109 protein-coding genes, 3 pseudogenes, 2 riboswitches and 3 other annotated features (2 of these 117 running past the window's edge) are annotated in these 115,343 nt (G+C 34.3%); of the genes and pseudogenes, 34 read left to right on the top strand and 78 right to left on the bottom strand.

Annotated features, from left to right (window positions below; all coding sequences use genetic code 11):
• Positions 1–685, bottom strand: partial view of an APC family permease gene (locus tag ACYFX0_RS14590; protein ID WP_000254886.1) — the beginning only. It extends 1,142 nt beyond the left edge of the window; the window shows 685 of its 1,827 coding nt (coding positions 1–685); the start codon lies at positions 683–685; its stop codon lies beyond the left edge, outside the window.
• A gap of 144 nt (positions 686–829) precedes the next feature.
• Positions 830–976, bottom strand: a riboswitch (cyclic di-AMP (ydaO/yuaA leader).
• 140 nt (positions 977–1,116) lie between these two features.
• Between ACYFX0_RS14590 and ACYFX0_RS14595 the strand changes: the two genes are divergently transcribed.
• Complete coding sequence (locus tag ACYFX0_RS14595; RefSeq protein WP_000031873.1) at positions 1,117–1,245, top strand: hypothetical protein; 129 nt, start codon at positions 1,117–1,119, stop codon at positions 1,243–1,245.
• 64 nt (positions 1,246–1,309) lie between these two features.
• Here the strand turns inward: ACYFX0_RS14595 and panE are convergent, their stop codons facing one another.
• Positions 1,310–2,254: a 2-dehydropantoate 2-reductase gene (gene panE, locus ACYFX0_RS14600; RefSeq protein WP_460270834.1), complete on the bottom strand. Its 945-nt coding sequence runs from the start codon at positions 2,252–2,254 to the stop codon at positions 1,310–1,312.
• Between the two features lie 175 nt (positions 2,255–2,429).
• Between panE and ACYFX0_RS14605 the strand changes: the two genes are divergently transcribed.
• Complete coding sequence (locus tag ACYFX0_RS14605; protein WP_000387459.1) at positions 2,430–3,905, top strand: hypothetical protein; 1,476 nt, start codon at positions 2,430–2,432, stop codon at positions 3,903–3,905.
• A gap of 157 nt (positions 3,906–4,062) precedes the next feature.
• Here ACYFX0_RS14605 and trhO read toward each other — a convergent pair whose 3' ends face one another.
• A complete protein-coding gene (gene trhO, locus ACYFX0_RS14610; protein ID WP_000246235.1) occupies positions 4,063–5,022 on the bottom strand; it encodes an oxygen-dependent tRNA uridine(34) hydroxylase TrhO in 960 nt (319 codons plus the stop codon).
• 479 nt (positions 5,023–5,501) lie between these two features.
• On the opposite strand from trhO, the gene ACYFX0_RS14615 reads away from it, so the two are divergent.
• Positions 5,502–6,797 (top strand): Nramp family divalent metal transporter, encoded by a 1,296-nt coding sequence (locus tag ACYFX0_RS14615; RefSeq protein WP_106081339.1) that lies wholly within the window; start codon positions 5,502–5,504, stop codon positions 6,795–6,797.
• A 59-nt stretch (positions 6,798–6,856) separates the two neighbouring features.
• Here the strand turns inward: ACYFX0_RS14615 and ACYFX0_RS14620 are convergent, their stop codons facing one another.
• The 3 genes from ACYFX0_RS14620 to ACYFX0_RS14630 all read right to left on the bottom strand — a co-directional run bounded on the left by ACYFX0_RS14620 (position 6,857) and on the right by ACYFX0_RS14630 (position 9,553).
• On the bottom strand, positions 6,857–7,717 hold the full coding sequence (locus ACYFX0_RS14620; RefSeq protein WP_106081340.1) for a M23 family metallopeptidase: 861 nt from the start codon (positions 7,715–7,717) through the stop codon (positions 6,857–6,859).
• A gap of 71 nt (positions 7,718–7,788) precedes the next feature.
• Positions 7,789–8,889, bottom strand: a complete 1,101-nt coding sequence (locus ACYFX0_RS14625) for a HAMP domain-containing sensor histidine kinase (RefSeq protein ID WP_189654328.1) — start codon at positions 8,887–8,889, stop codon at positions 7,789–7,791.
• Entirely contained in the window at positions 8,855–9,553 is a 699-nt protein-coding gene (locus tag ACYFX0_RS14630) for a response regulator transcription factor (RefSeq protein ID WP_106081341.1), read from the bottom strand. Before ACYFX0_RS14630 ends, ACYFX0_RS14625 begins: the two co-directional genes overlap by 35 nt.
• A 142-nt stretch (positions 9,554–9,695) precedes the next feature.
• On the opposite strand from ACYFX0_RS14630, the gene ACYFX0_RS14635 reads away from it, so the two are divergent.
• On the top strand, positions 9,696–10,226 hold the full coding sequence (locus tag ACYFX0_RS14635; protein ID WP_000483974.1) for a GNAT family N-acetyltransferase: 531 nt from the start codon (positions 9,696–9,698) through the stop codon (positions 10,224–10,226).
• A 51-nt stretch (positions 10,227–10,277) separates the two neighbouring features.
• Here ACYFX0_RS14635 and ACYFX0_RS14640 read toward each other — a convergent pair whose 3' ends face one another.
• The gene (locus ACYFX0_RS14640; protein WP_000823503.1) at positions 10,278–11,906 is read right to left on the bottom strand and encodes a peptide ABC transporter substrate-binding protein; all 1,629 of its coding nucleotides are present in this window, start codon (positions 11,904–11,906) and stop codon (positions 10,278–10,280) included.
• A gap of 200 nt (positions 11,907–12,106) precedes the next feature.
• On the opposite strand from ACYFX0_RS14640, the pseudogene ACYFX0_RS14645 reads away from it, so the two are divergent.
• Positions 12,107–12,405, top strand: a pseudogene (locus tag ACYFX0_RS14645) (DUF4878 domain-containing protein).
• A gap of 38 nt (positions 12,406–12,443) precedes the next feature.
• Here the strand turns inward: ACYFX0_RS14645 and ACYFX0_RS14650 are convergent.
• The 9 genes and pseudogenes from ACYFX0_RS14650 to ACYFX0_RS14690 form a co-directional block, all read right to left on the bottom strand.
• On the bottom strand, positions 12,444–12,896 hold the full coding sequence (locus tag ACYFX0_RS14650; protein WP_106081342.1) for an SMI1/KNR4 family protein: 453 nt from the start codon (positions 12,894–12,896) through the stop codon (positions 12,444–12,446).
• 12 nt (positions 12,897–12,908) lie between these two features.
• Positions 12,909–14,129, bottom strand: coding sequence for a WXG100 family type VII secretion target (locus tag ACYFX0_RS14655; RefSeq protein WP_247727961.1), 1,221 nt, complete (start codon positions 14,127–14,129; stop codon positions 12,909–12,911).
• A gap of 179 nt (positions 14,130–14,308) precedes the next feature.
• The gene (locus ACYFX0_RS14660; protein ID WP_142398745.1) at positions 14,309–15,634 is read right to left on the bottom strand and encodes a bifunctional S-methyl-5'-thioadenosine deaminase/S-adenosylhomocysteine deaminase; all 1,326 of its coding nucleotides are present in this window, start codon (positions 15,632–15,634) and stop codon (positions 14,309–14,311) included.
• Positions 15,635–15,687: 53 nt separating this feature from the next.
• The gene (locus tag ACYFX0_RS14665) at positions 15,688–16,047 is read right to left on the bottom strand and encodes a YunG family protein (RefSeq protein ID WP_098437475.1); all 360 of its coding nucleotides are present in this window, start codon (positions 16,045–16,047) and stop codon (positions 15,688–15,690) included.
• 27 nt (positions 16,048–16,074) lie between these two features.
• Positions 16,075–16,518, bottom strand: a pseudogene (locus ACYFX0_RS14670) (GNAT family N-acetyltransferase).
• A gap of 211 nt (positions 16,519–16,729) precedes the next feature.
• Complete coding sequence (locus tag ACYFX0_RS14675) at positions 16,730–18,244, bottom strand: acetyl-CoA hydrolase/transferase family protein (protein ID WP_106081344.1); 1,515 nt, start codon at positions 18,242–18,244, stop codon at positions 16,730–16,732.
• Positions 18,245–18,371: 127 nt separating this feature from the next.
• On the bottom strand, positions 18,372–19,016 hold the full coding sequence (locus ACYFX0_RS14680; RefSeq protein ID WP_000389701.1) for a LytTR family DNA-binding domain-containing protein: 645 nt from the start codon (positions 19,014–19,016) through the stop codon (positions 18,372–18,374).
• A gap of 81 nt (positions 19,017–19,097) precedes the next feature.
• The gene (locus ACYFX0_RS14685; RefSeq protein ID WP_001288921.1) at positions 19,098–19,703 is read right to left on the bottom strand and encodes a pentapeptide repeat-containing protein; all 606 of its coding nucleotides are present in this window, start codon (positions 19,701–19,703) and stop codon (positions 19,098–19,100) included.
• 55 nt (positions 19,704–19,758) lie between these two features.
• Positions 19,759–20,682, bottom strand: a complete 924-nt coding sequence (locus ACYFX0_RS14690) for an alpha/beta hydrolase (RefSeq protein WP_001102579.1) — start codon at positions 20,680–20,682, stop codon at positions 19,759–19,761.
• A gap of 204 nt (positions 20,683–20,886) precedes the next feature.
• Between ACYFX0_RS14690 and ACYFX0_RS14695 the strand changes: the two genes are divergently transcribed.
• Positions 20,887–21,648, top strand: a complete 762-nt coding sequence (locus tag ACYFX0_RS14695; protein WP_000982903.1) for a DODA-type extradiol aromatic ring-opening family dioxygenase — start codon at positions 20,887–20,889, stop codon at positions 21,646–21,648.
• 54 nt (positions 21,649–21,702) lie between these two features.
• On the opposite strand, the gene ACYFX0_RS14700 is transcribed toward ACYFX0_RS14695, so the two are convergent.
• From ACYFX0_RS14700 to ACYFX0_RS14710, 3 genes are all read right to left on the bottom strand, one after another.
• Entirely contained in the window at positions 21,703–22,917 is a 1,215-nt protein-coding gene (locus tag ACYFX0_RS14700; RefSeq protein ID WP_000179291.1) for a multidrug efflux MFS transporter, read from the bottom strand.
• Between the two features lie 167 nt (positions 22,918–23,084).
• A complete protein-coding gene (locus ACYFX0_RS14705; protein WP_000393443.1) occupies positions 23,085–23,936 on the bottom strand; it encodes a GNAT family N-acetyltransferase in 852 nt (283 codons plus the stop codon).
• A gap of 18 nt (positions 23,937–23,954) precedes the next feature.
• Entirely contained in the window at positions 23,955–24,671 is a 717-nt protein-coding gene (locus ACYFX0_RS14710) for a DUF554 domain-containing protein (protein WP_000236050.1), read from the bottom strand.
• Positions 24,672–24,889: 218 nt separating this feature from the next.
• Between ACYFX0_RS14710 and ACYFX0_RS14715 the strand changes: the two genes are divergently transcribed.
• Together ACYFX0_RS14715 and ACYFX0_RS14720 are read left to right on the top strand one after the other, a co-directional pair.
• Positions 24,890–25,993, top strand: a complete 1,104-nt coding sequence (locus ACYFX0_RS14715) for a CapA family protein (RefSeq protein ID WP_106081345.1) — start codon at positions 24,890–24,892, stop codon at positions 25,991–25,993.
• Between the two features lie 52 nt (positions 25,994–26,045).
• Positions 26,046–26,273, top strand: coding sequence for a hypothetical protein (locus ACYFX0_RS14720; protein ID WP_000910225.1), 228 nt, complete (start codon positions 26,046–26,048; stop codon positions 26,271–26,273).
• A 90-nt stretch (positions 26,274–26,363) separates the two neighbouring features.
• On the opposite strand, the gene ilvA is transcribed toward ACYFX0_RS14720, so the two are convergent.
• From ilvA to ilvE, 6 genes are read right to left on the bottom strand one after another with little or no spacing between them, the layout of a single operon-like run.
• Complete coding sequence (ilvA, locus tag ACYFX0_RS14725; RefSeq protein ID WP_016077871.1) at positions 26,364–27,626, bottom strand: threonine ammonia-lyase IlvA; 1,263 nt, start codon at positions 27,624–27,626, stop codon at positions 26,364–26,366.
• A 31-nt stretch (positions 27,627–27,657) separates the two neighbouring features.
• Positions 27,658–29,331: a dihydroxy-acid dehydratase gene (gene ilvD, locus ACYFX0_RS14730; RefSeq protein ID WP_001255822.1), complete on the bottom strand. Its 1,674-nt coding sequence runs from the start codon at positions 29,329–29,331 to the stop codon at positions 27,658–27,660.
• Between the two features lie 46 nt (positions 29,332–29,377).
• Positions 29,378–30,385: a ketol-acid reductoisomerase gene (gene ilvC, locus ACYFX0_RS14735; protein WP_106081346.1), complete on the bottom strand. Its 1,008-nt coding sequence runs from the start codon at positions 30,383–30,385 to the stop codon at positions 29,378–29,380.
• Positions 30,386–30,399: 14 nt separating this feature from the next.
• The gene (locus ACYFX0_RS14740; protein WP_000019916.1) at positions 30,400–30,630 is read right to left on the bottom strand and encodes an ACT domain-containing protein; all 231 of its coding nucleotides are present in this window, start codon (positions 30,628–30,630) and stop codon (positions 30,400–30,402) included.
• A complete protein-coding gene (gene ilvB / locus ACYFX0_RS14745; protein WP_000813469.1) occupies positions 30,627–32,342 on the bottom strand; it encodes an acetolactate synthase large subunit in 1,716 nt (571 codons plus the stop codon). The genes ACYFX0_RS14740 and ilvB overlap by 4 nt, the downstream gene beginning before the upstream one ends.
• Positions 32,343–32,364: 22 nt before the next feature.
• Positions 32,365–33,264, bottom strand: a complete 900-nt coding sequence (ilvE, locus tag ACYFX0_RS14750; RefSeq protein WP_000528163.1) for a branched-chain-amino-acid transaminase — start codon at positions 33,262–33,264, stop codon at positions 32,365–32,367.
• 151 nt (positions 33,265–33,415) lie between these two features.
• Positions 33,416–33,655, bottom strand: a binding site (T-box leader).
• Positions 33,656–34,192: 537 nt separating this feature from the next.
• On the opposite strand from ilvE, the gene ACYFX0_RS14755 reads away from it, so the two are divergent.
• Together ACYFX0_RS14755 and msrA are read left to right on the top strand one after the other, a co-directional pair.
• Positions 34,193–34,951 carry an SDR family oxidoreductase gene (locus ACYFX0_RS14755; RefSeq protein ID WP_106081347.1) on the top strand — a complete coding sequence of 253 codons (759 nt, stop codon included), beginning with the start codon at positions 34,193–34,195 and terminating at the stop codon, positions 34,949–34,951.
• 90 nt (positions 34,952–35,041) lie between these two features.
• A complete protein-coding gene (gene msrA, locus ACYFX0_RS14760) occupies positions 35,042–35,578 on the top strand; it encodes a peptide-methionine (S)-S-oxide reductase MsrA (RefSeq protein ID WP_001291894.1) in 537 nt (178 codons plus the stop codon).
• Between the two features lie 163 nt (positions 35,579–35,741).
• Here msrA and ACYFX0_RS14765 read toward each other — a convergent pair whose 3' ends face one another.
• The 5 genes from ACYFX0_RS14765 to ACYFX0_RS14785 form a co-directional block, all read right to left on the bottom strand.
• A complete protein-coding gene (locus tag ACYFX0_RS14765) occupies positions 35,742–35,942 on the bottom strand; it encodes a hypothetical protein (protein ID WP_000919318.1) in 201 nt (66 codons plus the stop codon).
• Positions 35,943–36,164: 222 nt separating this feature from the next.
• Positions 36,165–37,052: an RCC1 domain-containing protein gene (locus ACYFX0_RS14770; RefSeq protein WP_000384548.1), complete on the bottom strand. Its 888-nt coding sequence runs from the start codon at positions 37,050–37,052 to the stop codon at positions 36,165–36,167.
• A gap of 142 nt (positions 37,053–37,194) precedes the next feature.
• Positions 37,195–37,836 (bottom strand): FusB/FusC family EF-G-binding protein, encoded by a 642-nt coding sequence (locus tag ACYFX0_RS14775; protein WP_000387066.1) that lies wholly within the window; start codon positions 37,834–37,836, stop codon positions 37,195–37,197.
• Between the two features lie 110 nt (positions 37,837–37,946).
• Positions 37,947–38,633 carry a DUF421 domain-containing protein gene (locus tag ACYFX0_RS14780; RefSeq protein WP_001015968.1) on the bottom strand — a complete coding sequence of 229 codons (687 nt, stop codon included), beginning with the start codon at positions 38,631–38,633 and terminating at the stop codon, positions 37,947–37,949.
• A gap of 178 nt (positions 38,634–38,811) precedes the next feature.
• Positions 38,812–39,075, bottom strand: coding sequence for a CD3324 family protein (locus ACYFX0_RS14785; protein WP_000878325.1), 264 nt, complete (start codon positions 39,073–39,075; stop codon positions 38,812–38,814).
• Positions 39,076–39,399: 324 nt separating this feature from the next.
• Here ACYFX0_RS14785 and ACYFX0_RS14790 point away from each other — a divergent pair, with 324 nt between their 5' ends.
• Positions 39,400–40,104, top strand: a complete 705-nt coding sequence (locus ACYFX0_RS14790; protein WP_001227581.1) for a polysaccharide deacetylase family protein — start codon at positions 39,400–39,402, stop codon at positions 40,102–40,104.
• Positions 40,105–40,147: 43 nt separating this feature from the next.
• Here the strand turns inward: ACYFX0_RS14790 and ACYFX0_RS14795 are convergent, their stop codons facing one another.
• The 7 genes from ACYFX0_RS14795 to hflX all read right to left on the bottom strand — a co-directional run bounded on the left by ACYFX0_RS14795 (position 40,148) and on the right by hflX (position 47,971).
• Positions 40,148–41,485 carry a sodium-dependent transporter gene (locus ACYFX0_RS14795; protein ID WP_001088185.1) on the bottom strand — a complete coding sequence of 446 codons (1,338 nt, stop codon included), beginning with the start codon at positions 41,483–41,485 and terminating at the stop codon, positions 40,148–40,150.
• A 298-nt stretch (positions 41,486–41,783) separates the two neighbouring features.
• Positions 41,784–42,006: a binding site (T-box leader), on the bottom strand.
• A gap of 244 nt (positions 42,007–42,250) precedes the next feature.
• Complete coding sequence (locus ACYFX0_RS14800; protein ID WP_000505549.1) at positions 42,251–42,826, bottom strand: hypothetical protein; 576 nt, start codon at positions 42,824–42,826, stop codon at positions 42,251–42,253.
• Between the two features lie 23 nt (positions 42,827–42,849).
• Positions 42,850–43,677: a DUF4037 domain-containing protein gene (locus ACYFX0_RS14805; RefSeq protein WP_098424572.1), complete on the bottom strand. Its 828-nt coding sequence runs from the start codon at positions 43,675–43,677 to the stop codon at positions 42,850–42,852.
• Between the two features lie 92 nt (positions 43,678–43,769).
• Positions 43,770–44,282: a GNAT family N-acetyltransferase gene (locus tag ACYFX0_RS14810; protein ID WP_106081348.1), complete on the bottom strand. Its 513-nt coding sequence runs from the start codon at positions 44,280–44,282 to the stop codon at positions 43,770–43,772.
• Between the two features lie 78 nt (positions 44,283–44,360).
• Positions 44,361–45,278: a cysteine synthase A gene (gene cysK / locus ACYFX0_RS14815; protein WP_000762276.1), complete on the bottom strand. Its 918-nt coding sequence runs from the start codon at positions 45,276–45,278 to the stop codon at positions 44,361–44,363.
• A gap of 10 nt (positions 45,279–45,288) precedes the next feature.
• Positions 45,289–46,500, bottom strand: coding sequence for an MFS transporter (locus ACYFX0_RS14820; protein WP_001149399.1), 1,212 nt, complete (start codon positions 46,498–46,500; stop codon positions 45,289–45,291).
• Positions 46,501–46,711: 211 nt separating this feature from the next.
• Positions 46,712–47,971 (bottom strand): GTPase HflX, encoded by a 1,260-nt coding sequence (gene hflX / locus ACYFX0_RS14825; RefSeq protein ID WP_106081349.1) that lies wholly within the window; start codon positions 47,969–47,971, stop codon positions 46,712–46,714.
• A gap of 685 nt (positions 47,972–48,656) precedes the next feature.
• Here hflX and ACYFX0_RS14830 point away from each other — a divergent pair.
• Positions 48,657–49,634: a beta-ketoacyl-ACP synthase 3 gene (locus ACYFX0_RS14830; RefSeq protein ID WP_460270845.1), complete on the top strand. Its 978-nt coding sequence runs from the start codon at positions 48,657–48,659 to the stop codon at positions 49,632–49,634.
• Between the two features lie 46 nt (positions 49,635–49,680).
• On the opposite strand, the gene ACYFX0_RS14835 is transcribed toward ACYFX0_RS14830, so the two are convergent.
• The 4 genes from ACYFX0_RS14835 to ACYFX0_RS14850 all read right to left on the bottom strand — a co-directional run bounded on the left by ACYFX0_RS14835 (position 49,681) and on the right by ACYFX0_RS14850 (position 54,444).
• Positions 49,681–50,955, bottom strand: a complete 1,275-nt coding sequence (locus ACYFX0_RS14835) for an MFS transporter (protein WP_106081351.1) — start codon at positions 50,953–50,955, stop codon at positions 49,681–49,683.
• Positions 50,956–51,163: 208 nt separating this feature from the next.
• Positions 51,164–52,912, bottom strand: a complete 1,749-nt coding sequence (locus ACYFX0_RS14840) for an MDR family MFS transporter (RefSeq protein WP_106081352.1) — start codon at positions 52,910–52,912, stop codon at positions 51,164–51,166.
• Between the two features lie 36 nt (positions 52,913–52,948).
• Positions 52,949–53,488, bottom strand: coding sequence for a PadR family transcriptional regulator (locus tag ACYFX0_RS14845; protein WP_000678333.1), 540 nt, complete (start codon positions 53,486–53,488; stop codon positions 52,949–52,951).
• Positions 53,489–53,640: 152 nt separating this feature from the next.
• Positions 53,641–54,444: a polyphosphate kinase 2 family protein gene (locus ACYFX0_RS14850; RefSeq protein ID WP_016077878.1), complete on the bottom strand. Its 804-nt coding sequence runs from the start codon at positions 54,442–54,444 to the stop codon at positions 53,641–53,643.
• Between the two features lie 405 nt (positions 54,445–54,849).
• Here ACYFX0_RS14850 and ACYFX0_RS14855 point away from each other — a divergent pair, with 405 nt between their 5' ends.
• A complete protein-coding gene (locus ACYFX0_RS14855; RefSeq protein ID WP_098829347.1) occupies positions 54,850–55,314 on the top strand; it encodes a hypothetical protein in 465 nt (154 codons plus the stop codon).
• A 214-nt stretch (positions 55,315–55,528) separates the two neighbouring features.
• Here ACYFX0_RS14855 and ACYFX0_RS14860 read toward each other — a convergent pair whose 3' ends face one another.
• Positions 55,529–56,791 carry an MFS transporter gene (locus ACYFX0_RS14860; protein WP_001161167.1) on the bottom strand — a complete coding sequence of 421 codons (1,263 nt, stop codon included), beginning with the start codon at positions 56,789–56,791 and terminating at the stop codon, positions 55,529–55,531.
• Between the two features lie 136 nt (positions 56,792–56,927).
• Between ACYFX0_RS14860 and ACYFX0_RS14865 the strand changes: the two genes are divergently transcribed.
• Positions 56,928–57,413, top strand: coding sequence for an 8-oxo-dGTP diphosphatase (locus ACYFX0_RS14865; protein ID WP_106081353.1), 486 nt, complete (start codon positions 56,928–56,930; stop codon positions 57,411–57,413).
• Between the two features lie 36 nt (positions 57,414–57,449).
• On the opposite strand, the gene ACYFX0_RS14870 is transcribed toward ACYFX0_RS14865, so the two are convergent.
• The 3 genes from ACYFX0_RS14870 to ACYFX0_RS14880 are packed head-to-tail and all read right to left on the bottom strand — an operon-like array spanning position 57,450 to position 60,599.
• Positions 57,450–59,069, bottom strand: coding sequence for a YndJ family protein (locus tag ACYFX0_RS14870; RefSeq protein ID WP_106081354.1), 1,620 nt, complete (start codon positions 59,067–59,069; stop codon positions 57,450–57,452).
• A gap of 5 nt (positions 59,070–59,074) precedes the next feature.
• Positions 59,075–59,686: a DUF4166 domain-containing protein gene (locus ACYFX0_RS14875; RefSeq protein WP_000002648.1), complete on the bottom strand. Its 612-nt coding sequence runs from the start codon at positions 59,684–59,686 to the stop codon at positions 59,075–59,077.
• Positions 59,687–59,690: 4 nt separating this feature from the next.
• A complete protein-coding gene (locus ACYFX0_RS14880; RefSeq protein ID WP_106081355.1) occupies positions 59,691–60,599 on the bottom strand; it encodes a DoxX-like family protein in 909 nt (302 codons plus the stop codon).
• 191 nt (positions 60,600–60,790) lie between these two features.
• Positions 60,791–60,977: riboswitch (Lysine riboswitch) on the top strand.
• Positions 60,978–61,179: 202 nt separating this feature from the next.
• Between ACYFX0_RS14880 and ACYFX0_RS14885 the strand changes: the two genes are divergently transcribed.
• Positions 61,180–62,409 carry an aspartate kinase gene (locus tag ACYFX0_RS14885; RefSeq protein WP_046945421.1) on the top strand — a complete coding sequence of 410 codons (1,230 nt, stop codon included), beginning with the start codon at positions 61,180–61,182 and terminating at the stop codon, positions 62,407–62,409.
• 229 nt (positions 62,410–62,638) lie between these two features.
• Positions 62,639–63,091, top strand: a complete 453-nt coding sequence (locus ACYFX0_RS14890; protein WP_001107266.1) for a VOC family protein — start codon at positions 62,639–62,641, stop codon at positions 63,089–63,091.
• 62 nt (positions 63,092–63,153) lie between these two features.
• On the opposite strand, the gene asnA is transcribed toward ACYFX0_RS14890, so the two are convergent.
• On the bottom strand, positions 63,154–64,137 hold the full coding sequence (gene asnA, locus ACYFX0_RS14895) for an aspartate--ammonia ligase (RefSeq protein ID WP_000284912.1): 984 nt from the start codon (positions 64,135–64,137) through the stop codon (positions 63,154–63,156).
• A gap of 71 nt (positions 64,138–64,208) precedes the next feature.
• Positions 64,209–64,467 (bottom strand) — a binding site (T-box leader).
• Between the two features lie 406 nt (positions 64,468–64,873).
• On the opposite strand from asnA, the gene ACYFX0_RS14900 reads away from it, so the two are divergent.
• A complete protein-coding gene (locus ACYFX0_RS14900; RefSeq protein ID WP_000047588.1) occupies positions 64,874–65,008 on the top strand; it encodes a DUF3934 domain-containing protein in 135 nt (44 codons plus the stop codon).
• Positions 65,009–65,109: 101 nt separating this feature from the next.
• Here ACYFX0_RS14900 and ACYFX0_RS14905 read toward each other — a convergent pair whose 3' ends face one another.
• From ACYFX0_RS14905 to ACYFX0_RS14930, 6 genes are all read right to left on the bottom strand, one after another.
• Entirely contained in the window at positions 65,110–68,304 is a 3,195-nt protein-coding gene (locus tag ACYFX0_RS14905) for an SNF2 helicase associated domain-containing protein (RefSeq protein ID WP_460270851.1), read from the bottom strand.
• A gap of 117 nt (positions 68,305–68,421) precedes the next feature.
• Positions 68,422–69,354, bottom strand: a complete 933-nt coding sequence (locus ACYFX0_RS14910) for a response regulator (RefSeq protein WP_000500296.1) — start codon at positions 69,352–69,354, stop codon at positions 68,422–68,424.
• 2 nt (positions 69,355–69,356) lie between these two features.
• On the bottom strand, positions 69,357–70,655 hold the full coding sequence (locus tag ACYFX0_RS14915) for a sensor histidine kinase (RefSeq protein WP_079997134.1): 1,299 nt from the start codon (positions 70,653–70,655) through the stop codon (positions 69,357–69,359).
• 63 nt (positions 70,656–70,718) lie between these two features.
• Complete coding sequence (gene malS / locus ACYFX0_RS14920) at positions 70,719–72,431, bottom strand: oxaloacetate-decarboxylating malate dehydrogenase (RefSeq protein WP_142398746.1); 1,713 nt, start codon at positions 72,429–72,431, stop codon at positions 70,719–70,721.
• Positions 72,432–72,506: 75 nt separating this feature from the next.
• Positions 72,507–73,946 carry an aspartate ammonia-lyase gene (gene aspA / locus ACYFX0_RS14925; RefSeq protein WP_000224183.1) on the bottom strand — a complete coding sequence of 480 codons (1,440 nt, stop codon included), beginning with the start codon at positions 73,944–73,946 and terminating at the stop codon, positions 72,507–72,509.
• Between the two features lie 24 nt (positions 73,947–73,970).
• Positions 73,971–75,242, bottom strand: coding sequence for a cation:dicarboxylate symporter family transporter (locus tag ACYFX0_RS14930; RefSeq protein WP_000713293.1), 1,272 nt, complete (start codon positions 75,240–75,242; stop codon positions 73,971–73,973).
• A 375-nt stretch (positions 75,243–75,617) separates the two neighbouring features.
• Here ACYFX0_RS14930 and pyrH point away from each other — a divergent pair, with 375 nt between their 5' ends.
• Positions 75,618–76,361: a UMP kinase gene (pyrH, locus tag ACYFX0_RS14935; protein ID WP_001248060.1), complete on the top strand. Its 744-nt coding sequence runs from the start codon at positions 75,618–75,620 to the stop codon at positions 76,359–76,361.
• A gap of 54 nt (positions 76,362–76,415) precedes the next feature.
• On the opposite strand, the gene ACYFX0_RS14940 is transcribed toward pyrH, so the two are convergent.
• The 6 genes from ACYFX0_RS14940 to ACYFX0_RS14965 all read right to left on the bottom strand — a co-directional run bounded on the left by ACYFX0_RS14940 (position 76,416) and on the right by ACYFX0_RS14965 (position 82,850).
• Positions 76,416–77,627 carry a phospholipase D-like domain-containing protein gene (locus ACYFX0_RS14940; RefSeq protein ID WP_000591943.1) on the bottom strand — a complete coding sequence of 404 codons (1,212 nt, stop codon included), beginning with the start codon at positions 77,625–77,627 and terminating at the stop codon, positions 76,416–76,418.
• Between the two features lie 110 nt (positions 77,628–77,737).
• Positions 77,738–78,883, bottom strand: coding sequence for an ABC transporter permease (locus ACYFX0_RS14945; RefSeq protein WP_000651860.1), 1,146 nt, complete (start codon positions 78,881–78,883; stop codon positions 77,738–77,740).
• Position 78,884: 1 nt separating this feature from the next.
• Positions 78,885–79,994 carry an ABC transporter permease gene (locus tag ACYFX0_RS14950; protein ID WP_001020189.1) on the bottom strand — a complete coding sequence of 370 codons (1,110 nt, stop codon included), beginning with the start codon at positions 79,992–79,994 and terminating at the stop codon, positions 78,885–78,887.
• 37 nt (positions 79,995–80,031) lie between these two features.
• Entirely contained in the window at positions 80,032–80,970 is a 939-nt protein-coding gene (locus tag ACYFX0_RS14955; protein WP_460270852.1) for an ABC transporter ATP-binding protein, read from the bottom strand.
• Between the two features lie 136 nt (positions 80,971–81,106).
• Positions 81,107–82,207, bottom strand: coding sequence for a sensor histidine kinase (locus ACYFX0_RS14960; RefSeq protein WP_000397660.1), 1,101 nt, complete (start codon positions 82,205–82,207; stop codon positions 81,107–81,109).
• 4 nt (positions 82,208–82,211) lie between these two features.
• Positions 82,212–82,850, bottom strand: coding sequence for a response regulator transcription factor (locus ACYFX0_RS14965; protein WP_000694093.1), 639 nt, complete (start codon positions 82,848–82,850; stop codon positions 82,212–82,214).
• Positions 82,851–83,133: 283 nt separating this feature from the next.
• On the opposite strand from ACYFX0_RS14965, the gene ACYFX0_RS14970 reads away from it, so the two are divergent.
• The 4 genes from ACYFX0_RS14970 to exsE are packed head-to-tail and all read left to right on the top strand — an operon-like array spanning position 83,134 to position 86,072.
• Positions 83,134–83,616 (top strand): RNA polymerase sigma factor, encoded by a 483-nt coding sequence (locus ACYFX0_RS14970; protein ID WP_247727815.1) that lies wholly within the window; start codon positions 83,134–83,136, stop codon positions 83,614–83,616.
• Complete coding sequence (locus ACYFX0_RS14975; RefSeq protein WP_000972351.1) at positions 83,613–84,056, top strand: hypothetical protein; 444 nt, start codon at positions 83,613–83,615, stop codon at positions 84,054–84,056. The genes ACYFX0_RS14970 and ACYFX0_RS14975 overlap by 4 nt, the downstream gene beginning before the upstream one ends.
• Positions 84,049–85,119 (top strand): hypothetical protein, encoded by a 1,071-nt coding sequence (locus ACYFX0_RS14980; RefSeq protein WP_001039098.1) that lies wholly within the window; start codon positions 84,049–84,051, stop codon positions 85,117–85,119. The genes ACYFX0_RS14975 and ACYFX0_RS14980 overlap by 8 nt, the downstream gene beginning before the upstream one ends.
• Positions 85,116–86,072, top strand: a complete 957-nt coding sequence (gene exsE, locus ACYFX0_RS14985; RefSeq protein ID WP_460270853.1) for an exosporium protein ExsE — start codon at positions 85,116–85,118, stop codon at positions 86,070–86,072. Before ACYFX0_RS14980 ends, exsE begins: the two co-directional genes overlap by 4 nt.
• A gap of 32 nt (positions 86,073–86,104) precedes the next feature.
• Here the strand turns inward: exsE and ACYFX0_RS14990 are convergent, their stop codons facing one another.
• A complete protein-coding gene (locus ACYFX0_RS14990; RefSeq protein ID WP_000058309.1) occupies positions 86,105–87,352 on the bottom strand; it encodes a DUF445 domain-containing protein in 1,248 nt (415 codons plus the stop codon).
• 154 nt (positions 87,353–87,506) lie between these two features.
• Positions 87,507–88,838: a D-serine ammonia-lyase gene (locus tag ACYFX0_RS14995; protein ID WP_000658547.1), complete on the bottom strand. Its 1,332-nt coding sequence runs from the start codon at positions 88,836–88,838 to the stop codon at positions 87,507–87,509.
• Positions 88,839–88,988: 150 nt separating this feature from the next.
• On the opposite strand from ACYFX0_RS14995, the gene ACYFX0_RS15000 reads away from it, so the two are divergent.
• Positions 88,989–89,534 carry a helix-turn-helix domain-containing protein gene (locus tag ACYFX0_RS15000; RefSeq protein ID WP_000427637.1) on the top strand — a complete coding sequence of 182 codons (546 nt, stop codon included), beginning with the start codon at positions 88,989–88,991 and terminating at the stop codon, positions 89,532–89,534.
• An 84-nt stretch (positions 89,535–89,618) separates the two neighbouring features.
• Positions 89,619–90,830: pseudogene (locus tag ACYFX0_RS15005) on the top strand (IS3 family transposase).
• A gap of 63 nt (positions 90,831–90,893) precedes the next feature.
• Here the strand turns inward: ACYFX0_RS15005 and ACYFX0_RS15010 are convergent.
• Together ACYFX0_RS15010 and ACYFX0_RS15015 are read right to left on the bottom strand one after the other, a co-directional pair.
• Positions 90,894–91,910 (bottom strand): hypothetical protein, encoded by a 1,017-nt coding sequence (locus ACYFX0_RS15010; RefSeq protein WP_001279432.1) that lies wholly within the window; start codon positions 91,908–91,910, stop codon positions 90,894–90,896.
• A gap of 4 nt (positions 91,911–91,914) precedes the next feature.
• On the bottom strand, positions 91,915–92,130 hold the full coding sequence (locus ACYFX0_RS15015) for a hypothetical protein (RefSeq protein WP_000841662.1): 216 nt from the start codon (positions 92,128–92,130) through the stop codon (positions 91,915–91,917).
• A gap of 261 nt (positions 92,131–92,391) precedes the next feature.
• On the opposite strand from ACYFX0_RS15015, the gene ACYFX0_RS15020 reads away from it, so the two are divergent.
• The 9 genes from ACYFX0_RS15020 (at position 92,392) to ACYFX0_RS15060 (ending at position 101,777) form a co-directional block, all read left to right on the top strand.
• The gene (locus ACYFX0_RS15020; RefSeq protein WP_000278516.1) at positions 92,392–92,982 is read left to right on the top strand and encodes a helix-turn-helix domain-containing protein; all 591 of its coding nucleotides are present in this window, start codon (positions 92,392–92,394) and stop codon (positions 92,980–92,982) included.
• Positions 92,983–93,041: 59 nt separating this feature from the next.
• Positions 93,042–93,812, top strand: coding sequence for an ATP-binding protein (locus tag ACYFX0_RS15025; RefSeq protein ID WP_001005180.1), 771 nt, complete (start codon positions 93,042–93,044; stop codon positions 93,810–93,812).
• 479 nt (positions 93,813–94,291) lie between these two features.
• The gene (locus ACYFX0_RS15030; RefSeq protein WP_001139152.1) at positions 94,292–95,584 is read left to right on the top strand and encodes a DnaB-like helicase C-terminal domain-containing protein; all 1,293 of its coding nucleotides are present in this window, start codon (positions 94,292–94,294) and stop codon (positions 95,582–95,584) included.
• Between the two features lie 24 nt (positions 95,585–95,608).
• Positions 95,609–96,685: a toprim domain-containing protein gene (locus ACYFX0_RS15035; protein WP_001167934.1), complete on the top strand. Its 1,077-nt coding sequence runs from the start codon at positions 95,609–95,611 to the stop codon at positions 96,683–96,685.
• Positions 96,686–96,712: 27 nt separating this feature from the next.
• A complete protein-coding gene (locus tag ACYFX0_RS15040) occupies positions 96,713–97,270 on the top strand; it encodes a sigma-70 family RNA polymerase sigma factor (RefSeq protein ID WP_001090550.1) in 558 nt (185 codons plus the stop codon).
• Positions 97,271–97,732: 462 nt separating this feature from the next.
• Positions 97,733–98,392, top strand: coding sequence for a hypothetical protein (locus ACYFX0_RS15045; RefSeq protein ID WP_000207533.1), 660 nt, complete (start codon positions 97,733–97,735; stop codon positions 98,390–98,392).
• An 86-nt stretch (positions 98,393–98,478) separates the two neighbouring features.
• Positions 98,479–99,873, top strand: a complete 1,395-nt coding sequence (locus tag ACYFX0_RS15050; protein ID WP_002083222.1) for a DNA polymerase — start codon at positions 98,479–98,481, stop codon at positions 99,871–99,873.
• A 623-nt stretch (positions 99,874–100,496) separates the two neighbouring features.
• Positions 100,497–100,901, top strand: coding sequence for a hypothetical protein (locus ACYFX0_RS15055; protein ID WP_000781409.1), 405 nt, complete (start codon positions 100,497–100,499; stop codon positions 100,899–100,901).
• A gap of 168 nt (positions 100,902–101,069) precedes the next feature.
• Positions 101,070–101,777 (top strand): DNA polymerase, encoded by a 708-nt coding sequence (locus ACYFX0_RS15060; protein ID WP_000177370.1) that lies wholly within the window; start codon positions 101,070–101,072, stop codon positions 101,775–101,777.
• A gap of 111 nt (positions 101,778–101,888) precedes the next feature.
• On the opposite strand, the gene ACYFX0_RS15065 is transcribed toward ACYFX0_RS15060, so the two are convergent.
• From ACYFX0_RS15065 to ACYFX0_RS15110, 10 genes are all read right to left on the bottom strand, one after another.
• Positions 101,889–102,641: a hypothetical protein gene (locus ACYFX0_RS15065; protein WP_000155449.1), complete on the bottom strand. Its 753-nt coding sequence runs from the start codon at positions 102,639–102,641 to the stop codon at positions 101,889–101,891.
• 13 nt (positions 102,642–102,654) lie between these two features.
• Positions 102,655–103,680, bottom strand: a complete 1,026-nt coding sequence (locus tag ACYFX0_RS15070; protein WP_001125260.1) for a vWA domain-containing protein — start codon at positions 103,678–103,680, stop codon at positions 102,655–102,657.
• 97 nt (positions 103,681–103,777) lie between these two features.
• Positions 103,778–104,140 (bottom strand): thioredoxin family protein, encoded by a 363-nt coding sequence (locus ACYFX0_RS15075; protein WP_000461692.1) that lies wholly within the window; start codon positions 104,138–104,140, stop codon positions 103,778–103,780.
• Positions 104,141–104,246: 106 nt separating this feature from the next.
• Entirely contained in the window at positions 104,247–104,420 is a 174-nt protein-coding gene (locus ACYFX0_RS15080; protein ID WP_000900867.1) for a hypothetical protein, read from the bottom strand.
• A gap of 13 nt (positions 104,421–104,433) precedes the next feature.
• Complete coding sequence (locus ACYFX0_RS15085; protein ID WP_000369000.1) at positions 104,434–104,658, bottom strand: DUF1653 domain-containing protein; 225 nt, start codon at positions 104,656–104,658, stop codon at positions 104,434–104,436.
• Positions 104,659–104,692: 34 nt separating this feature from the next.
• Entirely contained in the window at positions 104,693–104,989 is a 297-nt protein-coding gene (locus ACYFX0_RS15090; RefSeq protein ID WP_000926111.1) for a hypothetical protein, read from the bottom strand.
• Between the two features lie 51 nt (positions 104,990–105,040).
• On the bottom strand, positions 105,041–105,757 hold the full coding sequence (locus ACYFX0_RS15095; protein WP_000423569.1) for a hypothetical protein: 717 nt from the start codon (positions 105,755–105,757) through the stop codon (positions 105,041–105,043).
• Positions 105,758–105,922: 165 nt separating this feature from the next.
• Positions 105,923–106,948 carry a hypothetical protein gene (locus ACYFX0_RS15100; RefSeq protein WP_001201727.1) on the bottom strand — a complete coding sequence of 342 codons (1,026 nt, stop codon included), beginning with the start codon at positions 106,946–106,948 and terminating at the stop codon, positions 105,923–105,925.
• A gap of 171 nt (positions 106,949–107,119) precedes the next feature.
• Positions 107,120–107,491, bottom strand: a complete 372-nt coding sequence (locus ACYFX0_RS15105) for a hypothetical protein (protein ID WP_000700195.1) — start codon at positions 107,489–107,491, stop codon at positions 107,120–107,122.
• A gap of 142 nt (positions 107,492–107,633) precedes the next feature.
• Complete coding sequence (locus tag ACYFX0_RS15110) at positions 107,634–108,305, bottom strand: hypothetical protein (RefSeq protein WP_001229378.1); 672 nt, start codon at positions 108,303–108,305, stop codon at positions 107,634–107,636.
• A 502-nt stretch (positions 108,306–108,807) separates the two neighbouring features.
• Between ACYFX0_RS15110 and ACYFX0_RS15115 the strand changes: the two genes are divergently transcribed.
• Positions 108,808–109,773 carry a sigma-70 family RNA polymerase sigma factor gene (locus tag ACYFX0_RS15115; RefSeq protein WP_001140068.1) on the top strand — a complete coding sequence of 322 codons (966 nt, stop codon included), beginning with the start codon at positions 108,808–108,810 and terminating at the stop codon, positions 109,771–109,773.
• Positions 109,774–109,896: 123 nt separating this feature from the next.
• On the opposite strand, the gene ACYFX0_RS15120 is transcribed toward ACYFX0_RS15115, so the two are convergent.
• The 6 genes from ACYFX0_RS15120 to ACYFX0_RS15145 all read right to left on the bottom strand — a co-directional run.
• The gene (locus ACYFX0_RS15120; RefSeq protein WP_106081359.1) at positions 109,897–110,721 is read right to left on the bottom strand and encodes a GH25 family lysozyme; all 825 of its coding nucleotides are present in this window, start codon (positions 110,719–110,721) and stop codon (positions 109,897–109,899) included.
• A 19-nt stretch (positions 110,722–110,740) separates the two neighbouring features.
• A complete protein-coding gene (locus ACYFX0_RS15125; RefSeq protein ID WP_000998963.1) occupies positions 110,741–111,040 on the bottom strand; it encodes a hypothetical protein in 300 nt (99 codons plus the stop codon).
• 16 nt (positions 111,041–111,056) lie between these two features.
• The gene (locus ACYFX0_RS15130; protein ID WP_000505915.1) at positions 111,057–112,064 is read right to left on the bottom strand and encodes an N-acetylmuramoyl-L-alanine amidase; all 1,008 of its coding nucleotides are present in this window, start codon (positions 112,062–112,064) and stop codon (positions 111,057–111,059) included.
• Between the two features lie 199 nt (positions 112,065–112,263).
• Entirely contained in the window at positions 112,264–112,641 is a 378-nt protein-coding gene (locus ACYFX0_RS15135; protein ID WP_000655296.1) for a hypothetical protein, read from the bottom strand.
• Positions 112,641–113,009, bottom strand: coding sequence for a hypothetical protein (locus ACYFX0_RS15140; RefSeq protein WP_001125914.1), 369 nt, complete (start codon positions 113,007–113,009; stop codon positions 112,641–112,643). The genes ACYFX0_RS15135 and ACYFX0_RS15140 overlap by 1 nt, the downstream gene beginning before the upstream one ends.
• A gap of 569 nt (positions 113,010–113,578) precedes the next feature.
• Positions 113,579–115,343 carry the 3' end of a DNRLRE domain-containing protein gene (locus ACYFX0_RS15145; protein WP_000331177.1) on the bottom strand. The gene runs 2,591 nt beyond the window's last position, so only the last 1,765 of its 4,356 coding nucleotides appear in the window; its start codon lies beyond the right edge, outside the window; it ends in the stop codon at positions 113,579–113,581.

Below are 115,343 nucleotides of genomic sequence, written 5' to 3' on the forward strand. Positions count from 1 at the left end.
TTAAAGCAGAACTACCTGATGCAAATGCTCTTAGTAATAAAAATAAACTAATTCCTGCAACTGGTGTTCCAATCGGCGCATGTAAAGTAGGTGAAACATGACCAGTTAAAATATTATATATGCCCACACCAATTAATATAAATAGTGCTAAAACGAATAAATAAACAGGATATGCTAGCACGGAAGCTGATTCCGTTACTCCTCTTAAATTTAATATCGTAATTAATATAACAAATATAACCGCAATAATTACGTTATGTGCATGTAAGCTAGGAAACGCAGAAGTAATTGCATCTGTACCCGCGGACACACTTACCGCAACAGTTAAAATATAGTCAACTAATAAAGATCCTCCAGCAATTAAGCCTGGATTCATCCCTAAATTTTCTTTTGATACAACATACGCTCCCCCGCCATGCGGATAAGCAAAAATAATTTGACGATAAGATAAAATAAGGGCTGTCAATAATACTAATACCCCAACAGCGATCGGAATGGAATACCAATAGGCGATCGCTCCAACACCTGCTAAAGCAATTAAAATTTGCTCTGGACCGTAAGCAACTGATGACAATGCGTCAGAAGATAAAATAGCTAAAGCTTTCGTTTTATTAAGCTTTTGTTCTCCAAGCTCCGTTGATTTTAACGGTCTTCCAATTAAAAATCTTTTAATAGATGAAACCAATGCTGTCCACTCTCCAATAATTTTGTACGAACTTTTCTGCTTGTTACAGCCAGTAAACTATTTCTTCAGAAAACAAAAAATGTCTACAAGCCATAGCGAAATAGACTTGTAGACATTATTTTTTTTGTCGCACAAGCTCCACCTTCCTTCTCAATATAACGCTTACGAGGTTAGCTGTCGGATTCGGGCCTATGAGTAGCCCTACCTTTTTCAAGGATTCACCCCATCGGATTATGTACTAATCCGTAAAAACGGGTCCCCCGTACCATGCGGTTTCAGCGATTTAGAAAATTGAAACTGTGGATTATAATACTCCTTTATTTTCAAAAAGTAAACAAAAATTTTTAATAAGAAAAAAATTAAAATGATTGCGCATAATCCGCTGAGAAATATACATAATGAATACTAAAAAATCCACAAAGGAGACCCATATGTCTAAAGAAAAGAAGCCTATTTTTTCCGATTCATATTTAGATGCAGTAGCAAATGAAATTAATCAGTTATATGGTAAACGTGAACAGGAAATAAATTTGACAGATAGAACGAAAAGAAATAAATGATTTGTCATACAAAAAAATAAAAAAGATAGCAATACACTTATATATTGCTATCTTTTTTATTTTTTCATACATCTAATTCTATTACAGATTTGTTAAAGGTCATCTCTTCATACACCTTTAAATTTTGATATATAGTTCCTAATAATGGTGCCGCTATAGAAAATTTCTCTGCTACATCCAGTAAATATCCTTGCAAGTGCTTCCCTTCAATAAATGAACCCTTTTCCATATCACGCTGCATCGATGACTTCATATCATACGAAATTTTATCAATCGTTTTCATATGTTCCTGGGCAATATTTCCCTTTACTGGAGCTCCTAATACTCTCATGATTTGTACAGATTCCTCAAACACATTACGGATAAAATCACGGCCGCCTTCACTTTCACGGATTGGTCCAATTGGTGCACGCATTAACGTTGTCACACCTGACATTACAGTAATAAATAAATATTTATGCCACATATCTTGCGTAATATTTTCACTTAAAACAAAACTAGACTTCGTACCTGCAAATGCTTTAGAAATATGCTTTACTCTCTCTGAATTTTGAGACTTAATTTCTCCAAACACAAGTCTGTTGGCAGCACTAGTTTGTACAATTTCTCCTTGATCGTTTAATGTCGTCTCGATAAAGCATAAACCGCCAATTACTTTTTCTTCGCCGAATTCTTTTTGTAGTAGTGATAAATGAGCGATACCATTTAACAATGGAATGATTACAGTATTTTCGCCAACAAACGGCTTCAAATCTTGAATAGCCTCGTTTAAGTGATACGCTTTTGTTGAAAATAAAATGACATCAAATGGAGAAGTTCTCTCTTCTTTCGTTATTAATTTCGGTTGGAAGGAAAAATCCCCGTTAACACTTCGGATTACAAGTCCTCTTTCCTCTAATTGTTTTTTCCGTTTACTACGAACAAGAAATGTAACATCTTCTCCCTTTTCGACTAATCTGCCACCAAAAAACCCTCCGACTCCACCAGCGCCTAATACTAAAATCCGCATACAGCATCCCCCTTTTCAAAATACAATTTTACAACTTTTAGTATACATAACATTATACATGTCCTCTGCTAAATAAGCTGAATTTTCACTCTCAATTGAGTATAAAACAGTGGTTATTTTCAAATAAATTTGGGCATGTTGTTTCTATAGCATATATGGAAAGGAAACAATGTAGATGGAGGCAATACAAACAATTGAGGAAAAAGGTGTAGCAACAGCTATATTCCAATTTATATTCCCGTTTTCGTTTAAAACTGGATATGAACAAAATATGTTCCCTTTCTTACAAAAAAACGATTTTCGTCCTTTTCGGCTCGATCATCTCGATGATGAAAATACATATTATGGGGAGTTTAAAGTTTCACATCAAAATATGGAAGCATACTATCTCTCATTTACAAATAAAATTCTCTTTCCTCACTCAGAGCATCAAAAGGGCTTGCAACGTTATTCAAAAGATCTTAACTTAACTGGACATTTAACAACAAACCTTATTTCAATTCCATTCAAGATACACTCTATTGATGTAACACTTTGTCCTTATGAACTTGGCTTCTTAACAATTCGAACAGAAGTAAACACTGCTCCAAACATGACTTTATCTGAAGCAATCGAATTCGCAGATCGCTTCCGTGTACTTGAAACTAAAACTGATACAAATGAGTCTATTTGTATTGAATGTAACGGAAAAAAGTATTCCCAAGTTGAAAAATTCATTTTTGGTTATTTATTTCATGGCGTAACTGATTTCTTTGAAAAGAAGAGATTAAGAAGTTCATACTTTCAAACCTTCCCTTTCTTTGAAGACCAGAGAATGTACGTCCAAACTTTATTGTCACTAAAAGAAGGTATGGAACTTAATGAAGTGGATGTTTATCGTACTTCCAGTCTTTCCGGATTAACAAGTGATGGTAAGCCATATGTGAGTGCAAGTAACCTTCCTTACATTCATAACTATTTAAAAAAACACGCTTACCAGAGATGGGCTCCAAATCGTTATTTCATTATGGAAGAACATATTTTTACATGTGTAACAAATGAAGGAGAACGCGAAATCGATAAACTTGCTAGTCAAATGTACGGAGAATTTTATTACGCTTTATTATTAAACCTATTCCATAAAATTGTTTTATTAAAAATGGCAAACGCCTATGCTGAGCTAAATATTGAACAAGATACTAATGAAATAGAGAAATTAATTTATTCGATTAATTCGTTCACTGCTAATTATTTTTCTTTAGAATTAGTATCTCAATCACAAAGTGAAGATATTTTCTTCCGCTTAAGAAAACTTTTTAATATTGAGGTTTTATACTCGAACGCGAAACAAAATCTTGATAGTTTGTTTAAATATCAAGAAAATGTCGCCTCAAAAAAAGATAGTCTCTTATTATTAATTTTAACGCTCTACTCTGTAGTAGGCCAAATGTTAGGGTTTACTATGATCGATCTTCTAAGAAACACCGATTCAAACAAAATATCGTCACCTCTTGAATTTTTCGCTCTATTAATTGCGATTAGCGGCATTGTCATTTCACTTATTTTAGGGGCTCAAGGGTTATACCAATGGGCTGTGCAGCACAAAAGAAGAAAAGCATGGGTAAAACAAACTGTACTGTCTGCTGTAAAAGAAAAAGAGGATAAAAATTAAAGAAGGTTATTTCCAAATATGTGGTATGCTGCAGTAAATGAAATTTTTATCAGCGATTTTTCAAATATATCGAATTACCGACAAATGACAGAACCGTATAACAAAAAAGGTACTCCAAAATAAAGCTTGGAGTACCTTTTTATTATACGAATTCAGCTTACTTCCCTGCTTCGATTTTCTCTAATGCAGCAGCTACTTGCTCTTCCGTTAATTCATGTTGTATTACGTAGCGGTTACGTGGACTTACACGACATTTATGAGAACATGCACGTAAATATTTCGCTTCGTTTTCTTCAGAACATAAAATTTTCTTATTACATTCTGGATTTGAACAGTTTACATAGCGCTCACATGGTTCACCTGTAAAGTGGTCTTTACCAACGATAACATGTTCTTTTTGATTTACTGGTACAGCGATACGCTCATCAAACACGTAACATTGTCCATCCCAAAGCTCACCTTGTACTTCTGGGTCTTTTCCGTACGTTACAATTCCGCCGTGAAGCTGACTTACATCTTCATAACCTTCACGAACTAACCAACCTGAGAATTTCTCACAACGAATTCCGCCTGTACAATAAGTTAAAATCTTTTTACCTTCAAGTGTTTCTTTGTTTTCTCTAATCCAATCTGGTAATTCACGGAATGATTCAATATCAGGTTTAATCGCACCTTTGAAGTGTCCTAAATCAAATTCATAATCATTTCGTGCATCAATGATAACTGTATCTTCTTGTTTCATTGCCTCATAAAAATCTTTTGGCTCTAAATACTTCCCAGTTATTTCGTGTGGGTTAATGTCATCTTCTAGACGAAGTGTAACTAATTCTGGACGAGGACGTACGTGCATTTTCTTGAATGCATGCCCTTCTTCTTCATCTATTTTAAATACGATACCATCAAAACGTGGATCATTGTTCATTGCTTCCATGTATTTTTCTGTTTGCTCTACAGTTCCAGAACAAGTTCCGTTAATACCTTCTTTTGCTACAAGAATTCTTCCTTTTAATTCAAGTGAATTACAAAATTCTAAATGCTCTGCCGCGAATTCTTCTGGATTTTCAATTGTTGTGTACATGTAATATAGTAATACTCTGTATGGTTTTGTAGTTGCCAATGTATTTCTACCACCTATCTAATTTTTAAAATCATGTATAAGTTAACGTTCATATCAAAACATATATAATAAGAAAATGAATCCCATTTTCTTTTCTTTATACTATTTTCTATCAGTTAACAAAAATAAAAAAACAAGATTACACATCAAAACACTATGGTTATGTTGTAATCCCAATATATTATATATCATACAAATGCAATTCCATCAATTAATATGCTGTATTATCGGCTTTATGTTCACATAAATTTCAAAAACAGCCCTTTAATTCACTATGTTTCCCCATGTCATCACACCATAAACTCCCAATTCATTTTACATTATCACACCATCCATTGCATAAAGGCATATAATTTGCATTAAGGAAACTTTCGTGTTCAAATGAAATTATCACATAACATATTTAAATGTATTGAAATAATGAGTAAGAATAAATACAATAATTTCATCAAGTTAACATTTTAAAGGGGAAAACTACTATGAATAAAGATATAACAAAAGATGAACATCTCCCTTCTGAAAGTACAACTGTACAATCAGCTCACTTAGCTTTAAGTGGAGAAACAAAAGGCTGGAAAAGACTGTTACCATTTTTAGGGCCCGCTTTTATCGCGTCCGTTGCTTATATTGATCCTGGCAACTTTGCTACAAATATCGCAGCTGGTTCACAATATGGATATTTACTATTATGGGTTATATTCGCTTCTAACTTAATGGCTGTATTAATCCAAACTTTATCGGCTAAATTAGGAATTGCTACAGGAAACAATTTACCCGAAATAGCTCGTGAAAACTTTCCAAAGCCTGTGTCTATCGGCTTATGGATACAAGGTGAACTCGTTATTATGGCTACAGATTTAGCTGAATTTATCGGGGCAGCACTCGGATTGTATTTATTATTTGGAATACCTATGTTACCAGCTGCTTTAATTACAGCAGTCGGATCATTTATTATTCTTGAGTTTCAACGCAGAGGATTTCGCTCACTAGAAGCTATTATTACAGGGATGATCTTTATTGTAGTAATAGCATTTGGGATCCAAGTTTTTTATGCAAAACCAGAATTAAGTCCCCTTCTTTCAGGAATATTTATTCCGAAATTCCAAGGTGTAGACAGTATATTACTTGCAGCAGGGATTTTAGGTGCGACAGTTATGCCGCATGCAATATACTTGCATTCTGCATTAACACAACGCCGCGTGGTTGGAACAACTGACGAACAAAAGAAAAAGATTTTTCGTTTCGAATTTATCGATATTATTATTGCAATGGTTATCGCTGGAGCAATTAATGCAAGTATGTTAATTGTAGCAGCTGCACTATTCTTTAAAAACGGTATGCACGTTGAAGATTTAGATGTTGCTTACACTCAATTTACCAACTTAGTAGGTCCTGTATCGGCTGCATTATTTGGGATTGGACTTTTATCAGCAGGTTTATCAAGCTCTTCTGTCGGTACAATGTCAGGTGATATTATTATGCAAGGATTCATTCGCATGCATATTCCGTTATATTTACGTCGATTTATTACAATGATTCCACCACTAGTTATTATCGCTTTAGGTGTAAATCCAACTTACGCTCTCGTTATGAGTCAAGTCGTCTTATCATTTGGTATTGCATTTGCACTAGTGCCACTTATTATGTTTACAAGTAATAAAAAGATTATGGGTGCACTCGTTAACCACCGTATAACAACATTTATCGCATGGATAATTGCAGCACTCGTTATCATTTTAAATATTTTCTTACTGTATCAAACGTTTGTAGGGTAATGAAAAAAGGTATTCCAATTTTAATTTGGAATACCCTTTTTGGATGAAATGATTTTCTTCTACTTACCACTTATGTATGTCCCTCTTTCCGGCATCATGACACCATTTTCAGTTCGAAAGTAAAGTGGCAATCCTTCCGCAAAAAACATATTTACTTTGGACGGATCCTGCCTTTGATGATGAATATGCAAATGCGGCTCACTTGAACTTCCGGAGTTACCGACTTGAGCAAGAACCTCTCCTTCATTTACATGTTGGTCTTCCCTCACTTTAATTGAGCCTTTCTTTAAATGGGCAAGAATCAAAAATGTCCCTGATTCATCTAGTCGTAAATAAATATGATTCCCCGCCATCGACTGAAAATCATCCTCTCCTGGAACTACATCTTTTTCATCATTATTAATAGATACAACTGTTCCAGAAGCTGGTGCCATTACTTCTGCTCCATATATTCCATAATCCTCTAACATACTACTTTTCACTTCAGCAGGCGGCATAAGGATATCATATGCCCACCTTTCATTTGGTTTTATAACGTGATAGTTCGTTTCTAACCGATCACCACCCCAACCTATCAATGCTCGTTCATTCAAAGGAACACGAACTACTGCTTTAGGACTCATCGATTGTATATCTGCTGGATAAGCAATTCTACCTATATTAGCAAACCAACCGACAGGCCAAGCTCCAATGATAGAAAACAGAATAATTAAAAGTAGCGTTCTATCTATCCGCTTTCTAAAAATGCCGTTCAAAAAAAACATTATTACTGATCCTATTAAGAGAAAAACTGAAATTACACTAAAAGCCTGTATACTCCACCAAACAAAGACTGATGTAACACCATTAGCTACATAAATTAAACTCCAACTTATAATTAAAAAAGGAACTATAATTACTAATAAAAATTTCTTCCACATGTCGTATCCCTACTCTCATATCCTTTTTCTCAATGATACAAAGTAAAAATTACGACATATGAAAGAAATACTTACGACTTTCTTACTTTTTTATACTGCGGTAATTTTACAGTAAAAACTGTTTCTTTATCGTTACTACGTACAGTTATATCCCCTTGATGGAGCTGTGCTATACTTTTCGAAATTGCAAGTCCTATTCCTTTCCCACCCGTATGAGAGCTACGTGATTTTTCACTACGATAAAATTTCTCAAAAACGTAAGGAAGGTCCTCTTTCGGAATGCATTGTCCAAAATTTTTAATTTCTACTTCAACATTCATTGTTTTATTGGAAATTCCAATTGCAATTTCCTTTCCATCTTTTCCATACATAATACTATTACCTATTACATTTTCAAATAGTCTCACTATAAGTGCCACATCAACTTCTACATGTAGCACTTCATCACTTTTAATATAAAAGCTCATATTGGCATCATCTAATTGTGGTACAAAGTCAATCATGATTTGTTCAATTAATGCTTTCATATCTATTTCATCTTTATGTAATTCAATCTCTCTATAATTTATTTGACAGTATTCTAATAAATCATCTACTTGATTTTTTAATTCATAACTTTTTCGCTTTAATATACTTACATACTCTTCACATTCTTCTCCATTTGAATGAAGTTTATTTCCTAACAGGTCCGCATAACCTATTAAAGATGTAACTGGCGTTCGTAAGTCATGAGAAATATTACTAATCATTTCATTTTTCATTTCCTGTAATTTTTTTCCATTCTCAATAGACTCTTTTAAACTTTTCGCCATTCTATTAACATTTGCCGCTAGTTCACCAATCTCATCGCTTTTCGAAATAGGTATATGTATTTCAAAATTACCATCACTTATTTTCTTCACGTTCTTATTAATTTGAGATAATCTTTTCATCATCGTTTTTGTCATGAATGCAAAGTATGTTGTAGTAAAAATCAAAAAAACTATAAAATATAAAAATGAATATTTTTCCTCTAACGCAGTAACATGACTATATATATTTCCAATTACAATTTGAAACGCTATTATACTTACAGTTGCTAACAAAATGCTACATATGAATGCAATAAAAAACTTAGCTCTAATGCCTTGTAATGATTTAATCTTCAATTTTATATCCGACTCTCCAAACATTTTGAATAAACTTCGGCTCTTTTGGATTCTCTTCAATTTTATTTCTTAATCTTGCAATATGAACCATTACTGTATTATTACTTTCATAGGCTCTTTCTTTCCAAACGCTCTCATATATTTCTTCAATAGTGAACACACGATTCTTTGCAGCGGCCATTAAGTACAAAATATCATATTCAGTTTTCGTAAGATTCATTGTTTCTCCATATAACATTACTGTTCTCGACACTTCATCTATTTCTAAACCTCTAATATTTATTTTCTTTTCCATTACTTGAACAGCATTTTGGTTGAAATATGTATACCTTCTTAATTGAGCTTTCACTCTTGCGATAAATTCAATTGTACTGAACGGCTTCACAATATAATCATCTGCCCCAGTACTAAATCCAATTACCTTATCTACATCCGATGATTTCGCGCTTAAAAACATAATTGGTAAACTATGTTTCTCTCTAACCCTTCTACAAAGTTCTATACCATCCATTTGAGGCATCATAATATCCAAAATAGCAAGTTGAATACTGTTATTATTTATTATTTCTAAAGCCTCTTCTCCGTTATGAGCACTAAAAACTTTAAAACCTTCTTGCATTAGATTCACTTTTATAAATTGAACAATATCTTGATCATCATCTACAATTAAAATTGAATTTTTCTCCATATACAAACCTCTTTTTGAAATATATTCCACAATTAATTTTATCATAAATTAAAACCATACTCCCCTCTTGAATAATCTTTATTTTCAGACTAGATTATATAATAACAACACATTCTAGTTTCAAAAGAAATGGAGTGAAAGCATGTTTCCTATATTGAAAACAGACCGACTCATTTTAAGAGAACTTACCGAAGAAGATGCACCGCGTATATTACAATGCTTTTCTAATACTAATGTACTGCGCTATTATGGCCAAAAACCGTTACAAGATGTTGATCAAGTGAAACAAATCATTCATAACTTTAAGCTCAGTTACAATGCAAGAAACGGTATAAAATGGGGAATCGAATTAAAAGACAAGAAAGAACTCATCGGTACCATTGGTTTTCACGATTGGTCTTCTGAGCATAAACGAGCCAATATAAGTTATGCCTTTTTACCTGAACACTGGGGAAAAGGATATGCGACTGAAGCTGTTTCTGAGGTTATATCATACGGTTTCCATACGATTCATTTAAAGCGGATCGGGGCAATTGTATTTCTTGAAAATGAAGCTTCCAATAAAGTACTATTAAAATTAGGCTTTGAAAAAGAAGGCGTTCTAAAAAATTATATGTATCAAGATGATATCCCATATGATACGAATTTTTACGCTTTATTAAAATCGGTTTAATAGAATTCATGTGTAAAAAACCTTACTTTTAAAAAGTAAGGTTTTTTGTATTTATTCATTAGCAATATAAGCATTCTTATAAGTATAAACACCACCAAATTGATGTTTTTCAATCCCTTTTACATACTCCTTTTGTACATACGCTGAGCCAATATGATAAAGCGGCGCCACCGCAGCATCTTCTAATAATACCTGCTCGGCTTCTCGCAACGCTTCCCATCGTTTTTCCCTATCTAGTACAAAATCCGTTTTCGCTTTCTTTATTAATTCATCGTAACGAACATTAGAATAATTCATTTTATTATTCGGATTCCCTGTCGTAAATAACTCTAAATAACTAATTGGGTCTTTATAGTCAGGTCCCCAATTTGCCATAGTTATATCGTAATCACCTGTTTGTTCTAACTGTAATTTTTGCTTAAATGGCTGTTGTTTAATTTGTATCGTTAATCCATGCAAATACTTTTCTAAGTCACCTTTTATATATTCTGCCATACGTTTTGCGTTATCTTGTTCAAATGTTAGAAACTCAAGGTTTACTTCGCCTACTCCAAGTTCTTTTTTCGCTTCTTCCCAAATCTTTTTCGCCTTTTGTAAGTCATATAGAGAAAGATCTCCGTTTTCTTTTCTAAAATCTTTGCCAGTCTCTTCATTTACATGACCAACTGGTACAAGTCCACTTGCAGGTTTTGCTCCGTTATTAATAAAGTGAGCAACGAAATCATCTTTATTTAACGCTAATGAAATAGATTGACGCACCTTTTTATTTGCTAACGCGGTATTTTTTTCATTAAAACGAAGCATAGCAATTCCAGAATCACTCGACATATGTAATTCCTTATTCCCCTTATACTTGTCTACAACTTGCGAATTAATAGGTACCCGGTCCAAATCTCCGGCTTCATATAAATTTACAGCTGTCATTGTATCCTTCACGATATGAAAGTTTATTTCGTCTAGTTTCACTTTCTTTTGATCCCAATATGTAGCATTTTTCTTTAATTGAAACTCTTGTTCATGCTTCCATTTTTCTAATACAAATGGACCGTTATATATGAGATTACTAGGTTCCAATGCATAATTGTTTCCTTGTTCTTTCAAAAATGATTCATGCTGTGGTAAATATATAGGTAATGCTAACAACTGTAAAAAATACGGAATTGGCTGTTCTAGTTCAACTTCTAACTTATAATCATTTATAACCGTAACTCCAAGTTCATCTAGAGACATTGCTCCCTTATTAATCTCTTTCGCATTTTTTACATAAAAGAGCATGGACGCATATTGAGATGCTGTTTCAGGGTTAATTGCACGTTTCCACGCAAACATAAAATCATTTGCTGTTACATTATCCCCATTTGACCATTTTGCATCTTTACGCAAGTCAAATGTATATTTCTTACCATCTTCACTTCTTTTAAACGATTTTGCTATGGCTGGAGTAGGCTGATCTTGATCATTTAATACATATAACCCTTCAAATATATTCTGCATAACGTGCGCTGATGTACCATCTGTTGTTTTCACAGTGTCCAGAGAAGGAATTTCTTCTGATACTGTTACATTTAACACTTGTTTTTTAACCTCTATGTCACTTTTATCCGCTTTATTATTACAAGCTGTTAATAATAAAGATGTAACAAGTGCCATTACCATTAAATGGCTCTTTTTTCGCTTCATGAGTTGTTCTCCTTAAATATAAAATATTATAAAGCGTAATATATTATAGCAGAAATACTAACAGAAAGATGCGACATTCTTTTGAATATTTATTCGTTCAAGAAAAAAGTTTTTTTTAAAAGGGTACGGACTATCTTGGAATCTTTTTGATTTTCAACAAAAAACACATATAAAATAATAAGGTGAATTTTTTAGTTATAATCCCAAAATATCCAACTGGCCGTTCATCTTTAATTTTAATTACTCGTGTATCCTCTCACAGCGTATTTACAGCATGTGAAAATAATCATGATCCCGAAGAAAATGAAAACGAAGGAAACGCAAAAGATTTCAGAGAGTTATTCACTCCTGAAGCGAAGAAAACCGTTGCTTTTGTGGGGGGGAAATACAGATCTAATGAAATCAGTTAGCAAAGATCTTAAAAACTATAAAATCCAAAAAAGTAATCGTAATTGAACTAGAGAAAACGGATGATGGTTGGAAAATTAGTAAATCATAAAAAAACGGTCTATGTAAATAGGCCGTTTTTTAGTTTCCTCAATCTTCTTCTTCGAAATCACGTAGACTAGCAAGCAATTCTGTAAATGTTGAGCAAACAGGATATATTGCTTCCTCTATGTTTTCTTCTTCATGATCCCAAAATACTACTGTTGGTAATTCGGGATTGCTACGGTAATCAAAACACAGATGATTCCCAAATGAATCCTTACCAAAGGGATATACTTTATTTGCTAATCTATCTTTTATATCATCATAAACTTGGATGATTGAATTTCTACTTTCTAAATCAAAAGTTAAAAGCTTGCTAAATACATTCTCATCCTGTCCGGGTACATCAAATATTTTGGGTCTTGGATAGCCACTATCATATTTTTTTACACATTCTATAAAATCCATAGGGAATTTAATATTGAAATATTGTTCTACTTTCTGAATGTTTTCATCTGTAATTTCTTTTTTATTTACTCCAATCCAAGTAACGTTGCTCATATATACTCCTCCTTACTTATCGCTGTCTTTTCCCCAAATTTTATATCCACCAGTGTGACCTGTTTTCCTATGTGTTTCATAATCAACAAGTTGCATTCGTCCTGCTTCTTGATGATGATGCCATGTATAATGCTCTGGTACCTCGCCTAGCTTAAATAACTCTATTTCTTCTTCTGTGAATTTTGCAGCTAACTTAGGGTCTTTCATTATTTGTTCGTATAATGCTTTACTACATATTCTATCATGTGTTGGTCTAGATTTTTTAAAATCTGCTTCTTTTAATTTAACTTCAGAAACAGTTTTAAAAATAGGGAAACCATCTAAATCATACGGAATTCCTGTAACTGGATGTTTATTTCCCGCTAACTCACCCAATCTTAATCTTATTGTTTTCGGACCATTTGGACCCTCATAAGTATATGGGGCTGCTTTCTGCAAGTACTGTTGAATACTTCCGACTCCCGCATATGAAAGAGGATTACCACCCTTAAATTCATAGTTATTTAATATATGTAATGCATTTCTATATGCCTGGGAATTAATTACAAGTGATTTTCCTTTAGTAAAACCTGTAATAGCAGCTACCTTCCCAACTTGTCCTGCTTTACTAAGACCCTTATCCCCCAGAAGTCCGAGTCCTAACGTTGCTATACCATAAGCTACATAATGCTCTCTACTTTCCAGATCCCCATTCCAAAATTTATTCATAAATGTATCTGATACAGTGTTCCATGCAGCAGGAAGAGTCTCCCTATAGTTTACAATCGCATCTCGCATATTTAACCAGGTTTCTTTATCTCCTAAAGCTACAAATCCTTCCCATGCATCTACAGCACCATCTATAAAACCAGTAGAAATACCAGTCCACGCAGCATTTAAATCCTTTTTATTCAAAAATGACTCTTCTGATTTTGGAGGGAGTTTTCCACACATGGCTCCTTCTTGAATATTAGAATTAACTAAATTTCCGCCATACAATTCATCCGCTTCTCGGAATTTAACAGCTGCACGTTCTAATTCTACTGCGATTTTATCTAATTCTTGCAAAATGTTAAACATCATTGGCTTTGCTTCATTAAACATCTGATAGAAACGATCACTGCTTGCTCCGCTCCACTGAGAAGCTATATATTCAGTTTGAGAGTATAAGTCTTTATGTATATATTCTAATGATGATCTCGTATTTCTTACTGTTTTAGCAACTTCTTCTAATTGTTCCTGTGTTACCTTAATTTACGTGCTCATTCCATCCCTTCTTTGCATATATATTATAAAATTTATAACATATCATGATTTCATGAATGGTTATCATTTAAAAATATCCGTTCCCTCTTTTTATCAATGTTGGCACAAAAAAGGTTCAGACACAAAAACAGGATGTGGAGAAGACTTTCTCCACATCCTGAAAATACCTATCTTTGCAAACCTCGTTTATAACGACTCGCTTCAAATATAATACGCTCTTCATCTAACGTTTTACATTCGCCATTCCAAACGACACGTTTTCCGTTAATAATGACATCACTTATATCTTTTCCACTAGCAGCATATACAAGGTGCGATAACACTTCATCTGCTGGTTGTAAATGCGGCTTATTAGATGGATCGATCGTAATAAAATCAGCACACTTTCCAATCTCAAGTGATCCTGTTTGTTTCATGCCGATTACTTCAGTAGCTCCTTTAGTCGCAAGTGTAAGAGCTGTTTCAACCGGTAACGCTGTTGCATCTTGGTGAATACCTTTTTGTAGTAAAGTCGCTATACGCATTTCTTCAAACATATCTAAATTGTTGTTAGATGCCACACTATCTGTTGCAATTCCTACTTTCATTCCTGCTTCTAACATCGCTTTTACATTCGCTATACCAGAACCTAGTTTTAAATTACTATTTGGGTTATGTGCTACTCGAACATCGTGTTCTGCTAAAAATGCACGCTCATTTTCATTTAATACTACACCGTGTGCAATAACTGTTGGGCGTTTAAACAACCCGCAACTTGCTGCATATTCTACTGGACGTTTTCCGTACTGTGCTTCAATATCACGTACTTCACGCTCTGTTTCCGAAAGATGAATATGAACCATCGTTTGATTTTCTACTGCAATTCGTGCGCATTCTTCTAACAGTTCTGTGGAACATGTATATGGACTATGCGGTGCAACCATCGTAGTTAACATACCACTTTCATTATAGTAACGCTTCACATATTTTTCAGCTTCTTCAATGGCTTTCTTTTCATCATCTTTCGTTCCGAAGCTAAATAAGGTTCTTGAAACAGCAGCTCTCATTCCACTCTTTGATACCGTTTCCATAATTGCATCTTGATCTACTCCAATTGGATTAAACATGTCAGAGAATGATGTTGTACCACTTTTCACCATTTCAAGTAATCCTAATTCCGTACTAACGACCGCAAGCTCTGGCGTAAACTGACTTTCAAGTGGCCAAATTCTCGTCTCAAGCCATGGTTGTAATAACATATCATCGCCAATACCTCTTAAGAGACTCATTACAACGTGTGTATGTGTATTTACAAGCCCTGGTAAAACCCACTTTCCTTTCATGTCAATTACTTCATTTACTTCAAAATCATTAGAGAATTCTCCGCTCTTTACATCTATAATTTGATCATTTTCTACAATGATATATCCATTTTCTATCACTTCGTTTTGTTCATTCATCGTTACAATTGCAGCGTTTACATAAGTTGTTTTCAAAAGTATTTCCCCTTTCAACTCTATGAAGTTCCCTTTAATAAGTTACCACCATTATAGTAACTTATTAAAGATTAAGAGTCAAAAGATAATTTGAATTCTTTCGTTATTTTTCCCTTCAAAATGCTATATTGTTTTTCATTTGTATCTGCAAATGCTTCTTCCCGATTTGATTCCACATCCAAATAATTCGGTTTTTCATTGAATTGAGCCTCTGTAAAATCAAACCTCTGTCCATCTATAAAGTTATAAAAATGCCACACGCCCCCTATTTTTGTCTTTTTAATTTTCCCTCCGCATATATCTTGAACGACTAGAGCCGTTACACCACACTGTCCCTTTGCTGGATTTTCACTTGTCCATTTTGAACTTGTTTCAATTGACCAAGATCTCATTAGTGCTTCATATATTCTTTTTCCCTTTATATGATCCATTCTCAGCTTCTCCTACTATTAATAGTTTTACACATCACATTTCACAAGGGGCAGTAATCGGTCCTTAAAGACCGTTGATGGTGTCTCTCCGATTAACTTTGCTCCCATATTCAAACAATATCCTTTTGCATTCGGATCACTATCAATCGTAAAGCTTTTTATTCCTAGTTCCTTTGCTTACTCTATTACAAACTTCCACATTATTTTTCCATACCCCTTTCCTTTGTAACGAGGATGAATGTATAAGAAATCGAGAGCTTTATCGTTATGTAAAAATGAGAAAAACCCAATCTTCGTATTATCGTTTTCTAAAACATATACAAAATTATTTTTTATGTACTCATCGGTAATTGTTAAATCTTCCTTACAAGCAAGTATGAATTCTTCACTATAGTTCCACGTTGCTTTTAAATGTAGTGTGAGTTCACTTAATTCATTTGCTTCACTTAATAACGCTGTTCTTATCTTCATGATTCTTTCTCCTCACCTTTAATATATAAACTTTTAACATGATTCGAAAGTAATTTAAAAACCCTCTTATTTCCGTAAACAAGAGATTACTTTTATAATTCTTCATAATAAGTAACAATTTTTTAAAAGAAAAAAACGCCATTCCTGAAAATTGGCGCTCTTTTTCTTTCAATCTTTATAGCATATTATATTAAGAATCATTTTTACACTTCTAAACAGTTTCTACTACCTCTTCAAGCATTGTGCCATTTTTAGCATAATTCGTATGCCAAGAAAAAGCTTTTTCTAAAACATGAGGAGTTTGTCCACCTCTTGTTTGTGCTTCTTCGTAATAAGCTCTTAGCTGGTCACAATACATTGGATGTACGCAATTCTCAATAATTAGTTCCACTCTTTCTCTTGGCGCTAATCCTCTTAGGTCAGCATACCCTTGTTCAGTGACGATAACATCTACATCATGTTCCGTATGATCTACATGAGAAACGAAAGGAACGATACTTGAAATGTTACCACCTTTTGCAATTGATTTCGTAACAAATATAGCTAGACGTGCATTTCTCGCAAAATCACCAGAACCACCAATACCATTCATCATCTTTGTACCTAAAACGTGAGTAGAGTTAACATTTCCGTATATATCTAATTCTAAAGCAGTATTAATCGAGATCAATCCGAGGCGGCGAATGATTTCAGGGTGATTAGAAATCTCTTGTGGGCGCATCATTAATTTGTCTCGGTATTTTTCAAAGTTAGAAAATACTTGTTGCATTTTCTCTTCAGAAAGCGTGATCGAGCAGCAGGAAGCGAAATTAACTTTCCCAGCGTCCATTAGATCAAAGACCGCATCTTGTAAAACTTCAGAATACACTTCTAAATCTTCAAACTCCGAATCTAGCATGCCGTGCAATACTGCATTGGCAACTGAACCAATTCCCGATTGTAACGGTGCTAAACTCTTTGTTAATCGGCCTACTTTAACTTCTTCTCGAAGGAACTCTATTAAATGTTGTGCCATAATGACAGTTTCTTCATCTGGAGGAACAATTGTCGATGGTGAATCCAGTTGATTCGTAAACACAATCCCCTTCACTTTTTCAGGATTTATCGGGATACCAATTGTTCCAATTCGATCATCCGTTTTTACGAGCGGAATTGGAAGTCTTTCCCCTTGTTTACCTGGTTCATATAAATCATGCAGCCCCTCTAATTGCGTAGATTGAGCCATATTCATTTCAATAATAATGGACTTAGCATTTAAGGAAAATGCTAAGGAATTTCCAATTGAAGTGGTTGGAATAATCATACCATCTTCAGTAATCGCAACCGCTTCCAAAATAGCGACATCTATATCCATAACGTCAGCACGGAGTAGCTCTGCTGTATGAGATAAGTGCTGATCTACAAATAAAAAGTCTCCGTTATTAATTCCTTTTCGCATAGTCGCATCGGCTTGGAAAGGCAATCTTTTCCCTAAAATTCCTGCCTCAGCAAATAATTTATCTACATCCGAACCTAAAGAAGCTCCTGTATAAACATTTACTTTAAAAGATTTATCGTTCTTCACTCGATTCACCAGCGCAAATGGGACTGCTTTTACATCCCCAGCACGTGTAAATCCACTTAAACCTAAAGTCATTCCACTTTCAATCCATGAAGCTGCCTCTTCAGGTGTAACTACTCGATCTTTGAAACGTTGATCCCTAATTCTATCTAAATTATTCTCCATATGTAATCCCTCTCTCAATGAATATTCATAATTATTTTACACATTAACACTATCAAAATAGGGATTTTTGTACAGAATGCCGAAAATTCAGATAAAAAAGCAAATCTAGGTTCTAAAGCAGAAAATTTTAGAATCCTAGAAGCTTACGAAAATAGCTAGCGTATGACTGACTCACTGGTACCCTCTCTCCGTTATCCATCGAAAGTACAAAAGTAGAATGCGTATCAGGGTAAATCGCTTTAATATGATTAACATTTACAATAAAGGAACGGTGGCATCTAATAAAGGAATCTTTCGGCAACAAGTATTCGAATTCTTGTAGCGAGTACTTATGTGTTCCTGTTAACTCTTCTGAATTCACATACGTCTTTTTATCTTTAGCTTCTAAATACATGACCTTTGAAAAAGGAACCGGAACCCATCCGTCTGTTGTTTTTAAAGTAACGACTGACTTTCCATCCGTTAAAGCGGGATAAATTGCCGTCACGCACCCCTCAATCTTCCCATTATTTGAAAACGGTACGGCCATTCCATGATAAGGAATACCGAAAACGTCCCGGTTAATAAACTCAGAGGCTTTTTGCTTCGTTACCATTGCTTTATGAGCAATCGTTCCTTCTTTAATAGGATCCCCAGCACTAATCTTTAAATCAATTCGTTTACTTGGCCGATAGTAAATATATTCTTTCGTATTCGAAACGGCAATTGATATTTCATCTGAAAATAATTCTCCAACTACATCTAGTAGTATACCTAATGTTTTATCTTCCATAGTATGAACACCTCATTTACTATTATACTACTATTATGATTTGTAAAACCGTTCAGCACTTTGAACGGTTTTACAAATCATTTAGTTCACCTTAGCCCCATAACATCTTGCTACTGCAACTGCCTGTGCTATATCTAATTTCACATTTTTCAAATCAAAACTTGTAAAATCAATTCTATCAACTACCGCTCCTTTTAAATTTGCACCACTAAGTTTCGCCTTACCTAATTGTGCACCGGTTAAATCCGCTTCACGTAAATCTGCTTTTTCTAAATTGCATTCATATAGGTCCGCTTCCATTAAACGTATACCCTTTAATATTTGTTTACTTAAGTTGGCGAACCTTAAATTCGTATATGACCAATCACCCGATATGATAGTTATTCCGTCTAAATTCGCTTCTTCAAAATCAGAGCCGGTCATTTTACATTCTTCAAACTTCGATACGAATAAATTCGCACCAACAAACTTACAATTCGCAAATGTAGTTACTTTATGAATAGAAGCGTTAAAAAGTGCACCGGTAAAATCACATTCTATGAAATTACAATTTTCAGTAGAAATTTCCGATGCATCTATCCCTCTAAAACGGCATTTTATGAAAGTACAATTCTTCAATTCCTCTTCTTTAATCAAAACATCTTGAAAATCTATTTCTACATATTCTTTATTTACAAATTCACTCATAACTATTCCTCCGTTCTCTCAAAGAAACCTCACTTCAAAAAAGTGAGGTTTCTTCTCATACAATATGCTTATCTAACCATAAAATCAAATCTTGAAATACTTCATCTCGATTTACTTCATGAAACATCTCATGTCTCCCATTTTCATATAAACGCAGTGTTACATCTTTCACGTCACATTTTTTATAATTTTCATACACTTCTTTTACACCTTTCCCCATATCCCCAACAGGATCACGATCTCCTGAAAAAATATGTATTGGAAGGTTTTTCGGTGTTTTTTTGAACTCTTCTAGTTTATTTACTTCTAATACACCAGAAAATAATTCTCGATAAAAACTTGTCGTACAAATGAATCCACATAACGGGTCCGCAATATATTTATCAACTTGGTTATTATCTGAAGATAACCAATCAAATTTTGTACGATTTGGCTTAAAGTTCGAATTAAAGTTTCCGAAAGATAAAAAGTTTAGCATTGGACTTTTCGTTTTCTCCCCGCGTAGTTTCATCTCGATTGTCGCTACTTTATGGCCGATACTTCCTAAAAGCCCTGGATTTCCACCTGTTCCTGAAATCAGAAACCCATCATATAGTTCACCCCTAAGTTGTACAGCACGTCTTGATAAAAAAGAACCCATACTATGTCCAAGTAAAAATAACGGGCATGTCTGCTCTTTTCTTATCGTTTCTGATACAAAAATAACATCAGACACAGCCTCATTCCAACCTACATTTGGTTTAAAATGACCATAATCTTCTTCTCTTTTCACTGTTTTCCCATGTCCTTTATGATCATGTGCATAAACACCATACCCCGCTTCTAATAACGCAGCAATAAAGTCTGTATAAACACCTGCATGTTCTGTCATACCATGTGCAATTTGAATAATCCCTCGCGGATCTCCTTCTGGTAACCACTTGCGTAAATAAATTTCTGATCCATCCAATGCCGTAACGAAACTTTCCTGTACGTTCATTTCGTCAGCTCCCAACTCTATTATGTATCTTTAAAAATGAATATCCATTCATTATTCTTACTATGTATTATATGCAATTGCCTTCATTATGACAAATGACTCACTTTTCTAATTAGCTCTTAAATTAATATGTTGACGAACCATCCGTAAAATTATATAGTTACTTACATAAAGTAATTATTATATTTTTGGGAGGTTTCTATTATGATGCCATCATTATTTTTAGCACACGGATCACCAATGCTTGCTATTCAAGATACAGACTATACAAGGTTTTTAAAAACACTTGGAGAAACATATAAACCGAAAGCAATTGTTATTTTCACTGCTCACTGGGAAAGCGAAGTATTAACGATTTCTTCATCAGATAACGAATATGAAACAATTTATGATTTTGGAGGTTTTCCTCCTGAGTTATACGAAATTAAATATCGTGCGAAAGGTTCTTCTAACATTGCATCTATGTTAGAAACGAAATTTAAAAACAAAGGTATTCCAGTCCATCATAATATGACGAGAGGTTTAGATCATGGCTCATGGACACTCTTGCACCGCATGTATCCAGAAGCAAATATTCCTATCGTACAAATATCAGTCAATCCTTTCCTTCCTGCAAAAGAACAATTTGAAATTGGAGAAGCACTAAAAGGACTTGGACAAGAAGATATTTTAGTAATCGGTAGCGGTGTTACCGTTCATAACTTACGAGCACTGAAATGGAATCAAACTACCCCCGAACAATGGGCAATTGAATTTGATGATTGGATTATTAAACATATGCAGACTACTGATAAAGATGCATTATTTCATTGGGAGAACAATGCCCCTCATGCACAATTGGCAGTACCAAGAGCAGAGCATTTTGTTCCTTTATTTATCGCTATGGGAAGTGGTGAAAATAACGGTGAAGTCATTCACCGCAGTTATGAGCTTGGTACATTAAGTTATCTTTGTCTCCAATTTTAAAGAAAAGGATGAAGCAATCGTTGGCTTCATCCTTTTTCTTTTTCATTCACTTAGTTAACTAACTTCCAAATGTCGTTTCTCTGATACCTCTTCATTCTTATTATGAAAATAAACCCAAATGCACGCAATAAATAATAGTGATGAAGTAGAAAAGAAAACATATTGGAAGCCCGCATGTGCTGCAATTTGTCCACCAAGTACTGGTCCAATCATATTTCCTAAAAACTGAAACGATTGATTATACCCAAATATTCTTCCCGTTACATGGGTTGGTGTATGTTGTTTTAGTAGAGTTTGTACGGAAGGTAATAGTCCTGCTTGTGCAATACCTAATAAAAAGCGAAGAATTAATAGTTGCCAAGCTGAGGTTACAAATGCTTGTGGAATAAAAATAATTCCTGCAGCAAACAACGCTACAACTAACGTTTTTTGAGGACCGATATGATCTGATAATCTACCTAACTTAGGAGCTGCCATAATAATCGCTAAACCTGTCGCAGACATGACTGCGCCTGCAATCATTTCAATATGAGCTGTTCCTGGGCCTTCTAAATTCTTTACATACAATGTAATAATAGGTTGAATTGACATGTTCGCAAGTTGAATAATAAATGTTGTTACAAATAAACTAATAATTAAATGCTTTGCTGGAACCATCGTCCATACTTTTTTCTGTTGTACTTTTTTTGCTTGAGCGGAGTGATTCTCTTCATGTAGGAAGAAAAAAACGATGAGAAAAGAAAGGAATAAAAAAGCTCCTGTAACAAGAAAAACATGGCGCATTCCAATTAACTCCGACAAATAACCACCAAGTAATGGGCCAAGTAAAGAACCGCTCACGCCCCCAGTTGAAATTGTGGAAATTGCCCAACCTGAATGCTCTTTCGGAGTTTCTGCTGCAATAAATGTCATCGCCGTTGAAAGGAAACCAGATACCGCTCCCATCAAAAATCGTAGTGCGACTAGTTGATACACGTCCGTTACAAACCCCATAAGCGTCATAATAATCGCCATACCAAGGCTCGCACGAATAAGCATCAATTTCCGTCCATGTATATCACCAAGCTTTCCCCATATTGGTGATACGATCGCACCCATTAAAAATGTTATACCAAATGCAAGTCCCGACCACTGTGCAATACTAGAAGTGCCAGTTACTCCTAATTCCTCAATATAAAAAGATAAAAAAGGAATTACTAAACTCATACCGGCTGCAGTGGTAAAACAACCTAGCCAACAAATCATCAAATTTCGTTTCCAGCTGGCCATTTTCACACCTTCTTTCTTTAGATACCCATTCTACACCCTTTCTTGTAAAAAGTTTAGTAATTTGCTTTATTTGTAAAATTTACTACAAAACCCGCTATTTTCTAGTGAAAATCACTACATCTCTACATTATTTTCATAAAAAAAACAACTCCCATATATGGAGTTGGTTAATTACTCTCTACCGGTATTAAACGTGCATTACAACATCGCTCATAAAACTCAACCGGACCTGCTTGTCCAATAATTGCGTATTCATATCCTTCTTTCTTCATACTATGTAAACAACGATATAACAATTGCTTCCCTACACCATTCACACGATTTTTTTTCGCTGTGCCCATTGGACCAAACAATCCCTTCTTTCCTCTCACTACATCATAACAAGCGAAACCTACTATCACTTCTTCTTGTTCTGCTATATAAATAGGTAAATTATCTTTATATGTACGAAATCCATACTCTATTGAATGTAACCAACGTTCACCAAATTCCTCTTTAACAAAACTTGCTAATTTTTCAAAATCAGAAGGGCTAGCCTTTCTAACAGTACAAATTAAATGATTATAAGTAGGAACAAAACATTTTAGATCGACCGCTAAATCTCTTGGCTCAGCTATAATACGTAATATATCTTTTTTTATTTGTACATTTCCAATAAACGTATCTACATGAAATAGTGCATATATAACATGTCCTTCATTCATTATTACTTGCTGGAAACGTTCCATACGTTTCTTCGCTATTTGTAAAATTTCTAGCACCTTATAAGATACCTTATATTGTCCTATTTTTTCATACTCTTGATACGGTGAATCGTATTGTTTTCGTATTGAAAGTTTTTCTGAAAAATCTATCCCCACTTTACGGAACAAATACATATACAACTCGCTACAAACTCCAGTACCTTCTTTACACATACCGATAAACAGATGAGCTGGTTGAATAATATTACTTTCTGCCTCTTCTGCTGCAATCTTCAATATGTTATGAACACGTTTTGTAAATTTATACTCCTCCATATGTATCTCCACCCCCTATTACTTTACTAGTAAACCGTAACCATAAATAAGTGAAACGATTATTCCAACTACCAATATACCTGGCAATAAATTTGCCACCTTAATTTTAATAACACCAAGTAAGTTCAATCCAATAGCGGCTATCATAATACCACCTGTAGCTGTCATTTCCACTATAAATTGATTCATTAATTCTTTCGGGACCAAACTATTAATTTGTGTTGCAAAAACCGCAATCCCTCCTTCGTATAAAATAACTGGAATCGCCGAAAATACTACACCAATTCCTAAAGTTGTCGTTAATATAATAGAAATAAATCCATCGATAATCGCCTTTGTAAATAAAATATCATGATTGCCGCGAATCCCGCTGTCGAGTGCACCAAGTATGCCCATCGCACCTATTGCAAAAATTAAAGTAGCAGTTACAAAGCCTTCTGATATGCTCCCTTTCCCTTTTGATCCAACTTTATTTTCTAGCCAATCTCCTAACAGTTTTAACTTTCTCTCTAATTGTAGCCATTCCCCGATGACGGTACCAATCACTAAACTTAGTATGACAACAAGAAAATTTTCACTTTTCAATGCCATTTGAAGCCCAAGCACAGTAACCGCTAAACCGATTGCATGCATAATTGTTCCCTTCATACTTTCTGGAATCCTACTAAATAATTTACCTAGTAAAGTACCAAATATAATACAAATCCCATTTACAACTGCTCCTAATATAACCATTTCTTATTCTTCACCCTTCGAATTCTTTATTTCTATATTTTGGTTTATACATTGATTTACAGGTTATCTATATGTTAACTTAATATTAAGAATATTAACAAATGTTTTCCACAACATAAACCGCAATTTTTTTTGTAGTAATACATAATGTGAAACTTTAATTAACGTGAGTTTTATTGCCCACAAATTGCGGTATAAATTCAAAAGGGACGGTATTTATGAAAACTTTACTAAAACGATTTCTGTTAATAGCCTTTTGCATTACACCAATTGTTTTATTAATTAACTACTCTTTTACTTCAAAAGCGAAAGACAAACCCGATTTGCAAAACAAATCTAGTAAAACCGCTTCAACAAGTGAAAAGAAAATAGAAGACCCGGAAATTACACTCACTTTCTCTGGTGATACAATGTTCGATTGGCAATTACGTCCTGTAATCGAAAAAAATGGGGCTGATTATCCATTCCAACATGTAAAAGAAGAAATAACAAAAGCTGATATTTCTTTCGTTAATTTAGAGTCAGCATTTACAACGAGAGAAAAGAAAGCTCCTGGACAACTGTTTTGGATTAAAAGTGATCCATCCACGCTACAAGCTATAAAAAACACTGGATATGACATCGTAAATATCGGAAATAACCATACACTTGATTATGGGCAAGATGGATTATTAGATACGATTTCTCACGTAGAAAAATTAAAGTTCCCTTACATTGGAGCCGGAAAAAATGCGAAAGATGCATATACAGCACGAGAAATGACCGTAAAAGGGAAAAAGTTCAAATTTCTTTCCTTCGTTCGATTTATGCCTGATTCTAATTGGATAGCTGGTGAGAATAAACCTGGCGTTGCGAATGGCTATGATTTAAATCTTGTAACAAAAACAATTAAAGAACAAAAGAAAGATGCAGACTATTTAATCGTCTATATGCATTGGGGCGTTGAAAAATCAAATCGTCCGGTAGAATACCAAAAGCAATATGTACCTAAAATGGTTGAAGCAGGAGCTAACGCAATTGTCGGAAGCCATCCACATTGGTTACAAGGGTTTGAGTATTATAATAAAGTTCCTATCGCTTACTCATTAGGTAACTTTTTATTCCCGAGTTATGTGAATGGGAAAAGCGCTGAAACTGGCGTATTAACTTTAACTTTTAAAGGAAAGGATGTCCAAATGTCATTCAATCCTTATATCATTCGCAACAACCAAGTTTCCCCTGTAAATGAGGGAGAAAAGAAAAAAGCTCTTCAATATTTACAAACAATTTCAACTGATGTAGAAATTGATGCTACAGGGAAAATAAAAAACAAACGAAACTAGACAGCTCAAGATCTATTTCTCTGTAACATACATTACAGAATAGGTGATGAACATGCTGAAAGACTTATTAGAAAATGTAAGTTTGTTAGAGAATATTTATAAAATATCTATAGCCGTTCTACTTTTATGTTCAATTTTCTCTGTTAGACTTCTAAAAAAAATAAAACGCGAACGAAAACTTACTACCTTTGAATTTACTATGTATGTAATCATTCGTATTGCGATACTCTTTTGGTTAACTAGCTTTATCCTTCTTGAATATGGAAAATATTTAGTTTAACTATAAAAAGATAGATACAAGTAGCGTTTCTACTGCTTATATCTATCTTTTTTATTTCTAGTAAAACCGTATGTTATCCCTTTCCTTCTATTAAATAAGTAAATCAAACAAAATAGGATTTTTATTAAGCTCCATAAATTGAATATTATTTTCTTTAAAGCGAGTAATTAATTGCTCATAATCTTCTTTATGTTTCAACTCTACGCCGACTAACGCTGGACCATTTTCTTTATTATGTTTCTTAATGTATTCAAAGCGCGTAATATCATCTTCTGGTCCTAATCCTTTATCAAGAAATTCTCTTAGCGCACCTGAACGTTGCGGGAATTCAATAATGAAGTAATGTTTTAATCCTTCGTAAATGAGCGAACGTTCTTTCATTTCTTGCATTCTATCAATATCGTTATTTCCACCACTTAGCGTGCATACAACTGTTTTACCCTTTATTTCATCTCTATATAAATCAAGCGCTGCAATAGATAGTGCACCAGCCGGTTCAGCTACAATTGCATTTTTCTTATACAGTTCTAAAATCGTCGTACAAACTTTTCCCTCTGGTACTAAAACAATGTCATCAATTACATCTTTACAAGTTTCAAATGTTAACTTTCCTACTTTTTTAACAGCTGCCCCATCAACAAAACTATCTATTTTCTCTAATGCGACATTTTCATTTTGAAGAAAAGCCTCTTTCATAGATGCAGCTCCCATCGGCTCTACACCAATAACCTTTGTAGCAGGACTAACACCTTTCACATATGTACCAACACCTGATGCTAACCCACCACCGCCGATTGCTGTAAAAATAAAGTCAACCGATTTCTCCATATCATGCATAATTTCAACTGCAACTGTCCCTTGACCAGCAACTACATACGGATCATCAAACGGATGAACGAACGTCATTCTATTTTCTTCACAATAGCGCTGCGCTTCTTGGAAAGAGCTATCAAATGTATCACCAACTAATACGATTTCCGCAAAATCACCACCGAAAAATTGTACTTGTGATACTTTTTGTTTAGGTGTTGTCGTCGGCATGAAGATTTTTGACGCAATCTTCAATAAATTACACGTATAAGCAACTCCTTGCGCATGATTACCAGCGCTCGCGCATACAACACCGTTTTGTAATTGTTCTTTTGATAAACTTTGAATTAAATTGTACGCACCACGAATTTTGAAAGAGCGAATCAATTGTAAGTCTTCTCGTTTTACATAAACGTCACAATCATATTTCTCAGATAAAACTGTATCACGTTGTAACGGTGTTTTAATAACGATATCTTTCATGCAATTATGAGCCATTAAGATATCTTCAATTTTCACTCTCTCCTTTACCTTCTGCACCATTATATATCATCCTTATCTCTTTTAAATTGGCTCAATCAAAATCCGGGATTTTTAGAACTGCACCTGTATTCGCCGATGTTACCATCTGTGCATAACGTCCAAGCCAGCCAGTTTTCACTTTCGCTTCTGGTCGTTTCCATTCTTTTTTACGCTTATCTAATTCTTCATCACTAACTCTTACTTCTAGCAAGCGTTCTTCAACATCAATACATACAATATCCCCTTGTTCAAGAAGTGCAATCGTTCCACCCGCAGCTGCTTCTGGTGAAATATGTCCTACTGAAATACCACGTGAAGCACCCGAGAAACGACCATCCGTTAATAGCGCAACATCTGCACCTAATCCCATTCCAGCAATCGCTGAAGTTGGCGCTAACATCTCTGGCATACCAGGGCCACCTCTTGGTCCTTCATAGCGAATAACAACTACATCGCCTTTCTTCACTTTTCCAAGCATAATGCCCGCAAGCGCCTCATCTTGTGAATTAAAAATAACGCAAGGTCCTTCAAAACGCTTTACCTCTGTTGCACCGCTTTTAATAACCGCTCCATCTTTCGCAAGGTTTCCTTTTAATATACGTAATCCCCCTTCTTCACTATGAGGGTTTTCGAGAGAATGAATAACTTCCTTATCTTTAATCTCTGCATGAGCAATGTTTTCTCTTAACGTCTGCCCGGTAGCCGTTATTCGGTCTAGATGAAGCACCCCTTCTTTTCGGCTCATCTCTTTCAAAATTGCACTAATCCCGCCCGCTCGATCAATATCTTCCATGTGCCAATTGGAAGCAGGGCTTACTTTACATAAATGTGGTACACGTCTTGAAACGGCATCAATGCGATTCATATCGTAATCTAAACCCGCTTCTTGTGCGAGAGCTAATGTGTGCAATACTGTATTCGTTGATCCACCCATTGCCATATCAAGCGCGAACGCATCATCAATCGCTTCTTCCGTTACGATGTCTCTCGGTTTAATATCTCTTTCAATTAAAATTTTTAATTTCTCTGCTGCTTGTTTAATTAACTCTTCACGTCTTGGATCAATTGCTAAAATACTCCCGTTACCAGGAAGAGCTAAACCTAACACTTCACATAAACAGTTCATAGAGTTCGCCGTAAACATTCCGGAACAAGAACCACAAGATGGACAGCCATGATCTTCAATATCCTTTAATTCTTCTTCTGAAATTTTCCCAGATTGATAAGCTCCTACTCCTTCAAAAACAGAACTTAAATCGACAACTTCTCCTTTAGATGTTTTTCCTGCTGCCATCGGGCCGCCTGAAACAAACACAGTCGGAATGTTAATACGTAGTGCAGCCATCATCATACCAGGTGTAATTTTGTCACAATTTGGGATACAAATCATGCCGTCAAACCAGTGTGCATTTACAACCGTTTCTACTGAATCTGCAATAATTTCACGACTCGGAAGAGAATAACGCATACCGATATGTCCCATCGCAATACCATCGTCAACTCCAATCGTATTGAATTCGAATGGTACCATACCTGCCGCGCGAACTGCCTCTTTTACAAGTTTCCCAAACTCGTTCAAGTGCTTATGCCCTGGAATAATTTCAATAAAAGAATTACAAATCGCTATGAAAGGTTTATCAAAATCTTCATCTTTCAAACCAGTTGCTTTTAATAAACTACGGTGCGGCGCTTTATCAAAACCTTTTTTAATCATGTCACTTCTCATCTTGTCAAATCCCCTCTTACGTATTTTTCACTTACAATCACTTACTCTATTTTTTCACTAATTCTTTCGGTGCATGAATCCAGCTCATCATTTCACGAAGCTCTGCCCCTACTTTTTCTAACTGATGATTTCGCTCTGCTTTTTTCATCGCATTATACGTTGGACGCCCTGCTTGATTTTCTAAAATCCATTTCTTCGCAAATTCACCTTGCTGAATTTCTGTCAAAACTCGTTTCATTTCTTTCTTCGTTTCATCTGTAACAATTCTCGATCCTATTACATAATCTCCGAACTCTGCCGTATCTGAAATAGAATGGCGCATGTTCGTTAAACCGCCTTCGTACATTAAATCAACAATTAACTTTAATTCATGTAAACATTCAAAGTATGCAATTTCAGGTCGATATCCACCTTCTGTTAATGTTTCAAAACCAGCTTTCACAAGCGCAGTTACCCCGCCGCAAAGCACTGCTTGCTCTCCGAATAAATCCGTCTCTGTTTCTTCTTGGAATGTCGTTTCAATTACGCCTGCACGTGTACAGCCTACACCTTTTGCATACGCAAGAGCTAAACTTAATGCTGTTCCTGTTGCATCTTGATGTACTGCCACTAATGCCGGAACACCATTTCCTTCTTGAAATACACGACGAACGAGGTGACCTGGACTTTTTGGCGCGACCATCGCTACATCTACGTAACTTGGCGGGTTAATTTGTCCGAAGTGAATATTAAATCCATGTGAGAAAAGTAACATTTGTCCTTCACGAAGATTCTCTTCTACCTCTGCTTTATACACATAAGCTTGCTGTTCATCTGGCAATAACATTTGTACAACTTGTGCGGTTCGAACCGCTTCTGAAACAGACATTACTTCAAATCCATCTGCTTTCGCTACTTCATACGACTTACCAGGACGAACACCAACTACAACTTCTACACCAGAATCACGTAAATTTTGTGCTTGCGCATGACCTTGTGATCCATAACCAACTACTGCAACAGGTTTTCCTTGTAATAACTCTACATTTGCATCTTTCTCATAATATGTTTTCATATTCCATACACTCCTTATAATTTATTTACTTGCAGTACATCAATTAATTTTTTCAACTGACTAACAAGTAATGTCGCTTCATTTTCAGTACAAACTGCTGTGAGTTTCATTTCAGAAACACCACTTGTATCTCTTTCATTTAAATGTAAAGAAGAAATATAATAACCACGCCGAGCAAAAATCCCACTTATACGTAATAAGACGCTTGGCTCGTTATGAATAACGAGTGAAAAAGTATGACTCATTCTTCCCACCTCTTCATAATCATTTCGTTATTCCCTTTGTTTGGCGGAACCATCGGAAATACGTTTTCACCTTCTTCTACACAAAAATCAACTACGGCAGGACCTTCATGAGCAAATGCTTCTAACATCACTTGTTTCGCCTCTGTTGAATTTGTCGCTCTTAATCCCTTCACTCCATAAGCTTCTGCCACTTTCACAAAATCTGGCGATCCAATTTTTGATTCTGATAAACGATTTTCATAAAACATTTCTTGCCATTGCCTTACCATCCCTAAAAATTTGTTATTTATGATAAATACTTTTACAGGGATGTTATTTTCAGCAATTGTTTGTAGTTCTTGAATGTTCATTTGAAAAGAAGCATCACCTGCAATACAAATGACAAGTTCTTCTTTTTTAGCTAGCTGAGCACCAATTGCTGCTGGAAAACCAAACCCCATCGTTCCTAATCCTCCAGAGGTAAGGAACGTCCGAGGTTTTCTTGCTTTATAGAAGTGAGCAGCCCACATTTGATGCTGTCCTACTTCTGTTGTGACAATCGCTTCACCATTCGTTAATTCACTTACTAAGTTGATCACATGCTGTGGTTTTAACTCAGATTCTTTTTGCTTATAAGAAAGTGGATATTCTTCTTTCCATGCCTTTACTTTCTGAAGCCATTCGTCTGTTTGTGTATAAATAGACATATGTAACAACATGTGTAACGCTTTTTTCACATCACCAACAATGGGATGCTCTACAGTTACATTTTTATGAAACTCAGAAGGATCAATATCAATATGTACTTTTTTCGAGTGCGGAGAAAAAAGTTCTAATTTTCCTGTTACACGATCATCGAAGCGAACACCTAATGCAAGTAGTAAATCACATTCTGTTACCGCCATATTAGCAGCGTATGTCCCATGCATACCAAGCATCCCTAAAAACAATGGATCTCCCGGTGGATATGCACCAAGTCCCATTAAAGTTGAAACGACTGGAATACGGTTCTCCCTTACGAATTCAAAAAGTTCATCGGATCCACCTGAATGAATGACACCTCCCCCAATATAAAGAAGCGGACGCTTTGATTTTGAAATTGCTTTAGCTACCTCTCTAAGTTTCATACTGTCTGGTACAAGTTCTGGTTTGTACCCCGGAATATCAACTTCTTCATTAAAGAAACTGGTGACTTTTGCATTTTGAACATCTTTTGGAATATCGATTAATACTGGTCCCGGGCGTCCGCTTTCGGCGATGTAAAAAGCTTCTTGCACAATTCGTGATACATGATTTACATCACGAACTTGGTAATTATGCTTCGTAACAGGTACTGTAATTCCGACAACATCCGCTTCTTGAAATCCATCTTTACCAATTAAAGGCGTTGCAACTTGGCCGGTAATGACAACTAAAGGAATCGAATCCATATAAGCGTCTGCTAAGCCGGTAACTAAATTTGTCGCCCCTGGGCCAGAGGTAGCAAAGACTACCCCGACCTTTCCAGAAGCTCTCGCATATCCTTCAGCCGCATGAATGGCAGCTTGTTCATGACGAGTTAAAACATGTTTCAAACCACTTTCGTATAACGCATCGTATACTGGTAAGATCGCTCCGCCTGGATAGCCGAAAACGGTCGTTACACCCAATTTTTTCAAACATTGAATCACGTGCCCAGCGCCTGTCATTTCTTCACACTGTAACTTCTCATACGCTGTATACTGCTGCTTCATTTCAATTAACTCCTCTCCTTATTTATGCTAAGCTTTCCGTCAGCCCGGGAACACGTACTCCTCTTTCTCTCGTTAATTTTTTAAATTCTTCGGTCAATTGTTTCGTTACACTTCCTGGTTTCCCATCTCCAATTTCTCTCGAATCAACTTTTACAACTGGAATTAACTCCGCTGCTGTTCCTGTTAAAAATACTTCATCCGCTACATATACATCATGGCGAGTGAATGGTCTTTCCTCACATGGAATACTCAGTCGTTCACATAGCTCGATAACACTATTTCTCGTAATACCTTCTAATGCTCCTAAATAGGATGGTGGGGTTAATACTTTTCCATCTTTCACAACGAAAACATTATCGCCAGAACCTTCACAAACATATCCTTGTTGATTTAACATAAGAGCCTCTAACACTCCTGCTTGTGCCGCTTCAATTTTTACAAGTACGTTATTTAAGTAGTTCATTGACTTAATGCGTGGATCTAATGCATCTGGCGTATTACGTCTTGATGCAACAGATACAACGCTTAATCCATTATCGTAAAATTCCTGAGGGAATAACTTTAATTGTTCTGCAATGATAATAACGCTCGGTTTCACACAACTTCTAGGGTCGAGCCCTAAGTCACCTTTTCCTCGTGAAACAATTAAACGAATGTAAGCATCCGCATACTCATTTTTTTGCAACGTTTGTAAAACTGCTTCTTCCATTTCGTCAACTGTCAGTGGGACTGTAAGTAAAATAGATTTTGCCGATTCATATAATCGTTTTACATGTTCTTTTAAACAAAATACATTTCCTCCGTAACTACGAATCCCTTCAAATACACCGTCTCCGTATAAAAAGCCGTGATCATATACTGAAACAACTGCCTTTTCTTTTTCTACAAATTCCCCATTCATGTAAATGTACTGGTTTCCCATCTCACATCGCTCCTCTTTTTTTCTCTATTTTTTGCAATCTATTTCTACATCGATTGCTGAGATGAGTATTTTTAACAGAATATTCAGTATATAAATATTAAAAATATACTCGTCTCAACAATCGATTACTTACATACTTGTAGCAATCCATTGCTGAGACGAGGGAATCGTGGTACCACTCAGCTTCCTTACACTTCTCACGAAATATAAGCTCTGCAAGTCCAATTAGACTTTTGTTTTTCTATCGGGAACAAACCCGCTACTTTTTACTAATTTTCAAAAGTAGTGCTCCGAGGTGATTTTCAATGAGTGCATTGTTACCACCCTCACAGCCTCGGGGCAGCTCTCTGAAACAATCTTTATCATTTACTCTCCTCTTCCACACATTCTCTTATTCTATTTTCTAAAATAAAAACTCTCGCCTCAGCAATCAACTACTACAATTTAGTAGCTTTGATTGCTGAGGCGAGAGTTTCGCGTTACCACTCAGCTTCCTTATACTTCTCGCGAAATATAAGCTTCGTAGGTCCAATTAGACCCCCGTCCTTTTACCGGAGACGATGCCGCCGCCCTCTACTCAGTTTCCCTTTCGCAAGCGATGCTCCGAGGTGATCTTCAATGATTCGATTGTTACTACCCTCACAGCCTTGGAGTAGCTCTCTGAAACGATCATAATCATCTACTTTCCTCTTCTTTGCATATACAACATATAAAGTTAGAAAATTCTTAATTAACTTTTATTTGTTACACGTATTATAGGACGTTGTTCTTTTCCTTGTCAACATGTTTTTTCAAAAAAAATCTAAATTCATTCTATTTATTTTTTCTCAAATCAAAATTGGAATGAATTACTTACATACACTCATATATTGCTTAAGTATGTTTGCACTACTACATAAAGAAAAAATTATGAGGAGATGAGAAAACTATGTTAAAAGGAAAAGTGGCATTAGTTACAGGAGCAAGCCGTGGAATTGGACGTGCTATTGCAAAACGTTTAGCAAACGACGGTGCATTAGTTGCTGTTCATTACGGTAATCGAAAAGATGACGCTGAAGAAACTGTTCATGAAATTCGATTAGATGGTGGCCAAGCTTTTTCTATCGGCGCAAATCTAGAATCCTTACACGGTGTAGAAAACCTTTATAACGCTTTAGATACTGAATTACAAAAGCGCACTGGTGAAACACAATTTGATATTTTAATAAACAATGCTGGAATTGGTCCTGGTGCTTTTATCGAAGAAACGACTGAACAATTTTTTGATAGAATGGTTTCAGTAAATGCAAAAGCACCATTCTTTATCATTCAACAAGCACTACCACGTTTACGTGACAATAGCCGAATCATTAATATTTCATCCGCTGCCACCCGCATTTCTTTACCTGATTTTGTTGCATATAGTATGACGAAAGGCGCTATTAATACAATGACTTTTACGCTAGCAAAACAGCTTGGAGCACGAGGAATAACGGTGAATGCAATACTTCCAGGATTTATTAAAACAGATATGAATGCAGAACTCTTGAGCGACCCAATGATGAAGCAGTACGCTACTACTATTTCCGCTTTCAATCGCTTAGGTGAAGTAGAAGACATTGCCGATACTGCTGCATTTCTTGCTTCTCCAGACAGCCGCTGGGTTACTGGACAATTAATTGATGTGAGCGGAGGATCTTGTTTATAAAAAACATATATTTTCAAATCTTTTTTATTGCGCAATAAAACAATTTATATAATACTATATAAAACATATACATTTAGGAGGATTACAGCAATGTCCGAAAAAACATACGAACTCGCAACCTTCGCAGGCGGTTGCTTTTGGTGCATGGTAAAACCATTTGATGAACTTCCTGGTATTCATAAAGTACTTTCTGGCTATGCAGGAGGTCATGTAGAAAACCCAACATATGAACAAGTAAAAACCGGAACATCTGGACATTTAGAAGTTGTTCAAATTACATTCGATCCTTCTATTTTTCCTTATCAGAAATTACTAGACTTATATTGGCCACAAATCGATCCAACTGATGATGGCGGACAATTCTTTGACCGTGGTCCATCTTATCGTACCGCTATTTTTTATCATAACGAAACACAAAAAGGGCTTGCTGAAAAATCAAAACAAGCTCTTGCAGAAAGCAGTATGTTTAAAGATCCAATCGTGACTGAAATTCGTCCTGCTGCACCTTTTTACGAAGCAGATGACTACCACCAACATTTCTATAAAAAGAATCCAGAGAAATATGCTACTGAGCAAAAAGAATCTGGCCGTGAAGACTTTATTAAAGAAAATTGGCAAAAAAAATAATAAAAACGCATCGTGCTTTTTTAGTACGATGCGTTTTTATTTTTGATAAAAGTACCATACAATTAACAGAACAATTGCTGTTAGTGACCAAAGTACTATCTCGTTTTTCACTCTATTCTTTTTCTTAGTCATTTCATTCCCTCCTAATAACAATTAAACATATTCAAGTTTTTCTTTGTTTAATTGTCCACCTTATATACATGAATACATCCTTACAAATTCTAATAGCAAGACCACCAATAATTCCGATTGCAATTGAAATTACTAACATCTGTCCAAAACTAAAAGAATTTGTGTACGTTATGTAGAGAACGATACATATAAGTAAAACATCCGGTAAAGAAAGTAAAAACCTTTTAAGCATTCCTTTATCTCCTCTATACTTTATTTATATCTTCTACTGTAATTTTGAAAGAAAGTTTGTTTAAAAATTCCATTTAGACCCTCATTTTACGAAAAATAATAAGAATCCCTTTTTAAAAGAGATTCTTATTCAGCAGATTTAAGTTTAATTATTTTCTACATATCCTATTCCATAATTACTCCTAAAATAGAATAATATTACTAATCATTTATTGTAAATTGACTATTTGCCAGGCGACCGAATGTCGCGCCAGCTACCTACATCACATTGGCCAAATTCATTATTACCTACCGCGACCACCGTGCCGTCTGATTTTAGTCCGACTGTATGTGCACAACCAGCCGCTATCGCTACAATATCGCGCCAATCGCTTACGTTACATTGACCATACTCATTCCAGCCCACGGCCACCACGGTACCGTCTAATTTTAGTCCGATTGTATGATTCGTACCAGCCGCTATTGCTACAATATCTATCCAGCCACTCACATCACACTGGTTATGTTTATCATTCCCCACTGCTGTCACCGTACCGTCTCGTTTAAGACCAACAGTATGAAGATACCCAGCCTTGACTGATACAATACCTCGCCAGCTACTTACATTGCATTGACCATATCGATTATTTCCCACAGTCGTCAATGTGCCGTCCAATTTAAGACCGACTGTATGCCAGTCACCCGCTGTGACTGCCACAATACCTTGCCAACTGCTTACATTGCATTCTCCTTCTTTATTTCGGCCCACCGCTACTACCGTGCCATCCGATTTAAGGCCAATAGTACGACGCCACCCTGCCGCAACCGCTACAATATTATGCCAATCGTTTACATCACATTGTTCATGCTTATTCCAACCCACTGCTATCGCAGTATTGTCACATGTAAGACCGATTGTATGAGCATTACCTGTGTTCGTCGCCATATGAACATTGCCTGCTGCAACTGCTTCAATATCTCGCCAGCCACATACATTACATTCTCCTTCTTTACTCCGGCCCACCGCTACTACCGTGCCATCCGATTTAAGACCAACAGTATGACCACGCCCCGCCGCTATCGTATCTTTTGGCCATCGCTTCAATTTTTCTTTCGGTAAAATGTAATCCATGTTTTACCTCCTTGCATATAAGCAACTGTATCATAATAGATATTTTTATCAAATTTCATTATAAATCTACATTTACAAAGAAAGCTTATTTTACTTCTTCAAAAAATAAAAACCTCCAGTTTAAATACTAGAGGTTTTCTCGTTATTTCTTCAAGCGGTCAATAAAATCGTTCAATTTATCTAGCGATTTCATATTCAGATTGCAAGCTACACCATCTTTGCAAATGTAGTTTCCCTTTTTAACGAAAGTTCCTGGTACATCACCTTTAATTTCAACTAAAAACATCCCTACTTCTTCATGCCCATGACATAATGAACAAATACTTTTTTTATTTAAACTTTGGAACGTTCCTTGCAGACCAACAAACTTATTTTTATCATTTTTCGCTATAATAAATTTCCTGCTTGATCCTTTGTCAATCCAGCTTAAATAAGATAATTCTTTCATATCCAGTTCTTCCATATCGGGAAGTTTTAGCTTTTTTGCTTTAGGAAATAATTTTTTTAATGTTTGTGCTGTAACTTCTTGAAACGGAATTACATACGGATTTATTTTCATTAAAAATGATTCTGCATCTTCTCTATTTTGAACTGTTAATACCGTATCAATTAACTCTTTCTGTTCATCGGTTAAATTCTCAAATACATGTATTATCTTTTCGATCGCAAGTGATTTTAACGCTTGAATTACACCTCTATCGTTTGCCGTTGCATGCCCGTTTGCTAAAATATAAGCTTGTGATTTTATAAAATTATATTGATCACTTCTAATAAACGCTTCCATCTTTATCACTCCATACAAATTGTTGATCTAGTTTTATTGTATACAATGATTACGTTTTTTGATATGTAAAAGATAACTTAGAAACAAACATTACATATATCACTTATTCTCTACCGCTGCATTTCCTGACAAAAGAAGCCATCATCTGTTTTCCATTCCGCATATAATACGTCTTCAAATTTAGTAATTCCTTTTTGCTTAATTTGTTTATAAAGCCATCCTTCATCAAATCCCGCTTCCCTCAAATTATCCTTAACTACTTTTCCATCACTAATTAATGAAATTGGTAAGTATACAGGCTTATGTTTTAAACTTAAATCATTTATAGTAGGAGATTCGTATTTACTTTTTTTCAGAACGCTTATGTTTCCGTTAGGCTCCAATATCATATATTCAACTTCTCGGATTGAAAATATATCTTTTTGTTGTCTTAACATTTGTTGTAATTGGTTAATGTCCAAATGATTTGATTTTAATTGTTCTCTATCAATATGCCCATTACGAATGATAATAGAAGGGTATCCTTCAAAGAACTTTCTTGTCCTTCTAAATTTTTGTGTTATTACTTCTATTGCGTAAATTAATATTACCCATACAAACACAGCGTATAAAATAGACCATACTCTCACCTCAGGATCATATACAGTGTTTCCAACTAGTTCTCCGATTACAATCGCAGAAATAAAATCAAAAGGGGTTAGCTGTGATATTTGTGTTTTCCCTAATATTTTAGTAGCAATTAATAAAACAAAAAAACCAACAAAAAGTTCTATCGTTATTTGTCCAAGATGATTCATATGTGTTCACCTTTCTGTAATATGAAATATAACGTTTTTATTCCTATTCACATTTCTATACAATACTATTGCGATTCATTTTTTCTATTATCATGCCCATTCACACCCTATATATCCAATACATACAAAGCAAAAAGAGTCTAGTTCAAAATAATATTTGAACTAGACTCTTTTATGCTCATTTAGAATACACAATCTTTTTAATCGTTTCCCCAGAAAGAAAATATTCTTCTGCAAGTTGATGAATAGCAATCCCACTTTTAAACGCTTCTTTAATTGCTTTATTTCTTTCATCTAGTTGTTTTCTTCCGCCAGATCGTGTACCCCATTTATAATGTTTCGTTTCTTGTTTCGGAATGTAAATTGTTTCACCTTGTATATACTTTTGAATTTCAGTAATTAAACTCTCTGGTAAAACAGCATTAGCTTTTACGTATTTCATTTCTGCTCGCCCCTTATTTTTTATGGTTCATTTCAATAAGGTGCAAAGCCAAATATAAAAAATGATACGAGCTCATATAGGCGATTGTATATTACTTGTCTACCTCACGCAAAGTATCGCCATTTCCATACTTGGCTTTGCATGAGACGTTGCAGTGTCTGGCAATTGAATTATAATCGCCATATAAACACCTCCTAATATACCTTTTGCATTTTATTATATGATAAAATCCCTCTCCTTGCATCTTCATACTTTTTCAGCAATAAATAATTAATTTTGATATAATACTTTTTATTGAATCAAAAATCATTGTGAGGTTACGTTATGAGGAAAAAAATTATCATTACAATCGTTACACTATTCTTTATTATCACGGCATTATTCGGAACATACAAATTGATGAACGCAAGAAGCTTTCAATTATTTGGAGATTTAACACAACGCGTAGAAACAAATGAAAAAGTGATCGCTTTAACTTTTGATGATGGCCCTACTAACAATGTAAAACAAATATTACCGTTACTAGATAAATACAACGCTAAAGCTACTTTCTTTTTAATTGGAAATGAATTAGAGAAAAGTCTATCATTAGGAGAAGCTATCGCGCAATCTGGGCACCAGCTTGGAAACCATACATATTCTCATAAAAGAATGATTTTCAAAACACCTTCTTTTATTAAAGATGAAATAGAAAAAACGAATTCATTAATCCGCCAAACAGGATTTACAGACGAAATTGATTTTAGACCGCCTAACGGAAAAAAATTAATTGGACTACCCTATTATTTAAATAAAAATAATATTGAAACGATTATATGGGATCTTGAGCCCGATACTTTTTATAAATCTGCGGCTGATAAAATTAAATATGTTAATAAAAATGTAAAACCAGGTTCTATCATTTTACTGCATTCTATGTATGATGAGTCTGATGACAATTTAAAAACGATTGAAGGTATTTTAGATTCTTTATCTAAGAAGGGCTATCAGTTCGTAACAGTAAATGAATTGCAAAAAAGAGCAAAATAAAAAGAAAGGTAGCGTATCTTTGTATGATACGCCACCTTTCTTTTTATATAATGCCAAGTACATTTAAGAATACGATAATAATCGCAATTGGTGCGATAAAGCGAAGTAAGAATAACCATAATACGAATAGTTTATAACCTTTATTTTTACTTACACCTAGCTCTTTCATTAATACATCTTTCTTCATTTTTAAAGGAACAAAGATAGAAACTAATAATACACCAAGTGGCATTAATACGTTACTTACTGCATAGTCCGCTAAATCAAAGACTGTCTTTCCGAAAATCTTCAGATCACTTAATATACCGAATGATAATGCTGATGGTACCCCAACAACGAAGATTAATAACCCTACGATTAAGGCCATTTTTTCACGTTTCCCTTTACCTTTTGATGTTAACGACGCAACACTAATTTCTAACATCGAAATTGCTGATGTAATCGTAGCGAAGAAGAATAGTAATAAGAAAACGATGAAGAATAATTTTCCGAATGCCATTTTACTGAAAATAGCTGGCAATACGATAAATAATAGTCCTGGTCCTTGAGATGGTTCCATTCCGAATGCGAACACAACTGGGAAAATTGCAAGTCCTGCAAGTAATGTAATAACAAGAGTTAATGCTACGATAGAAAATGCTGAACGTGGTAAGCTTTCTTCTTTCGGTAAGTACGAGCTATACGTTACCATAACGGCTACCCCGACAGATAACGAGAAGAACGATTGCCCCATTGCGTATAAAATAACTTCTGATGTTACATGTGAGAAATCAGGTTGTAAGAAGAAACGAACTCCTTCTCCAGCACCATCTAATGTAAGTGCACGAACGATTAATACAAAGAATAAAACGAATAGTGCTGGCATGAAATATTTATTTACTTTTTCAACACCATTTTGTACACCTTTACTTACGATGAAAATAGTAATAAGAATGAATAATAGCTGTGATCCAACTGCTAAATATGGATTGGAAATGATTTCACCAAACGTAGCTTCGTATGCTCCATTTCCTTCCCATAGTCTACCTGTAATTGCATTCCATAAATATAATAAAATCCAGCCTCCTACAACACTGTAAAAAGAAAGTAATATGAAACATGTTACAATTCCTAATTTACCTAACCAAGGCCATAACGTTTTAGGAGCAATCTCTCTATATGCATCAACAGCCTCTTTTTGTGTACTTCTTCCAATAACAAATTCAGCTAATAATAGCGGTAAACCAATTAATAATGTGAAACCGATGAAAATTAGGAAGAACGCTCCGCCTCCTCCAATGCCGGCCATATATGGGAATTTCCAAATCGCCCCAAGACCAATTGCCGAACCTGCTGCAGCTAATACGAAACCTAATTTCGATGTCCATTGCTGTGAATTCATTTATTAATCTCCTCTCTGTCTCTTTTTCTTTGTTACAATTCGGTATTTATATTGTTCTATCAATACTCTTTTCTAATACGTTCACTTCCTCCCTAATAATAAAAAACGCCCCTACGTAAATACGTAGGGACGACAAAAATATCGCGGTACCACCCTAGTTGTGAAGAATACTAAGAAACCACCTAAATAAAAATGCCCCTACGCAAAAACGTAGGGACGATAAAATATCGCGGTACCACCCTAGTTATGAAGCCACACCAAAGTTAGGACCTAAATAAAAAACGTCCCTACGTAAATACGTAGGGACGATAAATATCGCGGTACCACCCTAGTTGTGAAACAATCTTCACCACTTTATTTGATAACGGTATAAACTACCGTCTTTCATTTCCTCATAATGCGAGATTTATGAAAGATGCTCCAGGACGAACTTCATGAATAATCTATATACTGATTCACACCAACCATCAGCTCTCTGAAATAGGGAGATATTCACTACTATACCCTTTCATTGCCCAAATATTATTTTCCGAATTGATTACTATCATTTTTATCACACATTAAAAATAGTGTCAACTTATATTTTGAATTTTTATGTATTACAATCTATTTAAAAATTTGAAATATAAGTTTTAGTTTAGAAAACAAGTAGATTAGTACATAACGAATTCTAACAGGCAATAGAAAAAGAATTACGTATTATTGATACTTATTCCAGAAGAAAAATCATCTAGAAACATAACCTATCTCTATCTGTATTAGTTTTTAAGAGTTTGATGGATACCAAGAAAATTTCGCATCACTATCCAGTGGTCTATTTTTCGTTTCTTCTTTAATTACACGAAACCATTCATTTAAAATTTGAGTTTTGGGCAATTGAGCAGCAAGGTTATCTTCCCAAATTATATGTGAGAACCAGGCTTTCGTTTCCCATTCAAACTGCAATTGTGCGAACGAAATTATAGGGTGATCAGCTTCACGAAATTGCTCATTTACTGCATTTGAAACTTCTGGAGCTTGCGGTAACAACTCGTTCTGAATTCTATTTCTTATCGTCACATTTTCTAGCTGATCCCAGAAATACAATTGCCCATTTATTTGATAAAAAATATCAAATGAAGCCTCACCTTTCTTCAAATTCAATAATACGAAAGCACGTTCCACATCATTGTCAGCCGCCTTTACAGCATTAACAATTATATTTTGTGCCATTGATACCCAGTAACTAGTCGCTTCCTCTACCGGTGATTCAACATACAATTCTTCACTTAATTCATGAAGAGTGGCTTCTTGCTCATTTACTTTTTCAACTTTTTTAAAAAACCTATTAAAAAAACCCATAACTTCCCCCTTATTACTGTTTTCTATTTCACAAAATAAAAAATAGATTTTTCTTGCTCATCCACATTTACTCCTGGCGCGTATGTATGAACTTGTTGCAACACTTCTTCTATTAGCAACTCTAACTCCTGCACACTATTTTCTGGATTCCCTATTAATGTGTCCGCCATACGTTCATATAATTTTTCAGGTTTAATAGTCATTCGTTCCACATTATTAGGCATCCATTTAAACGCTGGATGATGTACGTACATTTTATTCAAACCAAATAAAACACCGAATACGTTCCTTTGTACTTCGCAAATAACGTCATAAAGCATAAGCCAATCTTTCCGTTTTAAAAGCGCCTTTCGATTGTGCCAACGATTACTTAACCATAGATTTTCTGAAATCATCCGTTTTACTAGTTCATCTGGATATGCCGCTACTTTTTCTTTTAATTCATTCACTTTCCCTTCTCCATACAAACTAACACCATCATGAACGGATGATACAATACATTGTTTTTCATAACTTATATCATATTGATCCACCACATCCGAAATCACTTTCTCTACTGTCTCTGTTAAAAAGTTACTAATCTCTAATTTAATTCCCTCTTTCGTTAAATACGTTTCCGACCATTCTTCTTCCTCATACGGATGATACGATAATATTTTCCCATCAATATGATAAATAGGGGCCCTACGATCCTCATCTTCCGGCGGTGTTGACCATAAAATATGTAATTCTATATCTGAATGTTCATCTTCAAGCTTTCTAGCTACTGAACCCGCTAAAATAATGGCTTCTACTTTCGGATTTTCCCTATAAATCTCTGACATCTCTATCGCTTTCTCTTTTAATCCCATTTCATTTCCCCCTAAAATTGCAGTAATCCCCTATATTCCATTTATCTATTTCGATATTACAGCTTGCATTACCTTTTCAAATTCCTACTGCATCATATTTCTATCCAAAAGCGCTGAATAACTTCACCAGTACGAGAAGAAACTATTTCATTTTCTAACACACCGCCGACCTTTTGAATCGTTTTAGCAGAACCGATATTGGATTTATCGCAAGTTATTAATACTTTCTGCAATCCTAATTTTTGCGCTTCAGCTAATGCAAGCTTTAGTTGTTTCGTAGCGTAACCGTGGCGACGTTTATTCGGATGGACACTATATCCAATATGACCGCTTTCCCGTAATAATTCTGGATTTAATCTATGTCTAATATTCACAAAACCTATAAGTTCTCCTTTTTCAAAACTTAAAAACTGACTAGATGGCATTCGATTAGCTAGTAAATTTTCTCCTAATTCTTGTTTACTCACTTTTTCAAACCATTCATCAAGAGAATCAAAGTTTTGTAAAGAACTACTTCCATGTGGTTGTTCCCCTAAGTGTAAAAACGCGTGTCTATACGCTGTAATATGCTCACTATATTCATGGGTTGGTTTTAATAGTTTCATTGTTCTTCTCCCCCTCTTTATTCCATAAAACAAACACCTTAATAGCAGTTATTCACTATTAAGGTGTTTCTATCCTTTTTATTCAAATAACCCCATACTCAAATAACGTTCACCTGTATCAGGCGCAATACATAAAACTTTTTTACCAACGCCTAGGCGTTTCGCTATCATGATTGCAGCGTAAACAGATGCTCCAGAAGACGGACCAACTAATAATCCCTCTTGTCTAGCTAAGTTTCTCATTGTCGTTAAAGCCTCTTCGTCTGCAATTTGAATAATTTCGTTATACACTTCTGTATTTAAGTTTTTCGGGATAAACCCTGGGCTTGTTCCTACTAGTTTATGAGGACCTGGTACACCACCTGATAAAACGGGAGATCCTTTCGGTTCCACTACTGCAATATATAAGTTTGGTAATTTCTCTTTTAACGTTTCACCAGTCCCTGTAATCGTTCCGCCTGTTCCTGCCGTTGCAACAAAGGCGTCAAGCTCTCTATCCATTTGTTCATAAATTTCAAGCGCAGTCGTATAGCGGTGAATATTCGGATTAGCTGGGTTTTCAAATTGTTGCGGAATAAAACTATTCGGTATTTGCTTTTGCAATTCTAACGCCTTCGCAATTGCTCCTGGCATTCTTTGTTCTGCTGGTGTTAAAACTACTTCTGCTCCGTATGCTTTCAATAAATTAATACGCTCTTTTGACATATTATCTGGCATAATTAAAATCGCTTTATACCCTTTAGCTGCTGCATTCATCGCTAAACCAATCCCTGTATTCCCGCTTGTCGGTTCAATGATTGTATCTCCTGGTTTGATGAGACCATTTTCTTCTGCAACGTGAAGTAAATTATAAGCAGCACGGTCTTTCACACTGCGCGATGGATTAAACATTTCTAGTTTCACATACACATCTGCTGCGTCTTCCGGAATAAATTTAGATAATCGGACGACAGGTGTATCGCCTATTAATTCTGTTACGTTTTCACATAATTTCATAGCCCATCCCCTATTCTATCGTTTTCTTATCACTTGGCAGTAACCATGAAGTGAGTCCAATTAATGGTAGACAACTACATAATAGCATAATAAATTGCAGGCTATATATATCTGCTAATTTCCCAAGAACTACTGCACCTAATGCTCCAAGTCCAAACGCAAGACCTACGATTAATCCTGACACCATTCCCACTTTTCCAGGTACAAGCTCTTGTGCATATACAACAATTACACTAAAACTACTTGAACTAATAAAACCGATACATAAAAATAACGGTACGACCCACACAAGTGAGACATGTGGTAATAACAGTGCAAGTGGCGCTGAACCTAACATTGAAAATACGATGATATTTTTCTTACCAAATCGATCTGCTAACGGTCCTCCGAAGAAAGTTCCTAACACACCAGCAATCATAAATGCGAATACGAAATACTGGGCATTTTTTATAGATAAACCGTAATGCTCTATTAAGTAAAATTGATAGAAATTCCCGATACCAGCACCGTACCAAGAGCGTACAAAAGTAAGAAAAACAAGAAGTATAATAACGAATTTAATGTGTGTACTTACAATTGCATTTTCCGCCTCAAGCGCAGCCCTCTTCTTCCTTCTTACAGCGCCGGTTGCTAATTCATTTTTGTACCAATTCGATACGAAAATTAATAATACAATTCCTACTGCTGCAAATGCTGTAAAACCTAATGAACCAATTTGACCGAGTGGAACGAAAATTAGCGCTGTAAAAATAGGAGCTAAGGAATTCCCCGTGTTTCCCCCAACTTGATAAATCGCTTGCGCTAACCCTCGTTTTGCACCTGCCGCCATATACGCAACACGAGCGCCTTCTGGATGAAAAACTGCGGAACCTAAACCAATAAATAAAACAGAAATAATAACAATAATAAAGTTTGGTGCAAACGCGAGTCCAATCATTCCAAGCATGCTTGAAAACATACCGAGTGGTAATAAAAATGGTGATGGCTTCTTATCTGAATACATACCAAACACCGGTTGCATAATCGATGACGTCATATTTAAAGCAAACGCAATCCACCCTACTTGCATATAGGATAAATTCATCGTTTTTTCCAAAATAGGAAACAACGCCGGCACAACTGCTTGCATCGAATCATTTAAAAAATGCCCAAAGCTAATCGCAAATAAAATTCGATATATTGTCGGTGTTTCTACAGTTTTTTTGTGTGAAACTGCCTGCATATGTGAATCTCCCCTTTCTGTACAAAATATATATTTATTACAGTAGGTGTAATAAATTCTGACTTTTGAAACATTTCTATTCTATACTGCTTTCATTTCTTTTTCCAGAAATATAACTTAACTCCCGTCATTGGCTTGCATCCTTGTAACTTTCAGCGGTAAAACAGTACAAAAAAAGACAACCCAATCACATACTGGGTTGCCTCTTACATTAAATTGCAAAATGCTTATACTTCTCGTAATCACTCGTCTTACATTCTATTTCTAATTTGGTACCTTCGTTTTCGTAACTCGTAGATAAAACGTGTGCATGATTATTGAAATACGAAACTACCTGTCCTTGATCATACGGAATTAACATTTCACATTTCGTATATTCTTTATAAATATGGGAACGAATCATTTCTACAAGCTCTTCAATTCCAACATGTTTCTTCGCAGATAAATACACGCGGTCTTCTTGTACTTTCGGAATTTCAACATCCACCATATCTGATTTGTTATAGGCATAGATTGTTGGAATATTTTCTACTCCAATTTTCTTTAACGTTTCATTTGTAATATCAATTAATTGTTCATAATTTGGATTTGCGTAATCTACAACATGAATAAGTAAGTCTGCTTCCGCTACTTCTTCTAATGTTGAACGGAACGCCTTCACAAGATGATGTGGTAATTTACTTACAAATCCAACTGTATCTGTTAATAAGAATGATTTATTATCTGGCAAATCAATATTTCGTACAGATGTTTCTAACGTCGCAAATAACATATCTTTTTCAAATACTTGTTTTTCTTCTGTACCATTATAAATTTCAAGCATTGCATTCATCGTCGTAGACTTTCCTGCATTCGTATAACCTACTAATGCTACTACAGGTATTTCAGTTTTCTTACGTTGCTTTCGCTGCGTTTGACGCTGGGCAACGAGCGCTTCTAAATCTTTATTTAAAACTGAAATTTGTTCTTCAATTTTACGACGATCTAACTCTAACTTCTTCTCACCGACACCTTTATTTTTCGTACCAACGCCGCCGCTCTGTCTTCCTAACGATTCACGAAGACCGATTAAACGAGGCATCATGTACTGAAGGTGTGCTACTTCTACTTGTAGCTGTGCTTCTTTCGTTTTCGCACGTTGCGCAAAAATATCTAAAATTAAAATGGTACGATCAATTACCTTACAATCTAAATCCTCTTCTAAATTTCGAATTTGTGAAGGAGATAATTCATCATTAAAGATGACCATATTCGCATCTATTTCTTTTACATACGCTGCTACTTCTTCAATCTTTCCTTTTCCGATATAATGCGACGGATTTACTCGTTGTAAATTTTGCGTTACTTGCCCAATTACCTCTACATCACAAGCTTCCGCAAGATTTGTTAACTCTTCCATCGAATATGCAAAATCACCTTCATTACCTAAATTTACTCCAACTAAAACTGCTCTTTGTAATACTTCTTCCATATATTTATTCCTCCATTTCGATTACGTAAAATAAAAAACACAGGTCGCTGCCTGTGTTTTCGTAAACGGATAAGGGTTCACCAAAGAAATAGAAGAAAGCTATGCTTTCATCCTATCTCATAGTCAAAAAGTCCCAAGATTATATACGTATCCACAATAAGTGTTCACCTATACAATCCCATTCTATTTATAAAGGCAAAACAAAAAGAGGGCGTATTCGTCCCTCCCTCTTTTTCACATATAAGCTTAATAAAGGGTTCCTTTAAAATAGGCAGACCAATCCCGTTCACTCTGTACACAGACAGAGCCTTTGAGCGCTATTCAATTATTGGCACAAAGTATTGAGACGTAATCTGATTAAGATCAAAGGAAGCCCCTCCGTTCATTTTAAGTTACATAAAGTGTAGCATAAGTAATTCGCCTTCACAAGGTTTAACAACCTATATCACGCTAAAGAAAATCTTTATATTTTTACTTTAATCGTCATTTTTTGCGAGTTTTTCTCACAACAAAAATAACAAAAGCAATTATCAATTTTAGAAACTTCTCTTATATTATTTTTACAACACTCGATAAATCCCTTCATAGTAAGTTAAGTCGTTCAATACACCAAAAATCTATATTGACATTTTTATAACCTGATATTAGTATCAGGTTATAAAAATAAAAATTAGGAGATGTTCCTATGCATTCTAAATCTCGTATTACTGCAATTGGTACTTATGTTCCAGATCAAATATTGTCTAATAACAATTTAGAAAAGATGGTCCATACGAATGATGAATGGATTGTACAAAGAACAGGAATTAGTGAAAGAAGAATCGCTAGCGAAGAAGAATACTCCTCAAACTTAGCCATTAAAGCGATTGAAAATTTATGTACAACATATAAGAAAAACTTAGAAGATGTCGACTGTATCATTGTCGCTACTACTACTGCTGATTACGTTTTTCCTAGTGTTGCTTGCCAAATACAACAATACTTCAACATACCTCATACAATAGCTTTTGATTTAAATGCAACTTGTGCTGGTTTTACATATGGACTACACGTCGGTAATAGCTTAATCACTTCTGGATCACATAAAAAAGTACTTGTCGTAGCGACAGAGACATTATCTAAAGTTACTGATTATACCGATAGAACGACCTGTGTTTTATTCGGTGATGGTGCTGGAGCTATTTTATTAGAAAGAGATGAAAACACCCAAAGCTTTATCGCTGCTCACATGGGAACAAACGGTAATGGCGGCATTCATCTATACAGAACAAACTTATCTACTACTATGAATGGCACACCACTGCAAACAAATGAAAAAATCGTTCAAAATGGAAGAGAAGTATATAAATGGGCAACACACACAGTGCCAAAAGGCATAAAAAATTTATTACATACCGCAAATATGCCAGTAGATGATATAGACTGGTTCATACCCCACAGCGCTAACTTACGAATGATCGAATCTATTTGCGAAAAATCTCAAATTCCAATACAAAAAACATTAACGAGCGTGGAATATATGGGGAATACAGTCACCATTCCACTCGCTTTAAATTTAGCTATAAAAGAAGGAAAATTAAATAACGGAGACACACTTTTACTATACGGATTTGGTGGCGGACTTACGCATTTAGGGCTTATTGTAGAGTGGAATTTAATTTAAGTGTATAAAAAGAGGCTCTAGTCAGTAACTAGAACCTCTTTTTCATTTAATTTCTTGCCCCTTTTCGAGACCATATCACAACAGGAATAAGTAATAACGCTAACACGCCTCCAGCCAATGACAATACTGCATAACTTGAATTCGCTACTACCATACCTGACATCGCTCCACCAGAAGCTCCAGCTAGCGCAATAAAAACATCTATTTTCCCTTGTGTTTTAGCACGTGTAGACGGTGTTGTGGAATCAACGATTTGTGCTGTACCACTTATCAATCCGAGGTTCCATCCTAGCCCAAGTAAAGAAAGAGCAACGATTAATAATAATAAAGAATCACTTGGCGCTATCGCAGCTATGACACCCGCTGCAAGTAAAATCACTCCACCAGCTATACTCATTGTAGTTCGGCCAATTTTATCAATTAACATTCCTGTAATGAGAGATGGAAGATACATTGCACCTACATGAAAACCTATCACAAGTCCTACTGCACTTAAACCGTGACCGTGGTGTCCCATATGAACTGGCGTCATCGTCATAATCGCAACCATCACTATTTGCGTAAGTATCATTACGATTGCTCCAACTGTAATACCTCGTTTATTTTCTTTCGCTTCTTCTGTTATTGGTTGCCCTTTATATGTATGTTCCTGTTTATATCTTTCTATTATGTTAGCAATAATTAACGGATCTGGACGAAGCATAACAAAAAGAACTAGACCCGCCAGTATAAATGCTGCTGCCGATAGTATGAACGGACCTGCAAGTTTAGGAACTCCAATTGAATGAGCAAAACTTCCCATTACCCCTACTAAATTTGGTCCTGCAACTGCACCGAAAGTCGTCATTACCATCGTAATACTAACAGCCGTTGCTCTCTGCTTCTTATCTGCTAAATCTGTACCTGCATAACGAGCTTGTAGATTCGTGGCTGTACCGGCACCATATATGAGTAAAGAAATAAGTAAAAGAATAATACTATTTGTTAAAGCTGCCATTACAACACCAATTGCTCCAAATCCACCTACTATAAACCCTGTTGCAAGACCTATCCGGCGTCCATATCGTTGCGAAAGCTTCCCTACTATGAAAGCTGCTAATGCCGATCCCAATGTAAACATAGCAGTTGGTAATCCTGCAAATGCATCTGTTCCAAGCATTTGCTGCGCAAGAAGTGCTCCCACTGTAATACCAGCAGCTAGTCCTGCACCGCCAAACATTTGTGAAATGCTGACGATTATTAACGTTCGTTTGTATAGTTTTTGTTGCTCTTCTTCTGTGTACACATGATTATCTATTAAAGCCCCTGCCTTATCTAGCAATTCCCCATCCTCCTTTTAAAATTAAGCCCTCTTGTTAATGTACTATGTATAACGTTACATATTCAATGGCATTTTCCATTCATCCCTTTCATTCTAAAAAACTTTCTAATCATACTCGACTTATCCCATGCTATATTAAAAATACTACTATTCACAATATGCAAGGAGGAAACAATGAAAAAAACAGGCTGCTATAGCCTGTTTTTCTTTACGCTTCTTCTACTAATCTTCCCCTTCTCTTTTTACTCAAAGCTTTTCCTTCCCAAAACAACAAACTTACGAAAGCACAAATTAAAATAATTGGCACACTTGCTTTATATAAATCTGTAAAACTCATAGCCATCTGATTCTTGGCATAATGATTCACATCATTTGAAAATGTGAGTACCTCTTTCTTTATACTTTCCTCTTGTTTTTCAACTTCTTTTGTCACTTGCCTCATAACTTCTTTTCTTTTTACATCCCTATATTCTACTGGAACTTTTCTTAATATTTCATCCGTCTTGTCGCGAATCAATTCTTCCTTCTTCTCTTTACTTAATCCTATTGTCATTGCATTTTGTTTCTTATTTATATTTGACTCTAAACTTTGATTCTCTATTTTTTCTTTAGTCATTTGTAAAATTTCAGTTTGCTCAGTACTATTCACATGAATATTCCGCACCTTTTCTTCTGCATAACGATATACTTTTTCTTTATTTACAGTTAAATTGTGAGTTAAGTTAGAGACAAATATTGCGACCGCCAATACAATTCCAACTTGTCGTAACATTGATACAACACTTTGAGAAGCAGTTAATAATTCTCCTTCAAACGAAGACGCACTTAAAACTGTAATTGGCCCCACTACTAAACCATATCCAACACCTAATATCATACATGGAATAATAAATTCTATATTTGTTGAATTAACATCAATCATTTGCAACCAATAGTAGGAAAGCCCCATAACAAGAAATCCTGACAAAATAATAGTTACTTTTCCGAGTTTTTTAATTAAAGTTGCTGCAACTGGTGAGATTAAAAATATCATTGCTGAAATAGGTGTCACTAAAAAAGCCGCTTCAATTTCCGTCCGACCTTGTAGTTTCGTCAAGAACGTTGGAAGCAATACAGTAACTCCAATTAAAAATAAATTACTTAATATAACAACGATAGACGCTCCGACAAACATTCGATCTTGAAATAACTTTAAATTCACCATTGGGTTATGAATCTTTCGTTCTACTAAAACAAATAGAATAAGAGAAATAGTGCTAATTGCATAACAAGACAAAGCAATATTACTTTGCCATCCCCATGTATTACCTTTTACTAATATGAGAGTAAATGAAAAAATTGCTGTGCTACTTAATAGTAGTCCTATCCAATCTATTTTTGAGATAATACGTTCTTCATTTTTTATTTGTAGCATGATGCAACATAACACGATTCCTATTATACAAACCGGAACATTAACGAAGAACACCCATCTCCATCCTAAATTTTGCGTAATAATTCCACCTATCACTGGTCCCATAGCAGCTGACAATCCTTGTGTTACTCCTAAAATCGCAAGCGCAACATGCCTCTTAGCTAATGGCATAGCTGATACACCAATTACCATACTTGTTGGAAATAAAATCGCTGCCCCAATACTTTGTATAAAACGAGAAAAAATAAGAAAATCACCTGTATTAGCAAAAGCGCAAAGTACCGATCCACCACCAAAAATCACCAAACCAAGAATATACATCTTTGCTTTTCCAAAGATATCAGCTATCCGCCCTAACGGAATGGCGAGTACTGCAATCGTCATTGTATAAACATTTAATACCCAAGACATCTTTTCTAATGAAGTATTTACACTCGATTGTATTGCCGGTAAAGCTATATTCATAATTGTCGTATCAATCATACAAAGAAAGATACCTAGACACATTAAAAAGACAATCTTAATACCCTTTGTTTGCTCCATCTTTATATACCCCTTTATTTATTGTGAACGCGTTTTTCATTCTTCTGTTTTATTGTTTTCTTTCGCCTCTAACTCTTCTAATTTTTTCTTCAAAGTCTCCACTTGTGCACTATACGATGCAATACCTACATCTAGTGAAATTTCTTCGACGAAAGTAATACCTACTCTCCACTTTTCATATTTCAATCGAAGATCTGCAATGTACGCTTCTTTTCTTTCAATTTCATCTTTAATCCATTTTTTTATTGTTACATCATCACTATAGTTACCAAAATACATTCTCATTAAAAAATCCGAACGTAAAACATCCTTCTCTACAGGCGTCTGCATGTATTGATAAAATTCTTCACGCCCCTCATCTGTAATAAAGTACATTTTCTTATTCGGTTTTCCCTCTTGCATGACAACTTCTTTTTTTATTTTCCCCTCATTCTCCAATTGTCGTAACGTTGGATAAATCATTCCAAAACTTCCATCAAAAAAATGAGTAAATACGTCTTCAAACACAATTTTAATATCGTAACCAGACAATTCCTTTTCCATTAATAAACCTAAAACAACATCTCTTCCCTTCAAAGTAAAACCCCCACATAGTATATAATCGATAATCATATTAACAATATTAATATGATTATCGATTATATACCTTATTTTGTTATTTGTAAAATGTTTCTAAATAAAAAAGCCCCATAATTTGGTTTTACCAATTCACAGGGCCATTTTCTTATTTACTCTTTCACACCTACATCTTGCAAAACTTCAATATCCTCTTTCATTTCATAATAATAAGAAGGCAATTCTATACCATGTTCTAAGAAATAATCCTCTATGAATGAAATAATGATTTTTAACGTTTTCACACGGGCATACAATTTATCGTTACTTTCAATAATATGCCACTTCGCATTTTGCTTACTTGTTCTTTCAAACATGTCTTCCATCGCTTCAACATACTCATCCCATTTTTCACGATTACGCCAATCTTCATCTGTAATTTTCCATCTTTTCAAAGGATTTTTCTCTCTATCGTTAAATCTCTTTAACTGTTCCTCTTTACTTATATGGTAGAAGAACTTCCCTATTATGTAATGGTCATCTGTTAGTAGTTTTTCAAAATCATTAATCTCATCATATGCTCTCATCCACTCTTCCTTTGTAGCAAAACCTTCAACACGCTCAACTAACACACGACCGTACCATGAGCGATCAAAAATGGTAATTTGCCCGTACTGTGGAATTTTGCGCCAGAAACGTTGCAAATAATGGTAACGTTTTTCATGAGGTGCAGGCGCTCCAATTGGATCTACTTGGAACCCACGTGGGTCAAGATGTTCCGTCACCCGCTTAATTGCCCCACCTTTACCAGCCGCATCCCATCCTTCCATAACAAGCATAACCGCGATTTTTTCTTCTTTCAAAATTTGCTGTAATGCTAATAAGCGCCTTTGATATTTTTCGAGTTTCTTGTTGTACTTAGATTTTGATTCAATTTTTTTCGTTAAATCTACTTTAGCAAGATGTACATTTTCCATAAAACAAAGCCCCCTTGTTGTATGACAATGTTATTTTAACATATTTTTTGGGATTTTTTTCATATCCTAAAAAGCTGTGTAGAAACATCTCTACACAGCTTCCTTCTCTAATTTCACATATATAAGCACATTTAACTACATTAAAATAAATAATTTATACGGAACTCTTAGGATATTCTTTTTATTAAAACCTAAAAATAGCCCTTTTAAAAAGGGCGGCAATCTAAGTATAGAAAAAACAAATTTATTCTTTCTTACTACATACGTAATTATGCCAGCTATAAGAGTAGTGAATAAGATATTAATTCACTACTCACAATACCCACTTTACATTATATGGTATATTTACTTGTAAAAAGAAGATAATAACAAGTAAATCCATTAAAGAATGGGAGCTCTAAAAAAATGAAACGAAAAATATTAACTCTCTTTACGCTTATATGTTTAGCACTACCAATGCAAGCTAGTGCTTACACATTTCAGTCACTACCGATTGCGTCAAAGTCTAAACAATGGTATGTCGAAATTGATAAATCTCATAACTCAAACAAGCAAGCAATCCAGCCAAAGCAAGGTGTATTTGATACATATAGTTTACTCGTAAAAAACATCGGTCATGATGTATCAAACGTATCTGTGGAAATACTTGATAACAATCCTACCTCTAAAGCTACCTTTAAACCTACTACACCTAATGAAAATGTTTCCAAAAGTCATACAAGCTTTGACTACATGGTATTCCCATTAGACTTTAATAGTCATAATTTTAAAGTTGTGATCACTTGGGAGGAAAAGAATTTCTCTTATAACGGCCACCCGATAAATGAAGGTAAAAAAATGAAACAAACATTTGTATTTAATGAAGACTAAGTCCTAATTTCTTTAGGGCTTAGTCTTCTTTTTTGAAACCTGCTTGTATCGCTTCCGTCACTTCTTTTGTGATTTCTAATTTTGTTGCTTCGATACTAATTTTTTGCGCCAAATATGTATGGAAGGCTTTTCATTACAAAGTTGTTTTATTAATACTGGTTGATTATATGCTAGGTTATTTTCTATATAGGTCTAGCCCTCTTTTCCCATATAATCAATTAAATCGACGAATACTCGGTACAGACAATGCTATTCCAATTGTTAAAATTACTAAACTAGCTAGTGTTATAATAGTTATCTCGCCACCTATGACAGTAGCTAACCAGCCTACAACTACATACCCTAATGGCAATAAAGCAAAAGAACCCAACATATCAAGACTTGCCACTCTTCCGAATGCTTCTTCTGGTACAAGTTCCTGTAAACTCGTTTCCCAAATGAGTCCAAATATCATCATGCCAAATCCTTCAATTGCCATTAAGAATATTAAAGCGGGTGCCCAAGAAATGAATGGCATAATTAATAAAGCAATACCACTCATTAAAACACCTCCATAAGCCAGTAATCCTCTCTTATGCCACCGCTCTTTCCCACCAAATATTAATGCAGCAATTACAGCCCCACCACCAGAAAAGGCCATGCCAAGTCCATACACGTAAGCTTCAAAATGATGATGAACATTAAATAACCACGGAATTAACACGACGATAATGCCGGCATAACAAATATTTATAAAAGAAAAAACTAAAATTGTAATCCACAGCCACGGATGACTTTTTAAAACTAATACACCTTCCATAAACTCTTGTTTGTAATTAAGCTTACTCTTTTCAATGGGTTTTACTTTTTCAAACTTAATTTCTTTTAAAAATAATAAACATAAAAATGATAATAAGTACGTTACTGCATCTAGTCCGAAACCTATCCCTGCAGACGCAACCGATACGATTAACCCACCAAGTGCTGGTCCAATTAATCGTATACCTTGATTACTCATTTGAGTGAGTGCGTTAGCTGCATTACGAATTTCAGGAACGAATACTTTCGCTCTTACAGCAGAATATGCTGGTTGGAATATCCCTTCCATAAGTCCGTATAAGGCAACGAGAATGTATAAAACTGTAATTGTTAATAAATCCATAAATATAAGCGATGCAAGTAATAGCATTAATATACAGCGGAGTATATCCGTAAATAACATTAATTTAACCCGATCAATTCGGTCTACAATTAAACCTGCAAACGGTAAAGCGAGAATATTAGGTAGCATGTACATTGCCATTGTCATTCCCATCACAACTGTTGAGCCAATTAATGAATACACAACAACTGGGAGTATGACCATAGTTATCGAACTACCTAAGGCCGAGAGTAATTGTCCAATCCATAAAAATTTAAAGTGTGGTGATACTTTAACCGGTAATAATAATTTACCAACATAACCTAAACTTTTCTCCTTTTGTATTTCTCCTTGCATGTCTCTTCCCTCTTTTCGAATGACTATAGAATTTATAATTTATAACTGAAAATTTATAATATTCAATTTCTAATTATATAAGAAACAATTATGTTATGGTAAAATTATCAAAAAATATAAAGGAGAATACATCATTATGCCTCTAAATTCACATAACATCGAACACCAGATCTATACAATGTGTATGATCCAACGTAACAATGAAGTTTTACTCATAAAACGCCCCAACCATCGAGGTTTCCCTGGCTACATCGCTCCTGGCGGCAAAGTAGATTTCCCCGAAAGTATCGTTCAAGCCGCTATAAGAGAAGTAAAAGAGGAAACTGGATTACTTGTTTCGAATTTAACTTTTAAAGGATTAGATGAATATGTAAATCCGAAAGGTAATGTTCGGTACATGGTATTTAACTACTGGACAGACTCATTTGAAGGTGAACTTCTTTTAAACCCTCCTGAGGGCGAATTATTATGGATACCAATCGATACAGCACTAAAGCTACCTATGCAAACTTGGTTTAAAGAAAGATTCCCATTATTTTTTGAAACAGGCATTTTTGAAATTCAACGTGTTTGGGATAATGAGCTAAATAAACAAATTTCTATGACAATTACTCATACATAAAAAAAGCTTGGAAACCTGTCCAAGCCTTTCTTACTTCTAAGTAATTTTTTCAATCTTATAATGAATATGTAAAAATTTAAGTCCAAATATCCACATGCTATGATGAGCTGTTAACATTTTATCCTTATCCTCTGTAATGACGAAAGTCTCTGCTAACGGTAAACGGATTGTTAAGAACCGAGTATGTAAATAAATACCCTCATCTCCCTTACCATTTCTTCTTAGCTTACTAGTAATGATTAAATCATTACTCTTATTACATAATTTCAAAACTCCTGTCATATTCGAATAAGGTAAAGGTAAGGCGATATTCATATATGTCTCATCCTTATTTGTATGCTTTGAATAAAGAGCTACAAAAATAGATTCACCTGCTTCATTTTTCCTTAGCCAAGCCCTTACATTCTCTCTTCCATCTTCCTCATCCATTACACCAATGATAGAGCCATGCATCGGTTCCCACTTGTCGCCCATTCCTAAATGTATTTGTCCTACACGCTTGCTCATTTTCTCATAACAAAATGCAAATGGGCGGAACCAACGAGCCCATTTAATATTTGATTGCAACTCATACTCTGTTGTATTTTCATAAAAACGAATAATACTTAAAGGTACCTTCGTCACGTCAAATGACTCACTATGAAAGTCATTTACTTTATCAACTAAACCATTGTATTCCTTACTGCCTACTAAATTGCCGCTATATAAAAAAGCCTCACCAATTGCCACACTTCCTCTTAATTTACTCATTGGTTTCCCATAGTATTTATAATTCGGAACACTCTTTTCGATCATCCAGCCGACAAATGCCGGTAACGCTACTCCAATTCCGTTGACAACACCGTGAATCCAAACCATTTGAGCAATTGTAATCGTCATTACATGCTTCAAATTCCCGTATGAGTATATAAGTGAGAACATAATTGTAACCATGAGTGTACTAGACGAAACGATTAGAAGAATCTTTGCACTGATAGCATTAAATTTTGCTCTCCAAACGTAAAATCCATACCCATAAATCGCACATAAATATAGAAACACTGCAAAAAATTCAAATATTCTCGAGTATGTAATTCCTATTGCGACTGTCATAGGTGAAATCATGATGATAAACATAATAACATCATATACTTTACTTCTCTTTTCTCTTTTTCTCCCTATTAAACCAGCTGATAATGGCAATAGAAACGCCGAATAATGAAAATGTGCAGCTGTGAGTAAAACAATGTCAGAGCTAAACTGCATAATTGAAAGTTTTGCTACTGAAGCAAAAAACCAAAAACCACCTAAAAACAAATAAATAAACGCACTATCTATGGCGGTCTCTTCTAACGGCTTCCATCCTCTTTCTAGCAATCTACTTACACCAAATAACGCAACAATTCCTGTATATACAAACCAAACTAGCGCAAATACATAGTGATTTGTGACGAAAGCTAGCATTGCACAAATTGCTGCAATTGGATATAAAAACGATACGAATTTATAAAATAATAAATACGATCCATCTCTTTTTCTTTTATCAATAATACAAAGTGACATTGGTATAAATAATAAAACAGATAATAATATAATTGCTTCAACAGGATTTATATTCGACCGCTCACATAATAGAAAAACAACATAACCAGCAAGCCCAAATATTATATTTTTCATATCGTTTATTTCCTTTCCACAAATGTTCCCTTATATGAAAAAAGCGAGCCAATTAACGGGTTTCGTACTTGTACATGAATTCGAAAACACTGTAGTGTTGCATCATAACTTTCAACAATTTTTGCTTCACCATACAAGAATTTTGGCAACGGAATTTTTCTTCCAAACATATAAAACCATTGTTTCTTTGAAGCAATATGCATTGCCCCTAACTCATCGATATGAAAATGTAGTGTAGAAACGAGTAAATGTGGTTCGCCAAAATAATCTACAATTTCATTTTCGTTTTCATCCAATTGCATAACTGCGTTAAAATATCTTTTCTTATTATGAAAATAAAAAGTACGGTTCCACCTTACTAATTCTTGTCCATATTCATCTCGCTCAGCTATGTTTTGTATCGTAAATGGAATTTCCTCTCCTCGTTCCGAGAAAAACATTCGAAACTTCGATGCAATTTTCAATATAAATTTCACGAAAAAAGAGCCACCGTAAATTTCATCCATCTTTCCTTCCCCTGTAAAACTATTCTCTTCTGTAATGGCATAACGCTTCTGCAATTCAGGATGAAGATTTTTATAGGTATCCCCTAATAATCGTTCATACATATTAGCCATACACTTATCCCTTTCTCGCCCTCTTGCAATTTTTCGCGCTTGGTAAATCGAAACTATTTATATAACCGACAATTGATAACCCCATTAGAAGAACATTTAATGTAATCGGATTAAACGCCCCTGTAAAGCTTGCAATATTCGTAAATCCTGCCGCTAACGTTAAAACTAGTAATACAATAATATGCAATATAAATAATTTTCGTTTTGTTATTGGCAACAGCCATACGACACCGAAAATTATTTCTAACACCCCAATTATTTTAAGTATATATACACTACTTTCATTTGAACCAATTAATACAGAAAGCATCTTTACTTCTTCTGAATGAGTAAACAGTAGTTTCGGCACTATCCCTTGATATATCCATACAAAAGCAAATAAAAAGCATACGAGCCAATACGTCATTGTTCTTCTAATTAGTAACCTAGGATGAAGCCCCTTTTCTAACCATAATTTTAAGGCATCAAAACTCCAAGCTGTCGCCCAACCTAATAACGGACGAAAAATATAGGAATCTATTACCTTTCCTATACGACCAAATCTTGTATCATAATCATATTGTGTCTCAAAATGGATGTATTCTTTATTCGGCGTATACTTCCAATAACCACGTCCTATTTGAATAAGAGATAATGTATTATCCGTCCAAAATTTTAATGAGGAAATTCTTTCACCAGTTTCTTTTCTTATTTCACCTATTGATTCCCCTTCTCCAGCTATTTCAAGCCCAAATCCAATCTTTGTTTTATACAAAAACTTCTGTGGTTCTCCTTCTTTTTTCTCTAAATACGAAATTTCAGTAAAGCGAGCATCCCACTCTGTATGTATATCTGGTTCTTGCGTATATCTCCATAATTTTTCCATCGTCGTGTTCATTTTTGTCGCAACATAAATAGGCTGTTTCCTTTTCATTCTCCCACCTCCTATGCACTATAAGTTTAATGTACATGCAATGAATTTATTTTGCTACATTTTTCACAAACTTTTCTGTAAAAAGAAAGAATTTTTAAAATATATGTAAAACACTTGATTCCCCGAAAAATTTAAATTATTATAAAACAAATGTTACCAATAACTTCATAAATCAAACACTCTCGCCTAAAACGTGAGATAGAGGTTGCGATACTTATGAGTATTCTAATGGAGACACAGAGATGTCTATGAACTTAGATGAAAGGAAGTATTGCCGAAATTGATAAATTTCTCTGCATTTATCAATTGGGGCTGTTTTCGAATAGAAACAGAACTGTCATATGTACAGACGTGTACGTATGAAGAGCTATCTACAAAAAAGAGATATCATTTTTTATGATATTCCTTTTTTGGCGGTTTTTTTATTAGCTCCGTTTTCTGTTTCCCTTTTCCTGTAACAGCACCATCCTCACTTATTTGAGATGGTGTTTTTTGTTTGTCTTTCTGGTAACTACAGGAGTATTGGGATTTATATATTTCCTAATCTATTCTTAAAAATAGACGAAAGAAGGAATTTGCAATGGAAACAATTGTTCAAAAATTTGGTGGCACTTCTGTCGGAAGCGTCGAACGCATTCAACATGTAGCAAATTTAATTATTGAAGAATATGAACGAGGTCATAGCGTTGTCTCTGTCGTTTCAGCAATGGGAAAAAGTACGGATCAACTTGTCGCACTCGCTAACGCTATTACAGAAAATCCAAGTAAACGTGAAATGGATATGCTTCTATCTACAGGAGAACAAGTAACTATTTCATTATTAACAATGGCACTGCAAGCAAAAGGCTATCATGCAATTTCATTAACAGGATGGCAAGCTGGTATTACGACAGAATCTGTACATAGTAGTGCACGGATTACTGACATTCATACAGATCGTATTCAATCTTATCTTGCTGAAGGCACGATTGTTATCGTAGCTGGTTTCCAAGGTATAAGTGTAGAAAATGAAATTACAACGCTTGGCCGTGGTGGTTCTGATACGACTGCTGTCGCACTAGCCGCTGCACTTAAAGCAAAAAAATGTGATATTTATACGGATGTGACAGGCGTATATACGACGGACCCACGAGTTGTAAAAGATGCTTACAAATTAGATGAAATTTCTTATGACGAAATGTTAGAGCTTGCTAATCTCGGTGCTGGCGTATTACACCCGCGCGCTGTTGAGTTTGCTAAAAATCATAACGTAGTTTTAGAAGTTCGCTCAAGTATGGAACAAGAAAACGGAACAATTGTAAAAGGAGAATGTAACATGGAACAACAATCAATCGTTAAAGGTATTGCATTTGAGGATAACATTACACGTGTCACAATTAAAGGACTAGAACAAGGCTCGCTTTCAACAGTTTTCTCTACATTAGCAGCAGCACACATTAATGTAGATATCATCATTCAAAGTATTACAAATGAAGGAACTGTACATCTCTCCTTCTCCATTCACTCGAATGATTTAAGAGAAACTTTAAAAGTTTTGGAACAAAATCAAGAAACTCTTCACTACGAATCTGTAGAACATGAAAATCACTTAGCAAAAGTATCAATCGTAGGATCTGGCATGGTATCTAACCCTGGTGTCGCTGCAAATATGTTCACTACTTTAAAAGAAGAAAATATTCATATTAAAATGGTAAGTACATCAGAAATTAAAGTGTCTGTCGTTATTGACCGCCTTCATTTAGTAACAGGTGTTGAGGCGTTGCATCAATCATTTATGGCGAAAATTGAGCCTTTAGTGCAAATGAGCTAATTTGATATTTTCAGTAACGCTTATAAAAAAATCATATTAATCTACTTCCTTCCTATTAAATAAAATGCTGTTCGTTAACAAGATGCTATATGACATATAAAAAAACACCTTGTCACCTTTTCATATACTATGACAAGGTGTTTTTGACTGAAAGGAATTTGTAACTACTTAGTAGTATAATTATGAGGATGATTAAATAATAAACTTTTATACATAAGGAGATAAGACTATGGCAAAAAACAAATTACTACGAATGGACAATGTCAGCATCGTTGTAGAATCCCTTGATAACGCAATCTCTTTCTTCGAGGAGATTGGCTTGAACCTCGAAGGGCGAGCCACTGTCGAAGGTGAATGGGCTGGTCGCGTAACTGGACTCGGCTCTCAGTGCGTAGAGATTGCTATGATGGTCACTCCAGATGGCCACAGCCGAATTGAACTTTCGCGATTTCTCACCCCACCTACTATATCAGATCACCGAAATACTCCTGTAAACGCCCTCGGTTATCTACGCGTCATGTTCACCGTTGAAGACATTGACGAAATGGTATCCAGACTCACTAAGCATGGTGCAGAGCTCGTTGGCGAAGTAGTTCAATACGAGAACTCGTATCGTCTCTGCTACATTCGTGGAGTCGAAGGAATTTTAATCGGTTTAGCGGAAGAACTCGGTAATAAATAAGCAAGTGACGTTTTATAAAAAAGAGGGAATAGCTCTATATTTAAGCTATTCCCTCACTTCTATTAAAACAGATGAATGTTTTCTTTTTTACAAGCTGCACGTAAATCGTCAGGCCATACAGAAGATTGAACTTCACCGATATGTGCTTTACGTAAGAAGTACATGCACATTCTTGATTGTCCAATGCCACCGCCGATTGTTAATGGTAGTACATCTTCTAATATACCTTTATGGAAATCATACTCACGTTTGAAGTCTTCACCAGTTTTCGTTAACTGCTCATCAAGTGATTTACTATCAACACGAATTCCCATTGATGATAATTCAAATGAAGATTGTAGTACTGGGTGCCAGAATAAAATATCACCGTTTAATTTCCAATCGTCATAATCAGCTGCGCGTCCGTCGTGCTTTTCACCTGAACGAAGTGCATCACCAATTCCGATAATAAAGACTGCACCGTGTTCTTTCGCAATTGCATGTTCACGATCTTTCGGTGTTAATTCTGGATATTTATCTTCTAGTTCTTGAGAAGTAATGAAAACAATCTCTTCTGGTAAATACTTTCCAAGGAACGGATATTTTTCAAATAAGTGATCTTCTAAATCTTTGAATATTCCATAAATTGTTTGTACTGTTTTTTGTAAGTAATCGACAGTACGCCATTCTTTTTGAACGATTTTTTCCCAATCCCATTGGTCAACGTAAATGGAATGCGTTGCATCAAGTTCTTCATCACGACGAATCGCGTTCATGTTTGTATATAAACCTTCACCAGCTTCGTATCCGTATTCATGTAATGCAAATCGTTTCCATTTCGCTAGTGAATGAACAATTTCTAATTCTTCTCCTGAATGTAACATATCAAATTCAATTGGGCGTTCTACACCGTTCAGGTGATCGTTTAATCCTGATTTTTTCGTTACGAATAATGGTGCAGATACGCGGAATAGTTCAAGGCGTTTTGCTAATTGGTCCTCGAAAAATGTTTTAACTTCCTTAATTGCGATTTGAGTCTCTCTTACTGTCATTAATGATTGATACATGGTGGTTTCCTCCTAAAATGTTTGGATGTTGTGAAAAGAAGCCAACAAAAAAAAGCCCTTCTTTCCCAAAAAACTGGGACGAAAGGCTTTGGTTCCGCGGTACCACCCAAATTAGCAACAGAGGTTGCTCACTTATACAGTACGGAGATAAAATATCTCGATACTGTTCTTCTTGTAACGGCGAAGTACCCGGCTAAGTCTACTTTCCTATAAAGGATTTCGGTTAGCAACTCCAGGAGGTTCTTCATAATAGGCTTCGTATCAGGCTCACACCACCCCTGACTCGCTTAAACTACGTCCTACTACTACTCGTCCTTTCATAGTCGTTTTGTTGTCACATCTCTGAAACATTTTATTAATGATTATTCTATACAAAAAATAAAGAAAGTCAACAAAAAGTTTTAAAATGTTTTTCAATTCTTTATTTTACGGCTTTATTGATTGTTGTTAATTTAACATCTTTACTTTTTCTGCCTCGTCAATCCAAAAAATGTTTCACTGATCGAAACTAACGTATACACAACAATTAATGTGATCGTTCGGAATATAGAATCCGCAGTATTTCTTATTATTTTCATTTTCTTTATAATTCCTTTCAGTTTACTTGCAATTTCATGATATACTATAGCATTCAAGCAGTTTATTTTTACTTAAAGTAATCATAGTCATTTATAAAGAGTATTTTCTAAATCATTGACTATTATCAAATAAGATTTTTATATAACGGAGTGATCATATGAGTAAAACGAAAGCAAAACCGAAAAAAGGTGTAGGACAAGGTACAGGAAGTAAAGGATGGAACCGTTGGCAATCAAGTGCAAAGAAAAAGGCAGCTGCCAAACCGTACAAAAGTAAAGGTACAAAGAAGTAATTTAAATAACATTTGATTTCTTTACTTTGTACAAAACAAAATATAATTATTACAACAAAAAAGCTATGCCCTCATCAATTTGAAGGCATAGCTTTTTTATATTAAATCATTAAAATATCTCGAATTTCTTCCTCTGTGATTGAGGACAATTTCTCTTCTCCCGGCTCAATCACTTCAGCGATTAAATTTTTCTTACTTTCTTGCAGTTCATGCATTTTCTCCTCAATTGTTCCCTGAGCTACTAGCTTTATAACTTGCACTGTATTTTTTTGTCCCATTCGATACGCTCTATCGGCCGCTTGTTGTTCAACAGCTGGATTCCACCATAAATCATATAATATTACTGTATCTGCACCAGTTAAATTAAGTCCGGTACCACCAGCTTTTAAAGAAATGAGAAATAGCTCTCCTTCTCCTTCGTTAAACCGATCGCACAGCTCTACACGTTCCTGCGCTGGTGTACTCCCGTCTAAATAAAAGTATGGAATTGCTTGTCGATTTAACTCACGACCAATAATAGAAAGCATCTTCGTAAATTGAGAAAAAATTAATATTCTCTTCCCTGTACTTCTACATTCCTCTAGAATCTCTAACAGTTGTTCAAATTTAGCTGAACTTCCTTTGTAATCATCAACAAATAAAGCGGGATGACAACAAATTTGTCGCAATCTCGTTAAACCAGCTAAAATTCTAATTTTATTTTTACGTAACGTGTCTTTGTCTAAATGCTTCAACGTTTCTTCCCTTAACTTCGCTAAATAAGCAGCATAGAGACTCTTTTGATCGGGTAATAACTCCGATGATTGTAAGTGCTCTATTTTCTCTGGCAACTCATTTAATACGTCCCCTTTTAACCGTCTTAATACGAATGGTTTCACTCGCTTCGCTATATCTTCACGCCTTAAATCACCGAACTCTTTTCTTCCTGGTAATAATTCCGGGAAAACGACATGGAAGATAGACCATAGCTCTTCTAATGAATTTTCTACAGGTGTCCCCGTTAGTCCGAAACGGTATTCAGCTTGAATTGTTTTCACAGCTCTTGCCGTTTGTGTTGTAGGGTTTTTAAACGCCTGTGCTTCATCAAGAAATAGTGTATGAAATGGTCTTGCATATAATCTTATATCTCTTCTCAGTAATGGATATGACGTAATTATGACATCAAATTCCGCTATATCTTTCAAAATCTTCCGGCGCTCTGCTTGGTTTCCATCTGCAATAACCGCTCTAATATGCGGGGCGAATTTTTTCAATTCACTAAACCAATTATAAACAAGAGATGATGGTGAAACGACTAATATAGGCAGCTTCTTTTCTCGAATCTCAGGCAAAACAGAATCTATAAAAGCAATGCTTTGCAACGTTTTTCCAAGTCCCATATCATCTGCCAAAATACCGCCAAAACGGTAATAAGCAAGTGTTTTCATCCATTCGAACCCATATACTTGATACTTTCTCATTTCTGCATTTAAAGTATTTGGCACAGCAAACTTTAATTTTTTCGGATTTTGAATGTTTTCTACTAACTCTTGAACAGAATCATCCACACTTAAAACATTGCCTTCATGAAGTCCATTCATCCATTTTACACTCCGAATAAGCGGAACATTTACCTCTTCTCCATGTAAAAATTCTTTCCGAATACCTGATTCTTTTATAAACTGATTAATTTCATTAAACTCTTTACTCTCTAGCGATAAAAAAGAACCGTTCGCCAATCGATAATATTTACGTTTCTCTTCAAGAGCCGCTAATACACCTTTAATTTCTGCTTCTGGTATTCCTTTTATATCAAAACGAAATGACAACCAATCAATTCTTTCTTTTCTTCTCATTCTAATAAGAGGAACTACATCCCCTTTACTAATTCGCAATTTAATTGCTGTCGTCGCATAAATATCAACTAAACCTTTTAATGTTGGCACGACGTGATATAAAAAGTTATACTCAGCTTCTTCATTATGCATAAAGTAACCGCCTTCTGTTTTTGCAAAGGCACTTTCACTCATAATGTCTAAAATCTCTTTTTCCTTTTTCTCATCACGATTAAAAACAGACGGCTGTCCATCCTCTTCTAGCGGATTAATCATGACGTTCCCATAGTGAAATTCAAGACCTGCTAATAAGCGATTTTTCACACGGTCTAAATACAATTTCGCTTTTAGCGAAGGTGTTTCAACACGATCCGATATTACTTCATCAATGTGTACAGTTCCGAGCTTCATTAATCCTGGTACAACTTTCCCGACGAAATGTTCCATCTTACTTTCTGGAATATAAAACTGATTACTATTTGAGCGACTTATCATCTTTTGTAATTCAATAAGTCGCATACAATCTTCAATGTGTAAGTGATATAATTTCCCATCGTAAAGTGCATTGTTATACATATCCATAACTCGTACACGATTTAGACCATCTATATGAAGTGTAAATCCGCCATTATTTCCCTTTTTAAATTCAAAGTGTAACGGCAACAAACCTTTTGAAACTTGTAATCCCTGAAACAGTCGTTCATTTTGTTTCAGCTGTACATATTCAACTTTAGAAAGTGAAGAGAGCATATCTTTCCATGAAGCTGGTGGTATGAATATCATACTTTCATCTTGTTTCGCATGTACTTCTAGCGCATCCTCATACATTTTTTCGTTATGATACATTTTAATGAGCTGCTGGATAATCGCATCCGTTTCTTGTTTAAAACTATGTACATCTGGCGTATATGTAAATTCATTTGAACAATGAAAAGACTCTCTTTTCTCCACCTTAGAAAGAAATTCTCTAATATGATTTATGAAATACACTTTGGCAAGTTTCAATTGAATTCCAAGTAGAGCCCCCCCACTTCTCGTAGCTACTGGTGTACATATAAACTCAACATCTAATATTTCGCGTGTATCAAAACGGTGTTGTTTACTTTTTGGCCTCAGTGGTTTGTCCGCAAACAGCTGAAACATACCACTTGTCAATTGATCGTTTCTGTTACTAGTGGAGCTCATTCCACCTGTTTGTTGATTATAGTTTATTTGTATTAATACTGCTGCAACATGTTGACAATACGTTTGAAAAGACGATAATGAAGGACAACTACATTTTGCAACAACATCACCCTTTTTAGCTTTTTCTACTGTAACATGGAAATCCTCGTTCCCTTTTACTGTAGCCTCGCAAATTTCTTTATTTTTATCATAATGATTTATTATCACTTTATTTGATTTATAATAGGCTTCACCTCTTTTATATGAGGTCTCTCCGCACACTTCTTTAATAATCGATTTATTCAATGTGAAACTCATCGCTTTGACACTTCCTTAATATAAAACCATTTTCTCTTACTTAACATTTTACATGCTCCACGAGAAAATATAAAATGTTGATTTAACAAAGAAGATGCTTATTTATAAGCATCTTCTTCACTCTATTTCCATCAACCTCTTCGCCTCAAAATACAACACTTGAATAAACTTCTTTGTATTAATTCGCGTATGACCAGAAGATGCAAGTTCATCTTTCGTCATTTCTGTCATCCGTTTTCTAACTACAGTGAAATCGAAAAATTTTGGAGCATAGCTTTCAAATTTTGGATTTGAAAAGTCTGTTAGTCCTAAAGAAGCCAAATGATTTAACGACTGATAAATAGCTCGACGTACTCTTTGTTCAGACGCTTTTTTCTCTTTATCAATATCCGCCTCTAAAGCTATATCCCCTAATTTCCTTATCGTAATATGATGAAAAATTTCTTTTAACGCAGGAAAGCCAAAGTCAAATGTCTGTGCCTTTTCTTGACCATATAAATATTCCAGCATACTAAGTAAATCTTTACTTCCATTCTCTCCCGCAATACCGAGTTCTGATAGTAAAAAGCGCCCTAAATCCCCTATCTTTTTTCCTTCTTGTACTGGTTCAGTACGCAATTGCGGTTTTTCCCACTGAAACACGTTATTCAATGATTTTTGAATATCATGTATAGAACGCTCCAATCTAATACGCTCTATCACTTTGCGTACAACAGATACAACTTCGATTTTATTTAATGGTTTTGTAATATAATATTCTACACCAAATGTATATGCCTCACCTATAAGCTGCTTCGATTCCACTTGAGAAATCATAATAATTTTCCCCGTGAAAGTTGACGCAATGTGACGAACTGTTTCAATTCCGTCCCTCATCGGCATCAACAAATCAATAAATAAAATATCTATTTTTTTAAAATTTAGTTGATCCGCTTCAATAAAAGCTCCGTCATCCGCCTCACCAATTACTTCTCCAAGATCTCCATCTTCAATAATTTGCGACAGCATTGAACGGAAAACTTCATCATCGTCTACGATATAATAAAACAAATCTATTCCCCTTCCCGCTTTAAACTGCACTCCGGTAAACAAACGATAAACTTACACCCTTTTCCGGTTTCATTGTCTTCTAATCTTACTTCTCCGCCTAGCTCTGTTACCATTTCATGTATGTAAGAAAGTCCAATGCCTGTTGACGGTGTTCCTGTTTGATCATACTTGGAAGTAAACCCGGGCTTAAATACTAATTTTTTATACTTTTGTGCAATACCAGGGCCATCGTCAATTACTTCAAATATTACATGTTGCTCTCGTTTATATAAATCAATATGAATGAGACCTCTATCTTCAATTGCTTCCACTGCATTGGCAACTAAGTTATTAAAGATTGATAGCACTGTATACACGTGATATGCAGCGTGTTCACCTTCTATATATTTAGAAAAACGTATATCTTTCTCTAGCATTCCAGCGTACTTTTCATTTATTCTTACAATCATTTCTGTAAGCTCATGTCCTTCTACATACTCAGCTACATTTTTATCTAATAACAGTTTAGATAATCCCGCAAAAATTCTTTGATTATCCTTTTTTATTTCGTGCACTTCTCCTGCTATTTTCAATGCTGTTTTACTATTGGGATCATCGTTCGCTTGTAAATTTCGATATAGTTGATATGCTTCTTGTGTAATTAACTCTGCATTTTGTAATGTCTTTTTCAAATGAACAGATTCCACATATAAATTAGAAAGATGCATTAACATGTTTTCATTTTCTTTTCGAACTTGCGATTCTTTTAATTTCGTTTCATATAAATTCATCATATTTAAAAAACCAAGTGCAAAGAAACTACGAAAAATAGCAATAATAATAAGTTTATTTACTTCAGAAATCGTTATTGTTGTACCGAGTACTAACATGTGATAGAACGCAAGTTCTGACATACTTGCAACAATTTCAATTGAAATGCCAAGGCATCCAATAATGATTGGTTTCTGATGGAACTTATTTACCCTGCAAAGCGAAAAAAGACTGCCATAAATAAAATAATAGAAGAACACAGGATAACGCAAATAAAATGATTCTGTCATATGAAATGAACCTTGCATGATCCAGTCAAGACATACTCGGAATAAGACTACAGATATACCAACAAGAATACCTGCAACTCCTGCTGGTACTCTTCTTAAAAATAATAATAAAAAGAAAAATAGCGGTGTACCGAAGCTAACTCGAAACGTATCATTAAAGGGATGAAAGTTCAGCTCCCCAGCAATAGGAACAACGACCATTAATATAATTAAAAGGGACATATCTTTCTTCCATAATTGATTCCAATTCAAAGGTGCCACTTCCTATACTTTTTTTCAGTAGTAAAGCGAAAGCCCGCTTATTGTTATAAACGGGCTTTTTTTCTATATTCTAACCTTTTCTACCGCTTTTATTTGGCGGTACTCCGGCTCCCATATTGCTTCTTTCACTGCCATCTTAATATCGTTATCACTTAAGTTCACTCTTGCAACACCTTCTGCAACTGCAACTTTAGCTACTTCAATTGCAACCATTTCTGAGATATTACGTAATTCTTCGACCTCTGGTAAAATAGGTGCTCCTGGCTGACTTGTATCTACCATACTTGCAACTGCTTCAGCAGCTGCTGCGAACATTCCATCCGTCATAACGCTTGCACGTACTACAATTGTTCCAAGACCAAGCCCTGGGAAAATAAGTGCATTATTTGATTGTCCAATCACATACGTTACACCGTTATATGTAACTGGTTCAAATGGACTTCCTGTTGCAACTAATGCTCTTCCTTCTGTCCACTCGATTACATCTGCTGGCTTTGCTTCAGCAAGCGGTGTTGGATTCGACATTGGTAAAATGATTGGTCTTTCTACGTGAGAAGCCATTTCTTTAATAATTTCCTCTTTAAATGCGCCCGCAACAGTAGATGTACCAATTAAAATTGTCGGTTTTACATGTTTCACAACTTCAGCAAGTCCGATCATATCATTTTGCTTCCACTCACTTACTTCCGCTTCTTTTCTTGCGTACGGAATTTGGAAATCAAGAAGGTCTTCCATATTATCTGTAACTAATCCGTTACGATCAATACACCAGAAACGCTTATATGATTCTTCTTCAGATACGCCTACGCGGACCATCGCATCTCTAACTTGATCTGCGATACCGATTCCAGCCGTACCAGCACCAAATACAACAACGCGGTGTTCACTTAATGGTACATCAGAAGCTTTCACTGCCGATAACACAGCAGCAAGTGAAACTGCACCTGTACCTTGAATATCATCATTAAATGTACAAATATCATGACGATATTTATCTAAAATTTTTCGTGCATTTCGAGAACTAAAGTCTTCCCAATGTAAAAGTGCTTTCGGGAATTGTTTATTCACTGCTTGTACAAATGTATCAATAAATTCATCGTAAGCTTCACCAGTTATACGAGGGTGACGATTTCCAATATAAAATGGATTGTTTAATAGTTCCTCACGATTTGTACCCACATCTAAAATTACCGGTAATACACGGCTAGGATCGATACCAACTGCGGCCGTATAAACAGCTAATTTCCCGATTGCGATGTTTATACCACCAACACCCCAGTCACCAATTCCAAGTATGCCTTCTCCATCTGTTACAACGACTAAATCAATGTTTTCAGCTGTTGCACCGATATTGGCGAATGCTTCTTCGATACCCGACGGATCGTTAATTGATAAATACACACCACGCGGTTTACGGTATTCATGACTATACCTTTGAATTGCTACACCGACTGTTGGTGTATATACAATTGGTAACATTTCACGTAAGTGATTTGTTAATATACGATAAAATAATACTTCATTTCGATCATGTAACGCTGTTAAATATACGTTCTTTAATAAATCATCCGGCTGAGAACAGAATTGTTCATATGCTCGGCGTGCTTGTTCTTCTAATGTTAAAACTGCTGGCGGTAATAACCCTTTTAAACCTAATTCTTCTCTCTCTTCTTGCGTGAAAGCGACCCCTTTATTTAAAAGTGGTGTCGATAATACTTCTACTCCTCTTAATGTCGTTTCTAATGAACCATTAGAAGCTACTGTAAACTTACTCATAACATCCCTACCTCTATTCATATATAGCATTTCTATATTGTAAACAAAAAAGAGGGGATTGTCCCCCCTCTTCTTTTAATTTTTCTTTAAAAGAGTTGCTCCTGCAATCCCTGGGTGCGTCATTTCGAATGGATCTAGAATTAACTCTAAGTCTTCTTGTGACAGTACACCGTTTTTCACACAAAGTTCTCGAACGGATTGACCTGTTGCAATTGCTTCTTTCGCAACGCGAGCTGCTGCTTCATAACCGATATGAGGGTTCACGGCTGTAATAATTCCTACACTCTTCTCAACATACTCTTTTAAGCGATCTTCATTCGCTTCAATTCCTTTTAAGCAATTATCTGTAAAGGCACGGAAACCGTTATTCATAATGCTAATAGATTGAAGTAAGTTGAAAACAAGTACTGGTTCCATAACGTTTAATTCTAACTGTCCTGCTTCTGAAGCAAGGCAAATTGTATGGTCGTTACCAATTACTTGGAACGCAATTTGATTAATTACTTCTGGCATAACAGGGTTTACTTTCCCTGGCATAATAGATGAACCTGGTTGACGAGCAGGCAACATAATTTCCGCTAAGCCAACACGTGGACCTGATGCCATTAAGCGAAGGTCATTCGCAATTTTAGACATATTCATCATACATACTTTCAGTGCTGCTGATACTTCTGTGTATGCATCCGTATTTTGCGTTGCATCTACTAAGTCTTCTGCACCAACAAGTGGCAGTTCACTAATTGTAGCTAAATGTTTTACAACTGCTTCAATATATTCTGGATCTGCATTTAAGCCTGTACCAACTGCAGTTGCTCCCATATTTACTTCATATAGATGTTGACGTGATTGCTTGATACGTTTCATATCACGTTCAAGTACGCGAGAATATGCTTTAAATTCTTGTCCAAGACGAATTGGCACAGCGTCTTGTAAATGTGTACGACCCATTTTAATAACATGATCGAACTGCTCTGCTTTTAATTCAAATACATCGTGCATATAACCCATCGTTTGTAATAAGCCTTCTAATGCATTTAATGTTGCAATATGAATCGCCGTTGGGAATGCATCGTTTGTTGATTGCGCCATGTTTACATGACTATTTGGACTAATATAATGATAGTCTCCCTTTTCCATTCCTAATAATTCAAGAGCACGATTGGCCATGACTTCATTTGCATTCATATTCATTGAAGTACCTGCTCCGCCTTGGATTGGATCTACGATGAAATGATCATGCCATTTTCCATCAAGAATTTCTTGAGCGGCTTCTGCGATCGCGCCGCCCTTGTTCAATTCCAATCTTCCTACATCTGTATTAGCAAGCGCTGCAGCCTTTTTTACAATTGCGAATGCTTTAATTAAGCCTTCATGGATTTTGTATCCTGTAATTGGGAAGTTTTCTACTGCACGCATTGTTTGTACGCCGTAGTATGCATAGTTTGGCACTTCTTTTTCACCTAAAAAATCTTTTTCAATTCGAACACCATTTTTAACTTCAGTTAATGTTGCCATGATTATTCACTCCTTAACGATTTCTTATGCTGCTTTTGTTTCTTTGACTGTTTCTACATATTGTTTTGCTTTCTCATTATCGAATTCGCCTTCCCACTTCGACATAACAATGGCCGCTAATGCATTTCCTAATACATTGACAGATGAGCGAATCATATCTAAAATGCGGTCAATTCCCGCAATTAACGCGATACCTTCTAGTGGTAACCCCATTGAACCTAACGTTGCTAATACAACAACGAACGATGCACCTGGAACTCCCGCCATACCTTTGGATGTTAACATGAGAACGAATAATAACGTTATTTGCTCCGTTAATGACATGTGCACACCGTACATTTGTGCAACAAACAATGCCGCTAACGCTTGATAAATAGCCGATCCAGTCAAGTTAAATGTATAACCTGTCGGAATTACGAAAGAGGCAACTGCCTTTGGACAACCGAACTCTTCCATTTTTCTCATTATATTAGGTAAAACAGCTTCTGAACTTGCTGTCGTAAACGAAAGAATCAGTTCTTCTTTTAAAATTTTCATTAATGTAAAAATGTTTACGCCAACCATTCGTGCATTAATACCTAATACAATCACAACGAATAGTATAACAGTTACGTATACAGCTAGCACTAGTTTTCCTAGCGGAAGTAATGTCGCTACACCAAATTTTGCAACCGTAACGGCAATTAATGCGAATACACCAAATGGTGCAAATTTCATCACTTGATTTGTAACCCAAAACATGGCTTCGAGTACGCCTTCAAAAAAGTTAAAGACAGGCTTTCCTTTTTCCCCAATTGCCGCAACTCCTAAGCCGAATAATACTGAGAAGAATATAATCGGTAATAGGTCACCTTGTGCAATCGATTCAAATACGTTTTTCGGTACAATGTGAACAATTGTCTCAGCAAAACCTTTCTTCTCGGTTGCATCTGCAGTTTGTTTATAAGAAGAAATATCACTTTGCTGTAAATTACTCATATCAACACCAGTACCTGGTTGGAATATATTCGCTGCAAGTAATCCCATTAAAATAGCAATTGTCGTAATAATTTCGAAATAAAGAATTGTCTTACCGCCCAGTTTCCCAAGCTTTTTCATATCTCCTACACCAGCTACTGCAACAATTAATGCTGAAATAACAATTGGTACTACAATCATCTTAATTAAGTGAATAAATATATCTCCAATTGGTGTGATATAAGAAATCGCCGTTTTATTGCCATAAAAGACTGCCCCTACTACAATCCCTAAAACAAGCGCTACAAAAATTTGTGTTGCCAATCCGAATTTTTTCATTTATGTTCATCCCCTTCATGCGAACGCTTTCAATTTGAATTTATAAAAGCTACTTACACATCTTATAAGCGAACCTACAAAATCATACAAAAACCTACAAGTTCGTCACAAAAAATTCAAATATTTTTCTTCTTTTTTTCATTGACACCATTTTGTTAAAAAACGATAAAATAAACTTGATAAGTAATCAGATTGTTTCGTATAATCAAAAAGATATATACTTAAAAAAATCGAAATGAAAAGGAGTGGATGTTATGAGAAACTATACAAAGAAATTCGTCCTATCTTCTTCTTTTCTTTTTCATTTTCTTAAAAAGGAACAAAGGCATTCGCCTTTGTTCCTTTTTTATTGCGATCTATATAGGGGGAATAGTTATGAGACCATATAAACGTGTCTTAATTAAATTAAGCGGCGGTGCACTTGCCGATCAAACTGGAAATAGCTTTAACTCCAAACGATTAGAACATATCGCAAACGAAATTTTATCCATTGTTGATTTAGGTATCGAAGTATCCATCGTCATCGGTGGCGGTAACATTTTTAGAGGTCATCTAGCTGAAGAATGGGGAATTGATCGCGTAGAAGCTGATAATATCGGTACGTTAGGTACAATTATTAACAGCTTAATGCTTCGCGGTGTTTTAACAAGTAAAACAAATAGAGAAGTGCGCGTTATGACTTCCATTCCATTTAATGCAGTAGCTGAACCATACATTCGTTTGCGTGCAGTCCACCATTTAGATAACGGTTATATCGTTATCTTTGGAGGCGGAAACGGGCAACCGTTCGTGACGACAGATTATCCAAGCGTACAAAGAGCTATTGAAATGAATAGTGATGCCATATTAGTCGCAAAACAAGGTGTCGACGGCGTTTTTACAAGTGATCCAAAGCATAACAAATCAGCAAAAATGTACAGCAAACTAAACTATAATGATGTTGTTAGACAAAATATACAAGTCATGGATCAAGCAGCATTACTGCTTGCCCGAGACTACAATTTACCAGCACATGTCTTTAACTTTGATGAGCCTGGAGTGATGAAACGAATTTGTTTAGGGGAGCATGTAGGGACGTTGATTAATGATGATGCTTCATTGCTGGTGCATGAAAAATAATGATTTCCCACCAAAAAAGGGTGTCTTTTGTAGGCACCCTTTCCTAATTCATCATCACAAATAGAAGTCAACCAATCCCGCTACTTTCTCCTTACAACGCTCCCAAAAAGATAACTTTTCAAAAAACTCTTTCGTCATTTCTTTCGAATCATGAAAATCCTCTGTTAACGCCTTATTAACTTGTCCTACAATAGGACCACCATAAATATAAAAATTCATTTCATCATTTATATTGAAGCTACGCGAAGTAAAGTTTGTTGTACCTATAACAGTTAACTCATTATCAATCAGCATTAACTTTCCATGAAACATTCCTTTTTTATACCCATATACAGTAATCCCATTATTAACAGCCTGACGTATGTATGGATACGCCGCTTCTTTTATAAGAGGTAGATCTGGTTTATATGACCAAAGTATTTTTACTGTAACACCACGCTTTTGCGCCGCGATTAAAGCATTCATAGATTCTTTATTTTTCGCTATAAAATACGGCGTTGCAATTACAATTGAGTGCTGAGCTTGTTTTATGAGCTCTATATATTTCTCAGCAACGTAATGGCCATTGTAACTAGTCATAGTATGTAATGTATTCCCTTTGCTAGCCTTATTCGTACTTCTCTTTATATCTTCTTTCGTATCTCGCTTCCAATCTAAAGCGAATTGCTCCTCTAAATCTTTTGCTCCTTCTCCTTTAAGCCGTACATGATAATCACGCCAATATCCAAATCGCTTATCTTTCCCTAAGTACTCGTCCCCAATATTAAAGCCACCCGTATAGCCAATTTCTCCATCAATCGTCGTAATACGGCGATGATTACGATGATGTAGGGAATAAAACCCGAATGGTAATTCCTGTTTTCTACTATATGTAAAATGCACGCCACTTTCCTGTAATTCTTTTTTCACCTTTCTTTCAAATGATAAATCGTTAAGTAAATCGACAGATAAATATACGTTTACTCCTTCTCTCGCCTTCTCTTTTAATAAGTTTAAAAAAGTATGGCTACTTTTATCATCCGACAAAATGAAAAAGTACGTGTAAATAGATTGCTTCGCCTCTCTTATATCAGTAAATAACTGTTTATAAAATGACTTTCCTTCTACATATAATTGAAAATCACTATAATGAGGAGCGTACTCTGTCGGCATATTTTTCCCGACTTCCATTTTTCTTCCGAGCGTAACGTCAATATGCATCCAAATTAAAACAAAAACGAAAATAGTAATTACAATAGAAGTAACTCGCAATATTTTTTTAATCATTTTGATTTCCTTCCGCTCATTTTCTTTCCACCTTTCTATTTTGTCATTCAAATTTAGATTTCATGCTTCATACAAAAAAGGATGCGACTTAACGTCACACCCTTTTCATATTAAACAAAGTTTCTCGCATCATTATTTCTTCCAAACTTATAAATAGCAATTAAGAAGAATGCTACCGCAAAGGCAAATAAGATTAAAATATTTAAATACAAATCTGAAATTGGAATTCCTTGTTGTAGTTTTGATACTGTGTCTAATAGCCATCTCTGCGGAAGAAAATCAGCTACTTTTTGTACCGCTTTTGGCATAATGTCATAAGGAAAATAACATCCAGCCAGTAAACATGTCGGTACAATAATCATATTTTGCAGTGCATTTGCTGATGCTGAGTTTTTCGAAAAAGCGACAAGGACTAACGATATTCCAATCGCTATTAAAGCAAATAGCATGAGTACACCAATCATCACTATGAAAGGCATATTGATATTTATATGAAAAATATTCGTTAGGAATAAGATTGTAATCAGAATTTGTACTGTTAATAGCAGCATATTTACCCCGACATTAGATAATATGAATTTCTTCCCATCTATCGGCGTTGATAAGAGTCTAAAATACGTTCTATTTTCTTTTTCTTTTAAAATATAACCTGATAAGTTCGCTGCTGAAAATAGCATAAACATAATAAGGTAACCCATCGTTTGGTTTGTCATATCTTTATTTTTCGAAGTATCTTCTAGCGTCTCAGTTTTCATTTTAAATGAACCTTTTTGATATCCTGCGTACATAGTATCAAATGCACTTTGATCTGTTCCTGCTACTTTATTAATAGCTGCTACATTATCAATATAATTGTATAAATATGATTTTATAAATCCTGTTACTTGATCACCTTTAATCGATGAAATTTCAATATGATTTGGTTTCCCTTCTCGAACACTTTTTGAAAAACCAGAATCTAATGTAATAACTCCATCAAGTTTTTTGGAAGTGAGTTTATCTTCTACTTCAGATTCTTTAATTTTACTTACCTTTACATGATTTAATCCTTCTAAAAATTTCACCGTATCATTTGCTATAGATTGATTTTCTTTATTAATAACCCCGATATTTAACGTCCCTTGCCCCATATTCCCATACATCGAGAAGGAGATTAGTGTTCCAATTATCGGCAAACTAATAATAATGAATAACCCTTTTTTATTTTTCAAAAGTACAGATAACGTTTTTTGTATGAGCCATAAAATATCTTTCATACTATAGCCCCTCCCGTCTACGTAATGCAATAATTGCAATTAATAAAAAGAGTGCTGAAATGCCAAGGTTTAAACATATTACCGGTAGTGCTGCTCCTACATCATTTGCATAAATAATTTTCATAACAGCTGTGTTTGCCCACGTTAATGGTGATAAATTCGTAACGAAATTTTCTTCTATTACGAAATATGCACCACCAAAAATAGAGGATAATTGCACAATAACCATAATAATTGCTCTAGATGATTCCGGTGTTTTTGTAATATATCCAATTCCTAAACCGAAGCTAATCGCTAGAAAAATTTGTGTTAATAAAATAAGAAATATGATTCCAAGATGGTCGCCCCAATTCGCTTGAAAAACAAATTTACTAAATAACATGACGAGTAATATGCACAGAGCATTTGCTACTAGGCTACCAAGTACTTTTCCAATGAATATTTCAGCCTTACTTATAGGTGCAGCAATGAGACGATCTCCTGTTTTACGTATTCGTTCTCCTCGAATTAAAGAACTCGCTCCCATCGCAGCATATAGTGCAATCATCGTTGTCATTACAACCGCGTAGTAATCCATAGAACCTGGTTTTTTCGCAGCTTGTAAAGATGTTTCTTTTATATAATCATTATGATTTCCGCTTGAAAAAACTGTGCTCACCTTACTAGGATCTACTTTTGCAACTTCGGCCGCTACATTGTACTTATCAACAAATGTTGTAAGCATTCCTTCCACAATACTTCCCTCAACACTACTTTTGTCACTTCCATAAAATTTTGCACCATCTTTATTTAACTCTACATAAGCAGCATATTTATTTTGCTTCACTTCTTCTTTCCCATCTATACCTTCGGAAGCTTTTTTAAAATGAATACCCGATTTATCGACTTCTTTCGTAAATGCTTCGAACGATTGAGAAAATGTGCTACTCGCTTCATCTTTGTAGAGCACTTGTATATCTTTAATCGCTTGACTATCGCTATCAAATGCATTCGTTAACGCTGTTCCTAACACAAGCATAAGTACAACCGGAAATGCTAACATAAAAACTAAAGTTCTTACGTCTCTGAAATCTCTTTTAATATGCATAACTGCAATATTGAAGATGTTCAATTGATGAACCTCCCTTTACCTTTTCTTCATTTACCTTTTATTTATCTCGTAAGTTTCTTCCAGTCAACGTAAGGAATACTGTTTCTAAGTTCGGGGCCTGCTCCTCTACCGAACGAATTTCAATATCATGATTAATGAAGTGCTGAATAATTTTATTTAAATTGTTTACTCCTGCATCCGAGTTTACTTTAATTACGTTCTCTTCAATTTGAACAGCTTTCACACCGTTTATCTCTTTTAACTTTTTTACATCTAAATTTTCTACTGACTTCACTTCAACCCAAATATCTTTCGTATCAGTAATAATCGCTTTTAACTGTTCTTTCGTACCTTCTGCAATTACTTTACCGTGATCTACAATTGCTATTTTCGTACAAATCTCTTCTACTTCTTCCATATAGTGGCTCGTGTAAATAATGGTACTTCCCATTTCATTTAATTTTCGAACAGACTGGAGAATATAGTTTCTTGACTGTGGATCAATTCCCACTGTCGGCTCATCCATAATAATTAACTTCGGTCTATGAGCGATCGCACAAGCGATATTCAATCTTCGTTTCATCCCGCCAGAAAAGTTTTTCGGATCACTTTTCTGTTTATCACTAAGCCCCACAAACTGAAGCGCTTCCTCTACTCTTGCTTTTAGCTCTGCTCCTCTTAAACCGTACAATCCAGCAAAGAATTTCACATTTTCATAGGCAGTTAACTCTTCATAAATCGCAATATCTTGCGGAACGATACCGATATTCATCTTCGCAAATCGATTATGTTTTTTTATATTTTTTCCTAATATGCTAATTTCACCTTCATTACTTCTTAACAACCCAGCAATCATATTTATCGTTGTACTTTTACCAGCACCATTTGATCCTAAAAAGCCAAATATCTCTCCTTCTTTAATAGATAAAGACATATTATCTACCGCGATGAAATCACCAAATTTTTTCGTTAAATTTTTAATTTCTAATGTATTCATCATTTCACCCCTATTTCGGTTTCTCTGCTTTTAGTATAAACAAAAAAAATGAACCTGCTCAGTGCAGAAGTTCATTCTTTTCACATGAGATTATTCACTTTTTTCATATGAGATGGTTCATCTTCGTCCCATTCTCTTATATCGGCAACAACATCGTCACTGAAAAACCACTTGTTCCATCTACAATAATTTTCCCGTTTACAGACGCTGTTCGCTCCTCCATCCCCATAATACCGAGACCTTTCTTAACAAGAGCTGCGCCTTTTCCGTTATCCTTCACTTGCACCTTAACCATCTTATTAAGCACATGAATATCTATAGAAATAACTGTCGCATCAGCATATTTCATCGCATTTGTTAGTGCCTCGGTAACATTTTCACCAATAATTTTCCACTGAATGGGAGAAATCATATCTAAGTTTCCCTTATATACGAAAGGAATGTTTACATCATGCTTACTAGCAAACTCCTCTATGAATAATTTCATACGGTGAATGCCAATTTGCTCAGTTGGTGGCTTCATATTTTTTAATGTAATGCGAATACTTTCAATTCCATCTTTTGAAATATGAATTGCATTTTGTAATAACTCCGCAGATTTTTCTTTATCTATCCCCATTAATCTCTTTGCAGCTTCCATTTGAATTAATGCACCTGTCATCGAGTGACCAATTTTATCATGAATTTCTTGTGATAACCGATTTCTCTCTTCTAGCTTAAATGTGTATTCTGATTGTCTTATGTACTCTTTATTTTCATGTAAGCTTTTCGTAAGTCGTTGCATATCTTTTCGCATCTTATCATTTTGCGATTCAAGCTTTACTACACGTGATATATATCGATCTGCCATAGTTAAAACGAGAAAAGAAAATGCAACAATTAATCCATAAGTCATTCGAATGCTTTCATCTGTAATTGTAATTGGAAGCATCATAATAACAAAGCGTGACCAATTCTTGTCTATGTAATGGAATGTAATTTCGTATAAATTCAAAGGTAAAAACAAAATAAAAAACGGATGAACCCTCCATGTTAATAACATAACTACACTAATTGAAATACAAATCAATATTTTTTTGTACGTATCTTTTTTTAATATAGAGATTAGCACGTTTACAGAAAGATATAAAAGCAAAGCAAATATAACCCATGGTAAGTTCGTAACATTTGAATGTATGTAACTGAACACAATATATATAAAGACAATTAATTTACTTACAGTTAACCAAAATTCCATATCATTAATCTACTTTCCCTGTTAAGTAGTAAATCGCAATTTGTGTGCGATGTTCAAGTCCCGTTTTCCCTAAAACTGATGTAATATAATTTGCAATTGTTCCTTCAGATATAAAAAGCTGTTTCGAAATTTCTTTATTTGAGAAACCTTTTGCAATTAATGCGATAATACTAAGCTCTCTTTCAGTAAAAAGACTTTTATCTATTTTACATTCTTCCTCTTTACTTTCCATTAAATTGGACTTAATTTTATCGAGAACTACATCTTGCATAACAGTTTGGCCATTATATACCCCTTTTATTGCATCACGAATACGCTCCGGATCGTTATTTTTTAATAAATACCCTTTCGCTCCGTTTTTTACTGCATCCAAAATATATTCATCATCATCAAACGTCGTTAAAATAAGCGGTTTTGTTTTCGTCTCTTCACAAATAAACTTCGTCGCCTCTACACCGTTCATATTTGGCATACGAACATCCAAAAGAGCAATATCAACTTCATGCTTTTTACAATATGCTACAGCTTCTTCTCCATCATTTACTGTATCTACCACTTCGAACTCTTCATATGTATTTAAAATAATTTTCATGCCTTCTCTAATAAAAGAATTATCGTCTGCTATTAATATTTTAATTTTCATGTTTGTTAGTATGGACCTTCCTCCTACTAACATTCACATCCTTTCTCCGTGTAACATTTCCTACTTGCTCATTATATACTTCTGCTTACCATTTTTTCACACTTTTTTCATCTAGCTGTTCTGCAAAAAATATATTATTCTTTTTTTACAAAATGTGTAGGGTGACTTATCATTCTTTACGTCTATATAATAGAATGCGTCAAAAAGGAGGGAGAGACCCATTGAGGAAAAACAATTAATTGAAAAAGCACAACAAGGAAGCGAACATGCTTTTCGTATCCTCGTGCAAACATATCGTCGTTATATTTTTCAAGTTATCTTTTCTATTGTAAGACATGAAGAAGATGCGAAAGATGTTACACAAGAAGTATTCGTAAAAATTCACGCCTCTCTCCCAAATTATCAATTTCGCGGATTAAAAACGTGGATGGCACGTATTGCCACCAATCACGCTATTGATTATAAGAGGAAGAAAGCTCGAGAAAGTGAAGAACTCTCCTTATGTAAAGAAACTGAGGAAAATATACAGTCCTCTCATAATATTGAGGCTTTATTATTGACGAAAGAGCAGAAATTACTCATTGCTCAAAAACTGAGAGAACTTCCTGAAAATTACCGTGACGTCGTTCTCGCACATTACTTAGAAGAAAAAAGCTATCAAGAAATTGCTTTACAGGAAAACATTGAAGTAAAAACAGTCGAAATGAAACTGTATCGGGCAAGAAAATGGATTAAAAAACATTGGAAGGAGGAAGAGTTTCTATGATGCATTATTCAAAAGAAGATTGGCGCAATTATACATTAGATTTTATAGAAAGCAATGAACGTGAATCTATGGAAGAACATCTTTATGAATGTGATCATTGTTTAGCACTTTATATGGAAAGTATTGATGAACAACATGAAAACCTTCCAATGATAAATGATGATTCATTTACGAACGAAGTTATGACGCAAATTAATTTTGAAACACTACAGTCTAATGAAAATATAAAAACAACCTCACTAAAGCGCACGATCATTCACTACATAATTGCGACTGCGGCTACAATTATTTTTATGGTAAGTGGTTTATTTCAGTATATTTTTACAGCGACATCAAATTTAGAGAAATCTTCAAAACATAACGAGTCTTCTATCTCACAACAAATTGTAAACAAATCGGTAGACACATCGAAAAAGGACGGAGGTTCAAAGCATGAATAAAAATCCCTTTTTAGCACTTGTATTAGGGCTAATTCCTGGGCTTGGACATTTATATTTAAAGAAATTTGGACGGTTTATTTTATATAGCGGAGGGGCTGTATTTCTATTTATCTTTGCAGCATTTTGTACAATAGCATTAGGAGCCCGTGATATTGCTTTTCTTTCTCTATTTTTACTAGTCGTGTTATGGGCAATCAATTTATTAGATTTAGTTATCACTATTATTAATCAATCGAAAAAACAAGCTGCCGGAGAATTCATAGAATCCTCTAAAGAGAGCGAACGATTTTATATCATTCTCTTATCCATCATCCCTGGACTTGGCCATTTTCAATTAGGACTTATGCAACGCGGACTTACATTTTTAGTAGCTTGCACAGGAATCGGAAGTATGATCATTTTCGTTGCACTTTTAACATCGCAAGAAAGTTTTCTTATCTTCCTTATTACATTACCTGTTTTATGGATTTACAATTTCTTTGACGTTGTTCAGCAACTCCAGAAAAAAGAACGTGGCGAGCAATTAGATGATCGTACTATTTTCGAAGAGTTTGAAGAGCACCGCGAGCAAGGAAAGAAAAATAAAACATTTGCTTCTATTTTAGCGATGTTCCCCGGAGCAGGTCATATGTATTTAGGCTTACAACGCCGTGGTCTTCAGCTTATGGCAGCCTTTTTACTATCTATTTATTTACTCGACTTATTAAGACTTTCTGCGTTTTTATTTTTAGTGCCAATCATTTGGTTCTATAGCTTTTTTGATGCTTTACAGCAAACAGCAAAATACGGAAAAGAACGAGTACAAGACGAACCCATTATCGATTATTTTATAAATCATCAAAGATGGATTGGTATCGGATTAATTACACTCGGTGTTTATTATTTATTAGATCAAACAGTCCTTCCTATTTTGAATGATTATTTTGTAACTATATTTAATATTCATCTTAGTGAACTATATTATCGCTATTTCCAAACATCTATCGTTGCGCTCCTTTTAATTGGCGGCGGCTTTAAATTGTTACTTGGAAATAAAGAAAACAAAGGTGGGACAAGCGAATGAGGACTTGGCGTGTTGGAACATTCTCAATGGGGCTTTCTATTATATCGTTAGGATGCTTTTTACTATTTTCAGTCGTAAAAGGAATTCAAGTATTAGATACACTAACTGCATGGTGGCCAGTTTTACTTATCATACTTGGAGCTGAAGTTTTACTATACCTTGTATTTTCTAAGAAGGAACAATCATTTATTAAATATGATATTTTCAGCATTTTCTTTATCGGCGTTTTAGGAAGCGTCGGAATTGCTTTTTACTGTTTATTATCAACTGGATTACTAGAAGAATTTCGTCATTCTATTAACACAACGAGACAAACGAGTAATATTCCAGACGGACAATTTGATATACCTGAATCTATCAAAAAAATTGTAGTAGATGCAGGGCGTCAGCCTCTAACGATAGAGGGAAATAATACAAATCAAATTCACCTTTTGGGAACTTATGAAATGACGACGAAAGCAAATGAAAAACTCAATTTAAAACAAGATGATTTCCTTTCAGTTCAAACGGCTGGAGAAACGATGTATATCAATTTAAAATCATTACCTGTTCAACATACGTTATTTAGTTCAGCACCACAAGTGAAACCAACGCTTGTTCTTCCACAAAATAAAAATGTGGAAATCCGTGCTTCAAATAACGAACTATCTCTTTATCCAGGTCAATTACAAAATAATTGGTTTGTACAAGAAAGCTCAAGAGTGTCTGTCCATCTTGCAAAAGAGAGTGATGTTTCTTTAACAGCAGTAACGAATCAAAAAGAAACACACGGAAGCACACCTTGGGAACAAGTAGAAGATTTAACAAAAAAAGAAAATACTTCTTCAGAAGAACATCCAGAATTAAACAACCAAGAACATTGGTATAAAAATTCAATTAAAACTGGAAATGGCACGCACAAGTTAAATATTGAGAAAACTTATAATTTAAATATGAGCGTTATTGAAAAATAAGAAAAACCTTCCGCAATTGCGGAAGGTTTTTCTTATATAATCGCTTTAATTCCTTCTAACACTAATCCAATCATAAATCCGCAAACCGCCCCGTTCACTCGGATCCACTGCAAATCTTTACCGACATTATTTTCAATCATTTCGATTAACGTTTTATCGTCTAACTTATCAAGGTTTTCTTGTACAAGCTTACCAATTTTCGAATGGTTCTTCTCAATAAGATTCACAACTTGTTTTTGTAACCAATCTTCTATTTTTTGAACTGTCTGTTCATCTTCTTTTATTTTATTCATTTGTTTTTGTAAAAATGGAATAACATATTGATTAGCAAATTCTTCATTATTTACAAAAGCAACTGCTCTTTGTTGTACTTGCTCTAGCATCTCTTTTATTTTGTCAGTAGCATTCCAATTCGCAATCCACTTTTCTTTCCAATTTTCTAATTCCTGTAATAAAGCTTCATTTTCTTTTACATTGATAATTTCTTGACGAATCTTCGCTAATATAAGTTGTCTTGTGCTATTATCAGCCTCTTGTAAGCTGTTAATATTACTAATGATAAACTTCTGCAAAATACCGCCAATTTTATCTTCATCTACAATATTCATAAATGATTTCAAAGTAAACTGCAAGAATCCATCTACTTTTATATTTTCCATCGCCTTCATACCTAAGCTACCGAGCTGGTAACGAGCTTCATCTTGCGCTGTCCAATCTTTTACCTTCACTAATATGTAATCAAGTGTCTTTTCATCATATTCTTGCACAACTAATTGATCAACAAGCACTTGTAAAATATTACTTGTATTAATTGTATGTAAATATGTTTTTAATTCTTTTTCAATAATAACAGCTAACTTTTCTGTATCTATTGTTACAATTGCTTTCTCTGCAATCGTTACAATCCCCTTTTTCACAGCATCAGACTGCATTTCTCTCTCAGCAATTTGCAGTACCATTTGTGCTAACTGCATCTCTTTTACTTTATTCGTAATACTTTCTTTCGTTAGCCATTCATTTTCTAACGTATGAATGAGCCCTTTCGTTACCCGTTTACGGTTTTTAGGTAACAAAGCTGTATGCGGAATTGGTATTCCCATCGGATGACGGAATAAAGCAGTAACCGCAAACCAATCCGCAAGTCCCCCAACCAATCCAGCTTCAAATCCACCTTGTATAATCTCTCCAGCTACCGTTCCTTGAAAAGGGATAGAAGCCGCAAAGCCGACACCCATAACCCCAAGCGAAATACCCGCTATATATTTAGTCTGTAATGACATCGTATACACATCCTCTTATTATGTAAAATAAAGCTTTTTTGTTATATTTATTCAATATTAGTTATCCTTTATATATACTATAAAGAACTATTGTGAAAATAACAAAGATTTTTATGTACATGAAAAAATGAGGCTACAACTAGCCTCATTTTTCTTATATCGTTAATTCCAAACCTTTCCTATAATATTCATTCATTACATCTTTAGGAACCATGCTTCCACCCGTTCCCCACACAATATGAGTACCTTTTTTCACTTTCTCTGTTAACTGTTGCTTTTGTAAATACTCATCTTCTTTACACACTTTCACTGGCCCTATCATACCTGCTAGTGCAGAAGGCTCTAAATAAATATTCTCCGTATCAGCTAGTTCTTTTAACAATCTATATAACTCTTCATCGTTTACTGTATAATTTCCACTTAAAAATGGTTCCATCGTTTTCCCGACAAATCCAGACGGTCTTCCTACCGCAAGTCCATCCGCATCTGTTACATTATCAATTCCGATATCTTGAACGGCAATTTTGTCATGAAGGCCTGTCATTAAGCCGAGTAACATACATGGTGAGTGTGTTGGCTCTGCAAAGAAACAATGAACGTTGTCTTTATACAATAACTTTAAACCGAATGCTACTCCGCCAGGTCCTCCTCCTACTCCGCACGGAAGGTAAACAAATAAAGGGTGATTTTCATCTACTACAACCTCTAACTCTTCTAATTGCTTTTGTAATCGTGATGCTGCTACTGAGTATCCTAAAAATAGATCATGTGAGTTTTCATCGTCTACAAAATAACAGCTAGGATCCGCATCTGCCTGTCGTCTTCCTTCTTCTACTGCTTTGCTATAATCATCTTCATATTCAATAACGTTTACACCTTTACTTCTTAATAAACTTTTCTTCCATTCTTTTGCGTCTGCTGACATATGAACAGTTACATTAAAACCTAGATTCGCACTCATAATTCCTATGCTAAGTCCTAAATTCCCTGTAGAACCTACCGCAATTGAATACTTCGAGAAAAACTCTCTACATGTATCACTATCTAAAATGGAATAATCATCTTCTTCTGTTAACATTCCGTGCTGCAATGCTAGTTGCTCAGCATGTTTCAACACTTCATAAATGCCGCCTCTAGCTTTAATTGATCCTGATATCGGGAGATGACTATCACATTTTAATAATAATTCTCCTAAAATAGGTTGCTTGTAATTTGTCTCTAAAGCTTCTTTCATAGAAGGTATTTTTACTAAAGGTGATTCGATTATGCCGTTAGTCCCTTTCGTTTCAGGAAAAACTTTCGCAATATATGGCGCAAAACGCTTTAATCTCTCTTCCGCATCTTTTACATTCTCTTCATTAAGTGGTGAATCTTTTATTGCCCTTTCATACTTTTCTATGTGTGGGTTTATCCAAAATACTTCTTTTGTTGCAATAAGTTTATTCACTAATGGGTATTCTGCTTGTAATGCCCCTATTTCTTTCATTTTGTTTCCTCCTTATATCCTTGTAGCTCACCATATAATAAATTATAATTAAATTAATTTTAATATAGTTTAACACAAATCGTTCACTTTAGTTAATTTTAATTTAATTTATTTAAATATAATTTAATAACCCTTGAGGAGATTTTCATTATGGAAAATATAGATATTGGTAAAAAAATTGAAAAACAAAGAAAAGAAAAAGGTTTAACTAGTAAAGAACTAGCAAAGATGGCCGATATTACACCATCTATGTTAAGTCAAATTGAGCGTGGGTCGGCTAACCCTTCTATTCAAACATTAAAAGTGCTTGCTAAAGCTCTTGATGTGCCAACATTTAGCTTTTTACTTGAAGATACAAATACAGACGATTTAATTGTACGTTCCCATAAACGAAAGAAAATGATTATCGATAATTTATCATATGAAATGCTTTCACCTGATTTCACTGGAAATTTAGCAACAGCAATTATGACCGTCCCGCCTAATACAGCTTCATCAGAAAATGTGCTAGAACATAAAGGAGAAGAATTAGCATTTGTCTTAGATGGGAAAATCACATTATATTTAAACGAGGAAGAATACGTATTAGAAACTGGTGACAGTGTAAAGATACCTGCTTATTTAAAGCATAAATGGGTAAATCATTTTGAAAAAAACGCGATAGTTTTATTTTCTGTTACTCCGCCGATTTTTTAATGTATAAATAAAAACAGGTTACTTCTTATGAATTACACCTCCAATTGTTAGAATGTGTCTAACAATTGGAGGTGTAATTTTTTTATGACTAAATTTACTTCAGAAAACAAAATGAATGCAGCAATACATTATCAAGATGGAAGTGAGAGTATAAAAGATATTGCGAAATCATTGAGAACGAATCACGAAGTGGTTCGAATATGTATAAAACAATTTGAATATCATGGAATCCGAGCATTTGAAAAAGACTATACAACGTATTTTGTACAGTATAAACTAGGCGTACTAAATTATATGTTCGAAAATGGGACGTCTCCAAACGAAACGGCAGTTATTTTTAATATTTCTTCATCTGGACTTATTAGAAAATGGCGTATTCAGCTACGTCAAAAAGGAGTAGACGCCCTTAAATCTAAGAAAAAGAGGCATCAATCTATGACTAAGGACAATCAAAAATCAATTAAGAAACAAACACAAACAGAAGAGTCAGTAGAAGCATTACAAGCTGAATTGGAGCGTTTGCGTATGGAGAATGCTTATTTAAAAAAGTTGAATTCCTTAGTTCAAAACAAGGAGAAATCACCAAACAAGATAAGGCGCAAATAATCTATGAACTAAGGAAAGCATTTCCGGTAAAGGCACTTTTAAAATTAGCAGAACTCCCACGAAGTACGTATTATTACTGGATACAGAATTCTAATCATCCAGATAAAGAGCTAAAGGTCTTAATTCAAAACATTTACGATGAACACCAAGGTCGTTATGGATATCGCCGTATTCGCGATGAGTTAATGAACCAAAGACACAAAATCAACCATAAAAAAGTTCAACGAATTGTGAAAGAGTTAGGTTTAAAGAGCCTAGTTCGTATGAAAAAATATCGCTCTTATAAAGGGAAAGTAGGTAAGATTACGCCAAATATTTTAGAACGTAACTTTAAGGCTGAAAAGCCAAACGAAAAATGAGTTACAGACATAACAGAATTTAAATTATGCGGCGAGAAGCTCTACTTATCACCGATGTTAGATCTATTTAATTGAGAGATAATCGCTTATACAATTGATTCAAGACCAACCTATTCACTTGTATCAAAGATGTTACGATAATGCGATTATTGAAAGTTTCTTTGGTATTATGAAATCTGAATTTCTTTATCTAAAAGATTTTGAAAGCATAGAACACTTTAAACAAGAATTTGAAAAATATATCGATTATTATAATCACAAACGAATTAAGGCAAAATTAAAAGGCATGAGCCCGGTACAATATCGAACTCATGCCCTAAAAGCTGCCTAATGAAACGACTTGTCAAACTTTCTGGGGTTAGTTCAACTTTTAACGAACCCATACCACTAGTACTCAAAAATTCTGTTCTCCTAACTGTAATATCTCCTTATTTACCGGACATTTTACTTTCACTTCCCAGTGTCCATGTACTGTAACTCTCACCTGAGGATTAAACATTTTGATTTCATCTACACTAAAGATAATGCTTTTCTCCTCAAAATTTTTTTCCTTAGTGTTTACTTTCCCTATGACTTCATTCTGCCAAAACACTTCTAATGAAGCCTCACTTTTAGGATCTCCCAAGTATTTATATACAACTTCAACTTCCCCTGTACGTTCAATTAGTTGAAAAAAACACTTTTTCATATCTATGGGACTATTAAGAACAATATTAGTCCCACAGGTATACGGCTTAAATATTGAGCCATCAAGTTCTGTAAGACAATTGACTTTATGATACCAATTTCCTATATAATCATTCTTAATGACTATTTTATTTGGGTTATACCTGGGATCATAATAAAATATTATATCATGTGGACTATTAAAAACTACTCCATGCACGCGTGTATGAGTTTGTCCTATTGGTGTAGTAAGATCGTTAATCCAAAACACTTTAAATACAGAATCTACCCGCCTGCTTTGGTAGGTATTGATAATGATATAACCTGATTTATTTAAAGGTAATTCATGATAAATTTCTGGAACCGACGTATATAATCTTTCACCACATCCATAGGGTTTTGCAACAGTTCCATCTCCGTCATCAATAATGAATATCCCCCCTTCTACCTCTAAATCCATTAAATCTGTCTCCATTGCACAAAAAAATGTACCATCTTCAAAAAAGAACATTACATGATAGAGTTTTTCTACTTCATAATGCCCTGTAAATCCTTTTACAAACTCTCCATCATATTTCAATTCCTTAGTAGGTGGATATATTATACCTTTTAGACCCTTATATGCCCCTTCTTTAACCAGTGCTATTTTCCCAATATTAGGATCTCGGGGATCTAATTTTGGTCTAGGAGCATTAATAGTACTAATACTATTACGCGTATTTTCACTTATAACAAAATCAGACAATCTTTTATCCTCCCACAACATGTAGTTCTATTGATTCATCATTTAATACAGTGCGGTCCACAGCAATAACCATCCCCTCACCAACTTCAATCATAATGAATTTTTCAGTGATGTCTTTTAAACCACCAATATATGCATTTTCTTTACATGTAAGCATAATAGCTTTTCCAATTTGATCTCCCAATTCACAAATCGGATGTGATTTCCAATTACTCTTCATATCATCACCTCTAAACTATTCAAATTGTAATACCCGCTTTATAATCGCTCTTTATAATCAAACCCAAACTACGCAAGAATATAAACAATTAAAGCTTTCCATTATTAAAAAACTACGTGTTTATTGGATTTTATTTAATAGTATTATAGGTAAATTGGATTATTTTTTATCTGAATGTAGAATTATTTTTTATTTCCTTAAAATTCCCCTCAACTTTTTCAGCATATAAAACGATACTTATAATAGAAAGAGGTGTTTTAATTGTATAAAACGATACCAAATTCAAAAGAAAGAGAATTTATATACAATAGCTCATACAACAAAGGGCATATAAGCACTCCTAGCATGGTAGCTCACTGTATTGGCCTAAGTACTCACGCAAAATTGGTGTATTCTAACATTTTGAATTACATTTATAAAAAAGGAGAATTTGCATTCCCAAGTATTTATAGATTGTCTATATCTTGTTCCTGCTCAATAAATACAATTATTCGTTATATTAATGAATTAGTTGAAAAAGGATTTATAAAAAAAGAGGTCCCAGGTCGTGGAAAAAGTAATCGATACTACATAATAGAATGTGATAAAATTCCACTCCTAAAAGTATCAGAAATGATATGGGAAGTAATAGATACACTTGCAAAAAAATATGATTGGAAGGATATTATGAAATGCAAGAATTCAATATTGTCTTTTCTTAATCAAAATAAATATTCATTACATCATATGGAGATTCAGCAAAATACAATAAATCACTTAAATGCTTTATTCCTTCATGTTTTAGAGAAAAAAGAATTAAATATTGAAGTATTGACTAGTAATTTTATATTTAAAAATCAATCTATTATATAACAGTTTTGAAATTACAAAATCATATAAATAATTTATAAGCATAATGGGTGGTGTGAATATTGAATGAACCTTATGTTACTTGTACACAATGTGTCGTTAGAGATTGGTGCCAACGTAGAAATGGTACTACTCCCCTGCCACAGGATTATACAATGAATCCTGAGTGTGGCGGTTATATCTTACTTAATCAAGCTTTAAAGCTTTCTCAAATTCCTTTAGAATATCAAAATGCAAATAAAAGAAATTTCTTAATCGACACGGATAACAGAATGTACAAAGACTACATTATAGATACTTTTAATTCAATAGAGGAAATTGTTAAGAATGGAAATAACCTCGCTTTTATACATCCACAAAAAGGAACTGGTAAATCATATACTGCTATAGCCTTTGCAATGGAATATATATTTAAATCAGTAATGAATCCTTCTTTATTTAATTTTGAGTCTCCGCTTGTACTCTATATTAAGTATGGTTCATGGGCAAATGATCTACGGCAAATTTATCAATTAAATGATGAAGATTTCACACAAAAAGTTTTACAACAAGTAAAACTCATGAAGACGGTTCCCCTACTAATACTTGATGATATAGGAAATGGGAGATTTACAAATTATATTAAGGATTTTACTTATGATGTAATTGATTTTCGTAAAGAAAACAAAAAATCAACATTTTTCACTTCTAATCTTACACTCCAACAATTAGAACAAGAGAATTGTCTTGGGGATATTATTACATCTCGTATGTTATTTAATACTGTTGTATATCAATTAGGAGGTCGTGATAGAAGACAAGAAAAAAGTTATATTCTGAAGCCAATTATATAAAGATCTCGTCATGTAACGGGGTCTTTCTAGAATCCATTTAACAATAATATGATAAATATGTAAAAATAGTATTACAATTAATATATTTCCATAGTATACTAATTTACATGATTAAATTTTCAGCTTATGAATTGAGTAGAAATGTATTAAATCCTTATATATAAATACCTGTAAAACAAAAGAAGTTAATCAGAACATAATAAAGCAGCAATATCTGTTTTGGATAGTAAGATGCTTTATTCCATTAGGGTTCTGGTTTAATCTTCTATTCTTTTACGCCCCAAAAACGAACATAAGTTCTTTTATTTTTCGGCAAAGATAGAACATACGTTTTATTTTAAATTATAAAAGAACATAAGTTCTAATTTTTCGCCCTAAAAACGAACATAAGTTCCGCGTTTTGTTATTAAAAAAATCGCAACTATTTCCATTATTACATCGATTATTATGTCGAGATTAGATGAAAAGGAGTTTATATTATGCCATCCATTGAAGAATTACAACTATTAAACCATATATTAGAAAACAGAGATTGGTCTTCAATTGATAAAAATGGCCTTGATGAAGAACATTTTCCTATACATAAAGATATTTTTAATTACATTGAAAATTTTAAAAAATTACAAAAACAACTTCCAACAATAGAAACCGTAATGAATATATTTGAAGAATTTGAAATGGTCGAATTAGAAAAAACAGAATTTGTAGTAGATGCTCTGAAAGAAGATTGGCTACATAGAAAATTCAAGCCCTTTCTTCAAAAAGCAGCAAACCTTGTCGCTGAAAAGAAAACTGTAGAAGCTATTTTAGATATTAAATTAAATGCCACGAATATGTTAAAACTTGCGAATATTGACAACAAAGGATACTCATATACTGGAATGGCGGATACACGTAAGAGTAAGTACTTATCAATTCATGGTAGAGATGAAAATGAAATTTTAGGAGCGACTACAGGCTTTAAAACATTAGATTTAGTGACTAATGGATTAGTAAGTGATGGGCAAGAAACTGATTATTTTCTTGTTTTCGCACCATCTAATATGGGCAAAACATTAATATCCTCATTTATGTTAATGTCCGCTTGGAATAGTAATATCGAGTGGGATTTCCCTGCATACTTTGCTTTAGAACAACGTGCCGAAGAAATTGCCCGAAATTGGGATCATGTCCTGGCTGGTGTATCAAATTTAGGCATACAACGTGGTACTATGTCAGCTGAACAAAAAGACCGTTATATCTTCTTTTTAGATCAACTAAGGAAAAAGCAAAAAGATATGGTCATCTATGATATTCAAAAAAATGGTGGTCGCCCCTATACAGTTACTGAAATACAACGCGTCCTTGAGTCTGAAGGACATACTCGCTTTGTTTTAGATCAATTATCCAAAGTACGTTTAAATAGCTCCAATAATAATTTTGGGGATTTAAGACAAAGATTATTTGATATATCAGCAGCAGTACGTGAAATGATTTTAGGAACAGGAATTCCAGGTTATGTAGTAGCACAAGCTAACAGAGAGTCCGCTAAAAGAATAAAAAAAAGTCAAAATGATAGCACGATGACTGGTGAAGATATCGGGGAAACTTATGCAATTTTCCAAGATGCTAGCAAAGGTATATCTATTATCAAAATAAATGAAAATACCTTTAAAGTACAGGTTATAAAAAATCGTGGCAATGCTAGTGGTCAAAGTTTCATTGTGCGATATAACTTTGATACCGGACTGATTAGTACCATAAACAATCAGTATGAAAAACAGTTCTTCTAGTCTTAATAATGGAGATGAAAATACATGCAAAAAGCAAAAAATGTAGAAATTCTCGAAAATACATCACTTGATATACCAAGTCTAATAGATGATTTGCGTTTTAAGTATCAGTATTCCCTTAGATATCAAAGTAACCATGCAGCATTTTCAAAGAAAAATGATAACGGCAATTATATAATGTGTTGCTGTCCGAATCATACAGAAACAAGACCATCATTTGGTATTTCTAAAACCCCTCCCTATCACACACACTGTTTCTGTTGTGGATACTTAGGAACCATAGATTGTGTAATTGAAACCGCTTTTGTTTTAGAACGAGGCAACGGATTAAAAGCCCTATTATCAAATTACTATTTTGAAGACAATCGTAAACCTTTAGACATTACAAAAATCTTAGCTACAAGAAAAAAATGTATAAAAGCAAATACATTATCTGAAGAAACACTCAAAAAATTGGATGAGGAAAAATTTAAAAATCAAGGAATTTACAATGTAGCAATGTCCTATTTAATTAATCAGCGTGGAATAAACATGAAGACTTTAGATACTTACGAAATAAAAATAGATGTCAGAAATAAATGTATCGTATTTCCGCAACGTACTCGAAACGGGGATCTTCGCTTTTTACAAAAACGAAAAATTGGAAGCAATTATAACGGTTCAAAATTTATCAACGAAGGATTACCAAACAAAAAAGATATTTTATTTGGACTTCATTTAATTAATCAATTACGAACATCAGCCAATCGAATTAAAAGAGTTCGTATCGTAGAATCTCCTATAGATGCAATGAGTAACTATCAAGTAGGTATTCCTGCTGTTGCAATTAACGGGAAATTATTATTTAAAAACCAAATACGCGAATTACATCTAGCAGGTATAGAGATAGTTGATCTATTTTTTGACAATGACAAAGCTGGAAAAGATGCAACACAAAAAGCAACAAAACACTTAATACAGGAGGGATTCACGGTCAATCATACTCTTTATCCACCCCAATTCACTGAAGATTCAAAAATCGACTCCAATGACTTACTTAAGATGGGGTTACTAGATAAATTAAATACAAATTCAATTAGTTTACTAAGCAGTAAATTTTAATTCATTCAAATAAAGGGGATTTATATAATGAACACAGCAACTATAAACTTTCAAGATTTAATAATGGAAATACTAAACTCTGAATCTATAGCTAAAATTTTTAATTTTGAATTATTTAAGGTGAGAAATCAAGATAAAGAAGATGTGAAACAAGATTGTATCTTGCGTATAATGAAATCTCTTCAACAAACAACAGTTCCATCTGAAAAGCTACCTTCATTCTGTCAAACAATTATTAAAAGAACCGTGGTTGATTATTATCGTTATACAAATAGAATGGTAGAACAAAATTCGACTTCAGTATTTTATTGTGATGGATTTATTGAAGACGATTCTAGTGAAAACAATTGCCCTACATTTTGCCAAGAGTCTTACGAACAAGGATATGAATTCTCAATTGTTAAAGCAGATTTTGAAATACATAGAAACAAATTTACTCCGACTGAACAACATGTCATAGAATACATGCTATATGACGGCTTAGGAGTCTGTATGAATTTAGCTGAAATCGCAAACGAACTTAAAATTAATAAATCGCACTCAACAAGAGCATTAAAGAAATTGCGTAGCATTTATTGTTGTTAATATACTTAGTTCCCTACTACCTCAAACAACAATCACCTAAAAATATTGTAAAACAATTAAGAACATTTTGTAAACAAAAGTAACTTTTATTTTCATTATAAATTCCGCAACTATTTAATTAGTTATTACGATAACTATTAATCAGTCTAGTATATACAACTAGTATACAACATCGACAATAATTTTCAAAGGCGTTTATCTGTTTCTTATTAGATTTCAGCCCTCTTTTATATATATAACCATTCATTACATGAACTTTATTGGAAAATTATTAAGCTTAATTATTGATTTGTTACTATTAAGTATTGACTAGATTCATAACTTACAGTCTGCATTTAAAAACTTAAGTTCTGTTTATTTATATAAACAGAATAAACAAAGTTAATTTAAATAAACCTTTATATCGATATATAACAATTGAATGAAGTTATATATCCTGTCAATTTAAGGAGGAAATAAAGTATGACGACAATAAAAGGATTAGATGCAATTTTAAAAGTGGGAAACACCTTTCTTACGTTTAAAGATAAAAAACCACTTACACTTTTATTTATCGATTGGTATGAAAATCTGGTTGGTATTCGCGAGCATTATGAACCTACCTTAAAACCCAAATATATACGTTGTCCAGGGACAGATGTGTGCCCCCTTTGTCACGTTAATCCTGGTAAATATCCGAATTTGAAGATTAAATTACGTGTATATGATCCATTAGATAATAAGATTAAGCTAGTCTCTTTAGCGAAAACTCACATTCAAAAATTACACACAGACTTTAATCTTTACGTGATTGATCCTACAAAAGATTTTGTCACTATCTCTAGAAGTGGGACAGGTGCTAATGATACCACTTATTCAGCTAAACCATACCATTATACTTCAGTGGATGAAGAACCTATATTAAAGAAGCCAGACTTTAATGAAATTGAAATGCTTGATATATCAACATATATAACTTCTCATAGTCCTGATGAAATCCAAGAATTTATGAATGCAGCCTCAACAATATACAATTTACAGCAAGCACAGTTTCAATGTAGTTCCCCTACTCTTTCATTAACTACTGAAGGTTTTGATGAAAAGGAACAATTGAGAACTACTAATCATAAATTACCGTTTTAGAAAACGGTATGGAATTTTAATTTCTATTATTAAATATAGAAAGGGACGATTATGTCGTCCCTTTTTGAAGTAAGGAGTTGTAAATTTTGTTTTTTAAATCAAATGAATCCAATCAGGACATTTTTACACTATTAAATAAGCGCGAAGTAAAAGAAAGCACGCAAAAAACTCGTACAAAAAAAAATGAGAAAAAAAAGATTACGATAAAACAAAATCAATATGTTCACGGAATTAATAATTCAGTAAAACTACCTTTAAATTACTACTTAATACATACCCCTGAACAATTTAAAGAATTCATTACCAAGTATAAGGTGTATAAAACCTTACATTCACAAGCTTATACATTTATTGATACGAAATCCACTGGTTCGAATCCTTTTAAAGACTCAATCATCTCAATTACGATTGGATTTATGGATAACAGTTTTTTTTATATACCTATTAAGCCTTTTAAACATCGATTATCACAGAATATCTCTACATTAAGTCTAGAATACACGATGAAAAAACTCTCACCACTATTAGAGAAAGATACCTTATTAATACTTAGTAACAGTAAGCAACACATTCATGCTCTATATAATTGGTGTAATTTTGACATTACATATAATATCTTTTGGGATACTGAGATAGCTGCAAACCTATTAAATGAGAACCATCCAAAAGGTGTAAAAGAATGGTATAAAGAATATGTATTACCCCGTCTTATTTCAAAAGGAACCATTTTAAATACCATGGATAGTAAAAAATATATGTTTGAAAAGACACTCTATGATCAGCTACAACACCATGTAGCTACCTACTTCGCTTGCTATGATATTTTTATGCTAAAGTCTGTATTCGAGTATCAGAAAAGGATTTTTGAAAACCCTAAATTTAATCTTGTTCATATATATAAATTATTTAGAGAAATAGAGATGCCTTTAATAGCTGTACTTACTACCGCTGAAAGAAAAGGTATTAAAATTAATGAAGAATTTCTAAGCAATGATGTAAAACAAATACTCCAAGCGAAATTACAATCCGTAAAAAAAGAAATCTTGAATCACCTAGGTTCTACTATCACATTAAATAATTGTATGCACCCACCTAAGCAACAAAATAAATATAATAGCGTAAATAAATTAACAAGCACTTTGTTTAATATAAATTCTCCAGCCCATTTGGCCCAAAAACTTTATATTGATAACGCTATTCTAAAACCTATCATGGAATATGACAAAGGTTGCAAAAGTTTGATTTCCAAGCTAAAAACTGATAGAAAAACGCTGATACGTAATCTATCAATGCATCCTGTAATTCCTCTAATTCTAGAATATCGTCGCTTAGTGAAATTAATAAGTTCTTTTTGCAACTCCCTACCCAAAGAACAACAAGGTACTATCGATAATAAAATTCATCCTATCTATAACTCTGTAGGAACTAAAACAGGCCGTATGAGTTGCTCGTCACCAAACCTAAAGTTGTGGGCTGCATAAAGGTAACTTTATGTGTAAGCAGATCGTTAATTCAGGGAAAGCTAAGGGTAATTACCTATGTCAATCCTGAGCCAAGTCTAATAGGGATATTAGAAAGGTGCAGAGACTACTTAAATTAACCTAGAACAGGTGAAATAAGCACGAAAGCGATCCACCCTTCTACAACAGGGTGATGATATAGTCCGATACTCTTTGAAAAAAGAGAGCAAGGATAAAGAGCCTTGCATTACTACAATGACAACAAGTACCAAGTAAAGCTGATTTTATACGTATGGCCTTTAGAGCAGAAAGAGGTAGATTATTCACCAGTATTGACTTCAGTTTACAAAACGTTGGCTGAAGTCGTTAATCTAAACCTACTCAAAACAGGGAACGCCCTCATGTAACGGTGGAGCGAATCCTGTGCTTCTAGTGACAAGAAGTGCAACGACTGCTTGTTAATTATCATCTTGATTCATAGTTAACAAAATAATGAGTCGTCTATCAACCAAAATTGATAAATCCATCGAACTCATTTATACGGTAGGCTATGGGCTTAGTGGTCACAAAATTTGCCCATTATTTGCAGGAATGCAACAGAAGGTATAGTCTAATCCGGCTCCTTTAAGGAGTGTTCAAATACCATGAAAATGGCGGTATACATACAACAAGAATTACGTTGGCTCGCAATAGTAACACAAGAACCGGTTCTAATTGAAGCTTTTAAGAAAGGTTTAGATGTACATAGTCAAATCACTTGCCAAATTAAGGGGTTTACTTATAACTTGTTTGAGGATATTCGAAATTATAAAAGAGAAACATTAAAAGAGACTCAGCATCATATACAACAGCTTATAAATAAATGGTCAGATACCCCAGAATGTCTATATATCTTGAAGATATATAATATGAAGGAACTAAACAGTACTACCATTCCTTCTCTGGCAAATGCTTTTGAATCGCTTAGAAAAGAAATGAAAAGCATTGTATTCGGTAAAGGGATTGCCGAATTAAAATCTCACTCAAAACAGGGAAACCTAAGTGTATAAGCATATGGTAATCCTGTGCCAAAGCGTTCATATGAATGGCAGGTGCAGAGACTTATAGCGTTCCGCGGTTATATAAACAACCAATCTAACGAGTTCGCTTAATGTGAGAAGTAACTTGAAATAGTTGCTAAGGTATAGTCCACTCCCTTAGGAAACTAAGGGGTTTAAGTGACCTTATATGGTATAACAGAAATCGGTTTATCTGATCAATTAAATATTACAAAAGCAGCAGCTACTTCGTTAATTAATCAATTTAAAAAACAATTACCCAACTTTTTAAGATGGGAATCTGAAACACATAGAGAAGTTTTAACTAATGGTTATGTAAAAGATTTGTTTGGTAGAAAAAGACGTTTTAAAGAAACAATTTTAAAAGCTACCTCTTCTTCCACCTTTAAGAACAAAAATTCAGATTGGAGATTAGAGAAAATAAAACGGCAAAGTTGTAACTTTAAAATACAAGGAACTTCTGCGACACAAGTAAAAAAAGCCATGGTAAATTTATTTTATCCCACCCGGCCAGATGGTACAAAATGCTTAGATAGAGATGAATGGCTACAGGAGAATTACAAATCTATACTTGAAGAGCATGATATACACATCGTATTACAGATACATGATGAATTAATTTTTGATGTACCACAAGATGTTTCCCAAGACGTTTTAAAAGAAATTTCAAACATTATGCTAAATGCCATTCCTTCTACCCATTTAGGAGTGACATTCCATTCGGATATTCATACCTCTCCATATTGGGGTGGTACATTTTCAATCGAGGAAATTAAAGAGTTTTCTAATAGTGATTTAGATCTGAACAGATTATTTCATCAACAATTTAAACAGAAAATAAACACCTTCCTGAATTCAACGTTTTAGGTGAATTTAATAGAAAATGAATTAAACATTATAATTGCCACTTTGATTAAACGAGATAATAAAAAAACGTACACTTCTGTACGTTTTTTTATCTTTTTAGTTCCTAATTATCTATACAAAAAATTGAAATACCATTTCAACTTCTGCCTCATTTGTATATTCAACCCTAGGCATGGTGCTCGGATTACCATCAATAGCTAACGATAACGGTGCAATACTAACCATTGGTGTAGGTGTTGTTAATAAAACCTTACATGCAGTTACCCATTCTATGCCATATTTCTGACGCGCCGAATCATTTAATTTCACATCAATTCTAGAAATATTTCCAAAGTTCGTTACTGACTCCCCTGTTTGCCTATTGAACCCTTTAACCGCAATACCATTACGTAACGAGTCATACGATACAATATACTTCTCTGATGCAATTGTAAGGATTTTATACGGCATTGCGCTCTTAACAAATTCAAATACATTTGGTCGTTTGTCGGGCTTTCTAGTACTCATCTCAAATACGCTAATTAATTCAATATCTTTAAGTGATAATTGTCTCTTTTTACCTCCGCAATTGCTTGCTGTATCATATGGTACAAGAGCTATATCATGAGATAATTCACCTGGAATATCAATACAATTAAAGCATCTTTCAATAGATTCTATAATTGTAACAAAGTTTAATAATTCAAAATCTATATTTGTACGTTCTAATTCATATAATTTTTGTTCAAGCATCTCTAATTCTATTTCCAAACGACATTTTGTAATAGAGGAACAATCTGAACTAGCTATATCATCTCTCATACGCTGCATAGCATCTTCAATAGCTAAGATTTCCTCATACAAATCTCCAAATCTAATTGTCATTGTCACTTCCTCCTCACTTTTTTTTCGGAGCCTTAGTAGGATCTAATGTCCAAGTGATCCAATCGCTTACATCTTTTAAAGAGCTTACATGGAAGTACTCTCTACACTGTCTAAAGAAAGGAATGATAGGACTATTCCAATTCCCTGGCCCTATTTTCCCAGGTCCTTTTCTTCCTGGAAGAACTGTATATATAGTTTTCATAGGCACTAACGCATAACGATTAAATACTTTAAGGCTATTTAGCTTCCCGTCAACCTGATCGTATGTAACTTCTTTATACAGGCGATGTGAAGGTTCGCTACTGCCCTCTAACTTTTGTCTATCATCTGATACAAGAATAAGAGAATTCTCTACGGGTTTACCATTTATTACACTTTTATCTATCACTTGATCAATCGAATGATAAATTGCAGACATACCAGATTCAGGGAAATCCGATCCTCGATTAAATGTTAGCGTACTAATATCAGAAAATGCTTGTGCTAATCCTTGTACATCTACACTTTTATTCAGTAGAACTCTCCAAAAGTTCGGCCTATTCTTTCCTGCTCTGTCTGTAGGATCAGCATAGGCTACTAATGATACTTTACATGGGATTTTAGCAGCTTTAGCATAACGCTCGATTTCATTTGCTGTGGCAACTAATAAGTTTCTAACACGACCTCCAGGTTCAAGTCCCCCTCCTTCAAACATGGATTCAGAAATATCCACAACGAAAATAATATTAACCCCTGTGACTGTAACAGGTGGTACCCATGGATCTGGTTTTGGATAAGGTAAAACTTGTGGTTTTCGTGCATAAGAAGGTCTCACGCACTCCCTTATACATTCCCTGATTTTATACATTAATGTATCCAAGTTTTCACCAGATTCAAGTCCTGATTCCATGATTACTTCACGTATAGCTTCTAATTCATCTACATATTGCCGTAAAGCATCTACTGAGTATGGATGGCTATGTGCCATACCCTTACGCAAATCTTTAATCATTTTATCTATTTCTTTAACATATCTCATAATACTTTTGAGTTTAGGCATATCGATTGTAACCTCCTAACCAAATATAGTAAGCCCATTATAGGAAAAGGTGTGTCAAATGACACACCTTTGTGGTATTACCTTTTCAAGTTTCTTCTCAATTTAAGGCATCTTTTTCTAATACTTCCTCTTCAGCCTCCATTTGGCTTGCTAATTTACTAGCCTCAATAAACTCCTGAATTTCTTGCTTAGGAGTAAATCCAACTTTTTTTTCAATATTTTTACCATCTTTCATAAACAGAAGCGTTGGAATCGTACTAACTTCACACAATTTAGTGATATCTAAAAATTGATCAGCGTTAACTTGAATAAATTTAATATCGTCAATTTCTTTTGACAATTCCTTAATATCCTGTGTAATCATTTTACAGGGGCCACACCAAGTAGTATAAAAATAAACTAAAACAAACCCTTCTACTATCTTTTCTTTAAATTCTTCAACTGTATTAATTTCAAACATTTTATTCCTACCTCCTGTAAAGTATTTATAAGGAAGGACGCTAATAAATCCTTTATACTGTATATAAATATAAAACAATTATATATTTGCATACATTTATGTCTACTTAATTTCCCCCACAGCCGCATCCAACCTTACGAGCTACCGTATATGTATTACCGTCATTCCACTCTTGAGAAATATTTAATGCATTACGAGCAGAACTAGCCCAAACTTCTTTTTCTACATATTTTCCTTCTGCATCATGACCAGAAACCATATATTTTCGCTTGCCTAACAAATTAACCCTCTCCTTAATTACTTTTATAGAAATTACCTAAATGCTCAAAGCGAGGAACTTTTACTCCGCATACCTCAATATCCGCCATAAAAGTACTCTGAGGTTCAATCCAAGTATTTCCTTTAGCATCTTCATAAATTACCATTTCTTCATCAGTTCCTGTTTGTTTTCCCTTACCAGTAACGAGATAAATTCCACCCTTATAATATCTATAGATTTTAACTTTTTTATTATCCATATCTCCTCAACCTAAATATAATCCTCATATAAATTTATTTAATAATTTCCTTCATTTCTTTTAACCAATTTACTAAAACCATTTCTATTTCCTGCAAACGTCTTATAGAAGTACTTTCAATCATTCTTTTAGATGCTTTATTGCAAATATAGAGACGTTCTTTTTCAATATCAAATACCAAAGAAAGATGGTAATCTTGTAAACCAAGTGAAGTGGAATCATATCTTACCATTCGTTTAATGGAATGCTCGATATGTATCTCCTTTAACTTACTAGCGAGGTTTTCTCTATGCTTTTTCCACTGATCCGTTGTAAATGTATTTAATAGCATATTAAATTATCACCAACCTTAAAATCATATCCTCTAAATCTCATTTATTAACTACACTAAAATTGCTGAATCATAGTCCCCTGATACAATATAATTAATCCCTGAATCATTATGAATTTTAATTATAATCACTTCGTTAATTTGATGATTTATAAACGATCCATAAGGTACCTCAATATCTTTCATTGCATCAATAACATTTTGAATCTCTTTATTCTTAACTTTCATTGCATTTTCTATTTTGCTGCTACTATTAGAAAAATGTAATGGATACTGTAAGTTTTGCTCCGTTACATTTTTTACATTTAGTTGTTTCACTAAATATTCCACATAATCTTCTGCTTTTTTAAGCCGATTCTCCATATTACGATAGTTCTTTTCCAGCTCGGCAATATAAAGATTTCTACTCATATCTGCTTCATTATTAGAATTTGATTCAGAAGCATTCTTAGCCTTTTTATTCAATTGACTTTTTTCCTCATTGTTATCTCTTACTTGCAAATGTTGTACCCCAAGCAAATCTACATGTTTCAAGGTATTATTTTCACCTTGGTCTAACTCTTTTTTTATTGCCTTTTGCAAGTAATTAAACCATTGGACTAACCATGTGTTATCAATGTGACCATGAATAATTTTGTTTTGTTCTTCCATAGAAAAATCCATGTCACAAATTCTAGCAAGTCCGGAATTAATATCGATACTAATGGACAAATTTTCGCCACTTTGAATTAACTGTACTAATCGACTAATTTTCTTAGATAATTCCATATCGTTTACCTCTCCTATTTCGTACTGGTATTATAGTAGTCGATATATATATCAATTTAGTTGCGAGTTTTTTCTATATCTAATTTAAATATTAAATTTGCTATAATACCTGTACTTCCTTATGAAAAATAATGTACTATGTTTCTACATTCACATTAAAAAATCTTAAGTAGTCGGTAATTCATCTGATGGTTTATATTGAAATGCATTAGATTTTTCAGACTCTTTACCCTCTAAATTAATTGCCGTCATTTCAATTACAGATACTTTATCATTAAAAATGTTATGATCTAATTTAGCAGGTGAATGCTCAACACCTGTTAAAACTAATACATCATTTACAAAAATGTTATAACTCTCACTATCAGGTGACGTACTATAATCAAATCTAACTTCTACTCCGCTTTCCATATTATCCACAGAAGTAATAGCTGGTGGTTCAGGAGCTTCATTTCCTACGACTGTAATTGGTACAAATACTTCATGCACCCCATTTGTAATGACTATATCTGTTGTTCCTCCGCTAAGGCCTGTTACAATTCCTTCAGGGCTCACCTTTGCTATATATTTATCTTTGACAGAATAAGTAGTGCCTGTACTCGCCCAATATACATAAATTAACCAGTTATCACCAACTTCTTCTTTACCATCTGTTTGGAAAGTAACCCCTAAATAGTCACCTTTTAAATTTACAATTCGATATTCATTTCGTTTATTCGTTGCTATAACTTGTAACCCTTGTGTTTCTCTATCATCACCCACACCAAAACCATTGGTAGTCTTTACAATTTCAACTGTTCGTTCTTCAAATTTATAATTACTAATGTCTACCGCTGTAATTAAACCTTTATTATTATATAAATTATCTATATCTTTAAATAACATAGCCGGACGAAGTTCAGCTGTAACATTCTTTGTAATCCCATCACTAGTTAATGCTTCTACATTCAACTGAACTTGATCACCAGTGTTGAGATTTAAATGCTTGTGGGAAACCATTAGAAAAGCTGTTGATGATAAAGGCTCGAATTCTGTATTAAGAAAAGCATCCACCTTCTTCTGGTACTTCTTTAGAGAGTCCTCTAAAACTAACTTTGCTTCTCTATAGGAAGTCTCAATTAATGCAGAACTTACCTCATCTCTCTTTTGCTCTAAAGTGCCTAACTTAGTTAAAATTTCTTTTGCCCTCATATTTCATCCTCCCTCTTGTATCGCATTCATTATAAGGATTTACAAAATTTTTTATTTAATTTTTTGTAGAATAATTCTAGCCTTTTGTATAGTCATATTGTTTAACTTCCCAAAAGGAAAGTTCTCTATATTCAAATATATATTTTTTGAATGATGCTGCCTTATTCATTGTTATTTTTTAAATGCAGGATGTTCTTGAATACTTCTTGTTGCTTTAGATTCATCTTCATTCAACTCAGTTGTATCTAGAGAGAGATCTTTAGCTAAGCTAACTAACATGGTCATATATTCAACTTCTGCAAAGGATATGATAGAATTTTCACCTTTAGCATTTTTACGAATTATAGTAGTACCATTTTCTTGCCATTCCTTAAACTTACTTTGAAAAAAAACATCTGCTTCCTCTAAGCTAAGACCTTCAGTTAATTCTTGTGTCTCACTCTTTAACTTTTTTACTAATTTATCCTCCAACCAATCAACTTTCTTTGAATTTCCACTTTTAAAATAAAAGACCGCAGAAATATTAAATTTATTTATTTTCATATTTAAATACCTCCTAGATTATAATCTTTCATCTACACCTGATCTTACTCTAAATCTTCAATAGGTTAATTAGTTTGATATGGAATTTATCCCATACAGTTATATATTTATAGTCGTTTTACTTTACTAGAATGTTGCGAACTTATTTCCTAATAATTAAGAACGAGCCAATATCATGAGAAGCATCTATAGGTATTGATATAGTTCCTTTAATATGAGAGTTACTTGATTTGCGAATTGAAATACTTCCCTCTAATCGCGATGCACTTGCTACATAAATAGAACTTTTTATCTCTTCAAACATACTCATTCTAATAATAGCTGTTCCACTAAGAGTATACCTTCCATACTGTCTTGTTAACATTGTAGACAGTATTTGTGACATATCAGGGTATACCACTAAAATATTGCTATGAATCTCCATAAATTTATAATAAGTACCATCTGCAAATGGTTCCGTATTTAATACTTTTCCAATTAATAAATCGTATGCTGAGCCGCCAATCAAATTAATATCATGATGTTTCTTTTTATCCATGTGCTCAAATACTAATACAGTACGATTATTAGAAAAATCATATACCCCACCTAATTTACAAAACACAGGAATGTTATTATCTTGAAAGATAGTTGTAATCATTTCAGGAAGTTCACTTTCAAATTGCTCATGATAAGTTTTATATTCCCCTGTCTTTAATATGACATTGTATACTATTCCATCAATCTTAATTTCTAAGTTTTCATCTAAAATAGAAATAACATCCTCCAATTTTTTATCACAATATATTCTATATCCATGTGGAGTCAATGCCACTTTCTTCACCTCCTAAGAAAACCCAATTTTTAACAGCTTTATTACTCTTTAAAAAGTTTTCTTTGCTTTTAGTTTTGTTTAACTGAAATTTCGTTTGAATAAAACAGAATCATTACTCCTCCTTTTTCATAGTAGCTATCGAAATATCCCTAATAATAGTTGTTAGATTTTAAAAATCTAATATAAAAATAGTTTTTTCTAACCTCTAATTACATACTTACAAGTAGACTCCATCTGTTCACTTAATACATCTATATTTTCTTCCCGTTTTAGATCATTCTACTTTTTCCATCGCAACCTATTAACTTCTCATAACGACAGTTAGTATGCAGATTCAACAAATAGGAGGATTTAAAAATGACAAAAAACAAGTTACTAAAGACATTATATTTCAATCTAAATACTTTAAATTGGGACCCATACTTTGATTCATTACATCAACCTTATTTCTTAAAATTAACCAACAGTTTTTTCTTCGTTAATAGAGTTGGGGTGAATTAAAGTGCCTTCCCAAAGATATATTGACCTTAGAAAAGATAATTTACCTGACTTACATAACAATGTGTTATTGAAAGCTTGCCAAGAGGATCCTGATTTACTCTCTGAACTTTTATATGAAAATAAAGAATTTCTCTTCTCAATCATTGCTCACTATAAAGGAAGCATTGAATCCCTGAAAAACAAATTTAACGTGGATGAAGAAGAGTTACTTCAACATGCTTATATAGCTGTTATTACAGCAATTAGAGATTTTGATTTTAATAAAGGAATTAAGTTTACTACTTATATTTATCGGCCAATTATATGGGAAGTTAACCAATTACTCTATAATGATTCTAGACTTGTACGCTTAAGTCGAAGTGCAGTAGATCTACTCAAACAAATGGAGAAAGTTGAAAATGAACTAGGTTATTTTCCAAAAGCTGAAGAATTAGCAAAATTACTTGATGTTACTGTAGAGCGCATTGAAAATGTTCTTCGATTCGCTTCAGAATTAACCTCTTTAAATTCACTTGAAAGCTTTGAACCCGAGGATTACTCAATAGGTTATGAAAGTAAAGTAATGGATAAAATCTATGTAGAAAATCTACTTAAAAACTCCGATTTATCCGAATTTGAAACTCAAGTAATCAACCTTATTATGGATGGTAACAATAACTCACAGATAGCAAAAAAATTAAATGTCTATCCAATGACAGTTAATCGTGCTTTAAACCGTATAAAGAATAAATTAGATAACAACTTTGAGTCAAAACGATTGTCCAAATATGAAAGTGAAATAGGACTAATTGCAGAAGAAATGATCGAATTAAACTGTATAATGAATATAGAACAACTCAAAGATTTATTAGATGTATGTGGTTACAATATAAGCAAGTATAGCTCTCGAGTTTTATATTATATTCGTCAACAAGCTATAAGCCGCTTAGATCAAAACCTATCTGAATGCAATGATTGCTCGCAATAAAACTTAATTAAAAAAGTATATAACATTAATTTACAGAAGATTCAAACTATATAACTTCTTAAAAATCATTTTATTTATACATAAAAATAAGCAGATTCTTTAAATAAAGAATCCGCTTATTTATTAAATTTCTTGAATCCACATACCATAGTTAGGAAGAGCTAATTTTAATTTATTAAATGTTTCATCAACCCATGATTTAGTATTAAAATCTCCTACAATAATTCGATAATTATCATCCCCTAAATTTTCCTCCCACAAACCATAACCAGGTAGAATTTCTTTTACTCTATTCATTGTGGCATCCTTCCACTCAGACGTATTAAAGTCACCAAGGTAGATACGATAAAACGTTTTGTTCTCCTCTTCTCCCAAGAACCATTTAAGAGATTTGTCACCATTCAAACGGTTAACATCACAATTCCCAATTCCAGATACATACCCACCTGTTGTATTGTCTGCGTATTGCCATAAATCACAACTATATTTCGGCTTATTGCCATAGCGTGGAACCCATAAAAAATCAGCTTTTACATTACTTAACCCATATTTTTCATACATATGATGGCTTACATATAAACCAACTTTCCATCCTGCCGCTTTACATGTATCAATAAATGCTTGAGATGCTGCAGCTAATTTACTTGGTCCACAACTTGCGAGTGTATCATCTTCTACATCTAACACTAAGAATCTAGCATTTGGACTAACTCGTGCCATAAAATCTTTTGCTTCCACAATTGCATCATTAACACTTACATAACACCCATAAGCATATGCTGCATGCGGGACGCCATATGCTTCTAATTTTTGCACATGCTGATTATACAATTTATCACGTTTCAATGAACCATATTGCACACGACAAATAGCAAGATCTAGATTTTTCGCCGCCACAGTCCAATTAATATTATCATTCCATTTTGAAATATCAACAATATATCCCATACTTTAACCCCATCCTTTTTTAACGTAAAATATCAAATTTTTTCAAAAATCCATTCGCATAATTTGCTCCTCTACTTGCCAATAATCCTGCAGATATAATGGATATATATTTTCCATATCCATTCAAGTCAAAGAAGTTTAAATTAAAAGCAAATGCTAAAGAAATACCTACAAAAATAGATAACAGATACGTAAAACGATCTTGAATAGTTCTATTAGGTATCATGTTTTTTAGAATCTCTGTAAGAGATTCTGTTAGAATTGCTAAAATCACTAACAATGCTCCATTCTCTAGCATTGACTGTAAAAGGTCATTCATTTTCTATTCCTCCAATTTAAAATAGTGCATACCAAGTTTGCATACCAACTACACCATCAATAGATAAGAAACTAGAATTACGCTGATACTCTTTAACCTTTTCTTCTGTTTCCTTACCAAATACGCCATCAACACTCAATTTTAATGTTCTTTGAATCGCCTCTATATTCCGTCCCCTATCGCCTCGTTTTATAGGCTTTCCTGGATATGGTCGAACAGGAGGGCTCCTCATATACTCTTCTAGTTCTAAGTTGATGTAATTCTTGCCTAATTGAGGTGAACCTGACTCGATTAAAATACTTTGTCCTTCATACAATGCATGGATGTCCAGTTCTGGATTTAGTTTTTTTAAACAATCTGCTTTTATACCAAATTGTGTGGTTAAAGACTGAAGCGTATCAGTTGCACGTATTGTATATAACTTTCCATTTTTGACCGATACCTGTTTAGCTATCATATTGGTGTCCTTTGTACAACTTTCAAACTCGTCTACTACATCCATAATGAATTGATTAAAGCTTTTACCTACAAATTCTAGTCCTTTAGTGGGATCACTTCTTAGCTTAGAATCTAGTACATCATGCCCTATAATATCTCGGCGAGGATTTAGTCCAAACTTATAACAAATATAAGCATGCAGCCAAACATAGCGCTTATACGAATCTACCTTATCAATTTTTTCACCGTAGCATAATTCCACTCCGATGGCAGAATTATTAGCACATGTATCATATAATGCATTACTAGTATTAACATCATAAATTACATGAAAGGCATATTCTGGTTCATGTGTCACAGCAGGTATACACTCAATAATTTGTTTATCATCTACGAGAAAATGTACCGCAGTATTTGATTGATTCTGTGTACGTTGATAATAATCTACACTTTCTCTTGCTGTTAAGTTTGGATGCTCTATATCATGCGCAACAATAAATTGAACATAAATGCGATTACCAGGACGCTTGGTTGATCCTTCATCCAGATAATCCGTTTCAATTTCAAATTTTTTCTTAAATCCCACATCAAGACCTCCTCATGCCTGAATAAAATGAAGAACATCAATCTCGTATTGCAACACTTGATTTGCATTATTATAAGGAGAATATTTTATGGTTTAACATTTACTTAGAATAATAAATATATTTAATATAAAAACAGATAGAGGTAGTCCTTGCCTTTGAAATAACTAATTATTCTGAATGCATTTCCCATGAGTCACCTTATTCCGTAATACTATTGCGTCTCCTTTGTACCTCTTCTTTTAATTCTCTATTCGCAGTGGTTAATTCATGCACTTGCGTTTCCAGACTCTCATTACGAGCCGTTAATTGTCTTACTTGTACTTCTAATTGAAGGTTCGCTTTTGTTAATCTAGCAACCTCTAGAGTTAGTTCTTTCACCTGATTTTGATATGTTAACATCATATCTTTGAGTTCAATTCGAAACTGCCTTTCGTCATCAGATAAAGAATGACGGTTTGTACTTGTATCGATACTGGTGTTAGAAGTTGGTTTGTTCTTAGAAGTTAAGTAACCAAAACCTCCTGTAATAAACATGCCTAATACAGAAGCAATTGCAGAAATTAAACTATCTTTCATTAACCGTCACCTACTTTCATCAGCTTAAGATAGAGACCTGCGGCCATAAGTGCCCAAACAAAATAACTTGTACCTGTTGTAGCACTATCACTTAACCATAAGGAAACGGAAACAAATGTCCAAAATCCAATAGAAATTAACAATCCAATACTTCTAATAATCTTATTATCTGTAGCCACCCCATATAATAAGAAGAAAGATATAAATAAGCATTGCATGCCCCATAACTGTTCCGGCATAACTTGCTCCATAGTACTGTATACAGAATTTTTAAATGTAGCAATGGGAGATAACAATAGAACTGCCCACCACAGTGCTATACTGATCAAACCAATTTCAACAAGATTGTATTTTCCCTGTTTAGGCATATATAATAGCCTCCTACTTTTAGAAATTCTCCTACCTTAGACATAACCTAATGTGAATTATTACAAGGTAAAGAGATGTTACACATGAAATACGCTCAAAATTTTTATCTCCATGTATTGTCAGAGATAAAACGTATTCCTATTTCATTTATCCTTATAACTTAAGGCAGTTATCACTTTCTATCATTGAGTCTTATCTAGCTTCTTACATAGAATAGTTAAAAAAATTTCATGTCACTATACATAAAACTAACTTTCTACATTGGAAATATTTACGCTATTAAACAATTTAAGTAGAAGATTTATATATTCCCTCTAACATTACTCAAAAATAAAAAGATTACACTTTTCTTAGAGAAACACTATCTACAACACAATACGTTAAGAAAAGTTACTTTAATTAGACCATTGAAAGTTCTTTAGACAATGAAAATTGATTTTTACAGCAAAATCATAAGAATTTATATGATTCATATATTTATAAATTTATTATCTTATTCAATAGAAATTATAAGAATTTAATCATAAAAAATAGCCTACCCAGTGAAATGGTAGGCTACTTTTCTCTTTTACATTATATAGGCATATGGATATGCTGTTACGACCTCAATACTACTCTCTAAATTGCTAACACGCTTAATTAAAGCTGTTACCGATATCTGTGATTTATCACTTTGTCTTACAAAGAAATTATAAGCTTGTAAGTCACTTTTATCGGACTGTCTAACAGCTACTGTTCCAAGTTTATCATATGCAGCTGATCGTCTTACTGCAATTGTACTACTTAAATCTTCCTTATCACTCTGCCTTATAATAACCGTGGAATTTACACTGTAATGTTCAAATACTTCAACTAAACCAACAAGATTACTATTCGAAGACTGTCTTACGGTAATTTTACCATTAAGTAAACCACCATCTGTTTGAGAATCACCCCATACTCGTACAGTAGCGTTCCCGAACAAATTAAAATGATCATAGCAAGCTATTTCACAAGCTAAATCTGCTAAGGCAATTTGTCTTGCGGCAATCTTGGAAGGTAAATCACTAACTTGTTTAGCTTGAATAAATCCATTTAATCCGATTTCAGCACTTCGTCTAATACTAATACTCGATTCTTGATTCTGGTTATCCCATATTCGAATAGCTATTGTTCCATCTAGTTGTCCGCCATCAAGCCAAGAGTCACCCCATACTCTTACTACAATAGAGTTTTCTAGTATCACTGCACCAGTTTGTCTTATTCTAATAGAAGAGGCTAAATCTCTATACCGTGGCTTACTAGCAGTAATACTAGAGAACAAGTTAACCCAAGGCCTTACATACCCCTTAATCGGAAGCCTATCTTCAGTATTTTGTTTAACTCTTACATAACCTCTAAAATCTATATGACCTATAGCTCTTACAGTTAGTTCTGAATAGAAGTTACCTGAATTTATTTCAAATATACTGTCTAAATCTGAGCTTCTTCTCACTCGCGCATTTAACATGGAAACCAGATTTTTTTGCGCATTAATAGGAATCGTAATAAACGATTGTAAATTACCTGAGTTTACTGTTACAATACCTGGAACATCATACATCATGCGTAGATTAATCGAAGAAGGAATTTCCTCCCACCCACCTAGCGGAATATGAATAGTCGCAGGAAGATTGTTCTCATTATTTTGTCTTGCAATTACATGGCCATTTAATAAAGATTTCTCCCAAACATTAATGTACGTTTTTAAATTAGGATTTCCTATGTTACCATAACCTTCTAAATCCATTCTATACTTAACGTACATTTCAGAATGTTGATCCGTACATTCTTCAACCCTAATTCCAATTGTACTATCTAATTCAACTCGCTCTTTAACATCTAAACTACCAGGCAACTCAAAATTACGTGTGATTTCAAATTCCATGAGTAGATTATTTTGCAAGTCAGTATCATTAGACCATACTCTTATATCAAAATTAGAAATGAGATCATCCCTATAAAGAACATAAACACTAGAGACTTTATTATTTTCAGTAATACTCATAGTAGAGGCTATTTGCCCACCATTAACTATAGGGTTCCCCCATACACGAGCGGTAATATTAGTGCTCAAATCATTTCTATAAAGAACATAAATACTCGAACGTTTTTCTATTTCATTGGCACGAATATAACCATCAAGGTCAGATGCACCTATTGTTTTAATAGCTATTTTTGCAAGAATTTCACTAAAATCTTTTTGTCTAGATACAATACTACCTATAATTTGTGGATGGTTAATCCAAATTCGGGATTCTAACTCCCTAGGTTGATGAACATATAAACTAGATGATAGATTACCAAATCCTTTA

Source organism: Bacillus sp. NEAU-Y102 (assembly GCF_054788175.1).

Coding starts and splice junctions, on each gene's coding strand:
- ACYFX0_RS14595 (WP_000031873.1), top strand. CDS start 1,117: ATGTCTAAAGAAAAGAAGCCTATTTTTTCCGATTCATATTTAGATGCA.
- panE (WP_460270834.1), bottom strand. CDS start 2,254: ATGCGGATTTTAGTATTAGGCGCTGGTGGAGTCGGAGGGTTTTTTGGT.
- ACYFX0_RS14605 (WP_000387459.1), top strand. CDS start 2,430: ATGGAGGCAATACAAACAATTGAGGAAAAAGGTGTAGCAACAGCTATA.
- ACYFX0_RS14615 (WP_106081339.1), top strand. CDS start 5,502: ATGAATAAAGATATAACAAAAGATGAACATCTCCCTTCTGAAAGTACA.
- ACYFX0_RS14620 (WP_106081340.1), bottom strand. CDS start 7,717: ATGTGGAAGAAATTTTTATTAGTAATTATAGTTCCTTTTTTAATTATA.
- ACYFX0_RS14625 (WP_189654328.1), bottom strand. CDS start 8,889: ATGTTTGGAGAGTCGGATATAAAATTGAAGATTAAATCATTACAAGGC.
- ACYFX0_RS14630 (WP_106081341.1), bottom strand. CDS start 9,553: ATGGAGAAAAATTCAATTTTAATTGTAGATGATGATCAAGATATTGTT.
- ACYFX0_RS14635 (WP_000483974.1), top strand. CDS start 9,696: ATGTTTCCTATATTGAAAACAGACCGACTCATTTTAAGAGAACTTACC.
- ACYFX0_RS14640 (WP_000823503.1), bottom strand. CDS start 11,906: ATGAAGCGAAAAAAGAGCCATTTAATGGTAATGGCACTTGTTACATCT.
- ACYFX0_RS14650 (WP_106081342.1), bottom strand. CDS start 12,896: ATGAGCAACGTTACTTGGATTGGAGTAAATAAAAAAGAAATTACAGAT.
- ACYFX0_RS14665 (WP_098437475.1), bottom strand. CDS start 16,047: ATGGATCATATAAAGGGAAAAAGAATATATGAAGCACTAATGAGATCT.
- ACYFX0_RS14675 (WP_106081344.1), bottom strand. CDS start 18,244: ATGGAGAATAATTTAGATAGAATTAGGGATCAACGTTTCAAAGATCGA.
- ACYFX0_RS14680 (WP_000389701.1), bottom strand. CDS start 19,016: ATGGAAGATAAAACATTAGGTATACTACTAGATGTAGTTGGAGAATTA.
- ACYFX0_RS14685 (WP_001288921.1), bottom strand. CDS start 19,703: ATGAGTGAATTTGTAAATAAAGAATATGTAGAAATAGATTTTCAAGAT.
- ACYFX0_RS14690 (WP_001102579.1), bottom strand. CDS start 20,682: ATGAACGTACAGGAAAGTTTCGTTACGGCATTGGATGGATCAGAAATT.
- ACYFX0_RS14695 (WP_000982903.1), top strand. CDS start 20,887: ATGATGCCATCATTATTTTTAGCACACGGATCACCAATGCTTGCTATT.
- ACYFX0_RS14700 (WP_000179291.1), bottom strand. CDS start 22,917: ATGGCCAGCTGGAAACGAAATTTGATGATTTGTTGGCTAGGTTGTTTT.
- ACYFX0_RS14705 (WP_000393443.1), bottom strand. CDS start 23,936: ATGGAGGAGTATAAATTTACAAAACGTGTTCATAACATATTGAAGATT.
- ACYFX0_RS14710 (WP_000236050.1), bottom strand. CDS start 24,671: ATGGTTATATTAGGAGCAGTTGTAAATGGGATTTGTATTATATTTGGT.
- ACYFX0_RS14715 (WP_106081345.1), top strand. CDS start 24,890: ATGAAAACTTTACTAAAACGATTTCTGTTAATAGCCTTTTGCATTACA.
- ACYFX0_RS14720 (WP_000910225.1), top strand. CDS start 26,046: ATGCTGAAAGACTTATTAGAAAATGTAAGTTTGTTAGAGAATATTTAT.
- ilvA (WP_016077871.1), bottom strand. CDS start 27,626: ATGGTGCAGAAGGTAAAGGAGAGAGTGAAAATTGAAGATATCTTAATG.
- ilvD (WP_001255822.1), bottom strand. CDS start 29,331: ATGAGAAGTGACATGATTAAAAAAGGTTTTGATAAAGCGCCGCACCGT.
- ilvC (WP_106081346.1), bottom strand. CDS start 30,385: ATGAAAACATATTATGAGAAAGATGCAAATGTAGAGTTATTACAAGGA.
- ACYFX0_RS14740 (WP_000019916.1), bottom strand. CDS start 30,630: ATGAGTCATACTTTTTCACTCGTTATTCATAACGAGCCAAGCGTCTTA.
- ilvB (WP_000813469.1), bottom strand. CDS start 32,342: ATGAAGCAGCAGTATACAGCGTATGAGAAGTTACAGTGTGAAGAAATG.
- ilvE (WP_000528163.1), bottom strand. CDS start 33,264: ATGGGAAACCAGTACATTTACATGAATGGGGAATTTGTAGAAAAAGAA.
- ACYFX0_RS14755 (WP_106081347.1), top strand. CDS start 34,193: ATGTTAAAAGGAAAAGTGGCATTAGTTACAGGAGCAAGCCGTGGAATT.
- msrA (WP_001291894.1), top strand. CDS start 35,042: ATGTCCGAAAAAACATACGAACTCGCAACCTTCGCAGGCGGTTGCTTT.
- ACYFX0_RS14765 (WP_000919318.1), bottom strand. CDS start 35,942: ATGCTTAAAAGGTTTTTACTTTCTTTACCGGATGTTTTACTTATATGT.
- ACYFX0_RS14770 (WP_000384548.1), bottom strand. CDS start 37,052: ATGGATTACATTTTACCGAAAGAAAAATTGAAGCGATGGCCAAAAGAT.
- ACYFX0_RS14775 (WP_000387066.1), bottom strand. CDS start 37,836: ATGGAAGCGTTTATTAGAAGTGATCAATATAATTTTATAAAATCACAA.
- ACYFX0_RS14780 (WP_001015968.1), bottom strand. CDS start 38,633: ATGAATCATCTTGGACAAATAACGATAGAACTTTTTGTTGGTTTTTTT.
- ACYFX0_RS14785 (WP_000878325.1), bottom strand. CDS start 39,075: ATGAAATACGTAAAAGCTAATGCTGTTTTACCAGAGAGTTTAATTACT.
- ACYFX0_RS14790 (WP_001227581.1), top strand. CDS start 39,400: ATGAGGAAAAAAATTATCATTACAATCGTTACACTATTCTTTATTATC.
- ACYFX0_RS14795 (WP_001088185.1), bottom strand. CDS start 41,485: ATGAATTCACAGCAATGGACATCGAAATTAGGTTTCGTATTAGCTGCA.
- ACYFX0_RS14800 (WP_000505549.1), bottom strand. CDS start 42,826: ATGGGTTTTTTTAATAGGTTTTTTAAAAAAGTTGAAAAAGTAAATGAG.
- ACYFX0_RS14805 (WP_098424572.1), bottom strand. CDS start 43,677: ATGGGATTAAAAGAGAAAGCGATAGAGATGTCAGAGATTTATAGGGAA.
- ACYFX0_RS14810 (WP_106081348.1), bottom strand. CDS start 44,282: ATGAAACTATTAAAACCAACCCATGAATATAGTGAGCATATTACAGCG.
- cysK (WP_000762276.1), bottom strand. CDS start 45,278: ATGAAATTATGTGAAAACGTAACAGAATTAATAGGCGATACACCTGTC.
- ACYFX0_RS14820 (WP_001149399.1), bottom strand. CDS start 46,500: ATGCAGGCAGTTTCACACAAAAAAACTGTAGAAACACCGACAATATAT.
- hflX (WP_106081349.1), bottom strand. CDS start 47,971: ATGGAAGAAGTATTACAAAGAGCAGTTTTAGTTGGAGTAAATTTAGGT.
- ACYFX0_RS14830 (WP_460270845.1), top strand. CDS start 48,657: ATGCATTCTAAATCTCGTATTACTGCAATTGGTACTTATGTTCCAGAT.
- ACYFX0_RS14840 (WP_106081352.1), bottom strand. CDS start 52,912: ATGGAGCAAACAAAGGGTATTAAGATTGTCTTTTTAATGTGTCTAGGT.
- ACYFX0_RS14850 (WP_016077878.1), bottom strand. CDS start 54,444: ATGGAAAATGTACATCTTGCTAAAGTAGATTTAACGAAAAAAATTGAA.
- ACYFX0_RS14855 (WP_098829347.1), top strand. CDS start 54,850: ATGAAACGAAAAATATTAACTCTCTTTACGCTTATATGTTTAGCACTA.
- ACYFX0_RS14860 (WP_001161167.1), bottom strand. CDS start 56,791: ATGCAAGGAGAAATACAAAAGGAGAAAAGTTTAGGTTATGTTGGTAAA.
- ACYFX0_RS14865 (WP_106081353.1), top strand. CDS start 56,928: ATGCCTCTAAATTCACATAACATCGAACACCAGATCTATACAATGTGT.
- ACYFX0_RS14870 (WP_106081354.1), bottom strand. CDS start 59,069: ATGAAAAATATAATATTTGGGCTTGCTGGTTATGTTGTTTTTCTATTA.
- ACYFX0_RS14875 (WP_000002648.1), bottom strand. CDS start 59,686: ATGGCTAATATGTATGAACGATTATTAGGGGATACCTATAAAAATCTT.
- ACYFX0_RS14880 (WP_106081355.1), bottom strand. CDS start 60,599: ATGAAAAGGAAACAGCCTATTTATGTTGCGACAAAAATGAACACGACG.
- ACYFX0_RS14885 (WP_046945421.1), top strand. CDS start 61,180: ATGGAAACAATTGTTCAAAAATTTGGTGGCACTTCTGTCGGAAGCGTC.
- ACYFX0_RS14890 (WP_001107266.1), top strand. CDS start 62,639: ATGGCAAAAAACAAATTACTACGAATGGACAATGTCAGCATCGTTGTA.
- asnA (WP_000284912.1), bottom strand. CDS start 64,137: ATGTATCAATCATTAATGACAGTAAGAGAGACTCAAATCGCAATTAAG.
- ACYFX0_RS14900 (WP_000047588.1), top strand. CDS start 64,874: ATGAGTAAAACGAAAGCAAAACCGAAAAAAGGTGTAGGACAAGGTACA.
- ACYFX0_RS14905 (WP_460270851.1), bottom strand. CDS start 68,304: ATGAGTTTCACATTGAATAAATCGATTATTAAAGAAGTGTGCGGAGAG.
- malS (WP_142398746.1), bottom strand. CDS start 72,431: ATGAGTAAGTTTACAGTAGCTTCTAATGGTTCATTAGAAACGACATTA.
- aspA (WP_000224183.1), bottom strand. CDS start 73,946: ATGGCAACATTAACTGAAGTTAAAAATGGTGTTCGAATTGAAAAAGAT.
- ACYFX0_RS14930 (WP_000713293.1), bottom strand. CDS start 75,242: ATGAAAAAATTCGGATTGGCAACACAAATTTTTGTAGCGCTTGTTTTA.
- pyrH (WP_001248060.1), top strand. CDS start 75,618: ATGAGACCATATAAACGTGTCTTAATTAAATTAAGCGGCGGTGCACTT.
- ACYFX0_RS14940 (WP_000591943.1), bottom strand. CDS start 77,627: ATGATTAAAAAAATATTGCGAGTTACTTCTATTGTAATTACTATTTTC.
- ACYFX0_RS14945 (WP_000651860.1), bottom strand. CDS start 78,883: ATGAAAGATATTTTATGGCTCATACAAAAAACGTTATCTGTACTTTTG.
- ACYFX0_RS14955 (WP_460270852.1), bottom strand. CDS start 80,970: ATGAATACATTAGAAATTAAAAATTTAACGAAAAAATTTGGTGATTTC.
- ACYFX0_RS14960 (WP_000397660.1), bottom strand. CDS start 82,207: ATGGAATTTTGGTTAACTGTAAGTAAATTAATTGTCTTTATATATATT.
- ACYFX0_RS14965 (WP_000694093.1), bottom strand. CDS start 82,850: ATGAAAATTAAAATATTAATAGCAGACGATAATTCTTTTATTAGAGAA.
- ACYFX0_RS14975 (WP_000972351.1), top strand. CDS start 83,613: ATGATGCATTATTCAAAAGAAGATTGGCGCAATTATACATTAGATTTT.
- ACYFX0_RS14980 (WP_001039098.1), top strand. CDS start 84,049: ATGAATAAAAATCCCTTTTTAGCACTTGTATTAGGGCTAATTCCTGGG.
- exsE (WP_460270853.1), top strand. CDS start 85,116: ATGAGGACTTGGCGTGTTGGAACATTCTCAATGGGGCTTTCTATTATA.
- ACYFX0_RS14990 (WP_000058309.1), bottom strand. CDS start 87,352: ATGTCATTACAGACTAAATATATAGCGGGTATTTCGCTTGGGGTTATG.
- ACYFX0_RS14995 (WP_000658547.1), bottom strand. CDS start 88,838: ATGAAAGAAATAGGGGCATTACAAGCAGAATACCCATTAGTGAATAAA.
- ACYFX0_RS15000 (WP_000427637.1), top strand. CDS start 88,989: ATGGAAAATATAGATATTGGTAAAAAAATTGAAAAACAAAGAAAAGAA.
- ACYFX0_RS15015 (WP_000841662.1), bottom strand. CDS start 92,130: ATGAAGAGTAATTGGAAATCACATCCGATTTGTGAATTGGGAGATCAA.
- ACYFX0_RS15030 (WP_001139152.1), top strand. CDS start 94,292: ATGCCATCCATTGAAGAATTACAACTATTAAACCATATATTAGAAAAC.
- ACYFX0_RS15035 (WP_001167934.1), top strand. CDS start 95,609: ATGCAAAAAGCAAAAAATGTAGAAATTCTCGAAAATACATCACTTGAT.
- ACYFX0_RS15040 (WP_001090550.1), top strand. CDS start 96,713: ATGAACACAGCAACTATAAACTTTCAAGATTTAATAATGGAAATACTA.
- ACYFX0_RS15045 (WP_000207533.1), top strand. CDS start 97,733: ATGACGACAATAAAAGGATTAGATGCAATTTTAAAAGTGGGAAACACC.
- ACYFX0_RS15055 (WP_000781409.1), top strand. CDS start 100,497: ATGAAAATGGCGGTATACATACAACAAGAATTACGTTGGCTCGCAATA.
- ACYFX0_RS15065 (WP_000155449.1), bottom strand. CDS start 102,641: ATGACAATTAGATTTGGAGATTTGTATGAGGAAATCTTAGCTATTGAA.
- ACYFX0_RS15070 (WP_001125260.1), bottom strand. CDS start 103,680: ATGCCTAAACTCAAAAGTATTATGAGATATGTTAAAGAAATAGATAAA.
- ACYFX0_RS15075 (WP_000461692.1), bottom strand. CDS start 104,140: ATGTTTGAAATTAATACAGTTGAAGAATTTAAAGAAAAGATAGTAGAA.
- ACYFX0_RS15085 (WP_000369000.1), bottom strand. CDS start 104,658: ATGGATAATAAAAAAGTTAAAATCTATAGATATTATAAGGGTGGAATT.
- ACYFX0_RS15090 (WP_000926111.1), bottom strand. CDS start 104,989: ATGCTATTAAATACATTTACAACGGATCAGTGGAAAAAGCATAGAGAA.
- ACYFX0_RS15095 (WP_000423569.1), bottom strand. CDS start 105,757: ATGGAATTATCTAAGAAAATTAGTCGATTAGTACAGTTAATTCAAAGT.
- ACYFX0_RS15100 (WP_001201727.1), bottom strand. CDS start 106,948: ATGAGGGCAAAAGAAATTTTAACTAAGTTAGGCACTTTAGAGCAAAAG.
- ACYFX0_RS15105 (WP_000700195.1), bottom strand. CDS start 107,491: ATGAAAATAAATAAATTTAATATTTCTGCGGTCTTTTATTTTAAAAGT.
- ACYFX0_RS15120 (WP_106081359.1), bottom strand. CDS start 110,721: ATGGGATATATTGTTGATATTTCAAAATGGAATGATAATATTAATTGG.
- ACYFX0_RS15125 (WP_000998963.1), bottom strand. CDS start 111,040: ATGAATGACCTTTTACAGTCAATGCTAGAGAATGGAGCATTGTTAGTG.
- ACYFX0_RS15135 (WP_000655296.1), bottom strand. CDS start 112,641: ATGAAAGATAGTTTAATTTCTGCAATTGCTTCTGTATTAGGCATGTTT.
- ACYFX0_RS15140 (WP_001125914.1), bottom strand. CDS start 113,009: ATGCCTAAACAGGGAAAATACAATCTTGTTGAAATTGGTTTGATCAGT.